The sequence below is a fragment of the Alphaproteobacteria bacterium genome, assembly GCA_017308135.1.
GTDB lineage: Bacteria > Pseudomonadota > Alphaproteobacteria > CACIAM-22H2 > CACIAM-22H2 > Tagaea.
Genome location: JAFKFM010000007.1, coordinates 306,465 through 421,548, shown reverse-complemented (window position 1 = coordinate 421,548; position 115,084 = coordinate 306,465). Strand labels below are relative to the sequence as shown.

The window sequence follows — 115,084 nt, the reverse complement described above, 5'->3', positions numbered from 1 at the left end:
CGCCGGCCGCGCCCGTCGAGGCCCACCAGCGCCACCGTGTCGGGCCCGGCGAATTTCGCTTCGGCGGCGATCATCTCCACGCCGTTGCGCTGAAGCTGATGGCGCACGACGTCCAGCTCGGCCTGAATCACGAATTGCGCGCGGAACAGCAGATCTTCGATCGTGATGTTCTGCTTTACCTGATACGAGGAGCCGTAGATGTTGCGCTCGCGATAGCCGGAGAGATGCATCACCGCCTCGCGCAGCGTCTTCGACGGGATCGTGCCGGTGTTGATGCACGCCCCGCCGACGACGGCCTTGTGCTCGATCACCGCGACCTTCTTGCCGAGCTTGGCGGCCTGGATCGCGGCGCGCTGGCCCGCGGGGCCGGAGCCCATGACGATCATGTCGTAATCGAATTCGGCGGCGGCGTTCATGGGATCACCCTTGGAGAAGCGTTTCGGCGAGCAGGAGCAGATCGCTTTCCATCTGGTCCTTCACGCAGCGATAGAGATCGCGGATCGACACGATGGCGACGATCTTGCCGTCTTCGACGACGGGCAAATGGCGGAAGCCGCGCTCGGCCATGATGTCGAGCGCTTGCTGCACGGTCGCGTCGGGCGCGATCGTCACGGGATCGGGCGTCATCGCGTCGGCGATCGTGGTCGTCGCGGGATCGAGTTCCTTGGCGACGACGCGGGTCAGCGCGTCGCGTTCGGAGAAAATGCCGACGAGCTTGTCGTCCTCGACGATCAGCAGCGCGCCGATACGCAAATAGGCCATCATCCGCGCGGCTTCGAGCACGGTGGCGGTGGGTTCCAGCGTCGCGAGGCTTTGCTCGCTGACGGCGTGGGGGATGACGGTGCGTTCGGCCTGGATCATGTCCGCACCGTCAGAAGAACAGTTTTTCGAGATCGACCGAGGAATCGCGGCCGAGCTGATCGAAATTGACCTTGAGCCATTCGTCGGCCTTCCGCCGTCCGAGATCGCGCAAGGTCAGCAGGAAATCGAAATCGAGATTGTATTTCGACGATACGCCGAAGGCGGCCATCTCCTCCTCCGCCTGGACCATGTGGAAGAAGATGCGCCGCAAGCCCGACCGCGCGGTCAAGCGATGGCGCTCCAAGAGCCGCGTGACGAAGGCGATGGTGCGCATCTCGCGCATCATCGTCGCGTTGAAGCTGATCGCGTTCATGCGGTCGGCGATGGCGCGCGACGTTTCGGGCAATTGCTCGATGCGGATCGGGTTGATCTCGATCAGCAGAATATCCGACGCGCGGCAATTATAGATCAGCGGGAACATCGCGGGATTGCCCATGAACCCGCCATCCCAGTAATGCTCGCCGTCGACCTCGACCGCTTGGAACAGATGCGGCAAACACGCCGACGCGAGCAGCACGTCGGCGGTCAGCTCGTGATTGCGGAAGACACGGATTTTGCCCGTGCGCACATTGGTGGTGGAGATGAACAGCTTCACGCCCTCGCCTTCGCGCACCTTGTCGAAGTCGATCATCTCCGCCAACGCTTCCTTCAGCGGATTCTTGTTCTGCGGATTGAACTGATAGGGCGACAGCAAGCGCGTCATCAGATCGAAGCCCTGATAGAAGGGCGACAGATCGAGATTGGCGGGATTGCCGAACAGCCGGTCCATCGGCGTGGGCTGGAAAATCGAGAAGCGCCCGCTCTCGCCGATGCGGTGCCAGAATTTCTCCAGCAACGCGCGCGCGGCCTGGGGCCCGCCTTGCGCCATGCCCCAAACGACCAGCGCGCCGTTCATCGCCCCCGCCGACGTGCCCGAAATGCCTTCGACGAGAAGACGATCGTCGTCGAGCAAGCGATCGAGCACGCCCCACGTGAAGGCGCCATGCGCGCCGCCGCCCTGCAAGGCGAGCGTGATGTGTTTTTTACCGTCCGCCATTCCCCGAACCCGGTCTGTTGCCGCCACTCTAGCAGCAAATCTGACCGGGATCGGTTAAGATTTTGATATCGCAGGAATTTCGGATCAACCGGCCATCAGCGCTTCGACATGGGCCGCACTCGATGCGGCCAATGCGTCCAGGTCGTAGCCGCCTTCCAGGCAGCTCACCACGCGATCCTGCGCGTGTTTTCGCGCGATCTCCATCAGCGCGCGCGTGACCCAGGCGTAATCGTCCTCGTGCAAACGAAGCCCCGCCAGCGGGTCGTTCTCGTGCGCGTCGAACCCGGCGGAGATGATGACGAGTTCCGGCTTGAATGCGTCGAGGGCCGGCAGAATCTTGCCCGTATAAGCCGCGCGGAATTCGGCGCCGCCCGAGCCGCCGGCGAGCGGCGCGTTGACGATGTTGTGCGCCACACCTTGTTCCTGCGCGGCCCCCGTGCCGGGATAGAGCGGCCATTCATGGGTCGAGGCGTAGAGCAGGTCGGCGTCGCGCTCGAACATATGCTGCGTGCCGTTGCCGTGATGGACGTCGAAATCGATCACCGCCACGCGGCGAAGCCCGTGCTTCACGCGCGCATGCAACGCCGCCACCGCGACGTTGTTGAACAGGCAGAAGCCCATCGACTGATCGGCTTCGGCGTGGTGCCCCGGCGGCCGCACGGCGCAAAACACGTTGCGCGCCTTGCCTTCGCACACCGCATCCACGCCCGCGACGGCGGCGCCGGCCGCGCGCAGCGCCGCATCGCCCGAGCCCGGCGAGACGATCGTGTCGCCGTCGAGTTGATGGCGGCCCTGCGGCGGAATGGAACCGAGCACGCCGTCGACATAGCTGCGCGGATGGACGAGGCAGAGCTGATCGTCGCTGGCGCGCGGCGCCGAAACGCGCTCGAGCTTCGCGAAAGCGGGTTCCGACAACGCCGCGAGCACGGCTTCCAGCCGGCGCGGATTCTCCGGATGGTAGGGGCCGGGATCGTGATCGAGGCAGGCCGGATGCGTGATCAATTGCGTGGTCATGAGGCGACGTCTCCCATGTCCATTGTGACGCGCCAAAGCGCCGCCGCCAATCGGACATTCACGCTCGCCGGCCGCCCTGCGCCGCATGTCTGGGTCGCGGGCGTGCCGCCCTGCGACACGGCGTCGCGCGGCCTTCGCCCACGGCGCGCGTTTCGCGTCCGACGTGTAGTTTCGTCGATGCTATGAAAGTCCAGACCGACCCGATCCTGCGAATTCGCGCGCTGCTGCCGGCGGCGTCGGTGCATGCGCGCGTCGCGGCGGCGATTTTCGTGCTGGGATTCGTGTTCGTGCTGGGCGTGCTACGCAGCTAGAAAAGCCGCGCAAGCCGCATCCGCCGGCACCGGGGCCCCGAACAAATAGCCTTGGCCGAAGCTCACGCCCATCTCGGCCAAAAGCTGCGCTTGCGTCAGCGTTTCGATCCCCTCGGCGACCGCGCTGATATCGAGCAGCCGTGCGAGATCGACGACCGAACGCACGATCTCGGCGGTGCGCCGATCCTCGACCAAGCGGCTTGTGAAGCTCTGGTCGATCTTGATGTGGTCGATCGGAAAGCGCGACAGATAGGACAGTCCCGAATACCCCGTCCCGAAATCGTCGAGGCTGACGCTCGCACCCAGCGCCTTGACGCGCGCCAAGGCTTCCGCCGCATGCGGATTGACGATCAGCGTCGTCTCGGTGATTTCGACTTTGAGATGTATCGGGTGGAGCCCGGCTTCCTCCAGCATCGGCGCAAGCCGCCCGGCGAGCTGCGTATCGGCGAAATGCGGCGCCGAGAAATTCGCCGACAGAAAAGCCGGTGCGCGGCCCGCCGCCGCGAGATCGCGGTTGAGGCCGGCGACCTTGCGCGCGGCCGCGCCCGCCACGGCGAAATCGAGCGTTTCGAGCAGATCGGCTTCCGCCGCCGGCCCCAGCAACGCCGCGGGCGGCAACAAGCCGCGCGTGGGATGGGCCCAGCGCGCCAAGGCTTCGAAGCCCGCCGGGGTGGCCCCGTCCAGCGCCACGATCGGCTGAAGGAAAGCGACGACCTCGCCGTTTTCCAGCGCATGGCGCAATTCGTGTTCGCCTTCGATGCGCGCGACGATCCGCGCCGTTTCCTCGGCGCCGATCGGCAGCGCCGGCGACAGCACGCGCGACGTGGCCACGCGCAAGCGATGGATCAACGTGCGCAACAGAATGGACATCAGCGGCGTGGCGCCCGCGATTTCGCGATGGATCTGGTCGCGGCCGACCACCACGAACACGCAATCGTCCAGGCAGCGCGCACTGGCCGAGCGGGGGGCCCCGTCGACCAGCGCCATTTCCCCGAAAATCTCGCCCGGCCCCAGACGGGTCAGCACCACGCTGCCCGTGGCGCGCGTCGCCGCGATTTCGACCCGCCCGCGTTCGACGATATAGGCGCAGTCGGCCGCGTCGCCTTCGTCGAACAACAGCGTCCCCGCCGCCACCCGGCGGCGGTACAACGCATCGACCATCGCGAGAATCCCCGCCTGGCGGCACCGGACCGGCACCGCTCCCGAACCGACCTTCGCATGGCCGGACCGCCCGCGTCGAACGCTTACCGGCGGCGGTTTCGCCCGCGCGGCGGGCATACATAAGCTCGAATTGGGGCAACGGGATACGATTCAAGGCGGTGACGGAGTGTAACAGCCGGGCACTTTCCTAGCGCCAACCCACGGTCTAGATTGAACTTCGCGAGCTTGGCGGCACGGTCGGTTCCTGCAATCCTGGAAACGACCGCAATGGCCGGGTTTTTGCTGTCGAATTGAACGCGGGCGGAAATTGTCCGGTCATACGATCGTGTTACGCGTCCCGGTATCCGGGGCGTATCCGGTTGGAAAACAGGGTGGAGTTGCTGGGGCATGCGTGTCGTAAGTCAGTTGGTCGTCGTCGCGATCCTTGGCGCCACGGGCGCCGGCGGCTGGTACGCCTATAAGTCGTATGCCAGCGGCACCGGCGAAGCGGCCCAGCGCCAGGCGGCCCCCGCCCCGCTGGTCGAGTTCGTGACGCCCAAGTTGATGACGGTCGTCGAACGGGCGGAAGCCGTGGGCACGGCCCGCGCCAACGAATCGGTCACGCTGACCGCGCGCCAATCGGGCACCGTGTTCCGCATCCTGTTCCAGGAAGGCCAGATGGTCCGCAAGGGCGAAGCGCTGGTGGAATTGGAAAGCCGCGAGCGCGCCGCCGATCTCGACTCGGTTCGCGCCGAGATTTCCCAAGCGCGCGCCGTCGCCGACGAAATCCGCCAGCAGCTCGACCGCGCGCGCCAGCTGCGCGCCACCGGCAATGCGCCCGAAGCGCGCGTCGATCAGCTGGAAAGCCAATTGCGCGCCGCCGAAGGGCGCATCCGCCAGAACGAAAGCCGCCAGCGCGCGGCCGACGCGCGGCTCGACGATTTCCGCATTTCGGCGCCGTTCGACGGCCGCGTGGGCTTGCGCCAGGTCAGCGTCGGCGCGCTGCTGCAGCCCGGCACGGTCGTCACGACGCTCGACGACGTCAGCAAGATCAAGCTCGATTTCTCGATCCCCGAGCAATATCTCGCCGTGCTGCGCCAGGGCCTCGCGGTCGGCACCACCACGCCGGCCTATCCGGGCCGCGAATTCCTGGGCCAGGTCACGGCGATCGACACGCGCGTCGATCCGCTGACCCGCGCGGTGCGCCTCAATGCCACCTTCGACAACGCCGACGGCGCGCTGAAGCCGGGCATGTTCCTGAACGTCGCCCTGGCCGTCGCGACGCGCGACAACGCGGTGGTCGTGCCGGAGGACGCGCTGGTCGCCGAAGGGACGCGCCAATTCGTCTACGTCGTCGCCGACGGCCGCGCGCTGCGCCGCGAGGTGCAGCTGGGCTTGCGCATGCAAAGCGAAGTCGAGATCCGCGACGGCGTGAAGCAAGGCGATCAGCTCGTCGTGCGCGGCCATCAGCGCATCCGCCATAATATCCCCGTCCGCGCGCAGCCGTTCCGCGCCGAATCCGCTCCCACCTCCTGAGGCTGTTCCCCCGATGGTCCTCTCCGAAGTTTCGATCAAGCGTCCGGTCTTCGCGACCGTCATTTCGCTGCTCATCCTGGTGCTCGGTTTCGCGGCCTATTCCCGCCTGCCGGTGCGCGAATATCCCGCGATCGATCCGCCGATCGTGTCGGTGACCACGATCTACAAGGGCGCTTCCAATCAGGTCGTCGAAAGCCGGGTGACGGAACTCGTCGAATCGGCCGTCGCGGGCATCGAAGGCGTGAAGACGATCACGTCGAACAGCCGCGAAGAACGCTCGCAGGTTTCGATCGAATTCCGCCTCGGCCGCGATATCGACGCGGCCTCCGCCGACGTGCGCGACCGCGTGGCGCGCATCCGCTCGCGCTTGCCGACGGGCGTGGACGATCCGATCATCGCCAAGGTCGACGGCGACCAGCGCGCGATCGTCTGGTTCACCCTCGCCTCCGACCGTTTCTCGCAGCTCGAACTCACCGACTACGCCAAGCGCAACATCGTCGATCGCCTGTCGATCGTGCCGGGCGTGGCGCAGGTTTCGATTTCCGGCGAGCGCCGCTATTCCATGCGCGTGTGGATCGACCGCCAGGCACTGGCCGCGCGCCAGCTGACGGTCGAGGACGTCGAAAACGCGATCCGCCGCCAGAACGTCGAATTGCCGTCGGGCCGCATCGAATCCACCCAACGCGAATTGACGGTGAAGACCGATTCGCGGCTGTCGAATCCGGATCAGTTCCGCGACATCGTGCTGAGCACGCGCCAGGGCTATCAGATCCGCCTGGGCGAAGTCGCGCGCGTGGAAGTCGGGCCGGAAGACGAACGTTCCGGCATCCGCGCCAACGGCAAGACCGCGATCGGCATCGGCGTCGTGCGTCAATCGACCGGCAACACGCTGACGGTCGCGGATGGCGCCAAGGCGGAAATGACCCGCATCGCGGAGAATTTCCCCGAAGGCATCCAATTGATGATCGGCTACGACGAGTCGATCTTCATCGCGCAGTCGATCTACGAGGTCTATCACGCGCTGATGATCGGCGTGGCGCTGGTCGTCGCCGTGATTTTCGTCTTCCTGCGCTCCTGGCGCGCGACGCTGATCCCGACGCTGGCGATCCCGGTTTCGATCATCGGATCGTTCATGGTGCTGGCGGCTTTGGGCTATTCGCTCAACGTGCTCACGCTGCTCGCCCTCGTGCTCGCCATCGGCATCGTCGTCGACGACGCGATCGTCGTGCTCGAAAACATCCATCGCCGCATCGAGGACGGCGAGCCGGTGCTGCTCGCCTCGATCCGCGGTTCGAACCAGATCGCCTTCGCCGTCATCTCGACCACGCTGACGCTGATCGCGGTGTTCGTTCCGATCTCGTTCATGGAGGGCAATACCGGCCGCCTGTTCACGGAGTTCGGCATCGCGCTCGCCGCCGCCGTGCTGTTCTCGGGCCTCGTCGCGCTGTCGCTGACGCCGATGCTGTGCTCCAAGCTGCTCACGTCGCATTCCGGCGAAGGCAAGCTGTACCTCATGACCGAAAAGATCTTCACGGGCATGAACGCGGGCTATCGCTGGCTGCTGGTCCGCGCTTTGGGCGCGCCGATCGTCGTGCTGGCCGGCGGCGTGGCGATCTCCGCCGCGGCCTACGGCTTCTGGAGCGTGCTGCCCAAGGAATTCGCGCCGGTCGAGGATCGCGGCACGATCATTATCCCGATTACGGCGCCCGAGGGCGCGTCGTACAACTATACGCGCGATTCGGTCGCCCAGATCGAACGCGTGCTGCAGCCCTATGTCGATTCCGGCGCGGCCGCGGGCATCATGGGCAATATCGCGCCCGGCTTCTCGCGCCCCGCCCCGGTAAATTCGGGTCTGGTGTTCCTGCGGTTGAAGCCGTGGGGACAGCGCTACAAGGATTCGGAGAACGGCGCGCCCAAGCCGCCGGGCCGCGAAATCAAACAGCAGGATATCGTGCGCGAGATCTTCCCGCGCATCACCGGCATTCCCGGCGTGCGCGCCGCACCGGTCAACCCGCCTTCGCTGGGCCAGCGCGGCTTCCAGCCGCCGATCCAGTTCGTCATCGGCGGCACGAGCTACGACACGCTGCGCGATTGGCGCGACCGCGTGATCCAGCGCGCCAGCCGCGACCCCCGCTTCCTGAACATGGACTCCAACTTCCGCGACACCAAGCCGGAGCTGCGCGTGCGCATCGACCGCGCGCGGGCCGCCGATCTGGGCGTGCCGATCGACACGGTCGGCCGCACGCTGGAAACGATGTTCGGCTCGCGCAACGTCTCGACCTATGTCGACCGGGGCGAGGAGTACAACGTCATCCTTCAGGCGCGCACGCAGGACCGCGCCACGCCGGCCGACCTCGCCGGGCTGTTCGTGCGCTCCGCGACGACGCAGACGCTGATCCCGCTGTCCTCGCTGGTGACGATGACCGAGGCAGCCGGCCCGGCCGAGCTCAACCGCGTCGACCGGTTGCGCTCGATCACGATCACCTCGTCGCTCGCACCCGGCTTCACGCTGGGCGAGGCGCTGAGCGAGCTCGAAAAAATCGCCGCCGAGGAGCTGCCGCCCGAAGCGCGCATCTCGTATCAGGGCCAGAGCCGCGAGTTCAAGGAATCGGCCTCGTCGCTCTACTTCACCTTCGGCATGGCGCTGCTGATCGTGTTCCTGGTGCTGGCCGCGCAGTTCGAAAGCTGGATCCACCCGCTGATCATCATGCTGGCCGTGCCGCTGGCGCTGACCGGCGGGCTCGGGATCCTTTACCTCACCGGGATCTCGCTCAACATCTACAGCCAGATCGGCATGATTTTGCTGATCGGCCTGATGGCGAAGAACGGCATTCTGATCGTCGAGTTCGCCAACCAGCTGCGCGACGAAGGCCACGACATCCCGTCGGCGGCGCTCGAAGCCTCGGTCGCGCGTCTGCGCCCGATTCTGATGACCTCGATCGCCACCGTGTTCGGCGCAATCCCGATCGCCGACGCGCGCGGGGCGGGTGCGGAATCGCGCGAAGCGATCGGCTGGGTCATCATCGGCGGCGTGGCGTTCTCGACCGTGCTGACGATCTTCGTGATCCCGGCGCTGTACGTGCTGTTGGCGCGGTTCACCAAGCCGATCGGCGCCATCGCGGCGAAGCTCGCGCACCAGGAACGCGCGCACGAAAGCCGCCAGCCGCAAGCGGCCGAGTGACGCGCTACGACGTCGCGATCGCCGGGGCGGGAATCCTCGGCGCATCGGCCGCATGGCGGCTCGCGCAAGCGGGGGCGAAGACCCTGCTGTTGGAAATGGAGGCGCGGCCTGGGTATCACACCACGGGCCGCTCCGCCGCCCTCTACGAAACCGCCTATGGCTCCGCGATCATCCGGCATCTGACGATCGCGTCGGGGCCGTTTTTTCGCGAGCCCCCGCAAGGCTTCGCCGATCATCCGTTGCTGACCCCGCGCGGCACGATGTTCGTGGCGGGACCCGACGGTGCCGCCGCCTTCGATCAAGCCCAAGCGGAAGCCTTGCCCGGCACGGTCGCCGAGATTCCGGCCGCCAAGGCGCTGGAACTTTGCCCGGTGCTGCGTCCCGACTGGACGAAGCGGGTGCTGTACAACGCCGACGCCGAGGACATGGACGTCGCCGCGATCCATCAAGGCTATCTACGCGGCTTCAAGGCGGCGGGCGGCACGCTGATTTGCGATGCCGGCGTGCGCGGCCTTGCGCGCGAAACCGGCGGCTGGCGGATCGACACCTCCGCCGGCGTCTTCGCCGCCGCGAATATCGTCAACGCCGCCGGCGCATGGGCGGATGAAGTCGCCGCCTTGGCCGGGCTTGGCCCCATCGGCTTGGTGCCCAAGCGGCGCACCGCCTTCGTGTTCGAAACCGCCCATGACGCGCACGCTTGGCCCTTCGTGTGCGAGATCGCGGAGAAGTTCTACTTCAAGCCCGATGCCGGTTTGATCTTCGCCTCGCCCGCCGACGAAACGCCGTCGCCGCCTTGCGACGCGCAGCCCGAGGAACTCGACATCGCCGAATGCGCCGCGCGGATCGAGGAAGCGACGACGCTGGAAATCCGCCGCATCCGCCGCAAATGGGCGGGCTTGCGCTGTTTCGTCGCGGACAAGAAGCCGGTCGTCGGCCGCGATCGGGCGGCGGAAAATTTCATGTGGCTCGCCGCCCCCGGCGGCTACGGCATCATGACCAGCCCCGCTTTGGGCCGGCTTTGCGCCGCCCTGGTCCTGGGCTTGGATTTGCCCGCCGATCTAGCCGCGCACGGCGTCGACGCGGCCGAACTCGCCCCCGCCCGCCTCGCTGGGCTATAAGGGGGCGCGATGAACACCGCCGACCTTCAAGCCAATGCCCGGCGCGCTTCGGCGCTGCTGAAAGCCATGGCGAACGAACGCCGCCTGATGATCCTGTGCCATTTGGCGTCGGGCGAAAAAAGCGTGGGCGAAATCGAAGCGCTGGTCGGTCTGTCGCAATCGGCGTTGTCGCAGCACCTCGCGCGCTTGCGCCGCGACAAGCTGGTCGAAACGCGGCGCACCGCCCAATCGATCCGCTACCGCCTGTCGGGCGGCGAGGTCGAAGCGGTGCTCGGCACGCTTTATGGACTTTACTGCGCGCCCGCCGCCGGGCGCGCCAAGCCCGCGCGCGGACGCAATGCCGCCGAGACGCGGGCCTGATTTTCCGGGAGACACACGATGCGTGCCATTTTCGTCGCGGCCCTGCTGGCCCTTTCGCCGTGGTTCTCCCACGCCCAGGAAGCACCGGCCTTCGATCCCGCCGCCCCGGGCCGTTTGACCGCCTTCGTCTATCGAGAGGTGCCGGCGACGGCCGCGATCAAGATCACGCCGCTTGACGATTCGCGCGAGAACCGTCGCCTCGCCCAAGCCTTCGAACGCGCGCTGGAACGCGTCGGGCGCAAGGTCGATCCGCGCAGCGCCTCGCTGTCGTTGAGCTTCACGACCGAGATCACGCAAAGCGGCCGGCCGGGCCCGACCACCGGCACCTTGGGTGTGATCGAAGGCAGCCGCGATGAAGCGCGCGTGCGCCTCAATCTCTATTCGACGACGCAGGATAGTCTGGCGACGGGCCCGCGCCGTTCGGACGGCGGCACGCCCAGCGTGCGCTATATGCTGACCGCGATCGTCGAGGATGCGAGCGGCAGCCGCCTGTGGCAGGCGAGCGCCACGCTGAACGGCACGCCGGCCGAGGAGCAGACCGCCTATGCCGCGATGGCGGGCGTGATCGCCGAGGAATTCGGCAAAATGGTCCGCCAGCGCAGCTTCCGCGTCGAGTAATCAGACCACGCCGTCGAAGCGCCACGGGATCGTCTTGCCGCCCAGGAAGGCGACGACGCCCGTCCCCGCCGCCGCGACGCGATCGGGGATCGCGTTCGCCGCACGGCTCAACGCGATCTTTTGCTTGTTGACCGGCAGGCCATAGAAGGCCGGGCCGTTCAAACTGGCGAAGGCTTCGAACTTGTCGAGCGCCTTTTCCTCGTCGAAGACCTGCACATAGGCTTCGAGCGCCGCGGGCGCGTTGAAGATACCCGCACAGCCGCACGCCGCTTCCTTCGTCTCGACCGTATGCGGGGCCGTATCGGTGCCCAGGAAGAAACGCGCATCGCCGGACGTCGCGGCTTTGCGCAGCGCATCGCGATGGATCGCGCGCTTGGCGATCGGCAGGCAATAAAGATGCGGGCGCACGCCGCCTTCGAAGATCGCATTGCGATCGATGATCAGATGATGCGGCGTGATCGTCGCGGCGGTGTCGACCTTCTGCGCCAGCACGAACTCGGCCGCTTCCTTTGTCGTAATGTGCTCGAACACGATCTTCAAACCGGGGAAATCACGGCGCAGCGGCGCCATCACCCGGTCGATGAAGGTTTTCTCGCGATCGAAAATATCGACGGCCTTGTCGGTGACCTCGCCATGGATCAGCAGCTTCATGCCGATCTTCTGCATGCGCGCCAGCCCTGCCTTGATCTTGGCGATATCGGTCACGCCATGCGCGGAATTGGTCGTCGCGTGCGCGGGATAAAGCTTCGCCGCGACCCAAACGCCCTCGGCGTAGCCGCGCTCGAGTTCGTCGGGATCGATCCCGTCGGTGAGGTACACCGTCATCAGCGGCTCGAAGCCCGGGCCCGCCGCCTTCCGGATACGCTCGCGATAGGCCGAAGCGGCGGCGGCGGTCGTGACCGGCGGCACCAAATTGGGCATCACGATCGCGCGGGCGAATTGACGCGCGGTGTAGGGGGCGACGGCGTCGAGCATCGCGCCGTCGCGCAGATGCACATGCCAATCGTCGGGCCGGGCGATGACGATGCGGTCGGTCACGTTTTCTCCCTTTCAGGAGATCGACATTAGAAGAGCGTCGACAGCATCCGCAAGCCCACGATCGCCAGCACCACGCCGAAAGCGCGGCGCAAGGCGGGCTGCGAGATCGCATGCGCGACTTTGGCGCCGTAGCCCACGCAAGGCAATTGGGCGGCCAGGATCGCCAAGCCCGCCGGCAGGCTGACATAGCCGATCGAGAACGGCGGCAAATCGGCGACATGCCAGCCGCCGGCGATGAAGCCGAGCGTGGCCGGGATCGCGATGAACAAGCCTATCCCCGCCGCCGTTCCCACCGCCATGCGGATCGGGAAGGAGAACAGCGACAGCGTGGGCACGGCCAGCGTGCCGCCGCCGATGCCCATGATCGACGACAAGCCGCCGATCATAAGCGCCATCACGCGCTGGCCGATCGGGCCGGGCAGTTCCTTGCGCAGCGCGACGCCGCCCGGAAACGCGACCATCTGCACCGCGACGATGACCGCCACGCCGCCGAAAATCCCGGCGAGCAGGCGCCCATCGACCAGCGACGCGAAGGCCGAGCCCAGGATCGCGCCGAGGATCGCGGGCACGAGCCAGCGCTTGAGCAGCGCTTCGTCCAGCGAGCCGCGCTTGCGGTGCGCGCGCGCCGAAATGATCGAGGTGGGAATGATGGTCGCCAGCGACGTCGCGACCGCGACCTGCATGCGGATCGATGCGTCGATGCCCGCATGCGTCAGCACCCAGAACAGTGCGGGCACCACGACGATGCCGCCACCCACGCCCAAAAGCCCCGCCAGAAAACCCGCGACCGCACCCGAAACCGCGATCACCGCCAACAGCAACACGACGGCCGACGCGCCGCCCTCCAAATCCAGCATACTTTTCGTCCCTTAAATCGAAGCGAGGGCTTAGACCACTTCTAGCGCGCCGTGTCGAGCGCGTGGAACACGTCGCCCGAAGGTGCCATGCATCGCACATGCCGCCGGTGCCACAGCGCGTAGAACAACAAGGTCCAGCAGGCGAAGCCCGCGCGCTTCTCGGAAGCCGCCGAAAACAAGCGCAAAACCGCGCCGGGCTTGACGATCTCGGCCACGCCGGGATTGGCCGCGACCAAAGGTCCGAGCCGGTTTGCGTCCGCCGCAATCCAGCTCTGCACCGGCACGGTGAAGCCTTGCTTGGGTGCGAACGCATTCGCCTCGGGCAATGCCGTCGACAGCCATTTGCGCAGCAGGAATTTTCCCCAGCGCTTGCGCACTTTCAACGCGTCTGGCAGGCGGAACGCGAAATCGGCGACAGCGGGATCGAGGAACGGCGTGCGCCCTTCCACGCCATGCGCCATCAAGCAGCGATCGAGTTTGCCCAATAGATCGTTGGGCAACCAGTCGGCGACATCGACCGCCTGCGCCACCTGCAAGCGCGTGCGCCCATTGTCCGCCGCCAGCGATTCCGCCGCCGCGATGCCCGAACGCCATGTCGCCGCCGGGATCGCCAGCGCGTCGAGCCCGTCGAAACTGCCCTTGCGGCGCATCGCGCGCCCGCCCATCCACCACGGCCGCATGGCGCTGCGATAGCGGCCATAGCCGCCGAATAATTCGTCGCCGCCTTCGCCCGACAGCACGACCTTGAATCCGCGCTTGCGCGCCATGCGCGCTAAGCCCCAAGTCGGCACGATCGCGTAATCGGCGGCGGGATCGTCCATCGCGGCGGCGATCGCGGGCAGATCGGCGAGGAAATCGTCGCGCGTCACCGGAACTTCGATCAGCTCGGCGTGCGCGGCTTTGGCCACGCGGCGCGCCGCGTCGCGCTCGTCGGCCGCCCCCGTTTCGGGGAAATAGGCGGTGAAGGCCGTGACCGGGCGTTCGTTCAAGCGCGCCATCATCGCCAGGACGGCGGAGGAATCGATCCCGCCCGACAGGAACATGCCGTAGGGCACGTCGGAGCGTTGATGGAGGCGCACGCTTTCCTCGAACACGCGATCGAATTCGTAGGCCGCGTCGCGCTCGCTTTTCGCGATCGGCCCGCCGGCGGGCAACGCGTCGCGGCGGCGGCGCTCGACGATTTTGCCCGCATGGACGATCAGCGTTTCGCCGGGAACGACACGCTGGATGCCGGGGAAGATCGTGTCGCGGCCGGTGGTGAATTGAAGTTCGAGGAGTTCGAGCCGCGCATTCGCCTCGGGCGGTTCGCCGCCGAACCCGGCGGCGCGCAGGCATTGCGGCTCGGATGCGAATGCGAAGCCCCGCGCATCTTCGGCATAATAAAGCGGCTTGATGCCGAAGGGATCGCGCGCCAGCACCAAACGTTTGGCGCCGGGATCGTGGATCGCGATTGCGTACATACCACGCAACGAATTGGCGAAATCGGCGCCGTCGCGCACATACAGCGCAAGCGGGCTTTCGCAGTCGGATTTCGTGCGATAGGGAAAATCCGGCTGCTTCTGCCGCAGTTCCACATAGTTGTAGATTTCGCCATTGCCGATCAGCGCCGTGCCGTCGGGCGCGAATAACGGTTGATCGCCGGTCGCCAGGTCAATGATCGACAAGCGGCCATGCGCCAGCGCCGTATCGCCCGCGATATGCGTGCCCGTGCCGTCGGGCCCGCGATGCGCCATGGCAGCGAGCATCGCGTCGATCGCCGTTTGCGGCGGCCGCGTGCCGTCCTTGGTCATCATCCCGGCGATGCCGCACATTCAGCGATACTCCTTGGCGGCACGGGCGATGAAATCCTTATAGGCGCCGATCACCTTTGCCTCGCCGAACTCGCCCGCGTGGCGCGCTTGGCCGGCCGCCCCCAGATCGTCCGCCAGCGCGCGTTCGGCGAGCACGCGATTGAGCGCTTGCGAGAGCGATATGGCGTCATCGATGGGCACCAGCAAGCCATCCTTGCCGTCGCGAATCAAGGCACCGGGGCCTTGGCTCGCCGCCGCGACCACCGGCTTGCCGCGCGCCCAGGCTTCGATCACGACATTGCCCAGCGGCTCGTGCCGCGACGGGCAGACCAGCACGTCGCACGCTTCGATCAACGCAGTCGAGTCCGCGCGCCAGCCGAGGAAGCGGACGCGATCGCCGAGCTTGGCGGCTTGCGCTTTGAGTTCGCCGTCGAGCGGCCCCGCCCCGGCGATCCAAAGCTGCGCGTTCGGCACGTTTTCCATCGCCGCAATCGCCACATCGAACGCTTTGTTCGTATGAAGGCGGCCGAGCGCGAGGACGATCTTGTCGGCACCTTCACGCGATGCGGGTACCACCGGCGTCGCATCGACGAAATTCGGCAGATAATCGACACGCGCGGCGGGCCAGCCTTGCTTGACGATCCAATCGCAAATGTCGCGCGTGTTGCCGATCAGGTGATCGCAACGCCGGTAGTATTTGAGATCGTAGTAGCCGCCGAGCCGGCCGACATAGGCCGGGCGCGACTTGGTCAGCGCCTTGGGCGGCAATTTGGCGGCGGCGCGGCTCATAAAGGCGAGAGCGACTTCCGCGTTGAAATCGTCGAACAGAGATTTCAAACGCCAGGGCGTCGCAAGATCGAATACCCCGCCGAACGAGAGTGCGACGGGATCGACACCCTTCGCCCGCAAGCGCGATTTGCGATCCGCATCGGCGCGGATCGCCACGCGCTGTTCGATGCCGTTCGCCTGCAACGCCACGACGAGGCGCTCGAAGAAGGCTTCCGCCCCGCCGACCTTGGCGCCCGCCATCAACGACACGAGCCGCGTCATGGTAGCAGCCTTTCGAAGTCGGCCGCCATGTCGGCCCAACCGCGCTTGTTTTGCGTCGCCAAGCACGCGCGATGCTGGGCAAGCCACAGCGCGTCCTCGCTCAACAGGCGCCGCGCGGCATCGACGAATTCCGCTTCGGATTTCGCGACGAATCCGGTTTTGCCGTCGATGACGCGTTCGGGCAAGGCGCCACGCGCATAAACGACGCAGGGCACGCCCAAGGCCTGGGCTTCCGCGACCGACAGACAAAACGTCTCGGTCGGGTCGCCGGGGTAGAGAAACACGCGCGCCCCGCGCAGCACATCGATCAACGCATCGCGTTTGACGAAGGGGCGCAATTCGATGCCCGTAACGCCCGCCACGCTGGCGAGCGCCGCTTCCATCGCCGCCCGCGTACGCGGCTTAGCGGCATAGAGATCCGCACCCGAATGCGCGAGCAGCTTGGCGCCTGCGACATCGATCCTCGGCCAGAGTGCCGCGAGTTCCGACAAACCCCGCAGCGGATTGGCGGCATAGAGCGCCACCGGCGGCGGAACGGCGCGCAATGCTTCGTGGCGATACGCGTCCTCCAAACCCAACGGGATCACCACGCGTTCACCGCCCGGCAGCCAGGAAGGCGCCAAGCGGCGATGGGATTGGCTGACGAAGACCAGCGTGGGTTTGCGGCGCCACAAACGGCGCAGATAGCGGAACTTCTTCAGATAGCGCGCGTCGTTATGCAGCCAAAAGGCGATGCGCTTGGCGCCGGGCACGCGATCCAACACGCGGTCGCCGCGATTGGCGATGTAAAGATCGGCATCGTCCGGCATCGGGCCCGAGACCGGCGCCCATTCGACGCCGGCGACGTTACCGCGTTCGTCCGTATTGCTGAACGCCGCCACATCGTGGCCGCGCGCGGCCAAGCCTTCGGCAAGGCGCAAAAACGCCGTTTCGCCGCCGCCCAACGCGCCGGCACTGCGGCCGTCGAACGCGATCCCGTCGTCGGCCAGGACGATGCGGGCCACGTGCCTATTCCTTCTCGTACTTGGCTTTCAGATGCGACACGAGCGGATACAAACCCGCCAATGCGGCGATAACGAGGCCGTACCCGCCCTCGCGATAGCCCTTGCGCGCGACGAAGCATTTCCAGAACCGCGAGAAGAAGCGCCGCACATAGCGCGACGTCGGATCCGGATCGCCCTTGGCGCGCAGATCGATCGCGCGCGCCGAGGTGTAGCGATCCAAACGGCGGATCGTTTCGGAAAGATTGCGATCGACGTGATGGATCAGTCGCGCGGTCAGGGGGGCTCCTTCGACGCCGTCGAATTTCAATGACGGATGCACGCGCTCGCGACCCCAGATCTTGGCGCCTTTGCGGAACAAGCCGGGATAGGCGTTCTTACCGAACGACGCGCCCCAGCCATAGCGCACCAAACGTTCGCCGATATAATTGTCGACCGGGATCAGATGGCGCGAAGCGGTCGAATTCGACACCACCGCCCGAATCTCGGCGCCAAGTTCGGGCGGCACGATTTCGTCGGCATCGACTTCCAAAATCCACGGGCCCGCACACGCCGCGATCCCGGCATTGCGCCGATCGCCTTCGACATCCCACCCGCCTTCGATGACGCGCGCACCATATTTCTCGGCCACCGCGCGACTGGCGTCGGTCGTGCGGTCGAGCACGACGACGATCTCGTCGGCGAAGGCAATCGCCGCGAGGCACGCGGGCAAGCGCGCTTCCTCGTTGCGGGCGACGATCAGGGCGGAAAGCTTGGTCATGCCGCCCTCGCCTGCACGCGCGACAGAAGATCGTTGGCCGCGCGCTCGGCCATTTCGACACTCAGCGAGTCCATCAGGCCGAGAGCGCCCTTGGGCTGGAAATCGATCTTGGCGAACAACTCGGCCTTGCTTTCGGGCGTGCGCACGAAGGCGGCGTTCGGGCCCCAGGGGCGGAAATGCCGATCCTCCGACGGGCCGAACAGCCCGAGCGTGGGCACGCCCGACGCGGCGGCGACATGCATCAAGCCTGAATCGTTGCCGACATAAAGCGACGCGCGCGAAATCGCCGCCGCGACCGTGCCGAGATCTTCGGTGCCGACGAGGTCGAGCGCGTTGCCGCCCAACAAGGGGGCCGCCATCTCACGCTCGCCCGGCCCGCCGACGATGGCGACGCGGGCACCCGCCAGCGCGGCACCCTGCGCGATCAAACGCAGCGCGAGTTCGCGAAAGCGCGTCGCGGCCCAGGCCTTGCCCGGCCAATTCGCCGTGGCGCCGAGGACGAGCCATTTGCCGTTGCCCATCAGCGCTTCGGCGCGCGCAAGCGATTTGGGCGAATGCCACAGACGCGGGCTTGGCGTCGGCGACAGATTCAACACACGCGCGGCATCCTCGACGCGATGCAGCGCATCATTGCGGCCGGACAGGATCGCGCGTTTCTTGGCGAGCAAGAACCACGTGAGGCCGGAGCCGCGCATATCGATCGCGATATCCCATAATTGCGGCAGGCATTTCGCCCATAGCGAAAACCAATGGCCTTTGAACGGCGCTTTGATCATCGGGATCGTCGCCGCGCGCCCGGGCACGGCGTCGAACAACGGGGCGGCATGCGGCCCGCACGCGATCGTCACCCGCAAATCGGGATGCGCGTCGATCAAATGCGCCAGAACGCCCGAGGTCAAAACCGCGTCGCCGATCCGGTTGGAGGTGACGAACAGCGCCTTCACGCGAACAGCTCTTCCCATTCCGCGGCGGCGATCGCCCAGGTTCGGCCGCGCCGCAGCGTCTTGCAATTGCCGGAATAGCGCGCATGCGTGTCGGCCGAGGTGAGCAATTCTACCGCCGCCTCGACGAACGCGTCGTCGGACGCCGCGAGCTTGCCGGTCACGCCATCGGCCACGCGATCGAACGCCACGGCGCTTTGCATGAAGCCGATCACCGGCAAGCACGCGGCCTGCGCTTCCATCAGAACGATCGCGGCGGGTTCCTCCGCCAGCGAAGGATGCAGCAATCCGCGCGCTTGCCGATAAGCGTCGGCCATTTGCGGATCGGGCTGCGGCGGATGCACGGTGACGCCCGCACTCGCCCAGGCTTGGCAAAGCTCGTGAACGGGGCGCACGGCGGCGGGCACGTCGCCGCCCCAGCGCCCGCGATCGAGCATCGCCGAATAGACGCGCAATTCCGCATTGGGCACGGCGGGACGAATACGCTCGGCGAACAAACGCACGAGGCGTTCGAGCCCGCCGAGCGGATGGCACACGGTCAGCAGCCGCGGCGGCTCGGCCGGATGCACCGGAAAATCGTCGAGGAAGGCATGGCCGGGTGCCGGCTCGACGACATGCGTCGTCAAACCATTGGCGTTCAGCCAGCGGTCGCGCTGCGGCTTGGTGTGGAACACCACGTCCGGGCGCCACGCGCCGAAGGACGACACGGCGGCGGGCACGTCGAGCGACGCGGCCGTGCCGTGCGCCCAAACGAAGCGCTTTTCCGCATGCGGCGCATGGGCGAGCAACGCGGGATCGTCCACCGCGATGGCGATTTCCGGGTTGGCTTTGGGTTCTTGCGTCCAGCCGAGCCAATCCACACCGTCGCACAAGGCCGGGAAATCCGCCTTGTTGATGACGCTAACTTCGTGCCCGCGCTGGGCGAGGGCCGCCGCCAAATAGGCGAGTGCCCGGGGGCCCGCATCCAGCGGCCGGCTGGTGGGGCCGAAACCGTCGAACGGCACCGACGATTCGACGAAACAAATCCTTTTTCCCATAGGGACTTATAGGCCGCACCCTTGGGCTTGCCAAGGCCGGGCGGGCCCCCTATCTCCAGCCTATGACCGCGCCCGTTTTCGCCGCCCTGCCCGCCCGTGCCGTGCTCGCCGTTGCGGGCGAGGATCGCAAGACCTTCCTGCAAGGCCTGATTTCGGCGGACACGCTGAAACTGTCGCCGACGCGCGCGGGCTATGGCGGGTTCCTGACCGCGCAAGGCCGCTTCCTGCACGAATTCATGCTGGCCGAAGCGGGCGATACGATCCTGCTCGATGTCGAGGCCGCGCGTATCGACGATCTCGCGAAACGGCTGAAGCTTTACAAGTTGCGCGCGAAGGTGACGATCGCACCCCGCCCCGATTTCGAAGTCGCGATCGCCTGGGGCGACGGCGTCGCCGCGAAATTCGGTCTCGACGCCGCCCCCGGCACGGCGCGGGAAGAAGGCGGCGGCGCGATCTTCGTCGATCCGCGCTTGGCCGAATTGGGTCTGCGCGCGATCCTGCCGTCCGGCCGCTTCGCCGAAATCGCGTCGGCCGCCGGACTGGCGCATGGCGATCCTGCGGCTTACGACGCGCTGCGCGTGAAGCTGGGTGTGCCCGACGGCAGCCGCGATCTTCCAGTCGAGGACGCGCTGCTGCTGGAGAACGGCTTCGACGAGCTCTCGGGCGTCGATTGGAAAAAGGGCTGCTATATCGGCCAGGAACTGACCGCGCGCATGAAGTATCGCGGGCTGGTCAAAAAGCGCCTCGTGCCCGTCGCGATCGATGGGCCCGTCCCCGCCCCCGGCACGATCGTCAAACTCGGCGAGGCGGAAGCGGGCGAGATGCGTTCTGCCGCCGGTGCCATGGGCCTAGCGCTGCTGCGCCTGGAAGCGATGGCGAAGGCGGCGGCGGAAGGCATTCCGCTCCAGGCGGGCGATGCGACGCTGACGCCGCACAAACCCGCCTGGGCGAATTTCTAGAGTTCCGTCATCCCGGGCAAGCCGACGCGTGAGCGACGGCGCGACCCGGGATCCGAGACCCCGGCTCTCGCTTGCGCTCGGCCGGGGTGACGATGAAGATTATTTCTTCTTCGACTTCTTCGCCGGCTTCTTAACCGGCGCCTTTTTCTTCGGCGCGGGCTTCTTCGCGATTTTCTTCGCCGGCGCCTTCTTGACCGGTGCCGCTTTCTTCTTCGCCGGCGCGGCCTTCTTCACCGGCGTCTTTTTCACGACCGGTTTCGGCGCTTGCTTCTTCTTGCCCGGACGCGCCGTCGGGGCCGCGAAATTGCGTCCGGCCGAAACGCGCGAACCGGCCGCACGGCGTCCGGCCGAAATCAGCACGCGGTTATGGCGCTCGGTGCTGGGCTTGGCGGTCGGCTTCGCCGCGGCCTTGGCGGGCGCGGCCTGAATCGCGGCCTGCGCCGCCGCCAGACGCGCGATCGGCACGCGGTAGGGCGAGCACGAAACGTAGTCGAGGCCCGTGCGTTCGCAGAAATGGATCGACGCCGGGTCGCCGCCATGTTCGCCGCAAATGCCGACCTTCAAATTCTTGCGCGTGGCGCGGCCGCGCGACGTGCCGATGGCGACGAGTTCGCCCACGCCGTCGATATCCATCGACACGAACGGATCGCGCGTCAGGATTTTCTGCGATTCGTAGGCGCCGAGGAACGCGGCCGAATCGTCGCGCGACAGGCCGAACGTCGTTTGCGTCAGATCGTTGGTGCCGAAGGAGAAGAACTCCGCCGTCTCCGCGATCTCGCTTGCGCGCAACGCCGCGCGCGGCAATTCGATCATCGTGCCGAGCATGTAGGAAATCTCGACGCCCGACGAGGCGCGCACTTCCTCGGCGACCTTGGCGATATGGTCGCGCATCAGATCGAGCTCGCGCTTCATCGCCACCAGCGGGATCATGATCTCGGGCTCGACCTTGCGGCCGGTTTCCTTGCCCACTATCGCGCAGGCTTCGAAAATCGCACGCGCCTGCATCTGGTAGATTTCGGGATAGGTGACCGCGAGGCGGCAGCCGCGATGGCCCAGCATCGGGTTCATCTCGGTCAGCTTTTCCGCGCGCGCCTTCAATTCGTCCAGGCTCTTGCCCGTCGCCTTGGACAACTCGGCGAAATCCGCGTCCGAATGCGGCAGGAATTCGTGCAAGGGCGGATCGAGCAGACGGATCGTCACCGGCAGCCCGTCCATGATGCGGAACAATTCGGCGAAATCGTCACGCTGGAAGGGCTGGATCTTCGCCAAAGCCTTCGCGCGCTGCGAAGCGTCGTCCGCCACGATCATCTCGCGCACCGCGGTGATGCGCGACGGATCGAAGAACATATGTTCGGTGCGGCACAGACCAATGCCCTCGGCGCCGAAGCGGCGCGCGGTGCGCGCGTCGAGCGGCGTTTCGGCGTTGGTGCGCACCTTCATGCGGCGGAAGGAATCCGCCCATTCCATGATCGTCGCGAAATGACCGGAGAGTTCGGGCTGCACCGTCGGCACTTCGCCCTTGAATACGTCGCCCGTGCCGCCGTCGATCGTGATCGCCTCGCCCGCCTTGATGACCGTGCCGCGCACGCTCATCGTCTTGGCGGCGTAGTCGACGCGGATTTCGCCCGCACCGGCGACGCAAGCCCGGCCCATGCCGCGCGCCACGACCGCCGCATGGCTGGTCATGCCGCCGCGCGTGGTCAAAATGCCGCGTGCGGCGTGCATGCCATGAATATCCTCGGGGCTCGTCTCGACGCGCACCAGGATCACGGCCTTACCTTCGCCCGCCAGCGTTTCGGCTTCGTCGGCGGAGAACGTCACGATGCCCGACGCGGCACCGGGCGACGCGGGCAGACCGCGCGTCAGGATCGACTTCGCGGCCTTCGGGTCGAGCGTGGGATGCAGCAATTGATCGAGCGACGAAGGATCGATGCGGCCGACCGCCGTCTTGCGGTCGATCAAACCTTCCTCGGCGAGCTCCACGGCGATACGCAACGCGGCGGCGGCGGTGCGCTTGCCGTTGCGCGTTTGCAGCATATAGAGCTTGCCCTTCTCGACCGTGAATTCGATGTCCTGAATGTCACGGTAATGGCGCTCCAGCTTCACGCGGATATCGCAGAGCTGGGCGAAGGTTTCGGGCATCGCCTCTTCCATCGACGGCAGCTTCGACTTCTGGCGATCCTTGCCCAGGATCGTGAGCTGCTGGGGCGTGCGAATCCCGGCGACGACGTCCTCGCCCTGCGCGTTGATCAGGAACTCGCCATAGAATTCGTTCTCGCCGGTCGACGGATCGCGCGTGAACGCGACACCCGTGGCGCAATCCGGGCCCATATTGCCGAACACCATCGCCTGGATGTTGACGGCCGTGCCCCATTCCTCGGGGATCTGGTGCAGGCGGCGATAGGTATTGGCGCGCTGATTCATCCAGCTCGCGAACACCGCGCCCACCGCACCCCACAACTGTTCCTGCGGGTCCTGCGGGAACGGCCGGCCGAGCTGCTTGGCCACCATCGCCTTATAGGCGGCGACCAGCGATTTCCAATCGTCGGCGGTCATGTCGGTATCGAGCGACACGCCGCGATCGGATTTCGCCTGTTCGAGCAATTCCTCGAAATGGTGGTGATCCACTTCGAGCACGACGTCGCCATACATCTGGATGAAGCGGCGATAGGAATCGTAGGCGAAGCGCGGATCGCCGCTTTCGGCGGCGAGGCCTTCGACTGTGACGTCGTTGAGGCCGAGATTGAGGACCGTGTCCATCATGCCCGGCATCGAGGCGCGCGCCCCCGAGCGCACCGAGACGAGCAGCGGCTTCGCAGGATCGCCGAATTTACGGCCGGTGATCTTCTCGACCTGGCCCAGCGCCGCGTTCACCTGGGCGCGCAGATCGGCCGGGTATTCGCGCTTGTTGGCGTAGTAATGGGTGCAAACTTCGGTCGTCACGGTGAAGCCGGGCGGAACGGGCAAACCGAGATTGCTCATCTCGGCGAGATTGGCGCCCTTCCCGCCCAGGAGATTGCGCATCTCCGCCTTGCCTTCCGCCTTGCCGTTTCCGAACGAGTAAACCCACTTGGCCATGGCGCGATCCCTTTAGCCTTCGATCTTGGAGAAATCGGCGACGCGTGCGGGTGCGGCGCCGATCGCGGAAAGCAATTTGAGCCGATTGGCGCGCAAGGCGCGATCCTCGGTATTTACGGTGACCTTGTCGAAGAACGCATCGACGGGCCCGCGCAACGCGGCGAGGGAAGCCATCGCCGCGGCGAAATCTTCGGCCTTCAACGCGGCGTCGAGCTTCGTTCCCACCTCGCCCAAACGGGCGAACAGCGCGTTTTCTTCCGCCTGCGCGAACAAGGCGGGATCGGCGGCACCGGTTGGCGCGGCCCCGTCCTTCTTCGTTTCGATCGCGACGATATTCGCCGCGCGGCGATAGCCGATCAGCAGATTGGCGCCGTCCTGGCCCTTCAGGAACGTGTCGAGCGCATCGACGCGCGCGAGCAGGCGCACCAGATCGTCCTCGCCGCCCAACGCGAACACCGCGTCGATCAGATCGTGACGCACACCCTTTTCCTTCAGCACGACCTTCAAACGGTCGGCGAAGAAACCCATCAGATCGATCGCTTTTTTGTCGAGACCAAGCCGTTTGGCCTTAAAGAGCAGCAAGTCATTGGCATCGACATCAGGGCCCATATCGGGCTGATTGGTCGAAACAACCAGCAAAAGCGCTAGCACGAAAACTTCAACTAGGGCCAAGCGCAGCTTGTTCTCGACGATCAGGCGGATCACGCCCAGCGCCGAACGGCGCAACGCGAACGGATCCTTCGAACCCGTCGGCTTTTCGTCGATCGACCAGAACCCGGCCAGCGTGTCGAGTTTCTCGGCCAGCGCCACCGCGACCGACACCGGTGCCGACGGGCACGCATCCGACGGGCCCAGCGGCTGGTAGTGTGCACGGATCGCATCGGCGATGTCGGCCGGCTCGCCGTCATGGCGCGCGTAATAGCGGCCCATGATGCCTTGCAACTCGGGGAATTCGCCGACCATGCCGGACGACAAATCCGCCTTGGCGAGTTTTGCCGCGCGCAACGCGGCTTCCGCATCGGCGCCGAGCTTCGTCGCGATGAAGGCCGACAGCTTCTCCAAGCGTTCGACCTTCTGCGCCATCGTGCCGAGCTTGGCGTGGAACACGCGCTGGGCGAGTGCGGGCAAACGGTCGGCGAGCTTGGTCTTGCGATCCAAATCCCAGAAGAACTTGGCGTCGGACAAGCGCGCGCGCAGCACGCGCTCGTTGCCCGCGACGATCGTTGCGCCCGCGTCGGTCGTTTCCATATTCGCGACCAGCGCGAATTGGCGGGCAAGCGAACCATCGGCGTTCAACAGCGCAAAGTATTTCTGATGCGCGCGCATCGACGTGATCAGCGCTTCCTGCGGCACGTCCATGAATTTCGCGTCGATGGCGCCGGTCAGCACAACCGGCCATTCGACCAGCCCCGTGACCTCGTCGAGCAGGCCTGGGTCGTCGCGCAACGTAAGGCCCAACGCCTTCGCCTTGGCTTCGAGATCGGCGAGGATCTTGGCGCGGCGTTGCGCGGGATCGAGCATCACCTTCGCCGCCAGCAGCTTCGCTTGATAGTCTGCGAAGTTCGTCACCGCGAAACGCGCGGGCGCCAAGAAGCGATGGCCGTGCGTCGTATCGCCGAACGCCAGCGTCGCGCCGCCGAGATCTACGCCGCCCGCCAGAATCTTGCCGTCGAGCAACGCGAGCACGCTTTGCAACGGCCGCACCCAGGCGAAGCGATTGGCGCCCCAGCGCATCGATTTGGGCCAGCCAAACGCCTTCACCGTATCGGCGATCAGGCCGGGCAGAAGATCGGCGGTCGCTTGGCCCTTCTTCTCGACGATCGCGAACCAGAATTCGGCCTTGCCGACCATCCGCTTTTCGCAACCGTCGAGCGAGGCGAGCCCTGCGCCCTTCAGGAAGCCTTGAATGGCTTGGTCGGGCGAGCCGACACGCGGGCCTTTCTTCTCTTCCTTCAGATCGGGTGTGCGCGCCAGGAGACCATCGACGACCAGCGCCAAGCGGCGCGGCGTCACGAACACATCCGCGCGCGTGAAGGTCAGGCCCGAAGCCGTCAGGCGTTCGGTCGCGAGGCGCTTCAAATCCTCGGCGGCACGCGCCTGCATGCGCGCGGGGATTTCTTCGGAGAAGAGTTCGAGGAGCAGCTCAGACATTGTTCGAGCCCTCCCCCGCCAGCCAGGCTTCGCAGCAGGCTTTGGCCAAGGCGCGCACGCGGCCGATATAGGCTTGGCGTTCGGTGACCGAGATCACGCCGCGCGCGTCGAGCAAATTAAAGCGGTGCGACGCCTTGATGCATTGGTCGTAGGCGGGCAACGCCAACTTGTGCGCCAGCAGCGACTGGCATTCCTTCTCGGCGTCGGCGAAATGCTGGAACAGCGCGTCGGTGTCGGCGTGTTCGAAATTATGCGCGGAGTATTCCTTCTCCGCGCGCAGGAACACTTCGCCGTATTTCACGCCGTCGTTGTTGAAGCGGAGGTCATAGACGTTCTCGACGCCCTGGATATACATGCACAGGCGTTCGAGACCGTAGGTGAGTTCCACCGCCACCGGATCGCATTCGATGCCGCCGACCTGCTGGAAATACGTGTACTGCGTGACTTCCATGCCGTCGCACCACACTTCCCAGCCGAGCCCCCAGGCGCCCAGCGTGGGGCTTTCCCAATCGTCCTCGACGAAGCGGATATCGTGCTGGGCGGGATCGAGACCGATTTCCTTGAGGCTGCCGAGATAGAGGTCCTGGCTGTTCGCCGGCGACGGCTTCAGGATCACCTGATACTGGTAGTAATGCTGCAGCCGGTTCGGGTTCTCGCCGTAGCGCCCGTCGGACGGGCGGCGCGAGGGCTGCACGTAAGCCGCTTTCCACGGCTTGGGCCCCAACGCGCGCAACGTGGTCGCGGGGTGGAACGTGCCGGCCCCCACTTCCATGTCGTAAGGCTGCAGGATCAGGCAGCCTTGGGCCGACCAATAGGAATGTAGTTTGAGGATGAGGTCCTGAAAGCTCAGGCCTTTGGCGCCGGATACGGACATGGTTCTCGCGCGTTTGACTCGGATTCTGGGGCCGGTCTGATGCGGCGCAACATATCCATCGGAGTACCAAGGGGCAACGCCGGATTTCGCGCGACTCGGCGTTGTTTTTTGCTAGCCCGAGCGATGCGGGCGCGCACAGCCTTTTAAGCCGCACCACGGCGCTTTGGCGGGCACCCAAACCGAGCAATTCGGGCAGTATTCGACGTCGTAGCCCGCAAGCTCGGCGGGTTTCTCGGGCGTGCCTTGGGGGGCGCGATCTTCCATTCGCACCATGACGAACAGATAGATCAACACCAGCCCCAGAACGACCAGGGGCCAGACCGCGTCGAGGGCCCAGGCGAGCAATTCCATGCGCCAGCATAGGCCGGGGATTGACTTCCCGGCCAGACAAAGCGATTTTCCGGCCATGGACGACATAGACCGCAAAATCCTGGCGCATATTCAGCTAAACGGGCGCGATTCTTACGCCGACATCGGCAAATCCGTGGGATTGTCGGTTTCGGCGGTCAACGACCGGCTGAAAAAGCTGATCGCGACCGGTGCCATCAAGCGATTCGCCGCCCTGGTCGATTCCGCGGTCGTGGGGCGAAACCTGCTGGCCTTCGTGTCGGTGCTGCTGGAACGGCCTGAGCATGACAAGCCTTTCCTCGCCGCCATCGCCGATCTGGCGGATGTGCAGGAATGCCATCACGTCACCGGCGACTGGTCGTATCTGTTGAAGATCCGCGTCGCCGATACGGCGGCGTTGGAGCGCGTGATTTCCGGCAAGATCAAAACGCTGCAAGGTGTCGCGCGCAGCCAAACGGTTATCGCCTTGTCCTCCGCGAAGGACGATCCCGCCCTCGCCTGCGACGCGGTGTAACGATGGACGCGCCGCTTTTCGTCAAAGGCCTGTTGCTGGGTTTGTCGATCGCCGCCCCGGTCGGGCCGATCGGCGTGTTGTGCATCCGGCGCACGATGGCGTTCGGCTTCGCGGCCGGGCTTGCGGGCGGGTTCGGCACCGCGCTCGCCGACGCGCTCTATGCCGGCCTTGCGGCGTTCGGCTTCGCCACGCTGCTGGGCGACTGGATCGCGGCGAATGACTGGTTCCGCCTGATCGGCGCGGCGATGCTGCTTTATCTCGCGGTTCAAGCCTGGCGCTCGACGCCGGCGGCGGAAGCGAAGGTCGGCGCGACATCGCTTGCCGGCACGTTCGCCGCGACTTTCGCGCTGACCCTCGCCAATCCGACGACGATCCTGACCTTCCTGGCGATCTTCACCGCATTCGGGATCGAGGACGCCGCGCCGGCCGATATCGGCCTGTTGATCGCGGCGGTGTTCCTGGGGTCGCTCGGCTGGTGGATATTGCTGGCGGGCGCGGTCGCCAATTTGCGCACGCGCATCGACGCGAGAGCGACGCAAGCGATCAATCGCGGGTCGGCGGCGCTGCTCGCCCTCTTCGCCGTTTTGATCGCCGGCAAGGTTATCTGAGGAAGTTGCGCTTCCAGATTTCGGAAAGCTTCGGCGCACCCTCGGTCGTCTTGGCGATCGTCGTGAGCTTCGGCGCGTGCGCGGCGAACCATTCGCGGCGCGGGGTCCAATAGGTCATCGCGACGATATAAAGATCGAGCGCCGAGAACCGGTTGCCCAGGAACCACGGCGCGCCGGCGGCGGCCTCCACCGGATGCCACAGCTTTTCGCGATACTCGCCGACCTTCGTCTTGAAGGCTTCGGCGGCCTGCGGATCGGGCACGAAGCGCGTGGGCACATCCCCATAGGCGAAGGTCTGGTAGACATTCGTCACCAGATAAACCAGCCAGCGCAGGAATTCCGCGCGCGTCGGATCGTCGGGGCTGGGCACCAGCACGTTCGATTTGGCGAGATCGGCCAGATGCAGCGTGATCGCGGCGCTCTCGGTCATGACGTGCCCGTTGGGCAACACCAGCGTGGGCACCTGCATCAGCGGATTGACCTTGGCGAGGCGTTGGCGCGCTTCCTCGTCGCCGAACAGATCGCCGCTATCGATCATTTCGTAGTCGAACCCGTAGAGCGCCAATTGCGGTTCGATCAGCACCGAGCCCCAGCCCGGCCGTCCGTAAAGCGTGAACTTCATCGCCGCCTTCCACTGTTTTCATCTTCCGCAGCGCCCAAGAAATCGGGCATCCCCGCCAGCGGATCGTTTTCATCGGGCACGGTTTCGGAATCGTCGAGGCCGTGCGCTTCCAGTTCGACCGCCGAGACGAGGCCCTTGGCCGCGAGCAAGCGTTCGAGATTGAAGAGGCGCTCGCGCAGGCGCTCGACCTCCGACGCCATCGCCAGCAACGCGCGGTCGGCGTTGCCGCGCCCGCCCGCCGGGGCGGCGGCGGCCGCGCGCTTGGCGCGCGCTTCGCCGGTGTCGTTCCACACTTCGTGCAGAACGATCCGGCCGCCGCGAATCTCGAAACGGTCGACGAAGCGCAAATTGTCGAAGGGGGCGCCGTCTTCCCAGGCACCGTGCAACGATCCCGAGACGAACACGACGTCGCCGTCGTGCATCTCCACGCGGTCGTAGCGCTCGATCTTCTTGCCGATCTGGCGGAAACGCTGGCCCAAGCGCATGACGATTTCGTCGAGCGAGCCCGTTTCCGTGCCGCCGGGCGTCACGAAACGCGCGTCCGGCGCCACGTAGCGGCGCGCGGCACCGGGATCGAGCTTGTCGATCGCGTCGAGGAACTCGCGCACCAGGACGATCGAGGGATGCGGCGGCAGTTGGGCCATACGGACTCCCTGGGTTCTTACCCAGCGTAATCCATCGCAGCGGTATCGCGCGACAGAAACGATCCGGGGCGCGCGCCCGTGGGTGCCCCGGCCTTCCAAACGGCCCGGCCGTTGACGAACACGGCGTCGATCCCGGCACCCGGCAGCGTGGGGGCGGCGAAACTCGCCCGGTCGATCACCGTTCTGGGATCGAAAACGACGATATCGGCGAAAGCGCCTGTCCGCAGCACGCCCCGGTCGCGCAAGCCCAGGCGCTTGGCGGGCAACGACGTCATCCGGCGGATCGCTTCTTCGACCGGAAACAAGCCCACGTCGCGCGCGTAATGACCCAGCACGCGCGGGAACGTGCCCCACAGCCGCGGATGGGGATGGGCGTCGTGCGGCAAACCGTCCGACCCGATCATCGCTTCCGGCCAGGACAGCACGCGGCGCACGTCGTCCTCCGCCATCGCGAAATAGATCGCCCCGGCCGGCTGCAAGCGCCGCGCGGCTTCCGCGAGATCGACGTGCCATTCGCCGGCGATATCGGAAAGGTCGCGCCCGCCCGTCGCGGGCACGGATTTCGACCAGGTGATCAAAACGCGCGACGACGCGGCGATACGGTCGATCGTCAGCACGGTCGACGACGCGATATAGGGATAGACGTCGAGCGCCACGCGCTGGGTTTTACGCGCCGCGTCGATCAAGGGCAGCGTGCGCGCGGTCTTGCCGTGGTTCGCCTTGCCCATCGCCTTGTGATGCGACAGCACGACGGGCGTGTCCGCTTCGCGGCCGATGCGCAAGGCTTCGGCGACCGCGTCTTCCAGCGCGTCGGCTTCGTTGCGCAAATGCGTGGCGTACAATCCGCCATGCCTTCCCGCGATTTTGGCGACCGCGACGATCTCCGCGGTCGGTGCCGCTTTCGCGGGCGCGTAGAACAAGCCGGTCGACAGGCCCAGCGCGCCCTCGCCCATCGCTTGATCGAGCAAGCCTTGCATGCGCGCGATCTCGCCTTCATCGGCCGCGCGATCGAGACGATCCATCGTCTGCACGCGCAACGACGAATGCCCGACCAGCGCCACCGCGTTGACGGCGGCGGGATCGGCGGCCAAAGCCTTCGTCCAATCGGCGAAACGTTTATGGCGATAGGTGGCGCGCGTTCCCAGCAGATCGAGCGGTGGCGGCGGATCGCCCGCCAAAATCATCGGGGCGACCGACACGCCGCAATTCCCGGCGACGATTGTGGTCACGCCCTGGCTCGTCTTCATCGGCATGTCTGGCAGATCCAACAGGATCGCGTCGTCATGCGTATGCACGTCGATGAAACCGGGGGCGATCATCCGCCCCGAACAATCGAGCGTCGCGGCGGCTTCCAGCGTGCCCGGCGCGCCGATCGCGGCGATGCGATTGCCGGCGATGGCGATATCGGCTTCGATCGCGGGCGTGCCGGACCCGTCGGCGACGCGACCGCCTTTCAGCACCAATTCGTGCTTCATTGCGCGAGCCAGGCCAGCAGCTTGTCCGCCGGCATCGGCCGCGCGATCAGATAGCCTTGGGCGAGATCGATCCCCGCTTCGCGCGCGGTGTCGAGATCGGCCTGCGTTTCGACGCCTTCGGCGACGGAAACGAGATCCATGCGCTTGGCCAGCGCCACCGCCGATTCCAGAATTGCGCGCTTGGCCGGCGCTTCCGCCGCACCCGACACGAAGCCGCGATCGATTTTAAGCTCATCGAACGGCAAAGCTTCCAAACGCGCAAGCGACGCGTAGCCGGTGCCGAAATCGTCGAGCGACACGCGCACGCGCTTCATGCGCAGCCGCGCCAGCGTTTCCAGCGTGCGCCGGTCGTCTTCGCCTAGGCGGCTCTCGGTCACTTCGACGATCAAGCGTTCGGCCGGCATGCTCGAGCGGCTCAAGGCGCCGCTGATCCAGGCGAAGGCGTCGCTGCGGCCCAGCGTATCGAACGAGAAATTGATCGCGCAGCGCAAATCCGGATACGCGGCGAAGATCGGCGCCATGTCGCGCGCGGCGACGTCGATCACCGCTTCGGTCATCCGATCGACCAGCCCGCAATTCTCCGCGAGCGGCACGAACACGCCCGGCGACACGTCGCCATGGGTCGGATGCGACCAGCGCGCCAGACATTCGACCGATTGCGTCAGGCCGCTCGCCACGTCGATTTTCGGCTGGAACACGGCCGCGATCTGCCCGCGTTCGATCGCGGCGGCAAGGTCGGCCTCGCCCATGCGCGGCATAACGCGTGCGGCGACGGCGGCATTCTCCGCCGCGGGTTGCAGGCGCGCGATCGCCTGGGTCAAACGTTCGGCTTCGATCGGCTTGGCGACGGCGCCAACGCTGGCAAGGCCGTAGCCGCGCGCGATGCGCAACGCGCCCTCCAGCGTGCGTTTATCCTCGCCGCTGACGATCAGCATCGGCGTTTGCGGCGCCTTGGTCGCGGCCAAACGCAGAAACTCGATCCCATCCATGCCGGGCATGTTGAGATCGCACAGCACGAGTTCGGGTTTGAACGTATCGAGTTCGGCCAAACCATCGGCGCCGTTCTCCGCCTCGCGGATTTCGCCGACGGCAAGACGCACCAAGCATCGGCGCAGCAATGCGCGGATGAAGGCTTGATCGTCGACGATGAGAACGCGGCGCCCGGCGATGTCGTCCATATGTCCGCACTCTAGCTTGATGCCGGGGCCGATGCTAGAACCGGACGGGTCGCGGTATTGGACGGAATGACGATGGAAATCAAATCTCCCTATTTGCTGTTTTTGGGCAGCGCCGCCGACGCGCTGGCCGCCAAAACCTCCATCGGCGTGGCGCAATGGCGTCCGGAAAAATGCGTCGGCCAGCTGCGCCTGAAGGGCTGCAACGCCGATAGCGGCTTTCCCGACATGAGCGTGAAGCAAGCCGTCGCCAAGGGCGCCAAGACGATGATCGTCGGCACGGTCAATCGCGGCGGCGTGATTTCCAAAGACTGGATCAAGGTGCTGACCGCCGCACTCGATGCGGGTCTCGATCTCGCCTCCGGTCTGCACAATAAATTGTCGGACGTGCCCGAGCTCGCCGCCGCCGCCAAGCGCAACGGCCGCAAACTGCACGACGTGCGCCATCCCGACCGCGAATTTCCGATCGCCACGGGCATCAAGCGCCCGGGCAAACGCGTGCTGACCGTCGGCACCGATTGCTCGATCGGCAAGATGTACACCTCGCTCGCCCTCGAAGCGGCGATGAAGTCGCTCGGGCTGAAGGCGACGTTCCGCGCCACCGGCCAGACCGGCATTTTGATCGCGGGTCGCGGCTGGTCGATCGACGCGATCGTGTCGGATTTCGTCGCCGGCGCGGTCGAGACGATCGCCCCCGCCAACGATCCCGATCATTGGGACGTGGTGGAAGGTCAAGGCTCGCTGTTCCACGCGAGCTACGCGGGCGTAACGATGGCGCTGATTCACGGCGCGCAAGCCGACGCGCTGGTGATGTGCCACGAGCCGGGCCGGCCGCATATGCGCGGGCTGCCGCATTACAAATTGCCCGATCTGCAAACCTGCATCGACGTCAACGTCGCCCATGCGCGGCTCACCAACAAAAAGGCCAAATGCGTGGGCATCAGCCTCAACACGTCGAAGATGACCGCCAAGGCGGCCGAACGCGCGATCAAATCGACCGCCGACAAATACGGTCTGCCGTGCGTCGATCCGAGCCGCACGGGTGTGGCCGCCATCGCCGCCCAACTCGCGAAAATCAAATGACGCGCGCGCTGTCCGTCGCCCGCGAGGTTTGGCCGCTGCGCGGCGCCTTTCGCATTTCGCGCGGCGCCAAGACCGAAGCGGTCGTCGTCGTCGCGCGTATCGTGCAGGACGGCGCGGCCGGTGCGGGCGAATGCGTGCCCTATGCGCGCTATGGCGAGACGGTGGACTCCGTCCTCGCCCAGATCGAAAGCGCGCGCGCCTTGATCGAACGCGGCGGCGGGCGCGACGAATTGCAGCGCGCCTTACCCGCCGGGGCGGCGCGCAACGCGCTCGACTGCGCGCTGTGGGATCTCGAAGCCAAGCGGGCGGGCAAACGCGTGTGGCAGCTCGCCGGCATGTCCGCGCCGCAAACGTTGACCACCGCCTACACGCTGAGCGTCGACGACCCGGAGAAAATGGCGGAGGCGGCGCGCGCCGCCGCCCATCGCCCGCTATTGAAACTGAAACTCACCGGCGCGGGCGATCTGGCGCGCGTCGAAGCGGTGCGCAAAGCGGCACCGGGCTCGCGGCTGATCGTCGACGCGAACGAAGCGTGGGACGAAGCCTTGTTCGACGAGATTTCGCCGCATCTCGCCAATCTCGGCGTGGACCTCATTGAGCAGCCTTTGCATGCCGATCGCGACGCGGGGCTTGCGGGGCGCGAGCACCCAGTTGCGGTTTGTGCGGACGAATCCTGCCACGACACATCGTCGCTGCCGCATGTCGCGGGCCGCTACGAGGCGGTGAACATCAAGCTCGACAAGACCGGCGGCTTCACCGAAGCGCTCGCCTTGCGCAAGGCCGCCTTCGCCGCCGGTTATCGCGTGATGGTCGGCTGCATGGTCGCGACGTCGCTGTCGATGGGCCCGGCCCATCTGATCGCGCAGGGTGCGGCGTGGGTCGATCTCGACGGGCCGTTGCTGCTGAGCCACGATCGCGATCCGGGATTGCGCTTCGAAGGCAGCCGCGTTCACCCGCCGGATGCGGAGGTTTGGGGTTGATGGCGGGTCTTTCCGACATTCTGGTCCGCGCGTTGCCGTTGCATATTGTCGACGTGGGCGCCGCATCGATGGGCAAGGAGGGCGATCCCTATCATGCGCTGCTCGGCGATCCGGCGGTGCATGTCACCGGGTTCGAGCCGCGCGCCGAAGCTTGCGCCGAGCGTAACGCCAGCGCCCCGCCCCATCATCGCTATTTGCCTTATTTCATTGCCGACGGCACGACGCGCGATTTTCATAACTGCGCCAATCCGCTGACCTCGTCGCTCTACAAGCCCAACGAGCGGCTGCTGAGCCTGTTCCACAATCTGCCGCTGCCGGTCGTCGAAACGACGCGCGTGGAGACGCGGCGCTTGGACGATCTGCCCGATCTTGCTTCATGCGATCTTTTGAAGATCGACGTGCAAGGCGCGGAGCTGGACGTGCTGCGCGGGGGCTCGCGTATCGCGGGTGGCGCCTTGGTCGTCGACGTCGAAGTGGAATTCGTGCCGATGTACGAAGGCCAAGCGCTGTTCGGCGACATTGACGTGCATCTGCGTGGGCTCGGCTTCATGCTGCATCGCTTCACTGCCCCGTTCAGCCGGCAATTGCGCCCGCTGGTGTTCGGCGGCGGACCGTTCGGGCCCGGCAGCCAATTGCTCTATGCCGAAGCCGCGATCTATATCCGCGCGATCGACAAGCTGGAGGCGCTATCCGACGACAAGCTGCTCGCCTTCGCGCGGATCATGCACGACGTCTATCGATCTTACGATCTGGTCGGGCTGCTGATCGCCGCACACGACACGCGCAGCGGCGGCGATTTGCTGACACGCTACAAAGCCGCCCTCGCCGCCCCCGGCTAAGCACCCAGTCTTTCGCACGTCTCCCGCCACAAATCGGCGATCAGATCGCCCGCCGGTTTGGCTTGCGCCAGCGCCGCCGATTGCCCCGCCCAAGCCTGGATGCGCGAAACATCGTTCGCCTTGTTGGCGGCGTCGCGCATCGCTTGCGTGATCGCGCGCTGTACGGGATATGGGGCGGGCGTAGGCGCTTCGGGCGACGCCGCCGCGCGCACATACTCGGTCGCGATCGAACGACCCGCGCGACCCGAAAAAGCGCGCGTGAGCCGCGTCGCTTCCGGCGGCGTCTGGCCCAGCGCATCGGCCCAAGCGGTGGGAATGCCCGCTTCGGGCGTGCGCAGAAAGCCGGTACCGATTTGCACGGCCGCAGCCCCCATCGCGAACGCAGCCGCCATGCCACGCGCATCGCCGATGCCGCCGGTGGCGATCACCGGCAATTTCACCGCATCGAGAATCGCGGGCAGCAACGCGAATAATCCGATCGCTTCGGCTTCGGCCTTCGCCGCGTCGAAGGCGCCGCGATGGCCGCCCGCTTCGGCCCCTTGCGCGACGATGGCGTCCGCCCCCGCTTCGGCCGCCGCCTTGGCTTCGGCGACCGTCGTCGCGTTGGCGAACCAGGCGATGCCGCGTTCTTTGAGCTTCGCGACGAAATCGGGCGGATAGACGCCCATGATCGACGAGACGACCGCCGGGCCGGCGGCGAGCAACGCGTCGCATTGCGCCTTGAAATCGGGTGGCGTGGCGTTGGCGGCATCCGCCGGGACTTCCGGCCCGTATTGGCCGACGAATGCGCGCACGCGCGCTTCGTGATCCGCGTCGCGAACGGGCGCGGGATCGGGAATCCACAGATTGAGCTGGAACGCGCCGTTGGAGCGGCCGCGCTGATCATTGGCCCAGGCGAGAATCGCCTCGGGCTTCATGAGAAGCGCACCGCACGCCCCCATGCCGCCCGCGCGCGCGACGGCGGCGGAGAGCGCGGGTGCGGGCACGCCCGCCATGGGGGCGAGCAAGATCGGCAAACGCAGACCGAAGCGTTCGCAGAACGCGCGGGCGGGATCGAAGATCTTGCCCGCCGGGATCACGACGCGCGCTCCATCGCGCGCAGCACGCGCGCGCGATCGGGGATCGGCTCGACCGCGCCATAGCCTTCGGTCGACAGCGCCGCCGCCGTGGCGGCGTAGCGCCCGGCTTGCTCCAAGCTATCGCCCGCGACTAGCCGCGCGATGAAGGCGCCGCCGAACGTATCGCCCGCCCCGGTCGCATCGACCGGCTTGCACGGATGGGGCGGAATGCGCGTGCGCGTCTTCGCGTCGGCGACCAAAGCGCCTTGCGCGCCCAGTTTCAGCGCCACGACCTTGGCGCCCAGCTTCAACATCAGATCGACCAGCTCGTCCGGCTCGTCGACGCCGAACAACGTCGCGACATCGTCGAGGCTGGGCAGGCAGATGTCGCAATTGGCGATCGCCTCCGCCGTCACGGCCTTGGCGCGCGCCACCGGCCACAGCTTCAAGCGCAGATTGGTGTCGAACGACACGAGGCAGCCCGACGCGCGCGCCGTGGTCATCGCGGCGAAGCCCGCATCGCAGGCGGAATTGGAGATCGCCAGCGAAATGCCCGAAAGATGCAGCACCTTCGCCTCTTGAATGGCGTCGAGCGGCAGATCGGCGGGGGCGTAGCGGCTGGCGGCCGAGCCCGACCGGAAGAACGAGAAATGATGGCCCTTCTCGTCATGCGTGACGAAATAGACGGCCGTGGGCGCGTTCTTGTCTTCGCGCACGGTCGACTCGTCGACACCTTCGAAGCGCCACAGATCGCGGAACATCTGGCCGTAAATATCCGCCCCCAACGCCGAGATGTAGCCCGCCTTGGCGCCCGATCGCGCCGCCGCAATCGCGAAATTCGAGGTGTCGCCGCCGAAGCCTTGCAGATAGGTGCGGCTCGTCGCCCCGCCCGTCTGGTTGAATTCGATCATCGGCTCGCCATAGGCGAGGATCTCGCACGCCATCGTTTCCCAACCCTTCGTTCGTCCCGGCTTTCGAACCGCCGGCGCCCTGTTTTAGGCGAGGCCGCGGACGAACGAAAGGGTCAGGCGAGGGCGGCGCGCTGGCGGCGCAGTTTGCGGCGCGTCAAGCTGCGCTTGGCCCAGATCCAGACGCCCGTGCCCAGCAGCCCCAACATGGCCAAGGACAGCGCCACGTTCATCAGCGCCGACCACGCGCCCGCGAAATTTCCTTCGTGGAACAGGCGCGGCAGGTTGCGCTGCATCGGCACGGCGCCGTCGCGCGTGACGGCGTAGACGCGATACTCGCCGTCTTCGACGATGCGCGCGAGATAGCGCCCGCCTTGCGGCCGCAACCATACCAGCGCCGACAGATCGCGATCGGCGCCCAGCGCTTCCACCGCCTCGCGCAGTTTGAGCGGCGGCGCTTGCGGCAATTCCGGCGGCGGACCCGCGAAGGTGATGCCGAAGGCGAGGAACAGCCCGGTCAGCGGCGACAACACGATCAGCGGCAAGGGCAGCCACGCCATCGCCTTGTGCCAGCCCGACACGGTGTTCGCGAAACGCGGCCAGCCCATCAAGACGCCGATCACCGAGACGACGAGCATCGCCGCCGTCGAAGCGGTCACCAGCCAGCCCAGATCGAGCAACAAGCGCTCGTGCAATCCGCGCATCAGACCGAAGGTCTGCGCGAGCGCCGACGCGCCATCGCGCGTTTCGCCCGTCCCGAGATCGACGACCACGCCGCCGCCGCGCCCGGTGCCCAGCGACAACGTGCCGTCATAGCTGCGCACGACCAGCGCACGCGCTTGGCCGCGCGGATCGTGCTGGTCGATTATTTCGCCCACGCGCGCGGCGTCGAGCGACCCGGGCACGATCGACGCATCGACGACCCAGGGCTCGAACGACAGCACCAAGCCGCTGACCAGAATGGCCAGAAGCGGCAGGGAAAAAGCGAGGGCGATCCAGCGGTGGAGCTTGAGATAGAGCGGTTTCATGGCCGCGACCATGCCGCGCGAAGGATGGTTACGGGGCGTTATTTGGCTACGCCCCGTAACGTTGTCATGCGCCGGGCGTTTTCTTCGCGTCGGATCTGCAGCAATCGGCGCAGTATTTCACCTGCGGCCAATCCTTCGCCCATTTCTTGCGCCAGACAAAGGGCCGCCCGCAAACGACGCAGGTCTTCGCCGGCAATTCCGATTTCTTGCGCATTTTGGGCATGGGCATTCGCGGTCATGTGAATGCCCAGAGCCTAGAGCCGCGCGCGGCCGCTTCAAGCCCGGATCGGAATCCGGTTGCCTTTCATTATCGATATCGATAATTTGCCCGGCCAGGGAGGAATCGAACCAATGGCGAAGGCTGCGCGTCCGCGCGACATCGTCTATTCGGCGCTCAAACGCCGCATCGTGCTGAACGAGATCCGTCCCGGCGAGCCGCTGACGGAACTCGGCCTCGCGAACGAACTCGAATGCAGCCAAGGCACGGTCCGCGAAGCGCTGCTGCGCTTGCAGGAGGACGGCCTCGTCCAGCGTTCGGGGCATCGCGGCACGATGGTCACCACGCTCGATCCCGACGCCGCCGAAGAAATTCTCGATCTACGCAAACGGCTCGAAACGCGCGGCGCCTTGCGTGCGGTGCGCGCCTATACGCCGGATGCCGCCGCCGAGTTGAAGGCGTTGCGCCAAGGCATGGCGGCCGCGGCCAAGCGTGGCGACGCTTACGGGCTGATCGAACTCGACATGCGCTTCCACGCGGCGATCTTCCGCCTGGCGAGCCCGCCGGTGCTGGAGCAGATCCTGATCCGCTGCATGCTGCATTCGCACCGGCAAAAGCTTTGGGCGCCGGGCCATCGCCGCAGCCTGACGCGCACCGCCGATCGCCACGACACGATCATGGAAGCGCTGGAGGCGCGCGACGGCGAACGGCTGGCGCAGGAAATCGCCCATCACCTCGACACCATCGTCGAATTGCCCGCGGCGGCGAGCCGCAAAGGAAGTGCGGCATGAGCAACGCGTTCGTTCACCCCGAAATGGCGGCGATCATGGCCGCCGGCGGCCCCGCCCCCGATTATCCGAACATGGATCTCGCCGAGGCGCGGCCGACCTTCGTGAAGTTCAATGAAGGCTGGAACGCCGATCGCCCGGCGGTCGCCGAAACGCGCGATCTTTCGATCGATCGGCCCTGGGGCAAGATGCGCGCGAAACTGCTGCGCCCGACCGCGGCGAAGAACTTGCCCGTGCTGCTCTTCGTGCATGGCGGCGGCTGGACCTTCGGCTCGATCGAATCGCATCTGGGATCGATGACGCGCCTCGCGGTCGAATCGGGTGCGGCCGTGCTCGGCATCGATTATCGCCTCGCCCCCGAGCATCCCTTCCCCGCGGCGATCGACGATACGCGCGCGGCGTTGGACGCCATCGCCGGCGGCTTGCTGGGCGACGCGGTCGACGCCTCGCGCATCGCAATCGGCGGGGATTCCGCAGGGGCCGGCATCACATTGCTGACGCTGGCGAGCCACGAATGGCGCAAGCGCGTGCGCGCCGCGTGCCTGTTCTATGGCTGCTTCACGCCGATGTTCGATACGGCCAGCCACGCGAAATTCGGCCCCGGCGGCTACGTCCTCACCTCCAAGCGCATGCGCTGGTATTGGGACAATTGGCGCGGGCCTTCGACGCTGCCGGACCTCACCGGTCTGCCCAAACTCTATCTCAGCGCGGCGGCCCTCGATCCGCTGCGCGACGAGACGCTCGACCTCGCCAATAAATTGGCCGAGGCGGGCAACGACGTCCGCTTGGACGTGTTCGCGGGCGTCTGCCACGGCTTCATGCAGATGTCGTCGAAGCTGGAACCGGCGCGCAAAGCGCATCGCGTCGCCGGGCAATTCCTCGCCGAAGCCCTCCAATAAAACAAACGGGAGAAACGCCAATGAAACGCAGAACTTTCCTCGCCGCCACGACGGCCGCGATCGCCGCCCCGGCGATCGTGAACGCGCAGGGCACGACGACCGTGCGCTGGTGGTACCATTTCGACAATCCGCAGCATTCGCCCGCCGAACTGATCGCGAAGTTCGAAGCGGCGAATCCCGGCATCAAGATCCAGGCGGAGAGCATTCCCTGGGGCGGCGGCAACGATTACTACACGCGTCTCTACGCGGCCCTCGTCGCCAATAACGCGCCCGATTGCGCGATGGTGAAGCTCGCCAATATGTCGCGCCTGCTGGAAATGCGGGCACTCGAGCCGCTCGACCAGCAGATCGGCGGCTGGGCCGACGCGTCGGACATCTCGGCCAATCTGTGGAACCTGCACAAGGCGCCGGACGGCAAGCGCTATTACGTGCCCCTGCAATACGTCGTGCTCTATCTCTACTACCGCGTCGATCTGTTCCAGCAGGCGGGCGTTGCCGCGCCGAAGACCTTCGACGAATTCCTGAAGGCGGCGCAGGCCACGACCAAGGGCGATGTGTTCGGCTTCGGCATGCGCGGCGGTGCTGGCGGCCACGACCATTGGGGCAGCTTCGTGCTCGGCGGCGGCGCCACCTTCGAAAAGGGCGGCATGGTGACGCCCAAGGCGCTGGAAGCGAACCGCTGGTTCGTGGCGCTGGGCCGCGAACACAAGGTGTTCCCACCCTCGGCGCCGAATGACGGCTTCCGCCAGATCGTGGACAACTTCAAGGCCGGCCGCACGGCGATGACGATCCACCATGTCGGCTCGGCCAACGAAATGGTCCAGGCGCTGGGCGACAAGGTTTCGGCCGTGCCCGTTCCGCGCGCCGCCGACGGCAAGGGCTGGACGTCGTTCGGCGACGAGTCGAACGCGATCTTCGCGTCGAGCCGCAACAAGGCCGCGGCGTTCCGCTGGATCAGCTGGCTGTCGACGAACGAGTCGAACGTGGAGTTCAACAAGTTCACCGGCCAGCTGACCGTGTCGAACAAGGGGGCGGCCAACTGGACGCTGCACCCGAAGCGTTTTGTCGATGCGTCCGCACAATCGCTGGCGATCGCCGACACGCTGCCCAACGTGCCCGCCACGGCGGATTTCCTGCGCACGGTGTGGCCGACCAACATGCAACGCGCGTTGCTGGGCCAGATCCAGCCCGACGACATGATGCGCGCCATCGAACGCCATTATCACGGCTGATTGGCACGGTTGATCGAAAGCCAAGGCGGGCCTCCGACGAGGCCCGCCTTGGCCGATCCGCCGCGAAAGCGAAAATGGTCTCCTCTCGTCTCACGCCTTACTACTTCTTGGCGCCCGCGATCCTCGCCACCGCGGCGATCGTGCTCTATCCCGTCGCGTCGACGCTGTGGATGAGCTTCCACGATTTCGTGCTGTTCCGGCCGCACGACGTGCCGTTCACGGGCTTGCGCAATTACCAACGCCTGCTCGCCGACGAAGCCTTCTGGATTTCGCTGTGGAATTCCTTCGTCTGGGTCGGGCTCGCGGTCGGCTTGCAATTCGCGCTCGGCATGGCCGCGGCGCTGATACTCAACGAGAGTTTCGCCTTCCGGTCCTTCGCGCGCGCCCTCGTCGTCGTGCCCTGGGCATTGCCGTCGGTCATCATCGGGCTGATGTTCACCTGGGTCTACGACTACAATCTCGGCCTTCTAAACGACATGCTGCTGCGTTTGGGCTTCATCAAATCGCCGGTCGCGTGGCTCGCAGATCCCGATATCGCGCTGTACGCCGTCATCGTGGCGCTGGTCTGGCAAGGCTTCCCGTTCTTCGCGGTCATCATCCTTGCGGGGCTTCAAGCGATCCCCGGCGATCTGCACGAAGCCGCCGAGATCGACGGCGCCACGCGCCTGCAACGCTTCCGCCATGTCGTATGGCCGGGCTTGAAGGGCGTGATCCTGACCGCCCTGCTGCTGCGCACGATTTGGGTCGCGAATTCGCTCGACGTCATCCTGGTGATGACCGGCGGCGGCCCCGGTTACGCCACGCATACGCTGCCGCTTTACGCGTTCCTGCGCGCCTATAGCGGCATGGAATTCGGCTACGGCTCGGCGCTCGCCGTCGTGCTGACGCTGTTCTTGATCTCCGTCGCGGCGTTTTATGTCCGCCGCACGATGCGCGAGGCCTTCCGATGATCGACCGCCGCTCGCGCACGCAGCGCTTCTTCGAGATCGAATTGCCGGCAGCGATCTTGATCGTGATCGCCCTCGCCCCCTATGCGTGGATGGCGATCACCTCGATCAAGCCGACGGCGGATATTGCGCGCTTCCCCGTGGTCTATTGGCCGGACGAGCCCACGCTTATCCATTACGCCGACCTGCTGGCGCGCACGACATTCCCGAAGAACCTGCTGGACTCACTCATCGTGGCCGTAAGCGCCTGCGCGCTGGGTCTGGGCCTGTCGGTGCCCGCCGCCTACGCTTTCTCGCGCTTCGGCTTCATCGGCCGCCGCTTTCTGATGACGCAGTTTCTGACCATCAACATGTTCCCGATCGTGTTGATGATCATTCCGCTGTTCGTCGCCATGCGCTCGCTCGGCTTGCTCGACACCGTGCCCGGCGTCGTGCTGGGCCACGCGACCTTCGCCATTCCCTTCGCGATCTGGATGCTGACCAGCTACCTCAACGGCATCCCGAAGGAACTGGACGAAGCCGCGATGGTCGATGGCGCCAGCCGCGTGCAGACAATCGTGAAAATCCTGCTGCCGCTCGCCGCCCCCGGCATCGTGTCGACCGGCATCTATATCTTCGTCGCGTCCTGGAACGAGTATCTCTTCGCGATGATGCTGTCGGGCCAGAACGTGCGCACCGTGACGGTCGCGTTGCAGCTGTTCATCGGCGAATACACAATCCAATGGGGATTGCTCACCGCCGGCGGCACGCTGGTGGCGCTGCCCGTCACGCTTCTGTTCCTTTTCGTGCAACGACACTTGATCGGCGGGCTGACCGCCGGAGCCGTGAAATCATGACCAACAAAATAGGCGTCATCTCGATGTTCTACGCGCGGCCCTTCGGCCGGGCGAATTTCGGCACCTTCGCGCAAGCGCGCGCGTCGGGCATGGAGTTCATGGAACTTCTCGTCCCCGAGCCGGGCGAACTCGACGCGCGCGAAACCAAGGTGGCCGCCGCCGAGCACGGGCTCGATCTCGTTTTCGCGGCACGCGTCAATCTTCAGCGCGATCTCGCCAGCCCCGACGAAGCGGCACGCAAGGCCGGTCTCGCCTATCTGCACTTTTGCGTCGACGAAGCGGTCGCCTATGGCGTCAAGATCGTCGGCGGCCCGCTTTATGGGGCACCGTTGGTTTTCGCGGGCCGTCCGCCCGCCCCGGTCGACGCGGATGCGCGCAAGCGCCGCTTCGATTGGGTCGTGAACGGATTGAAGGACGCCGCCGCCTATGCCGCCGACAAGGGCGTGATCCTCGGCCTCGAACCGCTCAACCGTTTCGAAACGGATATCGCCAACACGACCGAGCATGCGCTGGAGATCGTCGATGCCGTCGGCAACAAGGCGCTGGGCGCGATGCTCGACACGTTCCACATGAATATGGAAGACCGCGACATCGCCGCCGCGATCCGCAAGGCGGGCAAGCGCATGGTCCATTTCCAGGCCAACGAGAATCATCGCGGCTTCGTGGGCGACGGCCATATCGATTGGCCGTCGGTCGCGCGCGCCATCGTCGCGGTCGGCTACACGGGCCCGATCACGCTGGAGCCGTTCCGCCGCGACGACGTGCCGGCGGGTACGTGCGTCGCCCAATGGCGCGCGCCCCATCGCAACGAAGACGCGGAATTGGCCGCGAGCGGCGCCTATTTGCGCGCGGCATTGGACTCGGCCAGGAGGGCCGCATGAGCAATCTACGGATCGGTTGGATCGGCTGCGGCACGCATGCCGGGGAAATGCTGCTGCCCCATCTCGTGCGCCATAACGTGACGCTGGCGGGGCTGTGCGACAAAAGCCCCGACAATCTGGCCCGCATCGCGCGCAGCTACGGCGTGTCGGCCGAGAATTGCACCGACGACGCGGCCAAGCTGATCGCGCGCCAGGATATCGACGCGATCGGCATGGCGATCGGCCCGGCAGCCCATGTGGAACTGGGCTGCGCGGCGCTGGAACGGGGCTTGCCCGTGTTCATGGAGAAGCCGCCGGGCGGCGACGTGGCGGGGGCCAAGCGCCTGCAAGCGGCGGCGGAGAAATCGGGCAAGCCGCTCGTCCTCGGTTTCATGAAGCGTTATTCGACCGCCAACCGCATCGCGATCAACATCGTGAAGGGCGGACAATTCGGCGCGCCGGCCAGCTTCCTGGGCCAGTACATGACCGCACCCACCTATTTCACCAAGGACCCGGATTATACGGGCTTCTATCTGCATCATTGCGTGCACTACATGGACCTGGTGCCGCATTTGATGGGCAAGCCGGTCGAGTTGCTGGCGCGCCGTCACGAATTGGCGCCCGGCAAATTGCTGCTGCATGTCGATTTCAAATTCGACAATGGCGGCCTCGCCACGCTGGTGATGGGCACGCATCAATCGCGTGCCACGCCGATGGAATGGTGGCAGGTGATGGGCGATCACAAGCGCGTGGAAGTGCGCAACGTCCATGAGGTCCGTTACTTCCGCGCGCCCGAGTTCAAGGTGTCGCGCAAGGAAGCGACACTCGACGACGCCGTCGATACGCTGGTGTGGGAGCCGAACCTGACGGTCGCGGCGAACGAAGACCATAAGGGTTATCACGCCATTCTCGGCGACTTCCTGGCCGCCGTGCGCGGCGAGAAGGTCGATGTGCCGGGTATTGCGGACGGTGTGGCCGCCATGCGAATTCTGGAGGCGATGATTTCATCTTCGGCCTCTGGAAAGCCCATCGCCCTATGAACAGCCCCCAATGAAACGATTATCGCGCGCGACCCTCGCCAATCTTCCGGCCCAAGTTTCGCGGCCGAAATTCGACCCGGCCAAGCTCGCGCGCGGCATCGTCCATCTGGGGTGTGGTGCCTTCCACCGCGCCCATCAGGCTTGGTACACGCAGCGCGCCATCGAAGCCGCCGGTGGCGATTGGGGCATTACGGGTGCGAGTCTGCGCGGCCTCGACGTTCCCGCCCAGTTGAACCCGCAAGACGGGCTCTATGGCGTGCTGGTGCTCGACGACGATAAGCGCCGCGTCGAGATCATGGGCGTGATCGGCGAAGTGCTGCACGCTCCCAGCGATCCCGCCGCGTTGATCGCACGCATCGGCGACATGTCGACGCGCATCGTGTCCTCGACCGTCACCGAGAAGGGTTATTGCCACATCCCGGCGACCGGCGATCTGGATGTTCGGCATCCCGATATCGTCGCCGACCTCGCCGATCCCGAACGCCCGCGCTCGGCCATCGGCATTCTGGTTGCCGGCCTCGCCCGCGCGCGCGCTGCGGGCCATGCGCCGCCGACGGTGCTGTGTTGCGACAACCTGCCGTCCAACGGCCGCGTGGTCGCGAGGCTCGCCGCGCAATATGCGGGTCTGCGCGATGCGAAGCTGCGCGACTGGATCGAGCGCAACGTCGCCTTCCCCTGCACGATGATCGACCGCATCGTGCCTGCAACCACCGACGACGACCGCAAAACGGCCGCCGCGATTACCGGCGTCGACGATCAAGGCTTGGTGGTGGCCGAGCCCTTCGCCCAATGGGTGATCGAGGACAAGTTCGGCGGCCCGCGCCCCGCCTGGGACCAAGCGGGCGCCCAGATCGTGCCGGACGTCGCCCCCTATGAACGTGCGAAGCTGCGACTGCTGAATGGTGCCCATTCGGCGCTGGCCTATCGCGGTCTCGCCAAAGGCCACACGACGGTCGCCGAGGCGATCGCCGATCCCGAATTGCGCGCCGCGACACGCGCGATCATGCGCGAGGCGGCGGCAACGCTCGCCCCCGTGCCCGGCCTCGATCTCGACGCCTATGCCGACGCGCTGTGCGCGCGTTTCGCCAATCGCGGCATCCGCCATCGCCTGATCCAAATCGCGATGGATGGCTCGCAAAAACTGCCGCAGCGTTTGCTCGGCACGATTTCGGAAAATTTGTCGGCGGGACGCGACGCGCCCGAGGCGATCAAAGCCGTCGCCGCCTGGATCGGCCATGTCCGCCGCGAAGGGACGAAACTTCAAGACCCGCTGGCCGCGACACTGACCGCTTTGCGCGGCCTCGACGATTTCTTGGCCTGCGAAGCGGTGTTCGGCAGGGAATTGCCGAAGAACCCGCGTTTCACGACGCCGCTGCGCGCCCTCGTCGCCTAACCGACGCCGCGCCGAAAAATGGAAACCATGTTCGTACACCTATAAACCGCTGGCACATCACTTGCGAGAACCACCTTGGGTGGGGTAGGTGCGGCCATGGTTATTCGTAGTTCGGAAGGCGATCGGCAGTTTCGCGCGTTGGTGAAGCTGCTCGGTGGGTTGGTCGGCGAAACGGTTCGCGCGCATGACGGGGAAGCGGCGTATTCCGCCGTCGAATCTTTGCGTACCGGTTTCGTCGAGTTGCGGCGCGGCGGCGAGCCCAAAGCGGCGGAGGTCGCGCGCCTCGCCGCCGGTTTGCGCAAAATCGAGGCGGCCGATGCCACGTTATTGGCCCGCGCCTTCGCGCTGTTCTTCGCGGTCGTGAACATCGCCGAGGAAGCCTGGCGCGCCGCCGAGCGCGGTACGGAGACCGAGGCGTGGCCGCGTTCCTTCCCCGATACGCTGGCCCAGCTCGGCGCGCATGCCACGCCGAAGAAGATCGCCGCCGCCTTGCCGAAAATGTCGCTGATGCCGGTGATGACCGCGCATCCGACCGAGGCGCGGCGCCAATCGGTGCAGCGCGGCCATCGCCGGCTTTACGAACTGGTCATGCAGTTGGTGACGCTCGATCCGCGCACAGCGCCGCATGCGCGCGCGCTGGACGCGATCAAGGGCGAGATCGCGACCTTGTGGAAGACCGACACGGTGCGCGCCGACAAGTTGACCGTGGCCGACGAAGTCGCCAACGGCTTGCTGTTCTTCCGCGCCGCCCTTTACGACGCGGTGGCGGATTCGTTGCGTGCACTGGACGCCGCGACCGGCCAAGCGCCCCACGGCCTGATCGCGTTCGGGTCATGGATCGGCGGCGATCGCGACGGCAACCCGAACGTCACCTCGCGCACCACGCTGTTCGCGATGCGCGCGCAATCGCGCGAGGTCTTGCGCGAGTATCTGCGCCGCGTCGATGCGATGGCCGAGCGCCTGACGCAATCGCAGGCCTATATCCGCCTGCTCGACGATTTCGCGAAGAGCCTCGCCGCCGACGACAAGCGCTACGCCACCGCGACCTTCGCGGGCCAAACGCATGTGCTGGCGCGCGAGCCCTATCGGCGCAAGATCGCCTATATGCGTTTGCGCCTCGCCAAGCGCCTTGCTTGGACCGAAGCGAAGATCGCGGGCAACGACGATCTGCCTTTGCCCGACGAAGCCTATCCCGACGCCGCCAGCTTCGCCGCCGATGTGACGGCGCTGCGCAAGGCGCTGGTCCATGACGGCGATCGTTATCTTTCGTCGGGCGCGCTGCTCGATCTCGAGCGGCTCGTCGGCGTGTTCGGCTTCCATCTGGCGCGTTTGGACGTGCGCCAGGAATCCAAACGCCACCGCAAGGCGGTGAGCGAACTCGTCGCCGGTCTGCCGGGCCTGCCCGATTACGAAACGCTGGACGAGGAACAACGCCTCGATCTGCTCGACGATCTGATCGCGCGGCCGGGCCCGGTTTTGCTGATGGGCCCCAAACTGTCGGCGGAGACCGAGGAGATATTGGCGACTCTCAACGCCGTCGCCACGCTGCACGCCGAACTCGGGCCGCTCGCCATCGAGACTTATGTGATCTCGATGGCCGATCGCGCCAGCGCGGTGCTGGAGGTGCAGTTCCTGGCGAAGCTCGCAGGACTTGCGGGCAAACTGCGCGTGGCGCCGTTGTTCGAAACCATCGCTGATCTGCGCGCCGGGCCGGGTATCTTGCGCGCGTTGCTCGCCCGCCCCGGCTATCGCGCGTTGCTGGATGCGGCCGGCGGCACGCAGGAAATCATGCTCGGCTATTCGGATTCCTGCAAAGACGGCGGCATTCTCGCCTCCGGCTGGGCGCTGCATTCCGCGCAGACCGAACTCGCGCGCGTGTTCGACGCGGCCAAAGTGCCCTACGTGTTGTTCCACGGCCGCGGCGGCAGCCATGCGCGCGGCGGCGGCCCGACGCATGATTCGATCCTCGCCGGCCCGCGCGAGGCCGCGAACGGACGCATCAAATTCACCGAACAGGGCGAAGTGCTCTCGTTCAAATATTCGAACCGCGACACGGCGGCGTACGAGCTCACCGTTGCACTCTCGGGCCTTCTGAAGAAGACACTCGGCCCGCCCTATCGCAAGGGGGCACGCCCCGCCGATTGGGAACGCGCGATGGCGCGGCTGGCCGAATTGGGCGAAGAAGCCTATCGCGATCTGGTCGCGACACCGGGCTTCCTCGACTATTTCTACGAGACCACGCCGGTCGACGAATTGGGCGGGCTCAATATCGGGTCGCGCCCGTCGCACCGCCCGCAAGCCGGGCGCGACATCCGCGCGATCCGCGCCATTCCCTGGGTGTTCGGCTGGTCGCTCGCCCGCCTCGCCTTGCCCGCGTGGTACGGGATCGGTACGGCGATCGAAGCCTTCGCCAAGGAATCGCCCGCCAATCTGCGTTTGCTCAAACGCATGCATCGCGATTGGCCGTTCTTCCGCAATCTCGTCGACAATGTCGCGATGGCGGAAGCCAAGGCGTCGCTGCCCGTCGCCAAGCTCTACCAGCCGCTCGCGCGCGACGCCGCCAGCGCCAAGCGCGTGTTCGAAATGATTTCGGACGAGCTCGCGCTGACCGCCAAGGCCCTGAAGCGCGTGGCGGGCGCGTCGCCGCTCGCCGCCAACCCGTCGCTCGCCTTGTCGCTCGAACGGCGCAAACCCTATCTCGACGCGATGAACGCGCTGCAGGCCGTGCTGCTGACCAAGCTGCGCGACGGCGGGGGTGCGGATTGGCGCCATCCGCTGCTGCTGACCGTCAACGCCATCGCCGCGGGCATGCGCAACACGGGCTAAAGCGCCAACGGGATGGCGCCGCCGGTCTTGACCTGCTCCATCACCATATAGGTCCGCGTTTCGCGGATATGGGGCACGTCGACCAGCGTGCGGCCCAGGAAGTCGCGATAGGCTTCCATGTCGCGCACGCGCACTTTCAGCAGATAGTCGAAGCCGCCCGCGACCATGTGGCATTCGATCACTTCGCGCTGGGCTTTGATCTTCGCCGCGAATTCGGCGAACGCCTCGGACGAGGTGCGGTCGATCGACACTTCGAGGAAGACGAGCAGGCCCGCCCCCAGCCGGTTCGCGTCCAACTCCGCGCGATAGCCTTGGATATAGCCGTCGCGTTCCAAGCGCCGCACGCGTTCCAAGCACGGCGTGGGGCTCAACCCCACGCGCCTGGCGAGGTCGACATTGGTGATCCGCGCTTCGTGTTGGAGCGCGTCCAAAATCTGCAAATCGATAGCGTCCATATCCAGATATTTACCTGTTTAGAAGATTGAAAACGGAATTTTTCTCTATCTTGCTTAAATATAACGGATATGTAGCCTAACGATACTATATTTAGCAGGATATCCGAATGCCCTTCCCCTTCGCGCCCGACAAGCTTCTGCCGGAAGAAGCCGCACTCAATCGCCTCGCCGCCACCGCCGCTTTGCCCCCGGCACTGGCCGAGAAAGTGGCGCGCGAAGCGCTCGACCTCGCCGGGCGTTTGCGGGCCGAAGGCGGCAAGCGTTTGGGTGTGGAAACCTTCCTTGCCGAGTTCGAACTTTCGACCGCCGAGGGCGTGGCGCTGATGTGCTTGGCGGAAGCGCTGCTGCGCATCCCCGACAAGGCGACGATCGACGCGCTGATCGGCGACAAGCTGGGCGCGCCCGATTGGGACAAGCATCTCGGCCACGCGGACTCGGTTTTGGTGAACGCCTCGGCCTGGGGCTTGGCACTGACCGGACGTTTCCTCGATTGGACGGGGGACAGCCACGGCGGCGCCGGCGATCTGCTGCGCCGCGCGCTGGGGCGATTGGGGGCGCCGGTGTTGCGCCGCGCGATCGAAGCGGCGATGCGCATCATGGGCCAGCAATTCGTGATGGGCGAAACGATCGACGCCGCCTTGTCGCGCGCCGCGCAAGCGCCCGCCCATCACACCCATTCCTTCGACATGCTGGGCGAGGCCGCGAAAACCGCCGACGATGCCGCGCGCTATTTCGCCAGCTACAAAGCCGCAATCGCGGCCATCGCGGCGAAGGCGCAAGGACGCGATCCGCGCCGCAATCCCGGCATTTCGGTGAAACTCTCGGCCCTGCATTCGCGTTACGAGCCCGCGTTGCGCGCGCGGGCTTTCGATGAACTTCTGCCGCGCCTGTCGGCCTTGGCCGAACATGCCGCGCAAGCCGGAATCAATTTCACCGTCGATGCCGAGGAAGCCGACCGGCTCGTGCTGTCGCTCGAACTTTTCGAAGCGCTGGCGCGCGATAAGCGGCTCGACGGCTGGGACGGACTCGGCCTCGCGGTCCAAGCGTATCAAAAGCGCGCCGTCGGCGTGTGCGCATGGCTCGGCGATCTCGCGCGCGACGCCAGGCGGCGCTTCATAGTGCGCCTGGTCAAAGGCGCCTATTGGGACAGCGAGATCAAATGGGCGCAGGAGCGCGGGCTTTCCGACTATCCCGTTTTCGTGCGCAAACCGGCGACCGATCTTTCCTATCGCGCCTGCGCGATAAGGCTGCTGGCCGCGAAGGGCGCGATCTACGGCCAATTCGCGACGCATAATCCGCGCAGCGCGCTCGAAATCCTGGCGCTGGCCGATGGCCGCGACGATTTCGAATTCCAGAAGCTGCACGGCATGGGCGACGGGCTATACGACGCGTTGGGTTCGCGCGCCCGCGTACGCGTCTATGCGCCCGTGGGCGCCCATCGCGATCTGCTGCCCTATCTCGTGCGGCGCTTGTTGGAAAACGGCGCCAACACATCCTTCATCCACCAGATCAAAGACAATTCCGTGCCGCTCGGCGATATCGTCGCCGATCCGGAAACGGCACTCGCGCGCACGACCAAACCGGTGCGTCTTCCGGCGGCGATGTTCGCCGACCGCAAGAATTCGGCGGGCTACGATCTCGCCGACGATAAGGTGCGCGGCGAACTTGTCGCGGCGATTGGCGCGTTGAACCTGGGCCCTGCTCCGGCCGAAACGCCGGTCGCGGCGGAAATCGAAACCGCGGCGCATGGTTTCGTCGCGTGGTCCAAACGATCCGTCGCGGATCGTGCGGCCATTCTGGAACGCGCCGCCGATCTGTTCGAAGCCAACGGCAAGGAATTGATCGCCGCCATCGTGCGCGAAGGCTTCCGCACAATTCCCGACGCGGTGTCGGAACTGCGCGAGGCGGTCGATTTCCTGCGCTATTACGCGAGCGAAGCGCGGCGGGTTTGCGGCACCCAAACGCTGCCCGGCCCGACGGGCGAGCGCAATACGCTCGCCCTCGGCGGGCGCGGCGTGTTCGCCTGTGTTTCGCCGTGGAACTTCCCGTTGGCGATCTTTACGGGCCAGATCGCGGCGGCTTTGGCCGTGGGCAACAGCGTCGTCGCCAAGCCCGCCCCGCAAACGCCGCAAATCGCCGCGCGCGCCGTCGCCTTGCTGCACGAAGCCGGAATCCCGCGCGACGTGCTGCGCTTGGTTATCGGCGGGCCGAAGATCGGCCAGGCTTTGATCGAGGATCCGCGCATCGCCGGTGTCGCCTTCACCGGATCGACCGCGACGGCGCAAACGATCAATCGCGCACTTGCCGCCAAGAACGGGCCGATCGTGCCGCTGATCGCGGAGACGGGCGGCGTCAACGCGATGATCGCCGATAGCTCGGCGTTGACCGAGCAACTCGTCAACGACGCGATCGTCTCCGCCTTCCAAAGTGCGGGCCAGCGCTGCTCGGCTTTGCGCCTGCTGTTCGTGCAGGAAGATGCCGCCGACCGCACGATCGCGATGCTGAAGGGCGCCATGGCGGAATTGCGCCTGGGCGATGCGGGCGATCCCGCGACCGATATCGGGCCGGTGATCGATGCTGACGCGAAGGCGAAGCTCGACGCGTATCTCGCCGATAACCGCGCGCGGATCGTCGCGCAAAGCGCGGCCGTGCCGCCCGGCAATTTCGTGCCGCCAACGCTGCTCGACGTGACGCTGGCCAACGCCCCGACGCGCGAGATTTTCGGGCCGATCCTGCATCTCGTGCGCTGGCGCCAAGATCGCCTCGACGACGTTCTCGCCGCGATCGCGGGCACGGGCTACGGCCTGACGCTCGGCATCCATTCGCGGTTGGAAAGTTTCCAGGCCCGTGTGCGCGCGGCGCTTTCGGTCGGCAATATCTACGTCAACCGTTCGACCATCGGCGCCGTCGTCGGCGTGCAGCCTTTCGGCGGGCATGGGCTTTCGGGCACAGGGCCGAAAGCGGGGGGCCCGAATTATCTGGCGCGCTTCGGCGTCGAAACGACGCTCAGCGTCAACACCGCCGCCGTCGGCGGCGATGTCGCGTTGATGGCTGGCGGGCGATGACCGGCATCGTCGAGATCATCGAGTTCTGGGCGCAAGCCGGACGCGACGAAAATTGGTTTTCGAAAAATCCGGCCTTCGACGCGGCGTTCCGCGAGCGATTTCTCGGCGCGCACGAAGTCGCCGCCGCCGGGGCCAACGAAGAATGGCTCGGTTCGCCCGACGGCGCCTTGGCGCTTTTGATTTTGACCGATCAGTTTCCGCGCAATGCTTTTCGGGGAACGGCGCGCATGTACGCGACCGATGCGCTGGCGCGGCGCTACGCGCGCGCGTCGATCGACGCGGGCTATTTCCTGAAAGTGCCGCCGGAGATGCGGCTGTTCCTCGCTTTGCCCTTCGCGCATTCGGAAGATGCGGCCGATCAGGAGATCAGCGTGGCGCTCAATGCCGCTTTGGGCGAGCCGTATCTGACCCACGCCAAAGGCCATCGCGACATCGTGCGGCGCTTCGGCCGTTTCCCGCATCGAAACGAAATTCTCGGCCGCGTTTCCACGCAAGCGGAGATCGACTTCCTCGCGACAGGTGGCTTCGCGGGTTAGTTCGGCCCCGGCTTAATTCCGCGTGGAAAAGCCGAAGCGCTGGAATATCGCCTTGCCTTCGGCGCTCGACAGGAACGCGATGAAATCGCGCGCCGGCTTCGCGTCGCGCTTGGCGACGATCGCGGCGGGATACGTCACCGGCGGATAGCTGCCGGCCGGAAAATTACCCACGACCACGACGCGCGGGCTCGACTTCGCATCCGTGCCGTAGACGATGCCGAACGGCGCTTCGCCGCGTTCGACCAGCGTCAACGCCACGCGCACATTCTCAGCCCCCGCGATGCGGCCGGAGACCGCGTTCCACAAGCCGAGATTTTCGAGTGCGGCTTTGGCGTAGCGCCCGACCGGCACATGGGCGGGATCGCCCGTCGCGATGCGGCCCCGCGGGCCCAACAGCGCGGGGAAATCGGTCGCTGTGGAAATCTCGATCTTCGTGGGCTTATCGGCGGGGGCGATCAGCACCAGATCGTTGCCAGCGAAGACTTTGCGCGAATCCGGCACGATCAGATTGCGCGTGGCGAGATAGTTCATCCAATCCTCGTCCGCCGAGACGAATACGTCGGCGGGCGCGCCGTTCTCTATCTGGCGCGCGAGCGTCGACGACGAGCCGAACGAGAATTTCGCGGCCACGCCCTTGGCGCGCAACGGTACCGCGACGGCTCCCAGCACATCGGTCATTGAGGCGGCGGCGTAGACGGTGATCTCCTGCGCCTTGGCGGAAACGGCCCCCACCAGCATCAATACGGCAGCGGCAAACAGATTCAAAATCGCCCGGTGCATCGCGCGCCCTGCCATCGCTATATTCAAATGGATATAACGATATCGGCGGGCCGACCGTCAAGTCCGGATCAGCGATCGAGACTCGCGAACAAGCCCGCGAAAACCGGATCGGCCTCCCAGCCGATTCCGGGCGCGTCGCCCGGCAAGGCGCTAGCCCCCGACATCGCGGGGCGATAGGCGACGCGCTGGAACGGGCCCACCTCGTGCCGGCCGAGGCCGAGTCCCGCCGCGACCTGCAACGCGAAGCGATAGCCGACATGCGGCACGAAATTGGCGCGCGCCCAGCCCGCGTCTTCGGCTTCGGCCAAGATGCGCAGATATTCGACCAAGCCATGCCCAAGCCCGATATCGAATTGCAGCAGATCGCGATCCTTGCGCAAGCCGCCATGGCGCAGCAGATTGCGCGCATCCGCCGCCGAGAACAGGTTTTCGCCCGTGCCCAACGGCACGATGAATTCCGCCGCCAAAGCGCGATGCGCGTCGTAATCGAGCGGATCGACCGGCTCCTCCACCCAGGCGATCGGCAGATCGGCGATCGCCGACAAGAATGCGCGCGCCGCGTCGAGCGTCATCGTCGCGTTGCAATCTAGGGCGAGCTTCGCTTTGCCGCCGAGACAGTCGAGAGCCACGTCGATCCGCCTTCGATCGGCGTCGAGATCGATGGCCCCGCCTTTGATCTTCACCGTATCGAAGCCGAGATCGATCGCGCGTTCGAGCTCGTCCTCCAGCTGGGGCAGATCGTCGTCGCCGCGATAGAAGCCGCATGTCGCATAGACCGGCACGTTCGGCACACCGGGCTTCGGCCCGCGCAGCACCGCCCACAGCGGCTTGTCCTGCAATTTGCCGATCAGATCCCAGATGGCGCCGTCGAGCAGACCCATCGCGGCCGCGCGCTCGCCATGGCCGCCGGGTTTCTCGTCGCGCATCGCCAGCGCGCGAATCTTCCACGGATCGGGCAACGTGCCCGAGGCGTCGAGATAATCGGCCGGATCGGCGGCCAGCACGCGCGGCGCCAAGCGTTCGCGCAGGATGGCGCCCGACGCATAGCGCCCGGGCGAGTCGATCGCATAGCCGCGAACGCGGCGTCCGGCGGCGGTTTCGACCGCCACGACCGCGACGCTGGCGGTCATACGGCCGAAGCCGACGGCGGCGTTGCGCGTCGCATCGGCCATATCGAGGGTGGTTTCGCGGATCGCGACGATTTTCATATTCGCGAACAATGCAAAAGGGACGCCGAAAGCGCCATAATACGCGACCAAGGGAAGGAAACACGACATGAGCACAGCTTCGATCCAGAAACTCGGCCGGCGTTTGCGTTTGGGGCTCGTCGGCGGTGCGGGCGGCGCATTGATCGGCCCGGTGCATCGCTTGGCGGCGCGCCTCGACGATTGCTTCGAGTTGACGGCCGGCGTGTTGTCGTCCGATCCCGCGCGTTCGAAAGCGGAAGCCGCACGCCTCAACATCGCCCGCGGCTACGCCGACATGGCCGCGATGATCGCCGGCGAAGCGGCGCGCGCCGACGGGATCGACGCCGTCGCGATCATGACGCCCAACGACAGCCATGCGCGCTATGTCGAAATGGCGCTGAACGCCGGGCTCGACGTGATCTGCGACAAGCCGCTGACCAACGACTACGCCTCGTCCAAAGCGCTCGCCGTGCTGGCGCGCGGCAAGGGGCTGGTGCTCGCCGTCACCTATAACTACTCGGGCTATCCCATGCTGCGCGAGGCGCGCGCGGCGATCGCGGCGGGCGAAATCGGCAAACCGCAAACGCTACATGCGGCCTATGTCAGCGGATCGCTCGGCACGCTGGTCGAAGCCGAGCCGGAGAAAATGTCCTCGCGCACGCGCTGGCGGCTCGATGCCGCGCGCGGCGGCCCCAGCCATGTTCTGGCCGATATCGGCACGCATGCACATCAATTGGTGAATTTCGTCGCGGGCCAGCGCATCGAAGCCGTGCTCGCCGATGTGGGTGCCGCCGTGCCCGGCCGCACGGCGCATGACACGGCGTCGGTCATCGTGCGCCTGGAAGGCGGCGCGCGCGGCCCGTTGTTCATCACCAAGGCCGCGACGGGCGCGGAGAACGCCATGTCGATCGAAATCTACGGCCAAGCCGGCGGTCTTTACTGGCATCACGCGGCGGCGAACGAATTGCGCGTGATGCGCCATGCCAGGCCCGCCGAGATCCGCACGCGCGGCTTGCCGACGCTGCATCCGCTGGCGCGCGCCGCCGCACGTTTGCCGGCGGGACACCCCGAGGCGTTCCACGAAGGCTTCGCCAATCTTTACCGCGATTTCGCCGAATTGGCCGCCGCGCGCCGGGCGAATGTCGCACCCGATCCGCTGGCGACCAGCCTGCCGACCGGCGAAGATGGCGCCGAAGGCCTGGCGTTCTGCGAGGCCTGCGTGGCGTCGGCGGAGTCCGGCAAATGGGTGACCTTGGCGCGACCCTAAATCCTTCGTATCGCGATGGAAACTTCCCGTTGCGCGGATCGACTAAATCGTTTTAGCTGTCGCCCGATCACGCACGGCGACGAGACGGTTTCAATTCCGGACCGGATCATGCCAAGGTGAGACCGTCAGAGGCGGCGCCACGATGCGCCGCCCGGCGAAACAGGGAGGGAGCATGGCGTCGGTCGAAATCCGCGACGTGCGCAAATCGTTCGGCAGCGTTCCGGTGCTGCATGGCGTGAGCGTCGATATTGCCGACGGCGAATTCGTCGTTCTGGTCGGACCGTCGGGCTGCGGAAAATCCACCCTGCTGCGCATGCTGGCGGGTCTCGAGAACATCACCGGCGGCGAAATCGCGATCGGCGGACGCGTGGTCAACAGCGTGCCGCCCAAGGATCGCGACATCGCGATGGTGTTCCAGAACTACGCGCTTTATCCGCACATGACCGTGATGCGGAACATGGCCTTCTCGCTGAAGCTCGCCGGCGCGCCGCCCGACGTGCTGGACAGCGAAGTCAAGGGCGCTTCGAAAATCCTCGGCCTCGACCAATTGCTGGAGCGCTTTCCGCGCCAGCTTTCCGGCGGGCAGCGCCAGCGCGTGGCGATGGGCCGCGCGATCGTGCGCCATCCGCAGGTCTTCCTGTTCGACGAGCCGCTATCGAATCTCGACGCCAAATTGCGCGTGGCGATGCGCTCGGAGATCAAAGATCTCCACCAGCGTCTGAACGTCACCACCGTCTACGTCACGCACGACCAGATCGAAGCCATGACCATGGCCGACAAGATCGTGGTCATGCATCAAGGCCGCATCGAGCAGATCGGCGCACCCTTGGAGCTTTACGACCGTCCCGCCAATCTGTTCGTCGCGGGCTTCATCGGCTCGCCGGCGATGAACATGCTCGCGGGCAAAATCTCGGGCGGCGCTTTCGTCGACGCGGGCGGCGGGCACTGGCCTTTGCCGCCGGGTCATAAGGCCGCCGAGGGCGCTTCGGTCGTCTACGGCATCCGGCCCGAGCATCTGATGCTCGACCCCAACGGCGTCCAGGCGCGCGTGCATGTGATCGAGCCGACGGGATCGGAAACGCAAGTCATGTTGAAGGTCGGCGAGACGACGGTCATCGGCGCCTTCCGCGAGCGCATTTCCGCCAAGCGCGGCGAGCCGCTCGGCATCTCGCCCGATATATCGCTGGTCCATCTGTTCGACCGCGAAACGGGCAAGCGCATTTAGGGAGCCTTACGCGAACGCAAATCAACTCGAACATAACCAGGCAAAAAAGGGGAGACGCGAAATGACGAACATCATCACTCGTCGCAGCATTACCCGCCGCGGCGTTCTCGCGGCCGGTGCCGGTCTCGCGGCCATGTCGGCCGGCGCGCACAAGGCCTTCGCGCAAGCGGGCCGCGTTCAGGCGGCCAATGTCGCACCGCCCAATCTTCCCATCGAAAGCGGCGCCACGTTGCGCATGCTGCGCCCGGTGCGCTTCGTCCAGCCCGACGAAGACGTGTTCCGCGCCAACGCCGCCAAATTCACCGCCAAGACCGGCGTGCAGGTCCGGGTCGATTTCGTCGGCTGGGAGGATATCAACCAGCAGACCGCGGTCACCGCGAACACGGGTGCGGGCCCCGATCTGATCATGGGCTTCTCCGACGCCCCGCACATCTTCACGTCGAAGCTGATCGACCTGACCGACGTCGCCGAATATATCGGCAAGCGTTACGGCGGCTGGCTCGCCATGGCCGACAAATACGGCAAGCGCGCGGGAACCAACAACTGGATCGGCCTGCCCTTCGGCGCCTCGGGCGGCCCGATCGTCTACCGCAAATCGGCGGTCAACGCGGCCGGCTTCCAGTCGATCCCGGACGATCACGCCGGCTTCCTCGATCTGTGCAAGAAGCTGAAGGCGGCGGGCAAGCCGTCGGGCTTCGCGCTGGGCAACGCGGTCGGCGACGGCAACTCGTTCTGCAACTGGCTGATCTGGTCGTTCGGCGGCTATCTGGTCGACGAAGCCGGCAAGGTCGCGATCAACAGCAAGGAAACGATCGACGCGCTCAACTACCTCAAGGAGCTGCACGCCGCGTTCATTCCGGGCACCACGGCGTGGAACGACATTTCCAACAACCGCGCCTACGCGTCGCAGGAATTGTGGCTCACGCAAAACGGCGTGTCGCTCTACTTCGCGCTGAAGAACGATCCGGCCACCGCCGCGATCGCCGAGGACACGCAGCACCAGCTGATGCCCAAGGGCCGCTTGAACATCCCCGCGATGACGGGCCTCACCCTCAACGCGATGGTGTTCCAGCACTCGAAGTTCCCCAACGCGTCGAAGGCGTTCCTGCAATTCATGCTGGAGCACGAGCAGCACGAGCCGTGGCTCAACGCCAATCTCGGCTACTGGGCGCATCCGCTCGCGGCCTACGACGCGGCCGCCGTGTGGCAGGGCGATCCGCGCGTGTCGATCTTCAAGGACACGATGCGCTCGCCGTTCTGGAACGGTTACAAGGGCCCGATCACCGAAGCCTCGGGTCAGGCCAACGCCGAATACGTCACGGTGCAGATGTGCGCCGCGGTCGCGTCCGGCCAATCGACGCCGCAGCAAGCGGCGCAGGAAGCCGAGCGCCGCGCGCGCCGCATCTTCCGCAGCTGACGAACCTGCCGGGCGGCGCCGAGTCCCCATACACGGCGCCGCCCCCTTCTTTCCTTTCAAGACGCCCGACCGGAGCCGCGCCATGGACATGGCCGCCACCCCGCCCACGAGATGGGTCCGCCCCAAACGCGAGCTCGGCGCCATCGCCAAGCTGTTCGATTGGAAGCCCTTCCTCGTCTTCATCTGCCTGCTGCCGGCTGTCGGGCTGCTGCTGGTGTTCCTCACCTATCCGCTGGGTTTGGGCATCTGGCTTGCCTTCACCGACACGACGATCGGGCGCAGCGGCCGCTGGGTGGGGCTGGAGAATTTCGAGTTCCTGATCGAGGATCGGCTGTGGTGGAACGCGGTGTTTTACAGCGTGTTCTACACCGGCATCGCGACGGTGCTGAAATTCGGGCTCGGCCTGTGGCTCGCCCTTTTGCTGAACCACCATCTGCCGTTCAAAAGCATTCTGCGCGCCATCATCCTGCTGCCCTGGATCGTGCCCACGGTGCTGTCGGCCATCGCCTTCTGGTGGATCTACGATCCGCAATTCTCGATCATTTCCTATCTGCTGATCGAGATGGGATTGCGCGACACCAACGTGGATTTCATCAACACGCCCTGGCCCGCGCGCTGGTCGCTGATCTGGGCCAATGTGTGGCGCGGCATTCCGTTCGTCGCGATCTCGCTGCTCGCCGGCTTGCAGACCATCTCGCCTTCGCTCTACGAGGCCGCGATGCTCGACGGCACGACCGGCTGGCAGCGCTTCCGCTACATCACCTTCCCGATGCTGCTGCCGATCCTCGCGATCGTCATGACCTTCAGCATCATCTTCACTTTCACCGATTTCCAGCTCGTCTACGCGATCACGCGCGGCGGCCCGATCAACTCGACCCACCTGCTCGCCACGCTCGCCTTCCAGCGCGGCATTCCCGGCGGCCAGTTGGGCGAAGGGGCGGCCATCGCGGTGTCGATGATCCCGTTCCTCGTGTTCGCGACGCTGTTCAGCTACTACGCCCTCGCGCGGCGCAAATGGCAGCAGGGAGAAAGCGATGACTGACGCCCGCATCAACGCCGCCGACGATCAAGCGGGCGTCGATCCAGCCCTCGCGCGCAAGGTTTCGGCCGCCGCCGCGGCCGAACGTATGGCGTGGGATACGCGTTCGCGCCGCATGGTGACGATCTACCTGCCGCTCGCCTGTTTCGTGCTGATCCTGCTGTTTCCGTTCTATTGGATGACGGTGACGGCGTTCAAACCGAACGCCGAGCTCTATAATTACAGGGAAAACAACCCGTTCTGGATCACGTCGCCGACGCTCGATCACATCTACCATCTGCTGTTCAAGACGGCGTATCCGACTTGGCTATGGACGACGATGATCGTCGCCATCTGCTCGACCTTCCTGTCGCTGTTCGCGAGCACGCTCGCCGCTTACGCGATTCAGCGCCTGCGCTTCAAAGGCAGCCAGTATGTCGGTTTGGCGATTTATCTCGCCTATCTCGTGCCGCCGTCGATCCTGTTCATCCCGCTCGCCATGATGGTGAATTGGCTCGGGCTGTTCGATACGCCGCTGGCGCTGATCCTGGTCTATCCGACCTTCCTGATCCCGTTCTGCACCTGGCTGCTGATCGGCTATTTCAAGTCGATCCCGTACGAGCTGGAGGAATGCGCGCTGATCGACGGCGCCACGCGCGTGCAGATCCTGCGCGAGATCACGCTGCCGCTGGCGGTCCCGGGTCTCATCAGCGCCGGCATTTTCAGCTTCACGCTGTCGTGGAACGAGTTCATCTACGCGCTCGCCTTCATCCAATCGAGCGAGAAGAAGACCGTGCCGGTCGCGATCCTGACCGAACTCGTCACCGGCGATGTCTATCAATGGGGCGCGCTGATGGCGGGGTCCCTGCTGGGATCGATCCCGGTCGCGCTGTTCTATTCGCTGTTCGTCGACTACTACGTCTCGTCGCTGACCGGTGCGGTGAAGGAGTAACCCTCCAACCGCACCGGCCTCGCGCGATGGCTTAGTGGCTTTCGCGCACGATCCGGGCACCCGACTTTCCGACCAGGAAGTCGAGATCGGCGCCGCGATCGGCCTGCTGCACGTGATCGACATAGAGCTTGTAATAGCCGCGATCGCTGGGCGGCGCGGGCGGCGTCCACTCCTTGCGGCGCTTTTCAAGCTCGGCATCCGACACGTCGAGATGCAGACGCCGGCCCGGGATATCCAGCTCGATCATGTCGCCGTCGCGCACCAGCGCGATCGGCCCGCCGGCGGCGGCTTCGGGCGAGGTGTGCAGCACAGTCGTGCCGTAAGCCGTGCCCGACATGCGCGCATCGGAAATGCGGATCATGTCGCGCACGCCTTTTTTCAGGATCTTGGCGGGCAGTGCGAAATTGCCGACTTCCGGGAAGCCCGGATAGCCCTTCGGCCCGCAGCCCTTCAGCACCATGATGCAATTCTCGTCGACGTCGAGAGTGGGATCGTCGATGCGCTTGTCGTAATCCTCGATCGATTCGAACACGACCGCGCGGCCGCGATGTTTGAGCAGATGGGGGCTGGCGGCCGACGGCTTCAAGACGGCACCGTTGGGGGCGAGATTGCCCTTCACGACGGCGATGCCGCCTTGGGGCTTGAACGGCTTGTCGAACGGGAAGATCACGTCCGTGTCCCAATTTTTGGCGTCTTTGTTGTTCTCGCCGATCGTCTTGCCGGTGACCGTCAGCGCGTCGAGATGCAGTTTGTGTTTGATCTCGGAGATCACCGCCGGAATGCCGCCGGCGTAGTAGAACTCCTCCATCAAATACTTGCCCGACGGCATCAGATTGACGAGGCAGGGCATATCGCGGCCTAGGCGATCCCAATCGTCGAGCGTGAGATCCACACCCATACGGCCCGCCATGGCGAGAAGATGGACGACCGCGTTGGTCGAGCCGCCGATGGCGCCGTTGACCATGATCGCGTTCTCGAACGCCTTCTTGGTCAGCACCTTCGACAGGCGAAGATCTTCCTTCACCATCTCGACGATCCGCCGTCCCGCCATATGCGCGAGCGCATAGCGGCGCGCGTCGACGCCCGGAATGGCGGCGTTGCTCGGCAACGCGATGCCCAACGCTTCGACCATCGACGCCATGGTCGAGGCGGTGCCCATCGTCATGCAATGGCCGGAGGAACGCGACATCGCGGCTTCCGCCTGCGAGAGATCGGCCATCGTCATTTCGCCGGTCTTGAGGCGTTCGGTGAACAGCCAAGTATGCGTGCCCGAGCCGACGAGTTCGCCCTTGTAGCGGCCGTTGAGCATCGGCCCGCCGGAGACGACCAACGTCGGGATATCGCAGGACGCGGCGCCCATCACCAGCGACGGCGTGGTTTTGTCGCAACCGGTGAGCAGGATCACGCCGTCCATAGGCTGACCGCGAATCGATTCCTCCACGTCCATCGAGGCGAGATTGCGATAGAGCATCGCCGTCGGGCGCAGCAGAATTTCCGACAGCGACATGACCGGGAATTCCAGCGGGAAGCCGCCCATTTCGTAGACGCCGCGCTTCACATATTCCGCGATATCGCGGAAATGGCCGTTGCAGGGCGTGAATTCCGACCAGGTATTGCAAATGCCGATGATCGGGCGGCCGTCGAACAGATGGTCGGCGCGGCCTTGGTTCTTCATCCAGGAGCGGCGGCCGAACCCGTCGCGGTCCTGGCGGAACCACGCGTTCGAACGCAGCTTGTAATCTTTCGTATCGTGACTGTCGGCCATCGTCTCGCTCCCATCATCTGCGCGGAATTCCCCGCGTTCGGCGCCAAGTTTGCCCGTCGCCTTGCTCTTGCGCAACCGGAGCGATTGACCCATCTCAATGCGGTTGCGGTAACGCAAGGCGATCCTGCGCCCTCGAACCCCGGAGTGCGGAATGACCGACGCCAACGACACCGGCGACAAACCCAAATCGCTGATCGAACTCGACCGTTTCGTGCAGGCGAATATCGCGGCCGCGACGATGGGCGTCTCGCCCGCGGCGCTGGGCTTGGCCTTCGCCGATTGGGGCTTGCATCTGCTCAGCTCGCCGGGCACGCAATTGCATCTGCTGCAAAAGACGCAACGCAAACTCGCGAGCCTCGGCTCGCTGCTCGCCTACGACAATCCCTGGTCGCCCGCCCCGCCGGTGATCGAGCCCTTGCCCGGCGATTCGCGCTTTCGCGACGAAGCGTGGCGGCGCTGGCCGTTCGATATCTATCACCAGGCGTTTCTGCTGGCCCAGCAATGGATGCATGTGGCGACCGATCACGTGCCGGGCGCCAACCGGCATAGTCTAGACGTGGTGAATTTCACCACGCGCCAAATGCTGGACGTGTTCTCGCCGTCGAACTTCGTCGCGACGAATCCCGAAGTTCTGGCCGAGACGATCCGCACCGGCGGCTTTAATTTCCTGCGCGGTTTCACGAATCTCCAGCGCGACATGGCGGTCGCCTTCGCCGGCAAATCCACGCCCCGCGACGATTACGTGCCGGGACGCGATGTCGCCGTCACGCCGGGCAAGGTCGTGTTCAAGAACCGGCTGATCGAATTGATCCGCTACGATCCCGTCACGCCCGACGTGAACGAAGCGCCGCTGCTGATCGTGCCGGCGTGGATCATGAAATATTACATTCTGGATCTGTCGCCCGAGAACTCGCTGATCCGCCATCTGGTCGAGCAAGGCCGCACGGTGTTCGCCATTTCCTGGCACAATCCGGACGAAAGCGACCGCGACTTGTCGATGGAGGATTACCGGCGCCTGGGCGTGATGGCCGCCCTCGACGCGATTTCGGAAATCTGCCCGAACGCGCCGATCGACGCGCTGGGTTATTGCCTGGGCGGCACGCTGCTCGCCATCGCCGCCGCCGCGATGGCCCGCGACGGCGATACGCGGCTGCGGTCGATGATCCTGCTCGCGGCGCAAGTCGATTTCTCCGAGCCGGGCGAACTTTCGCTGTTCATCGACGACAGCGAAGTGAACTTCATCGAATCGATGATGTGGCGCCACGGCTATCTCGACACGCGCCAGATGGCGGGCGCCTTCCAGCTATTGCGTTCCAACGATCTGATCTGGTCGCGGATGGTGCGCGCCTATCTGTTGGGCGAGGACGCCGCACCTTCCGATTTGATGGCGTGGAACGCGGATGCGACGCGCATGCCCTATCGCATGCACACGGAATATCTTCGCAAGCTGTTCCTGGGCAACGATCTGTCGGGCGGGCGCTTCCTGGTCGACGGGCGGCCGGTGGCGCTGTCGGATATCACGATCCCGATCTTCGCCGTCGGCACCGAACGCGATCACGTGGCGCCGTGGCGCTCGGCCTACAAGATCGGATTGTTCGCGTCGTCGGAGTTTACCTTCGCGCTGACCAGCGGCGGCCACAATGTCGGCATCGTCAATCCGCCCGGCGCACCCAAGCGGCATTACCGGATCGGCACGCTGCATGCGGGCGCGCCCTTCGTCGATCCCGACACCTGGCTTGCCGCCGCCGGGCAGCGCGACGGCTCGTGGTGGACGGCGCTCGACGAATGGCTCGACGCGCGCGGCGGCGCCAAAGTGCCGCCGCCCACCCCGTCGAAGGGCTTGGCGGCGGCACCCGGCGCCTATGTGTTCGAGACTTAGCCCGCGGCTTTGAGCGCCTTGTCGAGATCGGCGAGGATATCGTCGATATGCTCGAGGCCGATCGACAGGCGCACATAGCCCGGCGTCACGCCGGCCGCCTTCTGCTCGTCAGCGTTCAACTGCGAGTGCGTGGTCGTCGCCGGATGGATGGCGAGGCTGCGCGCGTCGCCGATATTGGCGACGTGATAGAACAACTCCAGCGCGTCGATGAAACGGCGGCCGGCATCGCGCCCGCCCTTCAGTTCGAAGCCGACCAAGCCGCCATAGCCGCCCTTGAGGTATTTGTCGGCCCGCGCGCGCGCCGCACCCGATTGCGCCGACGGATGGATGACGCTGGTCACTTCCCCGCGCTTGGCTAGGAAATCCGCCACGCGCTGGGCGTTCTGCGCATGGCGTTCGATGCGCAAGGGTAGCGTCTCGATCCCTTGCAGCAATTGGAACGCGTTGAACGGCGACAGCGCCGAACCCAGATCGCGCAGCAGCGTCGTGCGCGCCTTGATGATATAGGCGACGGGCCCGAGCGGCTTCACCGCTTCGAACCACACCGCGCCGTGATAGCTGGGATCGGGCGTGTTGAGGGCGGGCTGGCGTTCGGGGAATTTCGCCCAATCGAAATTGCCGCCGTCGACGATCACGCCGCCGATCGACGTGCCGTGACCGCCGAGATACTTGGTCGACGAATAGACGACGACCGCCGCCCCATGATCGAAGGGCCGCGCCAGCAGCGGGGCCGCCGTGTTGTCGACGATCAGCGGAATGCCGAATTCGCGGCCGATCGCCGCGACTTCCGCGATCGGGAATACGGTCAGCTTCGGGTTCGGCAGCGTTTCGGCGTAATAGGCGCGCGTGCGCGCATCGGTCGCACGTCGGAAGGCTTCGGGATCGGCGGGATCGACGAAGCGTACGTCGATGCCCTGATCCTTCAGCGTATTCGCGAACAGATTCCACGTGCCGCCGTAAAGATCGGTGGAGCTGACGACGTTGTCGCCCGCGCGCGCCAAATTCTGGATCGCGAAGGCCGACGCGGCTTGGCCCGACGCCAGCGCCAAAGCGGCCACGCCGCCTTCCAGCGCCGCGACGCGCTTCTCCAGCACATCGGTCGTCGGATTGCCCAAGCGCGTGTAGATGTTGCCGAGTTCCTTCAGCGCGAACAGGTTTTCGGCGTGCTGCGTGTCGCGGAATTGGTAGGAGGTCGTCTGATAGATCGGCACCGCGACGGCGCCGGTCGCGGGATCCGCGCGCCAGCCCGCATGCAAAGCCAAGGTTTCGGGATTGGGTTTCTTGCCGGTCATGATGCGTCTCTCCTCCGATACTCGCGGGCGTTTGTCGCCCGCGGCATACAATGCCGCAATTCGGAAATCCTCAAGCGGGATGTGAGGGACGCTTAACGCCTCACCAATGCCGGCGATAGTAGTGGTGATGGTGATGATGGTGATGACGGCGCGGCGGCGGGCCGACGCGCACCACGATGCCGGGGTAATAAGGCCGCGAATAGTAGTAGCCCGGCGGGAAATACGCGGGACGATAGCTGTAGATCACCGGCGGCGGCGGTGCCGGGATATAGATCGGTGCGGGGGCGGGCACATAGCGCGGGGCGGGCAACGGCGCTTCGGCCGTCGCCGCACGCTGCAAGCGCCACGAGCCGTCGGGATTGCGGCACGCCGTACCCCAGGCCTGTTCCTGACGGCCGCCGATGACGACGCTTTGCTGGAATTCGCGGCAGATCTCGCCCGCCGCATTCTGGAATGCCGGTTGCGGCACGAACGTGCCCGACTTGCCGTCGGGATCGTCCCAGCGGACGATGGTGCCGGAACGCGCACTCTCCAACGCTTGCTGGCCGACGGGATCGAGATATTGGGCCTGCGCGCAGCCCACGCTGAAAAGCAGAGCCGCACATGTAACGAAAGGCTTCATGGACGTTCTCCGGCGAAGCTCGATGCCGGAGAACGCCCGTAAGCCGGGGGCTATTCCGCCGCCCGTTGCGCGGGCAGAACGCCCCAGGATTGGAGAATGCCGGAAAGTTTGGCGCGGTCTTCGGCATCCAGCGCCACCAAACCCGGCAGGCGCACGGGGCCGACCGGATAGCCGATCTGCATCATCGCTTCCTTGACGACCGTGACATTGGCGCCGTTCTGGAACTTGGTGCGCATCGTTTCGAAAGCGGCGATGGTGGTGACGAGCTCGCGCACCTTGGCGAAGTCGCCCGATTCGAGCGCCGCGTGGATCGCCAGCGAGCGCTTGGGATCGACATTGACGAGACCCGACGTGAAGCCGCGCGCCCCCGCCGCATAGAAGGGGGCGGCCCAGCCTTCGGCGAGGCCGCAAACCCACAGCGCCGTGTTGGCGCCGCTTTCGCGCACGACTTCGGCCAACAGCATCATGTTCGGCGTGGCGAATTTGACCGCGACGACGTTGGGATGATTGGCGATGCCGAGCAGATCGGCGCGGCCCATCGCGTCGGAGCGCACATAGGCGACCAGCGGCAGATCGACGCCGTCGGCGATCGCTTTGAAATACGCGGCCTGCGCTTGCGGGGCGGCGAACGGGTCGAGCGGTTGATGCGCCATCAGCGCATGCGCGCCGTTGGCCTTGGCGCGGCGGCCGAGTTCGATCGCATCCTTCAGCGAGCGGCCCACGCCGGCCGTCAGCAGCGAGCGGTTCTTGTTGGCTTCGATGGCGCCGTCATGCACCGCGCGCACTTCGTCGAGCGTCAGCGCGTAGAACTCGCCGGTATTGCCGGCCGAGACGATGTTGTGCACGCCCGCGGCGGCGATGCGGTCGATCACCTTGGCGAGCAACGCGCCGTCGATCCCGCCATCGGCGGTATACGGCGTGACATGAACGCCGGAGATACCGGCGAGGGCTTGGCGCAGTTTGGCGGTCATGATGGTGTCTCCTCCCGGCGTTCGAACGCCGTTTTGACGTGCTGGCGCGCAGAGCGCAAAACATGGTCGCGCATCGCGCGTTCGGCACCGTCGCCGTCATGCGCGGCGAGCGCTTCGAAAATCGCGCGATGTTCGGCGAAGGCGCGGCCGCGCTCTTCAACATCCGACAAAATCACGTAACGCGCGGTGTGCACGAACACGCGCTGCGTTTCGATCAAACGCGGCATGTAGCGGCAGCCCGACGCGGTGTGGATCAGATCGTGGAATTCCTCGTTGGCGGCGATCAGCACGTCGACATCGCCGACCTTGGTCGCCGCTTCCATCCGCGCCACGATCGCGCGCAACGCGGCGATGGTCTCGGCGTCGATGCGTTCGGCCGCCATGCGGCTGATCATCGCTTCGAGTGCGGCGCGCGCCAGCGCCATCTCGTAGGCTTGGTTTGAATCGAAGGTCACACGCACGCCGCGGCGCGGCTCGGTCGCGACCAGGCCTTCGAGTTCGAGGCGGCGCAGCGCCTCCTTCAGCGGCGTGGTGCTGACGCCCAATTCGGCCGCCAATTGGCGCTCAATCAGCCACGACCCCGCCGGCAATTCGCCGCCGATGATCGCCCGGCGCAACACATCGTGGACATGCTCGCGCAAACCCCGCAAATAGGCGGGGTCGACCGGCGCTAATCGGCTGCGGACGGGCAGTTCCACGGGGGCTCCGGTTTTCGGCGTGGTCATTCGGCAGCGCCTGATATATCAAGGGGTGTCTCGTCCCGCAACCCCACCAAGAAAGGTCTCACGTGACGAAGGAAACGCTGCAAATCGAACGGCTTATCGACTTCCCGCTCGGCGTGGGCGAAGGCCCGCTGTGGGACGCGAAAAGCCAAAGCCTGTACTTCATCGATATTCTGGCGCCGGCTTTGTTCCGCCTGAACCCCGCGACCAAGGCGATCCAGCGCTGGGATATGCCGAGCAAGATCGGCTCGTTCGGTCTGTGCCCCGACGGGCGCGCGGTCGTGGCGCTGGTCGACGGCGTCTATTACTTCGACTTCGCGACCAAGAAGTTCGACTTCCTGGTGAACCCGGAGCCGGGCATCGAGGGCAATCGCCTGAACGACGGCAAGATCGGCCCCGACGGTTATTTCTGGATCGGCAGCATGGACGACCGGCCGGAGAAGGAACCGCGCGCCGGGCTCTACCGCGTCGGCCCCGACAAAAGCTGCGTGCGCCTGCTCGACGGCTTGATCGTGTCGAACGGTCTGGCGTGGACGCCGGACGGCCGCACGATGTTCCATTCCGACAGCCGCCATCGCTTCATCCAAACCTTCGACTTCGATGCGAAGACCGGTGCGGCGACGAACAAGCGCGTCATCCGCACGATGTCGGACGAAGACGGCCGCCCCGACGGGGCCGCGTGCGACGCGGAAGGCTTCTACTGGTCGGCGGGTGTGTCGGCGGGCGTGCTGAACCGCATCGCGCCGGACGGCACGATCGTTTCGCGCATTCCCGTTCCCCTCGCCGCCCCGACGATGCCGTGCTTCGGCGGGCCCGACCTCAAAACGCTCTATGTCACGTCGCTGACCAGCGACCGCCTGGGGCCGAAGGAAGGCGGCACGCTGATCTCCTTCCGCGTGGACGTGCCCGGCGCCCCGATCGCGCGGTTCGGCGAACCTCTCAAATTGTGATCGGGGTTCGCGCATCGTCCCTCAAACGTAGCCGGTCGAGCCGTCGCGCTTGACCGGCACTTTGCGCTGCCAATGGACGTAGTCCTCCTTGCCGAGGATCTGCATATCCATTTCGACGCCCCAGCCGGGCCGGTCGGGCCGCAGCTCCAAATGCCCGTCCTTGGGCAGATACGGATCCTTGACGTACCACGCACCTTGCAAGCGCTGCTCTTCGGGCGGCGCCTCCTGGCGGCCGGTGCCGAACACATAGCCCGGCCCTTGCGGTAGGCGATATTCCAGAAAACGGAAATTCGTCTGCGCGGCGCAGAAATGCAGGTTCACCGCCGAGGCGAGCGGCCCCATCGGGTTGTGCGGCGCGATCGACACGAAATGCGCTTCGGCGATCGCGGCAATGCGCTTCATCTCGGTGATGCCGCCGACGACGCAGATATCGGGCTGCACGATGTCGCAACCCTTCGCCTGCATCAGGCGTAGATACTCGAAGCGACTGTAATAGGATTCGCCCGTTGCCAGCGTGCATTTCAACTGGCGCTTCAACTCGCCCCAGGCGTCGAAATTCTCCGGGCGCAGCGGCTCCTCGAAGAACATCGGATCGTAGGGGGCCAGCGCGTTGCCGAGCTGGGCCGCCTGTCCCACTTCGAAGATCTTGGCGTGCGCATCGAAGGCAATTTCGTAATCGCTGCGCACCGTCTCGCGCAGCTTGCGGAAATACTCCGCCGCCTCGCGCACAACCTCGCCCCAGCGATTTCGGTGCATGTCCAAACGATACGGCGACAGCTTGAACGCGGTCAGGCCCCAATCGGCGTTCAACTTGTCGAACTCGTCGCGCGCAGCGGCCGGGTCCGGTGCGGTGTAGACACCCGCATAGACCTTCACGCGGTCGCGCACATTTCCGCCGATCATCTTGTAGACGGGCACGCCCAGCGCCTTGGCCGAGATATCCCACAGGCAATGGTCGATCGCCGAAATCCCGGCGAGGCCCAAAGCGCCCGGGGGGAAGCGCGATTGCTGCATCAGAATATTGATCAGGTATTCGACGCGGCTCGCATCCTGGCCCTTGATGAAGCCGAACAGATAGTCGAGCAGCGGCAGCAGCGCCTTGTCGGGGCCGTGATTGTAGCATTCGCCCCAGCCGGTCACGCCGTCCTCGGTGTCGATCGCGACGATCACCCGGGGCCGGTCCTTGTCGCGCGTCATGAAGGCGCGCAAACGTTCGATCTTCAGTGCCATCCGTCGTTACTCGCCCGCCTTGAAATATTGGCCGCGCTTGAAGCGCGTCTGCACATAGACATGTTCGCGATAGGTGCCTTCGGCGTAGCTGTTCGAATCTTCGCCGATCGGCACCGCCACGTTGTTCGCCGCCGGGAACTTCGCGACAAACGCTTCGTCGATATCGACACCCAGACCCGGCGTGTCAGGCACGGTGAGGTACCCGTCCTTTTGCTGCGGATGCGGGATCACGGTCTTGGCGCGACCTTCCCAATCGTCCTCGATCCGCTCCAGGATCAGCGCGTTGGGGATGGACGCCAGCACGTGCAACGCCGCATATTCCGCCACGGGGCCCAGCGAGCCCGAATGCGGCGCCATCATGATGTGATGGGCTTCCGCCATCGCGGCGATCTTCTTCATTTGGGTGATGCCGCCCGCGCGGCCCGTATCGGGCTGGGCGACGTCGATCAGATCCCGCTCGATCAGATCGCGCAGGCCGAAAATTGTCGCCATGCGTTCGCCCGCCGCCAGCGGCACATGGGCCGCGTCGCGGATGCGCTTATAGCCGTCGAGATTTTCCGGCGCGATCGGATCTTCGATCCACATCAAATTATAGGGCTCCAACGCGCGCGCGAGGCGCGCGGCGTCCGCCGGCGTCATCCAGGGCGGCCCGTGCATGTCGATCATCAGATCCATCTCGGCGCCGATCGCTTCGCGCAGCGCCGCGATCTTCTGCACGGGATTCGACACGCCGCCGCATTTGATCGCGGTGATGCCGCGCTTCTTGCAGCTCAACGCCACTTCGGGCGCGTTGGCATGGGCGTAGATGCGGATGCGGTCGCGGACCTTGCCGCCCAGTAGGTTCCACACCGGCACGTTCAGCGCCTTGCCCTTGATGTCCCACAACGCCATGTCGATCCCGGTCATGGCGCCGCCGCCGACCGTGCCGAGCAGGCCGTGGCCCATCATGGCGATCATCATTTTCTGATTGAGCCGCTCGATATGCGTCGGATCCTCACCGATCAGCAGCGACTTCAAATCGTGGATGGCCGTGTCGATGACTTTCGGCCAGCCCGAGCATTCGCCGATGCCGGTGATGCCTTCGTCGGTGTAGATCTTGACGAACAGCCAGTGGCGGGCACCCCGCAGATTGTTCGAATAATCGCCCTCGGGCCCGAACGACCCGTCGGACGCCCAGAACTTGGCGCCGGGGCGGCCGGCATTCATCAGAAACGTTTTAACGTCGGTGATCTTCACGTTCGTGCTCCGTTACGCGACATAGCGATGGCGCTGGCCCATCCGGCGCGCGCGCGGATCGGGCCGCGGGATCGCCGAGAGCAGCGCCTTGGTGTAGGCGTGGTTGGGGGCGTCGCAGACCTGTTCGGTCTCGCCGGTTTCGACGACCTTGCCGCGATACATGACCGCGATGCGGTCGCACATGTAGCGGATGACGCCGATATCGTGGCTGATGAAGACGTAGCTCAAGCCCAGCTTGTCCTGCAGATTCATCATCAGATCGAGCATTTGCGAGCGCAGCGACACGTCGAGTGCCGAGGTCGCTTCGTCCGCCACGATCAAACGCGGATTGAGCGCGATCGCGCGCGCGATGCCGATGCGCTGGCGCTGACCGCCGGAGAACGCGTGCGGATAACGTTCGCGCCAGGCGGGCTCCAGCCCGACTTGGCGCATGAGATCGGCGACGCGGTCGTCGAGCTCCTGCCCCTTCGCGATCTCGTTGACCAGCAGCGGTTCGCCGATGATCTGCGCCACCGTCATGCGCGGATTGAGCGAGCCAACCGGATCCTGGAAGATCATGCGGATTTCGCGCCGGCATTCGCGCAGCTTCTGCTTGTCGGCGGCGACCAGATCGACGACCGAACCGTCGGCGCGGCGATAGCTCATCTGCCCGCCGGTCGGCTGATAGACGCGCATCAGGCAACGGCCCATCGTCGTCTTGCCCGAACCGGACTCGCCGACGATGCCCAGCGTCTCGCCCGGGCGTACGATCAACGACACGTCGTCGACCGCCTTCACCAAATTGTTGCCCGAGCCGAAATGCATGACGAGATTCTTGATCTCGACCACCGGCGGCGCCTTTTCGTCGATGGGCGCGCGCTTCAGGCGGATATCGGCCTTGCGCTCGAGCTTCAGCACCGAGCCGATCAACATCTTCGTATAGGCGTCTTGCGGCGCGTGGAAGATGCGGTCCACCGGACCTTCCTCCATCACCTTGCCGTGATACATGACCAGCACGTCGTCCGCGATTTCCGCCACCACGCCCATATCGTGGGTGATGAACATCACGGCCATGCCGTGGCGTTCCTGAAGGCGCTTGATGAGATCGAGAATTTCGGCCTGCGTCGTCACGTCGAGTGCGGTCGTCGGCTCGTCCGCGATCAGCAGCGACGGATTGCAGGCGAGCGACATCGCGATCATCACGCGCTGGCGCATGCCGCCCGAAAATTCGAACGTGTAGCGATCGATCGCGCGGTCGGGGTTCGGGATTTCCACCTGCTTCAGCAATTCGATCGTGCGGGCGCGCGCGTCGGCCTTCGACATCTTCAGATGCAGGCGCAGCACTTCCATGATCTGGTCGCCGACCGTGTGCACGGGCGACAGCGAGGACATCGGCTCCTGGAAGATCATCGCGATCTCGGCGCCGCGCACCGCGCGGATCTCGGGCCCGCGCGGGTTCAGCTTGGCGAGATCCACACTGCCGCCGTCGGGACGATGTAGCATCATCGAGCCCGAGACGATGCGGCCCGGCGTGTCGACGATTTGCAGGATCGAGCGCGCGGTGACGCTCTTGCCCGAGCCGGACTCGCCGACGACGCACAGGGTTTTGCCGCGTTCGATCTTGAACGAGACGCCGTCGACGGCCTTCACCACGCCCGTACGCGTCGGGAAATGGGTGACGAGATCCTTGACCTCGAGAACGACGTTGCTGCCGGTCATTTGTTGTACGGATCGGCGGCGTCGCGCAACCCGTCTCCCAGGAAGTTGAGGGCGATGACCGCGACGACCACGGCGACGCCGGGGGCGAAGAGCCACGGTGCGGTCGCGATCGAGCGGATGTTCTGGGCTTCGCGCAACAGCACGCCCCAGGAGATGGTCGGCGGCTGTAGGCCGAGACCAAGGAAGGAAAGCGACGTTTCGGCCAAGATCATCGCCGGGATCGCCAGCGTGATCGACGCGATGATGTGGCTCATGAAGCTCGGCAGCATATGCCGGAAGATGATGCGCCCTTCCGACGCCCCGTCGAGGCGCGCCGCCGTCACGAATTCCTCGGTGCGCAGACTCAGGAACCGGCCGCGCACGACGCGCGCCAACTGCGCCCAGCCGGTCAGCGACAGGATCAGCGTGATCATGAAGTAGTTGAGCGTCGCCGGCCAATCCTGCGGCAACGCGGCCGCCATCGCGAGCCAGATCGGGATCGTCGGCAGCGACAGCACGAATTCGATCACGCGCTGGATCGAGAAATCGATCTTGCCGCCGAAATAGCCCGAGATGCCGCCGAGCACGACGCCGAGCAGCAGCGACAGGAACACGCCGACCAAGCCGACCGACAGCGAGATCTGCGTGCCTTGCATGATGCGGCTCCACACGCAGCGGCCAAGACGATCGGCGCCGAGCAGGAACAGCGGCTGACGCGCGTCGCCCGTACCGATCAGATGCAGATTCGACTTGAACAGGCCGAAAAACGACCATTCGTAGCCTTGGGTGAAGAACTGCAGATCGACCTTGCGGTTGGGATCTTCGACATAGATCGCGGCGAGCGTCGTGGGATCGCGGCGCAGCACGTAGGGACGGATATGGAGGTTGAATTTCCACGATCCGTCGGCCGCTTCGTCGATGATGTGCAGGCGTTGCGGCGGATGATAGGCCGCGCGCGCGTTCTGCGCCGACGGATCGTTCGACGAGAAGAAACCGGGGATCAAGGCGATCAGGTAGAAAAACCCGACCACCCACAAGCCCACCATGGCGAGGCGGTGGCGCTTGAACGCCCACCACATCAACTGCCATTGCGAGGCGACGGCGAGGCGGCTTTTATCGACCGCGGCGAAGGTGACGTCCGTCATGTTCTACTCCAGGCGGATGCGCGGATCGACGATGGCGAGCAGGATGTCGCTGATCAGCGAGCCGATCAGCGTCAAACCGCAAATCAGCAGGATGAAGGCGCCGGCGAGATACATGTCCTGCGCCATCAGCGACTGCAGCAGCAGCGGACCCGCGGTCGGCAGGCTCAGGACGATCGCGACGATGATCGAGCCCGAAACGAGGTTGGGCAGCAGCCACGCGATGGTCGAGATGAAGGGGTTGAGCGCCAAACGCACCGGATACTTGATCAGCAATCTGAATTCGGAGAGCCCCTTGGCGCGCGCCGTGGTCACGTAGGCGCGGTTCAACTCGTCGAGCATATTCGCGCGCATCACGCGGATAAGGCTCGCCGTGCCCGACACGGCCAGGATGATGACCGGGATCCACAGATGGGTCAGAAGATCGAGAACCTTGCCCCAGCTCCACGGCGCGGTCTGGTACTTCTCCGAGAACAGCCCGCCGACTTCCTGGCCCCATTCGACCGCCGCCAGATACATCAGCACGAGGGCGAGCAGGAACGAAGGAATGGCGAGCCCGAGGAAGGAGAAGAAGGTCGCGACGTAGTCGCCGATCGAATATTTGCGCACGGCCGAGTAGACGCCGACCGGCAACGCGATGGCCCAGGTGGCGAGCAGCGTCGAGAAGGTCAGAACGAGGGTGAGCGCCATGCGCTCCCAAATCAGTTCCGACACCGGCTGCTGCCATTCGAAACTCAAGCCGAAATCGCCGCGCAACAGAATGCCCGTGATCCATTTCCAGTACTGGACGATCATCGGCTGATCGAGACCGAAGCGCTGGCGCAGATCGGCCGCTTGGTTCTGGTCGACGACCTCGTTGGAGGCGGCGAGTGTCGCGATATAGGTGGTGACGTAGTCGCCGGGCGGCAGTTGGATCAGCACGAAAGCCAGGAAGCTGATCACGAACAGCGACGGCACCATCCACAGAAACCGGGTGACGAGGAAGCGGAGCATCGGTTTTCCGGTGAGCGCGAGAAAGGAAAAGAAAAGGGCCGGCGCCGCGAACGGCGCCGGCCCCGATCGTCTTACGACTGGAAGAAGAACTGCTGCGGCATCGCCGGTCCGGGGTTGGGCCAGGACCACGAGTTCGGATACGCCTTCGGCACGTTCTGCAGGTTGTTGCGGACCACGCCGAAATTGTTGACGGCCAGGCACACGCCCACCGTCTCGAACGCGTCGGCGCAGAGGTCCATGATCTCCTTCACCATGGCACCACGCTTGGCGAGGTCGGCCGTGGCGCGCGCATCGTCGAACAGCTTCATGCGGCGCTTCTGGCTTTCGGGCGGCTCCTGCCCGTCCTTGCCGTTGGACACGTACCACAGCGTCCAGGGGATCGCGTAACGCGAGCCTTGCGGATGCTGGGCGAGGTAGTCGCGCGGATCGAGGATCGGATCGAGCCCGCCGGGGCCCGGCCACACGGCCGCGTCGTGGTCGTTGTTGTCGCCGCGCGTGTAGTAGAGCGCGCGTTCGATCGTGTTGACCTTCATGTCGACGCCGATCGCGACCCAGTGACGGCGCACGAGTTCCAGCGTGTCGACGAGATCCGGATAGAGCGTGGGGATCACGTCGATGGCGAAGAACACCTTCTGCCCGTCGGGACGCAGACGGAAGCCTTGCGCGTCCTTGCGGTTGTAGCCGAGCCTGTCGAGGATATCGTTCGCCTGCTTGGCGTTGTGCTCGGTGAACTGACGCGCGAGCTTCTCGTGATACCACGGATGGCCCGGACGCGGACCCGTTTGATACGGCTCCGACTGGCCGAGATAGACGAGATCGATGATCTCCTTGCGGTCGATGCCCAGCGACAAGGCCTGACGGAATTCCTTGTTCGAGAACATCGCCCGCATCGCGGGGTCTTTATGCGTGATGTTGAAGTAGATCTGGCATTGCTGCGCGCCCGAGGCGATCAGCTCGAGCAGACGATAGCCGCCGCGCTGCATGTTCTGCGAGAGCGTGGGCTTGTTCTGCAACGAGTCGATGTGGCGATCCTGGATGTCGAGACGGCCGGAGACCGCGTCGAGCATCAGGGATTCCACGTCCTGCGAGATCGAGAACGTCAGACGGTCGATATACGGCAATTGCGCGCCGTTGGTGTCGACCTGCCAGAAATACGGGTTGCGTTCCATCACGACGCGCGTGGCGCCGCCCGTATAGGCCTCGCGGACCACCCACGGATCGATCGTGGGCTTGTCGACGTTGCCCCAGCGCGACGGGATTTCGATATCGCCGCAGCGCGCGCGGAACAGCGAAGGCCAATCCGACATGTTGGCCGCCTTGGCGAGGTCGGCGACGTTCGGATTGTATTTCGGCATGAACTGGCTGCAATAGTGCTTGGGGAACAGCGTGGGCTGCTGACCGAGCGGGGTCGCCAGATTTTCCAGGAACATCGCGTAGGGCGATTCGAAGGTGAACTTCACGACCGTGTCGGAAACCTTCGTCACCGTCGCGGGCTTGCCGTTGATCACCAGCACCGACGGCACCGAACGATAGAGTTCGGAATTCTTGCAGCAATCCTCGATCGCGAAAACAATGTCGTCCGCGGTGAAGGGCTTGCCGTCCGACCACTTCATGCCGGGGCGCAGATGGAAGGTGAACTCGGTCGCGTTGGCGTTGACGTCCCAGCGCTGGGCGACGCCCGGTTCCACTTCCGTGAAGCCGAGGTTCCAGCGCACCAGACCCTGGTTGCCCACCATGCGCAGAATGCCGTTATGGTCGGCGGACCCACGCAAACCGCGGCGCAACGAACCGCCGTAGACGCCGGTCTTTTCGAGCGGCTTCACGACCAGCGGCGCCGACGGCAGACGCTGCGCCAGCGGCGGCAGCTTGCCTTCGGCGACGAGCTTGGCGAGATCCGGCGCTTCCTTCGGCGCACCCTGGGCGAAGACGACGCCCGGCACCGACGAAAGAGCGGCGGCACCCGCCGCCCCTTTCAGAATCGAACGGCGGCCAATTCCGCCATTCTTCGAAACTTCGCTCATGTTTTCCTCCCTCGGTGTTTTCCCGATGTGGTGTTTGAAACCCGGCCGGTCGCGCCGGGGCCGTTTCGTTAGTTCTGCGTCTCGATCTCCATCCGCACCGACGCTTCGACCGACGCACCCGGTGCCAGCACTTGCAATCCCGTCCCCGCATGTCCCGCGGGGGCGAGATTGAACGCATCCGCCACGTGGCTGACGGGTTCGAGGCACAGATAGGCCCCGCCCTCCGGCACGTGGAAAACGAAATGATCGAGCGCGTCGCTGGCGCTCATGCGGATCGTCGTGCCGTCTTGGCGCGCGATCGTCGCCTTGCGCGACCAGCCCGACAGATAATCCGTGCGGCCGACAGTATTCTGCGGCGCGTCGTAATGCGTGATCTTGGCGTCGCGCTTGGTCGCGATGAAGCCGTCGTCGATCGCCCAGTTCCAGGCGGCGTCGAACGCGATGCGATCGCCCAAGGCGATCGCGAAATACGGATGCAGGCCGAAACCCACCGGCATCGGCGCGTCGGACAGATTCTTGACCGTCAGCGTGACGGTCAGCGCGTCGCCGGTCAGGTCGAGCAGTTGCGACGTCGTGAACGCCCAATCCCATTCGTCGGGCGTGTGGATATGGGTCATCGTCAGCGACGACGCCGTTTTCGCCGCGACCGTCCAAGCCCGGCGCTGCGTGAAGCCGTGCAACGCATCCGACGTGCCGGGATGCGGCGGCAGGCGGCGTTCGCGACCGTCGAACACGAAGCGCCCGTCGCGAACGCGGTTGGAAAACGGCACCAGCGGATAGCAGCCGGCCTTGGGCCAGTTGAACGGGTCGAACGCGGCCGGCCCCATCGGCTGCAAAATATGAACTTGCCCTTTCGGGGTTTCGCGCCAGAATTTCGCGATCCGCCCGCCGGCTGCGGGGGCGACGGTCACGCGCAAATCGCCGGCGGCCAAATGGGCCTCGCCCGACGTATTTACCGCATGTTCCGCCAAGTTTGCCGACAAGCGGCGCCTCCCCATTGAGATTTGATATTTCAGTTGGCGTCTTCTTTACGGTGCCCGATTGCGCCTGTCAACGCGCAGATCGACGTTCCCCGGCGGAAGAATCGTAACACCCTGTGCGACACTGCAAGCCGGACCCCAGGAGTCGCGTTAATGATCGAAAATTCCATCGAAATATCCGGCGGAGGCGTCGTCGCCCGCATCGCCCCGACGGGCGCGGAGCTGGCCGCTTTGGCCATCAACGGGCGTGACTTGGTTTGGTCGCCCGACGCGCGCTGGTGGGCGAGCACGGCGCCCCTTCTATTCCCGGTCGTGGGTAAATCCCCGGACGGCAAGGTTCGAATCGACGGCCGGTCCTATCCGATGAATCCGCACGGTTTCGCGCGCGATCGCGCGTTCGCCGTCATCGCGCGAGATGCCGAGCGCGTCGTGTTCGAAACGACCGACGATGCGGCGACGCGCGCGAGCTTCCCCTTCGCCTTCGCGCTGCGCCTGGAATTCGCCGCGCGCGCCGGCAAGCTCCACACCACCGCATCGATCGAAAACCGCGACGCCAAGCCCTTCCCCTTCGCGTTCGGCTATCACCCCGCCTTTATCTGGCCGCTCGATCCCGCGACGCGCGGCCAATATGTCTGCCTGTTCGAGAAAGAAGAGACCGCGCCGGTGCGCCGCGCCAGCCAGATCACCGGCTTGCTGCACCAGCAACGCTTCGACACGCCCGTCGCCGGACGCCGCCTGAAGCCGCAAGACGACATGTTCGTCGAAGGCGCCTTCCATTTCGAAACGTTGAATTCGCGCCGCGTCTGGTTCGGCATCGAAGGCCAAACGGGAATCGACGTGGCGTTTCCCGACTCCCCGCAGCTCGGCATCTGGACCAAGCCGGGCGCACCCTATCTGTGCATCGAGCCGTGGCAGGGCTTAGCCGAACAAGACGGTGCCGATGGCGACATGGCAACGCGGCCGGGCACGCGCATTCTCGCTCCGCGCGCGATCGCGACCTATCGCCTGGATATCGGGCTTTCCTAAAGTGCGGCGAGATTCGGCAGGAATTTGTCGAGGAAGCACGTCGTCGCCGGCATGAAATGCGAGCCGTGGTGATAGCTGGGATCGAGGCTGGTCACGATCAAGCTGCCGCCGAAACTGACGCGATCCTCGTACATCAGCGCCTTGCCGTCGCGATCGACGATCAGCGTTTCGGCACCCTGGGGCGGATCGTACCAGCCATGCAGATGCCACGTGACATCCGCCTTGCCGATGCCGGCAAGGGCCGGATGCGCGACGCCGGTGCGCGCGACGCCGAGATCGGCACCGGGCTCGAGCCACCACCAGAAATTCGTTTCCTCCGGATGGAACGAAACACCGGGGATCCATTCGTTCTGGAACGTCTCGCCCATCGCCACCAGCGTGCCGCCGTTGCGCAGATATTCGGCGAAAAGCGGCCAATGTTTGGCGAGGCGTTGGGGATGCGTGCGGCACGGGACGAACAACACGCGCACGCCATCCAGCGCGTCGGCATTTAATGCTTCCGGCCGGATGCGGCGCTTGAAGAACGCGCCGTAGCGCGGCCCTTCGAGCGCTTCGATCTGGTAGGAAGCACCGGGTTGCAGCGTGGCGAGCATGATCAGATTTCCGTTTCGTGCGCGAGCCAGCGCACCGCGTTGTCGAGCAAGCGGTCGATCAGCGTCATATCCTCGCTGCCCGTCCACAGATCGTTGCCCGCGTGGGAGAGCACGGCGCCGCCGCCATCGCGCCGCCACACCCAATCGAGCGGCACCTTGTCGGGCCCCACGCCGGTCAACGCTTGCGCCCCCGCCGGCATCGCGTTGTGGCCGCGTCCGTAGAAACCGGCGACGCCGCGCCGCGTTTCGAACGTCAACCGATCGACGCCGTCGAAGAGCGGATGATCGCCCAGCACCGACAAGGTCAAATGCTGGCGTTGTTTGCCGCCCAATACGAAATGCCCGACGCCCGGCAGAAACGGCCGCTCGGCATGGCCGTTGAGCAGCACGCGCCCGCCACGTGCCAGCATCGCGTCGAAACCGTCGCGCCATTCCATCGCGCGGATCTGGTCGAGATGCAGCGTGAGCATCACGCCGCGCGCGGCGGCGATGCGGGCGGCTGTGATGTCCCATTCCCATTCGGCGGCGAGACGGCCTTCGCGCACGAACCGCGCGAAGGGGGCCGGCACGCCACCGTGATGCGACAGGACGAGAAGCGGAAGCGGAGCGTTCATGCGGCACCACATTCGGGACTTTGCTCGGTTCGCGGCCGATCGCCGCGACGGCTTGACACCTAGTGATATTGAGAGTCATTTGCAATACATAGGTTGGCGTGTTAGACGCTTTCGCGTGGCGGCGCCAACTGCCGATCAATAGCGACAACCCATTGATGGATCGAAATAAATATCGTGTCCGTGACATTACCCTTCCGGCCGTCCACGCGATGAAGCGTCTAATCGCCGCAGGTCCGATCTGGCCGCTGGTCGCGATCCTGATCGTCGCGATTTGGGCGGCGGGCGTGGCGTTGACGGGCGTCTCGCGCGCCTTGTTGCCCTCGCCCGCTTTGGTCGCCGACGCGATGTTCGAACTCGTCGCCGAAGGCGCGCTCGCCAAACATGTGCGGGTCAGCGTCGTGCGCCTTGCCTGGGGCTTCGCGCTGTCGACCGCGCTGGCGCTGATCGTCGCCTTCGCCTTCGCGCGCGTCGCATTGCTGCGCCGGATCGTCGAGCCGCCGCTCGAATTCCTGCGTCAGATCCCGCCGCTCGCGATGATCCCGCTGCTGATCTTGTGGCTGGGCATCGGCGAAGCGCAGAAGATCGGCATCATCACGCTGGCGTGTTTCTTCCCGATCTTCTTGGGCACCACCGGCGGCATCGCGCAATGCGACCCGAAACTGATCGAGGTCGGCCGCGTCAGCGGCTTGTCGCCGGGCGCGATCCTGCGCCGCATCGTGCTGCCGTCCGCCTTGCCCTCTGTCGTCATCGGCTTGCGCATCGCGCTGGGCCAAGGCTGGCGCGCGCTGGTCGGCGCCGAGTTGGTCGCCTCGTCCGCCGGGCTCGGCTACATGATCGAGGACGCGCAGAATCTCGCGCGCACCGACATCGTGGTCGTCGGCGTGATCGTGATCGGCACGCTGGGTCTCGCCACCGATTTTCTGTTCCGCCGCGCCATCGCCGCCGCGTGGCCGTGGGTCCGGGTCGAGCATGGGGCCGAAACCCATGCTTGAGTGCCGCGGCGTTGCCAAAACCTATCGGCTGAAGGATCGCGACGTCGCGGCATTGCGCGATTTCGACCTCGCCTTGCCGCCGGGCAGCTTCACTGTGCTGGTCGGCCCGTCGGGCTGCGGCAAGACGACGGCCTTGCGTTTGCTCGCGGGCCTCGAAACGCCGACGCGCGGCACGCTCACGCGCGGCACCGGCGCCGCGCGCGTCGGCTATGTGTTCCAGGAGCCGCGTTTGATGCCGTGGCTCTCCGTCGCGCGCAATGTCGGCTTCGCGCTGGAAGGCCGCACGGCGAAACCCGAGATCGCCACGCGCGTCGCCGATATTCTCGACGTGATCGGACTGCACGATTTCGCGAATGCCCGCCCCGATCAGCTTTCGGGCGGCATGGCGAGCCGCGCGGGTCTCGCGCGCGCGCTCGTCACCAAACCCGAGTTGCTGTTGCTCGACGAGCCTTTCGCCGCCCTCGACGCGATGACGCGCCGCCGCCTGCAAAGCGAACTCGTGGCGCTGTGGCAGCGCTTCCGCCCGACCATCGTGTTCGTCACGCACGATATCGAGGAAGCGGTGCTGCTCGGCGACGACATATGCCTGATGGAAAACGGCGTCATCGCGGAACGCTTCGCCAATCCCATCTTGCGCCCGCGCGATCCGACCGATCCAGAAATCGTGCGTTTGCGGCGCGCCATCATTGCCGGTTTCGAAGCCGGCGAGGCTCGAAAAACCCGGACACCCAAGGAGTCAACGATATGAGGATTTCCATCCGTTTCGCCGCGATCGCGGCGGCGGCCATGCTGGCGGCCATGCCGCAAGCGATGGCACAGAAGATCGAAACGCTGCGCGTCACCTATGTCGCCTCGCCGTTCAACGTGCCGTCGATCGTGATGCGCGCGAAGGGCTATCTCGACGAAGCCTACGCGCCGATGGGCATTAAGGTCGAATCGCCGGAGATCACCTCGGGCGCCCAGCAAATGCAGGCGCTGGCGGCGGGCGAGATCCATATCGCCTCGGTCCTCGGCGGTTCGTCGGCGATTTTGGGCAAGGCCAACGGCATCGACGTCAAAGTCGTCGCGACCTATAGCCGGGGCGCCAAGGCCTACATGATCCTCGCCATGCCGAACGGTCCGGCCGACATCAAATCGCTGAAGGGCAAGACCGTCGCCGGCCCCAAGGGCACGGTGCTGCATCAATTGCTCGCGGCCGCCCTCGCCAAAAACGGCCTGCGCCTGACCGATATCGATCACGTCAATATGGACCTGCCCTCGGCACGCGCCGCGTTGCTGGCGGGCAAGGTCGACGCTGCCACGCTCGCGGGCAACAACGCGTTGGCGGTCGAGAAGGCGAACGGCAAGCTGCTCGCGTCGGGCGACGGCTTGCTTGATCCCACGTCGGTCATCGGCGTGCGCGGCGATCTGATCGAGAAGAATCCGCAGATCGTCACGGCCTATCTTTCGGCACATCGCAAGGCGCTCGCCTTCATGAAGGCGAATCCGGAGGAAGCGCTGAAGATCGCCGCCGCCGATCAGAAGATCGATCTGGAGGACGCGCGCAAGATGATGACCTATTACGATTTCGCGCTGCGCGTCACCGACCGCGATATCGCCAATCTCGGCGCCGACCAGGATTTCATGGTCGAAGCCGGGATGCTCAAGACCAAGATCGATATCGCCAAGGATCTGATTTCGCCGGCAGCTCGCACGCTGGAATAGATCAAATGCGTCAGCCCCCGCCGGGACACGCGTTCCGGCGGGGATTAGCGTCCGGCCGAGCCGGCGGCGGCAAGACCGCGCGTTTCGACGGCGGCCGCGAAAGCGGGCTCGGCGGGGATATTGCCGCGCACGAAGATGTCGATGCCGATCGTCTCTTGATCGGGCACGATCCGCTCGCCCGAGCACTGCGCGAGCAGCACGCGGCCGGCCGATCGCGCCTCGTGGCCCGCATTCTGGCCGATCACCGCATCGAGCGTGCCCAACACCAAAAAGCGGCGCGTATAGGTCGTCAATTCGTGCGCGATCCACACGAGATCGGACGCGCGCCCGGCCGCGTCGATCGCCGCCGCGATGCCGCGATTGCCCGCCCCGACGCTATAGATGCCAACCAGATCGGGGTGCTTGGCGAGCAAGCGCTTGGTGACCGCTTCCGAGCGCGCGCGTTCGTCGCGCCCTTCGACGGGCGCCAGAATCTCGAGCTTCGGAAACTCGCCCGAGATCACCTGGTTGAAGCCGAAATAGCGTTCGGCATGGTCGCGCAAGGCGAGCGAGCCCGCGACGATGCCGATCTTGCCCTTCTTCCCGCCGAGGAAGCGGCCCATCAGCGTGCCCGCCGTGCGGCCGGCCGCCGGATTGTCGATGCCGACGTAATGGAAACGCCGGGAACTGGGCACGTCCGACACCAGCGTGACGACCGTCGTGCCCCGCGCGGTCAAATCGTCGATCGCCGCGCGCACGCGCGGATGGTCGAGGGCCACGACCGCCACGCCGTCGTAATAGCGCGGCAAGCGTTCCAGCGTGCGCCCGATCACGTCCGGGTCGAACACGTCGACATGTAGCGTGTCGATGAAGGCGCGTTGGCTCGCCAGCCACGCGGCGGTGACGCCGACCTGCTCGGTCAATTGCGACATGAAGGTGTTGTCGCCCACCGGCAGGATGAAGGCGAAGCGGAACGACCGGTTGCGCGCCAAGCGCGCGGCCGCGATATCCGGCCGGTAGCCGAGCTTCAGCACCGCCTCGTTCACCCGCGCGGCGGTCTTGTCGCGTACGCCCGGCCGCTTGTTGACAACGCGGTCGGCGGTGGCGAGGGAAACCCCCGCCTCCGCCGCCACATCTTCCAGCGTTACCTTGCCAGCCGGACCCGCCATCGAAACTTCAGCTCCGCGTCGCCCATTCGATTCCGCGGGTCAAAATCTGCTTCACCTGCGGAATGTCCAATTCATAGGCGCGATGGCCCAGCGTGCAATGGAACACGCGGCCTTTGCCGTAGCGCTTCTTCCAGACGACGGGCATCACGACTCCTTCGACCCAGGGCGCATGTTCGCCCGAGAACGTCGTCGTCGCCAGCACTTCGATGCTCGGATCGACATGCATGTAATATTGCTCGGACCGGTAATCGAAGTCTTTCAGACCCTGCATCACCGGATCGTCGGGTTTGGCGATATTGACCCGGAAATCGATGATGTTGCCGGGATGTGCCACCCACTGGCCGCCGCACATGAATTGATATTCGATCGAATCGCGGAACGCGTCGCTCATCCCGCCGTGATGGCCGGCGACGCCGACACCGTTCTGCACGGCGGCGCAAAGATTGATCGCCTCCGCCCGTTCGATCTTCGACATCGTGAAGATCGGCACGATCAACGACAAATCGTGGATCGCCGGATCGGCGAAGACGGAAGTTTTGGTTTCGACGCGCACATCGTAACCCGCCGCCGTCAACCAGGTGCGATACATCGAGGCGCATAGATCGGGATCGTGGCCGTGCCAGCCGCCCCACACGATCAATGCCGTCGGCTTTTTCTTCGTCATCGCCGTCACTCCACCGCGCCGCCGGACTGGCCGGGCGCAAGAGCCGCCGGACGCTCGACCGTGCTTTCGATTTCGATGCGCTTGCCTTCGTCGGCGGATTTCTGGAACGCCTCCATCACTTCCAACACATGGAACGCGAGTGCGCCGCTGGCGCGATGGTCGCGCTTCTTGCGAATGCCGGTCGCCATGTCGGCGAGGCCGATGGAGCGGAACTCGCCGTCCGTATAGCCATGCGTGAAGGGTTTGGCTTCCCATTCGCCGCCGGTCATGGCGATCTGCACCTCGCCGCCGAAACGGTTCGGGTCAGGCACCAAGATGGAGCCCTGATCGCCATAGATTTCAATCGGCGTGTGTTTGTGCTTCGGGACATCGAAGCTCATCGCGATCGACACGACGGCACCGCTGCGGAATTCCAGCATGCCCGCGACATGGGTCGAAACCTCGACCGGCATCATCGTGCCGTTCAAGGGCTTCGACGTGATCATGCGTTCGTTGCGCGGGCGCGCGGTCGAGCCCATCACGCTCGCCACCGGCCCCAGCAACTGGACGAGATCGGTGATGTAGTAAGGCCCCATATCGAGCATCGGCCCGCCGCCGCGCAGATAATAGAAGCCCGGCGCGGGGTGCCAACGCTCATGCCCCGGGCACATGAAGAAGGCCGAGCCTGCGACCGGCTTGCCGATGGCGCCGCCATCGATCAAGGCGCGCGCCGTCTGGTGCCCGCCGCCCAGAAACGTGTCGGGCGCGCAGCCGACGCGCAAGCCCTTCTCGTTGGCGAGATCCATCACCTTGCGCGCTTCGACGAGGTTCACGCCCAGCGGCTTTTCCGAATAGACATGCTTGCCCGCCTTCAGCACGGCGAGATCGACATCGGTATGCGCCAGCGGCACGGTCAGGTTCAGCACGATGTCGATATCGTCGCGCTTCAGCATCGCGTCGATGCGCATCGACGTCAGGCCGAATTCCGCCGCGCGCGCTTCCGACGCTTCGGTGCGCATATCCGCAAGGCCGCGAATCTCCAGGATCGGGAAATTCTTCGACGCCTTGATATAGGCCGCACTGATCACGCCGCATCCGATGATGCCGATACCGACTTTCTCCACGTCGCGCACTCCGTCGTTGGGGGCCCTACCGGCCCGGTTCAGCCTTTGACCGCGCCGACCGTCAGGCCGGCGACGATATGTTTTTGCGCCAGAACGAACAACAGGAAGGTCGGCAGGATCGTCAGCGTGATGAACGCCAGGATCAGATGCCAATCGGCCGTGAATTCGCCCTGATAGACCATGATGCCCAGCGGCCAGGGATACATGGCGTCGCTGTTGAGCATCACGAGCGGCAGCAGATAAGAGTTCCAGCTATGCACGAAGGTGATCGTACCGACCGTCGCCAGAATGGGCGTCGACAGCGGCAGCGTCACGAAGCGGAAGAAGCGCGGATAGGAACAGCCGTCGACCAACGCGGCTTCCAGCAACTCGTGCGGCAGATCGCGGAAGAAGCGCCGGAATAGCAGGATGCTCATCGCCAGCGCGAAGGCGACTTGCGGCAGCACGACGCCGAAATAGGTGTCGAGCAGACCCAGATCGCGCACTTTGATGAACAGCGGCAGGATCGCGGTCGCGGCCGGGAACAGCAGCCCCATGGTGAAATAATTCAGCAGCATGCGGCTGCCGAAGAAGCGCAGATGCGCGAACACGAAGGCCGCCATCGCCGCGACGATCAGGGTGATGATCGTCGTCAGGCTGGAGATGACGAAGGAATTCCACAACATCTGCCAATAGCGCTTCGACAGCAGGATATCGCCGTAATTCGACCATTCCCATTCGCGCGGCAGACCGAAGGGATTGGTGCGCAAATCGCCCAGCGACTTGAAGCCGCCGAGCAGCGTGGCGATCAACGGCACCGCGACGAAACCCGCCACGAGCAGCAGGAACAGCCAGCGATACAAGGCAGCGCGATCGAAAGGCGGGCGCGAGGCGGCCATATCAGTCATCGCGCATGAACCAGCGTTTATAGGTGACCGCGAAGGTCACGCAGATCACGAACAGGATCACGCCGATGGCGCTGCCGTAACCGATCCGCATGCGCGTGACGCCGTGGGAATAGAGGAAGCTCACCATCGTCTGTGAGGAATCGGCGGGCCCGCCGCGCGTGAGCGGCATCACCAGATCGAACAATTGCAACGAGCCGACGACCGCGAAGAACACCGACAGACGGATCGTCGGATAGAGCAGTGGGATGGTGATGTGGCGCAGCACCTGCCAGCGCGACGCGCCGTCGATGCGCGCAGCCTCGACCAGATGCTGGTCCTGGCCCTGCAACGCCGCGATGAACAGCATCATGTGGAAGCCGAAATACTTCCACACCACGACGATCAGGATGGCGAGCATCGAGGTTTGCGTGCTCGCCAGCAGATGCGGCGGCTCGGCGCCGAAGAAGCGCCAAACGCCCGCGAGCAAGCCGTAATCGCCGTCATAGACGAAGCTGAAAATCAGCCCCGTCGCAACTTCGGCCAGCACATAAGGGAGGAAGAACAACATGCGCAGCGCCACGGCACCGCGGAATTTTTCGGCCAGCAGGATCGCCAAGGTCAACGCCAGCGGCAACTGGATGCCCAGCGAAATCACGATGATCAGAAAATTGTTGCGCAACGCCAAGCCGAAGGCGCGCGCTTCGAACACGTATTCGTAATTGGTGAAGCCGATCCAATTGGTCGGCCGGCCGAAGCCGTTCCAGTTGAAGCCGCTATACCAAGCCGCTTCGCCCACCGGCAGGATCACGAACAACGTGAACAGCAGCAACGCCGGGGGTAGGAATAGAACGACGGCGGTCAGTTTTCCGCTTGCCGCCGCCCGGCCGAGTGCTGTCGTGGACATTTCGCGAAAAATCGGGCGCGGCGGCGTAAAAAAAATCCGCCGCGCCCGAACCCCTTAGTTACCCTGCTTGAACGCGTCCTGCACGGCCTTCGCCACTTGGCGCGGCGTCATGCTGCCGCCGGCGAGTTCGGCCGTCGCGTCATTGACCACGCGCCCGACCGAGGGGCCGAGATCCTGGTCGTAGAAGTTCTGGTGGTAGTTCGACCGCGCGAGGTTCTGCGCGATGTTGCGCATGAAGGCGTTGCTGATCGCTTCGTCGGCACCCTTCACGACCGGAATGAGGAAACCGGCCCCGGCCAAGCGCATTTGCACGTCCTTCGAGACGAAGTGCTTCACGAACTCGACCGCTTCCTTCGGCGCACCCTTGGTCACGAGCCAGCCATTGATGCCGCCCAGCGTGTCGGTCGGCTCGCCTTTGCCGCCCGGCACGGCCGGGAAGTTGACCCAACCGATCTTGTCGTCGGTGATGCCCACCTTGTCGGCCGCCAGCGCCTTCTGCTGGTGGTAGACGGTGCTGATCACCAGCGACATCGCGGCCTTGCCGTCGCCGAAGAAGCCGGTCGATTGCGGGTTCTTGAAGCCGAGGAAGCCGTTCTGGAACGGCTGCAGATCGACGAGCTGCTTCATCAACTCGCCGGATTTCTGGAAGACTTCGCCCTCGAAGCCGCCGTTCTGGCCCTTCAACGCCGCCTCGAACCCGGCCTTGCCGCCAAGGCGCACGGCCAGATGCGTCCAATAGAAATGCAGCGGCCATTTGTCGGCGCCGCCAACGGTCAGCGGTGTGACGCCGGCGGCCTTCAGCGCCTTGATCGCGGCCAGCCAATCGTCCCAGGTCTTGATGGCACTGCCGTCGACCTTGGCCTTGGCCATCAATTCCTTGTTGTAAAGGATGCCGACCTGCGACTGCGCGAAGGGCAAGCCGTAGACGCGGCCGTCGCGCGTGAACGCGGCCATCGCACCGGCCGAGATCGTCGCCGCCGTGTCCTTGGTCTGGTCGGTGATGTCCTGCAGCACGCCCGCTTCGACCTGCGCCTTCAACACGCCGCCGGCCCAGGAATAGATGATGTGCGGCCGGTCGTTGGATTGCAGCAGCGTGGGCAGCTTGGCCTTGTAGGATTCGTTCTCGAGGAACTGCATCTCGACTTTGGTGCCGGGATTTTTGGCCTCGAACTCGCGGGCCACTTCCTCCCAGATCTTGATCTGGGCCGGATTGACCTCGAGATGCATCCATTTGACGGTGGTTTGCGCCAGCGACGGCCCCGCCGAAACGGCGAGTATGGCGGCAGTGGCGAACAGCGAATGCTTGATGGCGTTCATGCGTTACCTCCCAAGAAGCCGGATTGTTTTCGGCTTTGGCGAGACCTTGCGCGAGAAATTTGACGTACGCAACTCAAATTTTGGTATTTAATGCCTCAACGCTCCAGGTGTATTGCTAACCCTTTCCAGTAACGGAGACTTCGCGATGGCCGCCATTTACCCCGATCTCGCCGACAAGGTCGTTCTCGTGACCGGCGGTGCCGCCGGAATCGGCGAGTTCATCGTGCGCGCCTTCGCCGCACAGAAGGCCGTCGTCGCCTTCGTCGATATCCAAAAGGAGCGCGGCGAGAAGCTCGCCGCCGAACTGACCGCGCAAAGCCAGCGCGCGCATTTCGCGCCGGTCGACGTGACCGACACGGCCGCGTTGCAGAAGGCGATCGGCGACTTCGCCGCGAAGCTCGGCCCCATTGGCGTATTGATCAACAACGCCGCGCATGACGAACGTCATGCGACCGATACGGTCACGTCCGAATATTGGGACGACCGCATCGCCGTGAACTTGAAGCATCAGTTCTTCGCCGCGCAAGCCGTGTTGCCGGGCATGAAGGCGGCGGGCGGTGGTGCCATCGTCAATTTCGGCTCGACGTCGTGGATGATCGGCCAGGGCGGCATGGCCGTTTACACGGCCGCGAAATCCGCCGTGCTGGGTCTGACGCGCTCGCTGGCGCGCGACTACGGCCAATTCAACATTCGCGTGAACACGGTGGCGCCGGGTTGGATCATGACCGAGCGTCAGATCGAGAAATGGCTCACCCCCGAAGGCGAGGCGGAATTGATGAAGCGCCAATGCCTGAAGCGCCGCCTGCAACCGGCGGAGCTCGCCAAGTTCACGGTCTTCCTGGCATCGGACGAAGCGTCGGCCTGCACCAACCAGAGCTATATCGTCGACGGCGGCTGGGTCTAACACCACAAAACTGCCCAATTCCCGATCAGCGTTTGATTGCATCGGCGGCACCGTTCCATGCCGCCGCGCGATGAATCGTGCGGATTCAAGCTCTCCGGCTTCGGCACGGCAATTGCTGATGTGATCCCCACATAGCGCGGCTTCGCGTCAATCGCGAAGTTCTGACCTTATGGTTGGCGTGCCGGTTCAAGCCTTTTGGAGATCGCGATGAGCGGATCTTTCAAGGCGTGGGCCGGTCAACCAGACCTCCCACGCAAAAAACAAAACCTCGATGCCGACGCGCGGCAATGCCGCGCGCGCGGCTTTCGTGCGTCCACGCTTTCCCGAACCCTTGGAGATCCGGACATGACCGATTTTTCGCTCGATCGTCGCGCCTTCCTCGCCGGCACCACCGCCCTGCTCGCCGCCCCGGGCCTCGTCCGCGCGCAAGCCGCCGCCTGGCCGACTAAGCCGGTGCGCATCGTCGTGACCTTCCCGCCGGGCGGCACCAGCGACATTGTCGCGCGTCTGCTGGGGCAATATATGTCGGAGAAGATCGGCCAGCAGGTGATCGTCGATAACCGCCCGGGTGCGGGCGGCACGCTGGGCGCGGACATCGTGAAGAAGGAAGCGCCGGACGGGCACACGTTGCTGCTGTCGAACAACGCGCCGTTCACGATCGCGCCCACGCAGTTCAAGACGATCCCCTACGAGCCGATGAAGGATTTCACCCATATCGGGTTCGCGGGTTCGTCGTCGCCGGGGCTGTTCGTGCAGCCCTCGCTGGGCGTCAAGTCGGTCAAGGAGTTCATCGCCTACGCGAAGGCGAAGCCCGGCGAAATCAAATACGGCTCGTCCGGCGTGGGTTCGATCCACCATATCGCGGGGGAATCGCTCAAGAAGCAGGCCGATATCAACATCGCCCATATTCCCTATCGCGGCAGCGCGCCGGCGATCCAGGATTTCAAGGCCGGCGTGTTGTCGAGCTTCTTCGACTTCGTGCCCCAGAACGCGCCGATGCTCGCGGCGAAGGAAGCGTTGTGCATCGGTATCGCCGCCGACGCACGCATCGCCCAAACGCCCGACGTGCCGACCTTCAAGGAACAGGGCGTCGACATCGTGCTGGAAGGGTGGATGGGTATCTCCGGCCCCGCCGCCATGCCGCCCGCGACGGTCGCGGCGATCTACGGTGCCATCCAGGATGCGCTCGCTTTGGCGCCGGTGCAGGAACGCCTCTATTCCTGGGGCGTGGAACGGCGCGCGATGAATCCGGCCGAGTTCACGAAGTACATCGCGGATTCGATCGACACATGGCGGCCGCTGATCATCGCGGCGGGTGCACAGGAGAAATAATGCGCCGCCTTCTCAACGCCGAGACGCTGTCGGGGGCCTTCGTGCTGGCCCTCGGCGGCATCGGCTTGCTGGCGATCGGCAATCTGGAAATCGGCACGCTCAACGACATGGGCCCCGGCTATATGGCGCGCGCCGTCGCCTGGGCGATCCTGGCGTTCGGCGCGGTCATTCTGCTGATGGGCTTGCGCGCGGAAATGCCGCCGATCCCGGCGATGGAATGGCGCCCGGCCCTGGCGATCTCGCTCGCCACCATCGCCTTCGGCGCGACGATCGACCGGCAAGGCATCGTGATCGCCACGATCGCGATGACCGTGCTGGCGGGTTTCGCCAGCCCGATCACCCGCCATCGCGAAACGCCGATCCTCGCCGCCGCGCTGGCGGCGGGGGCAGCGCTCGTCTTCGTCGTCGGCCTCAAACTCGCCATCCCGATCTGGCCGCGCTGATGGATGTCTTCGCCAATATTGCGCTCGGCTTCTCGGTCGCCTTTACGCCGGTGAACCTGCTGTTCTGCTTCTTCGGCGTGTTGATGGGCACGCTGGTCGGCGTGTTGCCGGGCATCGGCACCGTCGCGACCATGTCGATGCTGCTGCCCGCGACGTTCCATCTGGCGCCCGCGACGTCGCTGATCATGCTCGCCGGCATCTATTACGGCGCACAATATGGCGGCTCGACCACCGCGATCCTGGTGAAATTGCCGGGCGAGGCGTCGTCGGTCGCCACCGTGCTCGACGGCTACGCGATGGCGCAGAAGGGTCGCGCGGGGGCCGCCTTGACCATCGCGGCGCTCGCCTCGCTCTTCGCGGGCACCGTGTCCACGCTGCTGATCGCGATGGGCGGGCCCGTGATGGCGCAGATCGCGCTCAAATTCGGACCGGCCGAGTATTTCTCGCTGATGCTGCTGGGCCTCGTCGCGTCGGTGGTCCTCGCCTCGGGCTCGATCGTCAAGGCGATCGCGATGATCCTGGCCGGCGTGTTCCTTGGCCTGATCGGCCCCGACGCGAATTCGCCCGTCCCGCGCATGACCTTCGGCATTGCCGAACTTTCCGAAGGCGTCAATTTCGTCGCCATCGCCGTCGGCCTGTACGGTTTGTCGGAGATCATCCTCAATCTCGAGCAGAGACTGATCCGCACCGCGCCGGTCGCGATGCGCGAATTGATGCCGAACCGCGAGGAGTTCCGCCGCTCGGTCGGCCCGGCAATCCGCGGCACGGCGCTGGGCTCGCTGCTCGGCATCCTGCCCGGCGGCGGGCCGCTGCTCGCCTCGTTCGGCGCCTATGCGCTGGAAAAGAAGATCTCGCCGACGCCCGAACGTTTCGGCCACGGCGCGCCCGAAGGTGTGGCCGCCCCCGAAGCCGCGAACAACGCGGGCGCGCAAACCTCGTTCGTGCCGCTGCTGACCCTAGGCGTGCCGTCCAACGCGATCATGGCGGTGATGGCCGGCGCCATGACGATCCAAGGCATCGCCCCCGGCCCCAAGGTGATGGTCGAGCATGCGCCGTTGTTCTGGGGTATGATCGCGTCGATGTGGATCGGCAATTTCATGCTGGTCGTGTTGAACTTGCCGCTGGTCGGGTTGTGGGTGAAGCTGCTGCAAGTGCCCTATCGCATCCTCTATCCCGCGATTCTGTTTTTCTGCTGCATCGGGGTCTATTCGATCTCCAATTCCGCGTTCGACGTCTATCTCGCCGTCGGCTTCGGCATCGCCGGCTACGCGATGATCAAGCTCGGCTTCGAGCCCACGCCGCTGCTGCTCGGCTTCATCCTGGGCCCGATGATGGAGGAGAACCTGAAACGCACCTTCCTGCTGTCGGGCGGCAGTGCGGCCCCGTTTTACGAGCGGCCGATCAGCTTGACGCTGCTGATCCTGACCGTCGCGATGCTGCTGCTGATGGCGCTGCCAGCCTTCAAACGCACGCGCGAAACCGCGCTAAGCGCGCAGTGAGACGATGGCGCATCTGACGATCCATATCCTGGACACGTTCACCGGCGAGGGTGCGGCCGGCGCCTGGGTCGAGTTCTCGCGCCGCGACGGCGAGGCCTATACGCCGATCGCGCGTTTCGCGGTCGACGCGAAGGGCCGAGCGCCCGCACCGCTATTGGAAGGTGACGAATTGCCGTGCGGCGCCTATCAGATCGAAATCCACGCTGGCGCCTATTACGCCGCGCGCGGGCAAAAACCTTCGGACGGCGCGGCGCTCGACATCGCGCCGATCCGCTTTTCCATTTTCGACGGAAAACGGAACTACCATCTGCCGGTGCTGTTCTCGCCCTATGGCTACACGACCTATCTGGGGCAATGACGGCGATGGGCGAACTCACCTGCCACGTTCTGGATACCCACGGCGGCAAGCCCGCCGCCGGCATGCGCGTCGATCTGGCGATACGCGACGGCGAAGCTTGGCGCACACTCAAATCGGTCGAGACGATCGCGACGGGCCGCACCGCCGATCCCTTGTTGGCGGGCGATGCGCTGGCGCCGGGCGCCTATCGCCTGGAATTCCATCACGCGGATTACTTCGCCCGCCACGCGAAGCTCTCCGATCCGCCCTTCTACGACCGCATCGTCCATTTCTTCGCGATCGATGCGGCCGACGCGCACACGCACATCACGCTGGTCGCGTCGCCCTGGGGCTATTCGACCTATCGCTGGAAAGCCTGATCAACGCTCCGGCAAGGCGGGTGCGGGTTCGGCATCGCTCTTCTTGCCGGGGAAGAACGGGCTGGGTTCGGGCGTCTCGGCATTGCCGCGGAATAGTTTGCGTCCGGCCTCGATCCCGCCGATCAACTCGAGCTCGACGCGCTGCTTGTCGCGCTCGCGCACTTCGTCGGTCGATTCCTTCGCAAGCTCCGCGTCGAAGCCGAGCCCTTTCAGCACGGCACAGCTGAAAACCAGAGCCGACTCAAACGTTTCGCGGATCTGGTAGGTGACGCCCGCCTTGATCAAGCGCAGCGAATGGCCGCGATCGAAGGCGCGCACGTAAAGCTTTACCAGCGGAAACTCGTGTCGGCAAAGCTCGACGATCTTGTCGGCGACGTCCGGTTTGTCGACGCAGACCAAAATCGCCTCGGCCGTTTCGGCGCCCGAGGCGCGCAGTACGTCGAGCCTAGTACCGTCGCCGTAATGAATCTTGAAACCGAAATTTCCGGCGGCGCGGATCATGTCGACATCGGTTTCGATCAGCGACAGCTCGACCTTGTTGGCGAGCAGGGCTTGCGTCGCGACCTGGGCGAAACGGCCGAAGCCGATGAACAACACGCGGCCCTTCAAACCATTCGCGACCTCGATCCCTTCCATCGACACGGGCGCTTCGCGGCGCGTGCGGCGCTGGACGATCAACACCAAGGGCGTCAGCGCCATCGACAGGATGACGATGGCGCTCATGATCGCGGAAATGCGCGCATCGAACAGGCCCACGCCCAGCGCGGCCGCGTAAAGCACGAATGCGAACTCGCCGCCTTGCGCGAACAGACCCGCGCGATTTGCGGCGGCCGCATGGCCGGAGCGCGCGAGGCGCGCGACCATATAGATGCCGACGGCCTTTACCGACATGAAGGCGATGACGCCGCCCAGCACCATCCGCCATTCGGCCGCGACGACCGACAAATCCAGCGACATGCCGACGCTGAGGAAGAACAGCCCGAGCAGCAGACCTCGAAACGGCTCGATATCCGCTTCGAGCTGATGGCGAAAATTCGATTCCGACAGCAGCACGCCGGCGACGAAGGCGCCCATCGCCATCGACAATCCGGCGAGTTGCATGCCCAGCGCCGAACCCAGCACGACCAGCAACGCGGCGGCGGTTAGCACTTCGCGGGCCCCCGCCCGCGCGATCAAACCGAAGAACGGATCGAGCAGCCAGCGCCCCGCCGCGATCAACACGCCCAGCGCCGCCAGCGCGATGCCGATACTCTGCCAGGCGGGCGTCGCATCGGCTTCCACGCGGCCGTTCACCGCCGCCCACACGGCGACGAGGGCGAGCAACGGCACGATCGCCAGATCTTCGAGCAACAAAATCGCGACGGCTTTCTGGCCTTCGGGGGTTTGGGTTTCGCCCGCCTCGTCCAGCATCTGCATGATCACGGCGGTCGACGACAGCACGAAGCCCATTGCGCCGACGGCCGCGACTTCCACGCGCAGACCCGCCGCCATGCCGACGAGGGTCAACAACGCGCCGCAGGTCAGAACTTGCGCGACACCCAGCCCGAAAATCTGGCGGCGCAAACGCCAGAGCTTCGAAGGGCGCATTTCAAGGCCGATGACGAACAGGAACATCACAACGCCAAGTTCGGCGATGTGCAGCAACGTTTCCGGATCGTCGAACAGGCCCAGACCGAAGGGCCCGATGATCAAGCCGGCGGCGAGATAGCCGAGCACCGAGCCCAAGCCCGCACGCCGGAACAACGGCACCGCAACGACGGCCGCCCCCAACAGGACGACCGCATGTCCCACGCCAAAACCCGCCGCTTCCGCCATTTCCGCCGCTCCCGCGCAATATCCGATTCCGAGCGGATCATCGCACAAGGAACGGCGGTTTGGCGAAAACGGAAGCCGTTCGGCCTTACTTCATCGTGGGCATGACGAACTCGGCGCCGGATTTGATGCCGGTGGGCCAACGTACGGTCGTCGTCTTGACCTTGGTGTAGAAGCCGACACCCTCGGCGCCGTAAGCGTTGCGGTCGCCGAAGATCGAGCGCTTCCAGCCGCCGAAGGAGTGATAAGCGACCGGCACGGGGATCGGCACGTTGACGCCGACCATGCCGACCTTCACGTCGTTGGCGAAGCTGCGCGCGGCGTCGCCGTCGCGGGTGAAGATCGCGGTGCCGTTGCCGTATTCGTGATCGTTCACCAGCTTCAAGGCTTCGGCGTAGTTCTTGGCGCGCACCACGCCCAGCACCGGCCCGAAGATCTCTTCCTTATAGATCTTCATGTCGGCGGTGACGTTGTCGAACAGGCAGCCGCCCATGAAGTAGCCGTTCTCGTAGCCTTGAAGCTTCAAGCCGCGCCCATCGACCACCAGCTTGGCGCCTTCCTTGACGCCGGTGTCCACGTAGCCCTTCACCTTAGCGAGATGTTCCTTGGTCACCAGCGGACCCATCTCGCTATCGGGATCGAGGCCGGGGCCGACCTTGAGCTTGGCCACGCGCGGCGCCAGGCGTTCGATCAATTGATCGCCGACATTGCCGACGGCCACCGCAATGGAGATCGCCATGCAGCGCTCGCCCGCCGAGCCGTAGCCAGCGCCCATCAGCGCATCGGCCGTTTGGTCGAGATCGGCGTCGGGCATCACCACCATGTGGTTCTTCGCCCCGCACAACGCCTGCACGCGCTTTCCATGCGCCGTGCCGGTCTTGTAGACATATTCGCCGATCGGCGTGGAGCCGACGAAGCTGATCGCCTGGATCGTCGGATGCGTCAGCAACGCGTCGACCGCTTCCTTGTCGCCCTGCACGACATTGAGGATGCCGGCCGGCAAACCCGCTTCCATCGCCAGCTCCGCGATGCGAAGCGACGTCGAGGGGTCCTTCTCCGACGGTTTCCACACGAAGGCGTTGCCCGTGGCGATCGCCATCGGCGCCATCCACAGCCCGATCATGCCGGGGAAGTTGAACGGCGTGATGCCCGCGACCACGCCCAGCGGCTGGCGCATCGAATAGGCGTCGATGCCGCGGCCCACGTCGGGGGTGAAATCGCCCTTCAGCAGATGCGGAATGCCGCAAGCAAACTCGACGACCTCGATGCCGCGGACCATTTCGCCCTTGGCATCTTCATGCGTCTTGCCGTGCTCCAGCGTGATCAGCTTCGCGATCGCGTCGCGATGCGTTTCCAGCAATTCCTTCCACTTGAACATCACGCGCGCGCGGATCAGCGGCGGTGTGGCGGCCCAAGCGATCTGCGCGGCCGCCGCGTTCGCGACGACGGCATCCACTTCGGCCTTCGACGCCAACGCGACTTCCGCCGCCTGTTCGCCCGTCGCCGGGTTGTAGACCGGGCCCACGCGGCTTCCGCCCGCCACGGCCTTGCCGCCGATGAAATGGCCGATACGATTCATGACTTTCTTCCTTCTTCTTTCAATTTCAGGCCGCGCGCTCGATCGCTTTGCCCAGCGTGTCGATCATGCGGTCCATTTGCGGCTTCTCGACGATCAGCGGCGGCGACAACGCCACGATGTCGCCCGTCGTGCGCACCAATAACCCGGATTCGAAGCAATCGACCAGCACGTCGTAAGCGCGCGCGGTCGGCTGGTTCGGTCGCGACGAAAGTTCAATCCCGGCCACCAAGCCCATATTGCGGATATCGATCACGTTGCGCTTGCCTTTGAGCGAGTGCACCGCGTCTTCCCAATAGGGCGCCAATTCGGCCGCGCGCTGGAACAGACCTTCCTCGCGATAGATGTCGAGCGTGGCGAGACCCGCCGCGCAGGCCAGCGGATGACCCGAATAGGTATAGCCGTGGAACAACTCGATCAGGTTTTCCGGTCCCGTCATCATCGCGTCGTAGATTTCCTTGCGCGCGAACACGGCGCCCATGGGCACGGCGGCGTTGGTGATGCCCTTGGCGACCGTCATCAGATCGGGGATCACGTTGAACTTCTCGGCCGCGAAGGAAGCGCCCAAGCGGCCGAAGCCGGTGATGACTTCGTCGAAGATCAGCAGAATGCCGTATTTGTCGCAGATCGCGCGCAGGCGTTCGAGATAGCCCTTGGGCGGGATCAACACGCCGGTCGACCCGGCCATCGGCTCGACGATCACGGCGGCGATGGTCGAGGCATCGTGCAACGTGACGAGTTTTTCGAGCGCGTCGGCGAGTTCGGCGCCATGTTCGGGCTGGCCGCGCACGAAGCTGTTCTTCTCCGGCAGATGGGTATGCGGCAGATGATCGGTGTAGGGCAGTTGAAGCCCGAATTGCTTGCGGTTGGCGACGATGCCGCCGACCGAGATGCCGCCGAAGCCGACACCGTGATAACCGCGCTCGCGCCCGATGAAACGCACGCGCTGGCCCTGGCCCTTCGCGCGGTGATAGGCGAGCGCCATCTTCAGCGCCGTATCGACGCTTTCGGAACCCGAATTGGTGAAGAACACCTTGTCGAGATCGCCAGGCAAGATCGCCTGCAAGCGCGAGGCGAATTCGAAGCTGATCGGATGGCCCATCTGGAAGCCGGGCGCGTAATCCATCGTCGCGGCCTGTTTGGCGATCGCGTCGACGATTTTCTGGCGGCCATGACCGGCATTGACGCACCACAGTCCCGACGTGCCGTCCAGAATCTCGCGGCCGTCCGGTGTGGAATAAAACATGCCCTTGGCACCCGCCAGCAGACGCGGCTTCTTCTTGAATTGCCGGTTCGCGGTGAAGGGCATCCACAACGCTTCGAGATTGTTGGGATCGGCGGTTTTGATCGCGGCGGTCATAAGGCGGCCCTCCTCGGCTGATCGGCGATGCTAGGGGGCGGGACAAGAAGCCGCAATCGAAAGCGCTAAGCGACGATCCCGTTGAAATTGCGGGATGTTCGTTCCCGGTGATAAGAATACTTATCGCGCTTTACGAAGGAACGGCCATGGACATCGAAATCGGCGACGTGCTGCGGGGTTTGCGCGAACGCGCGGGGCTATCGCAACGCGCTTTGGCGCAGAAAGTGGGCTTGAGCGCACCGGCGATTTCGATGATCGAATCCGGGCGCACCAGCCCATCGGTCGGCACGCTCAAACGCGTGCTCGACGGGCTCGATATCTCGCTCGCCGATTTCTTCGCCCGCGAAATTCCGGTCGAGACCGAGCATTTCTATCGCGCGCGCGAATTGACCGAGATCGGCGAGAAGGGCATTTCCTATCGTCAGGTCGGACGGAACCTCAAACAGCGCCCGCTGCAGATTTTGCACGAGCGCTATCAAGCCGGGTCCGACACCGGGCGCAATCACCTCAGCCATGACGGTTTCGAAGGCGGCGTGGTGGTGCGCGGCCGATTGGAGGTCACGGTCGATGGGCGCAAGCGCGTGCTGGGACCGGGCGACGCCTATTATTTCGATTCCCGCCTGCCCCACCGTTTTCGCAACGCGGGCAAGGAGGAATGCGAGGTCGTCAGCGCTTGCACGCCGCCGAGTTTCTGAGTTCACGCAATCGTCGCGGAACCGTCATCCGGCTGCGGCCAACGATGTATGCCATAACGGATCTCGAAGCTTTTCGGAGAAGACACGATGCGGCGGGCGGTATTGGTGATTTGCGACGGCCACCGAGCCGATTTCGTGCGGCCCGAATTGACGCCCCATATCTGCGCCCTCGCCGCGCGCGGCCGGCGCTTCGCCGAACATCGCGGCATTTTCCCGTCGGTCACGCGCACCTCGTCCGCCAGCATCGCGACCGGTTGCCATCCCGGCCGCCATGGCCTGCACGGCAACACGATGGCGTTGGACGAAGGTGACGGCCTGGTCACGCGCGACGTTGGCAATCCCGATTTCCGCACCCGGATGCGCAAAGCGACCGGCGCCACGCTGCGTGTACCCACCGTCGCCGAACGCATCGCCGATCTGCGCGGCCAAATCGTCTTCTCCAACGTGTCGCCGGGGGCGGCGATCTTCCACGACCCCGACGGCTACGGCCATGTCTATCACCGCGCGATCTCCTACGGGCCGGGCGAAAGCGCCGTCGCCGATCCGCTGAAGGTTTCCCATGACGCCGCCGGCGACGCGGCGATGACCGAGCGCTTCTGCCGCGAAATCCTGCGCGATCGCCGCCCGACCGTATCGGTGCTGTGGCTGTGCGAGCCCGACCACACGATGCACGCGAGCGAATTGGGCTCGCCCGATCATCTCGCCGCGATCCGCGCCGCCGATGCCTGCGTCGGGCGCGTCGCCGAAACGGTCGATGCGCTGCGTGCCGAAGGCGAGGATATTCTGCTGCTCGTCGGCTCCGATCACGGGCAGGAAACGGTCGGCGAAACGATCCGCCTCGATGCACTTCTGGTCGAAGCCGGTTTGAAGGAATCCCTCACCTCGACGGACGTCGCCATCGCGCCGCAAGGTTTCAGCGGCCTCGTCTCGCTCGCCGCCGGGCTTGAGGCGCGTGCCGCCGACATCGCGAAATTCCTGCGCGGCCAGGATTGGATCGGCGACGTTTTCGATGCGAGCGACCTCGCGCGGATCGGCCAAGCGCCGACGCATGGGCTGGCCCTTGCCTTCACTTTGCGCGGCGACGATCGCACCAATAGCTACGGCGTGCCGGGCTATAGCCCGATCGTCATGGCGTCGAGCGACGAACGCGTCAAAGCGGGTCTCGGCTCGCATGGCGGGCTGGGGCGCTGGGAACAAAGCCCGTTCCTGGTCGCGCAAGGCGGGCCCGTGCCCGCGACCGGCGCGGCCGTGACGGCGCCGACCTGCATCGTCGACATCGCGCCGACGATCTTGCGCCATCTCGGCCGCGATGCGACCGGGATGGACGGCAAGGCGCTCGATTTCGCTTAGGCGTCGATCGTTTCGCGCGCGGCCGTCGCCGGGGCTTCGATCGCTTTGAATCGCGGCACGGCATCGAGCAACGTGCGCGTATAAGCGGCGAGCGGATGGTTCAGCACTTGCACCGCCGTGCCTTCCTCGATCACACGCCCGTCCTTCATCACCGCGATCCGGTCGGCCAGCGTTTCGATCGCGCCGATATCGTGGCCGATGAACAGCATCGACACGCCGCGCCTGTCGCGGATCTTGCGCAGCAACGCCAGGATCTGCGCCTGGATCGTCATGTCGAGGGCCGTCACCGGCTCGTCGCAAACCAGGAATTCGGGATCGAGCGCCAAGGCCCGCGCGATCGCCACGCGTTGGCGCTGCCCGCCCGACAATTCATGCGGATAGCGCGCGAGATGCTCGCGCGCCAAGCCGACTTCGCCCAGCAGCGACGCGGCGCGCTCGCGCCATTCGGATTTGGCGCCGATACGATGCAGCGCGAACGGCTCCGACAGCGACGCCTCGATCGTCAGGCGCGGATTGAGACTGCCGGCCGCGTCCTGAAACACCATCTGCGCCTTCCGCGCGCGTTCGGCGATGCGCCCGCGATCCATCGGATCGAGCCCGCAGACGCGGATCGTGCCGGCAGCCGGCCGCAGCAAGCCGATCGCGATACGGCCCAAAGTCGACTTGCCCGAGCCGGATTCGCCGACCAGCCCCAAACAAGCGCCGCGCGGAATCTTGAGCGACACGCCGTCGAGCGCTTTCGCCGGCGTCGTCCCGCGCCGACGCGCGGGATACGCAAAGTCGATACCCTTCGCTTCCATCGCATAGCCCGGCGCCAGCGCGTCCTTGCCCGGCAGTTTGCCGGCTGGGCGCGAGGCGAGCAGCAAGCGCGTATACTCGTGCGCGGGCGCCCGCAGCACTTGCACGACCGGGCCGGTCTCGACGATGCGCCCATCGCGCATCACCGCGACGCGATCGGCGATCTCCCCGACGACCGCGAGATCGTGGCTGATGAACAGCATCGCCATGCCGTGGCGCGCTTGCGCGGCTTTCAGCACGCGCAGCACTTGCGCCTGGACCGAAACGTCGAGTGCCGTCGTCGGCTCGTCCGCGATCAGCAGATCCGGCTCGGCGGCAATCGCGGCGGCGATGCCCGCGCGCTGCAGCTGCCCGCCGGAGAGTTGATGCGGATAGGCGCGCGCAGCACTGGCCGGATCGGGCAGGCCGCATTCGTCGAGCAGGGCCACCGCGCGGCGCATCGCGGACTCCGGCGCCAGGAAGCTCGCTTGCGCGATCTGCGCGCCGACGGAAATCAGCGGATCGAAACTCGCGAACGGGTCTTGGAATACGAAGCCGATGCGCCGCCCGCGCAGCTTCGTCCACGATGCCTCATTCGCGATATCGAGCTGGGCGCCGTCGAAGCGCAAGCGCCCCGTCCCTTGCGCCGCCGCCGGCAGCAGGCCGGCGATGGCGCTGGCGATCATCGACTTGCCCGAACCGGACTCGCCGACCAAGCCCAGCGTCTTGCCCTTGGCGATGGAAAAGCTCGCGCCGTCGACCACGCGCTTGTCGTCGAACGCGACGGTCAGATTCTCCAGCGACAGCAGAGTCATCGGCGCAGCCTCGGGTCGAGAAGCCGTTGGAGAAGATCGGTCGCCGCGTTGACCACGACGATCGCTACGGCGAAGAGCAGGATCGCCGCCTGGATGACCGGATAGTCGCGGCCTTGGATCGCCTGCAAGGCGAGCGTGCCGAGGCCCGGCAAGCCGAACAGCACTTCCATCGTCAGCGTGCCGCCAATGAGGCCGGCGAGGATCAAGCCCGACAGCGCGATGGCGACGGGGGCGGCGTTGGGCAACAGATGCGCAAACACGATGCGCGCGGGCGATTCGCCGCGCGCCTTGGCCGCGCGCACGTAAGGGGCGGCACTCGCCTCCTTCAACTCCTCGCGCAACGGCTTGACGATCTGCCCCGCGATATCGATGCCGATGACGAGCGCGGGCACCACGCCATTGCCCAGCACCTTCATCCAGCCAAGCCCGATGGCGAAGATGAGGATCGCGGCAAGACCCACGCAGAAAGTCGGGATCGCGATCGACCAGAGATTCACGAAATCGACCAGCCACGCGGCGGCCCCGCGCGGCCAGATCGTCGCGGCCGACGCGATGCCGATTCCCAGGATCAAACCGATCGCCAGCGACTTGGCGGCAAGTTCCAGCGTCGTCGGAATCGCGTATTCGATCATCTGCGCGACCGGCCGCTCGAAGCGCAACGACATGCCAAGATCGCCTTGCGCCATGCGGGTGATCCACAGGACGAGCTGTTCGGGCACCGGCCGGTCGAGCCCGAGCTCGGCGCGCAGCTCGACGATCTCCGCTTCCGTCATATCGCCTTCGGTCGCCATGACGTCGACCACGTCGCCCGGCACGACGCGGATCAGCAGAAACACCGCGATCACGATGGCGCAGATCAAGCCGATTTGGCGCAGCAGCGGAAGGCCCAAGGCGCGGATCACGACGACGTTCCTTTGCGTAGCGGGTCCCAGCGCAAGCGCAGCCGATCGCCCAGCAGCGCGAAGGCGAGCGTCACCATCGACAACGCCAGCACCGGCACCAACGCCGCCAGGGGTGCGCGTTCCACGTATTTGACCGCGTCGGCGATCATACGCCCCCAAGTGGGCGTGCCGGGCGACACGCCGATGCCGAAGAAGCTCAACACCGATTCCGTCGTGATCGCGCGCGGAATGACGATCGCGGCTTGGGTGACGATGGCGCCCAGGATGTTGGGGGCGATATGCCGGACGAGCGTCGTCAGCGGCGGCGAGCCCATCACCTTCGCGGCGGCGACGTAGCCCGCACTTGTTTCGCGCATCCACGCCGCGCGCGCGATGTAAGCGAAGGTCGGCGCGAAGGCGATGCCGATGGCGAGCGTCACCGACGGCACGCCCGGCCCCAGCGCCACCAGCAGCGTCATCGCCAGCAGGATCGACGGCATGGCGCGCACCAGATCGAATGCGCCGAAGACCGGCCATTCCGCCCAGCGCCCGGCGACGACGGCGAGCAAGCCCAACACCGCGCCGAACAAGATCGCCGTCGCGGTCGAGGCGAGCGCCACCGTCATGGTGAGACGCGCCCCCACCGCGAGACGCGTGAAGATGTCGCGGCCGAGATGATCCTGGCCAAGCCAATGCGCGGCACCGGGCCCCGCATGCGAACCCGTCACGCTTTGCGTCATCGGGTCGAGCCCGGTGAGCGTGGGCCCGGTCAATGCCAGAAGCGCGACCGCGCCGAGGATCGCGTAAGCGGCGATCTCGGCGCGGAACGCGAAAGGCTTAACTGCCGCGAACGAGGCTTGCATAACCCGCCCCGCCATCGACGCGCGCCGAACCCCAGGTGAAGCCGGGGGTCCAGCCGCTCACGTCGCGGCGATTGGCGATCGCTTCGGCCGAGTGGCCGATGACGACCGTCCAGTAATTGTCCATCGCATGGCGCCAGGCTTGCAGATACAGCGCGCGGCGCTGGTCGAGATCGACCGCGGCGACGGCCTTCTTGACCGTATCGTCGAAGGCCGCGTCCTGCGGGCTGCCCCACAACACGGTGTTCGGCCCGTCGGACAGCAAGCGCACGAAACGCAGGAAAATGTCGGCGCGCGGACCGCTGCCGAACGGCGCCAGATCCCAATCATATTGGCCCAAACGCCGTTGCGCGCCGATATCGTCCAGCGCCAGATGTTCGACCTGGAAACCGAGTTCGCGCATCGTTTGCGCGCAAGCCTGCGAGTAGTCGTTCTGCCACGACACGATACGCAAAGGCGTGCGCGAAGGCTCGACGCCTTCCGCCTTCAGCATCGCCAGCGCTTTCGCGCGGTCGGGTTTGGCGTGCTTATCGGCTTTATGCAGCGCTTCGTCCCAATAGAAATTGCCGGGAGCGGCCATCTGGTTGGTCGCGACACCCGTGTCGCCCGACCACACTTTCAGCAGCGCCGGTTTGTCCATCGCATACGCGATCGCCTCGCGGACCTTGACGTTGTCGAAGGGGGCGCGCGGCTTGCGGTTGTTGAACGACCAGAAGATCCAGCTCGTATCCTTCATGAATTGAAGCTCGATATTCGGATCGGCTTTCAGCGTCGGAATATGCTCGGCCATGGCGCGCGCGACATGCAGATCGCCCGCGCGCAGCGCCAGCGTGTAATCGACCGTGTCGCGCAAATTGAATTCGACCGCCGCAACCTTCGGCAGACCCGCCTGCCAATAGGCGTCGTGCGCGGGGGCGAGCAGGCGTTCGTTCGGAACCCACGTGCCGAACTTGAACGGCCCCGTGCAGATCGGCGTCTGCACCGTCGCCGCCCAGCCCGGGCTTTCCGGCGCCACGATCCACAATTCCGACAATACGTTCAGCAGCGGGCCGTAGGGCTCCTTCATCTCCATCACGAAAGTGCGCGAATCGGGTGCCGCGAAGCCGGAGACGAGTTGCATGGGGGCGGCCAGCCAGCCGCGGCGCAGATCGCGCACGCGTTCGGCGTTCGCCTTCACGTCCGCCGCGGTCAGTTCGCGGCCGTTATGGAATTTCACGCCTTGGCGGATCTTGAACGTGTAGACCTTGCCGTCCGGGCTGATCGTCCAGGATTCCGCAAGATAGGGAATCGCCTTGCCGTCGTCGGCGATACTGGTCAGCGCTTCGGCATAGACCTGCTGCACGGAAATCGATCCGGTATGGCGGTGCGGATCGGACGTGTCGAGCCCCAGCAGCGCGATCTTCAGCGTGCCGGTGCGCACGGTCTGCGCATTCGCGGTGCCGAGGCGCGTTCCGGGCACATGGTCCAGCAAACCGGCGGCGGCGAGTGCGGCGGCACCCCCGAAGAATGTGCGGCGTCCGAAATCCTGGGTCATGGCGGCATCTCCAAAGGGCGAAGAACCGCGACGCTAATCCCCGGCGATGACGGATAGATCGCCGCGGGATGACATCCCGATGGGATTTATGTGCCGTTTGTATGACGTGCCGCCGCGCCGTTCGGGCCGACTGGCTTGGATTTTGCTGCGAAATCGGGGTAATTTGAGGGAACCCCCATGCCCGCCGGAACCGCCACTTATTTGATCGCCGACGACCATGCCGTGTTCCGGCAGGGTTTGCGCGCCGTGCTGCTGAAACACGCGCCCGAGGCGACGATCCTGGAGGCGGCCTGCTTCGCCGACGCGGTGGATGGCCAAGCGGCGGGTGCGGCCCCCGACCTCATCATCGCCGATCTGCGCATGCCCGATTGCGACGGCTTCGTGGGCTTGCGCAATCTGCGCCAGCGTTACGCGGCCACCCCGATCCTGGCCCTGTCGGCGTCGGAGGAAAGCGAAGACGTTTATCAGGCGCTGGAAGCCGGGGCGTCGGGCTATCTCAGCAAATCCGCCTCGGCCACCAAGCTGCTGGAAGTCGCCGAGTTGATGATGGTCGGCGGCGTCTACGTGCCGCGCGAATTGGTCGCCGCCAACGAAACGGCCGGCAACGCCAAGAAGCTGCCGCATCTGACCGCGCGCCAGCGCGAAGTGCTGATGCTCGTCGTCACCGGCAGTTCGAACAAGGAAATCGGGCGCAAGCTGGGTTTGAGCCCCGGCACGATCAAGGCGCATCTCAGCGCCATCATGCGTCAATTCGGCGTCAACAATCGCGTGCGCCTGTTGCTGGAATTGCGCAATCAGGGCTTCGACGCGCGCGACTACGCGCCGAGCTCGGCGACCAGCAAGGCGTAAAGCACGGCGGGCATCGCCGGCTTTTGCAAAATCCGCCGCTTGCGCCGATTGAGTTCGGCGAGCCCCTTCAAATCGTAGTCGCCGGTCAGCATGATGCCCGGCAGATCGCGGCCGAATTCGCGCTCCAAACGCTCGGCGGCCTGAAACCCGTCTTTGCCGCCGGATAGATGCCGATCGAGAATCAACAGATCGGGGCAGCGCCCGCCGAGCTTGGCGAGCAGCGCATCGTCGTCCTCGGCCGCGATCGCTTCGGCGCCCCAGCTTTCGAGCAGCCGCGTCAACGCGGCCGAAACGGTCGCGTCGTTTTCGATGACCGCGACCAGCTTGCCGATCAAACGCGACGGCGCATCGTTGCGCGGCGCCTCGATCTCCGCCGCCGGAACGGCTTCGCCCTCGACGATCGGCATTTGGATCGAGAACACGCTGCCTTCGCCCGGCCAGGAGCGCACGGCCAAGCGATGATCGAGCACGGCGGCAAGACGCTGCGCGATCGACAGGCCAAGCCCCAGCCCCGTCGCGGTCTTGGCGCCGGGGGCGGCGGGCACGCGATAGAATTCCCAGAAGATGCGCTCGTGCTCGGCCGCGTCGATGCCGGGGCCGGTGTCCCACACTTCGACGATCGCCTTGTCGCCCAAGCGCCGGCAGCCGACCAGAACGCGCCCGCCCGGCGCATACTTGACCGCGTTGGACAGAAGATTGCGCAGGATACGGCCCAGCATGTTGCGGTCGCTGCGCACGCGCAGGCGCGTGTTGACCCAGCGCAAGCGCACGCGCTTGCTTTGCGCTTCCGCCGCGAAAGCGCCGCAAGCCTGCGCGATCAACGCGCCGATATCGACGGGCCCGATCGACGGTTTGGTGGCGCCCGCATCCAGCCGCCCGAATTCGAGCAACGCGTCGAGCAATTCGAGACTGACGCTGAGCGCGCCGTCGATGGCGCCGAGCACGTCGAATTCGCGCGCCGAGCGTTGCTCGCGCGGCAGCGCGCCCAGCAGCAGCGCCGTCGCCTGCAAGGGCTGGCGCAGATCGTGGCTGGCGGTCGCGAGGAAGCGGATCGCGGCGGCGGCGGTGAATTCGGCGCGTTCCAGCGCGCGGGCGAGTTCGTCGGTGCGCTGGCGCACCAAGCCTTCCAACCGGCGCGCTTCCTGCGATTGCTCGTCCAGATCGGTCATCATGCCGACGATCTGCAACGGCTCGCCGTCGGGCCCGCGCGTCAGCACGCCGCGCGTCAGCGTATTGCGCCACGATCCGTCCTTGTGGCGCATGCGCAGCTTCAAGCGATAGATCGGCGTCTTGCCGCGCCGATAGTCGCTATAGGCTTTGTCGACCAGATCCTTTTCGTCGGGATGGACGCGATCGAAGAACGACGCGTAGACCGGCGCCAATTCGTCTTGCGCGTAGCCCAGCATTTCAAACCATTTGGGCGAGTAATACGCGGCGTTGGTGCGGATATCGGTCGCCCAGATTCCGTCATTCGTCTCGCGCGCGATCAGCGCGAGCAGCGAACGGCCGATTTCGGAATCGCTGTCCCAGGGCGCTTTCACGTTCCCGCCTCCGGCCGCAAGCTCTAACATCGGCGCGCGCAAGGCGACAGGCTTAGATATCGACCGCGTAAGCCGCGATGGTCTTGAGGTCGATTTCGATGCCCAAGCCCGGCCCCGTGGGGACGGGCATTTCGCCCTGCTTGTCGGGATGCACCAGCGAGGTGAAACCTTCGCGGAAGGCCGAGGCGCCCAAATCGTATTCGATCAACACCGGAAACGCGGCGTGATCGGTATGCGGCCATTCGGGCAGGCTCGCCGTGTAATGCAACGCCGCCGCCAGCGCCACGCTGCCGCCCCATACGCTGGGGGAAATGCGCAGATTATTGTACTGCGCCAATGTCGCGATCGCTTTGGCTTGGCCCAACCCGCCGCCGACGATCATCGACGGCTGAAGGATATCCACGCCGCGCACATCGAGCAGCCGCTTGAAGTCGTGGGCGGTGTAGAGCGCCTCGCCCGTCGCGATGGGCATGGGGGCGCGGGCGCGCAACTCGCCATAGCCGCGCTCGTCGGTCGTGGGCAGCGGCTCCTCGTACCAATAGATGTCGTGCTTCTCGATCGCGCGCATGCTGAGCAGCGCCGTATCGACCGTGTAGTTGCAGTTCGCATCGACCATCAGCAGCGCGTCCGGCCCCAGGATGCGCCGCGCGAGTTCGACCCGCGCCAGATCGTCCTTGGGCCCGGCCCCCAGCTTGATCTTGACCGCCGGGAAGCGTTCGGCGGCGATTTCGAGCTGGCGGGCATAATCCTTCATCCCGCCTTCGCTGAAATAGGCCGTGGTCGCGTAGCATTTAACGCGATCGACCGATTTGCCGCCGAGCAAATTATAGACGGGCTGCTTGAGCAGCTTGCCCAGCGCGTCCAGGCTGGCGATACTGATGCCGGTCATGCAGGGCGTGAGCAATCCCTGAATGCCGAAATGGTAGAGTTTCTGCGCCGTCTGCGCGGCGACGATCTCGAAATCGAAAGCGCTTTTGCCGACGAAGAACGGCTTCACCAGCGCCATCTGTTGCGCCAACTGGCGCACCGGCCCGCCGATTTCGCCGTAGCCGACGGCGCCGTCTTCCAGCGTCACTTCGACCAGCGAGCAATTGCGCCGCGCGACGAGCCCGCGCGCGGTGCCGTAGGCGCCGCCCTTGGGCACGTCGAATTGATGGCCGAGCAGACGAATTTCGCGGATCTTGGACATCAGAACATCGCCTTGCTCGCGAAGCGCGAGCGGATATGGTGAGCGTAGACCGCGAATTTCTCGTCCGCCACCACATCCATGCGGCGCGGGCGCGGCAGGTCAATCTCGACGATCTCGTCGATGCGGCCCGGCCGTTCGGTCATGATCAACACGCGATCCGAGAGGAACACCGCTTCGGGGATCGAATGCGTGATCAGTAGCACGGTCTTGCGCCGCTCCATCCAGATGCGCTGCAACTCGACATTCATATGCTCGCGCGTCAGCGCGTCCAGCGCGCCGAAGGGCTCGTCCATCAGCAGGATGGCGGGGTCGCGGATCAGCGCGCGGCAGATCGCCACGCGTTGCTGCATGCCGCCCGACAATTCGAACGGATAGCGCGCCTCGAAACCCTTCAGCCCGACCAGATCGAGCAGCTTCATCGCCGCGTCGCGATCGGCGTCGCCGCGTTTGCCCGCGACGTCCACCGGCAGCAATACGTTGTCGAGGATCGTGCGCCACGGCAGCAACACGGGCGATTGGAACACGATACCGACCTTGTCGGACGGGCCGTCGTGATCCTCGCCGTCGATGGAAATATCGCCTTCGGTCTTGTGCGTGATGCCGGCAAGGATTTTCAGCATCGTGCTTTTGCCGCAGCCCGACGGGCCGACGACCGACAGGAATTCGCCGGGGGCGATGTCGAAGCTGATGTCGTTGAGCGCGCGGATCGGCCCGGCGGCGCCCGCATAGGCCTTGCCGAGATTCTGGATCGAAATCGCGTTGTTGGCCGACACGTCAGACTCCCGTCGGCCGGTCGTCGCCGGTCCGCGTCCAGAAAACGAAATGGCGATGCGCCGCCACGATCAATGCGTGCAAGATCATGCCCATGGCGGCGAGAATGATCAAAATCGCGAACACGAAGGCGTTTTTGAGGTCGGCTTGATAGACGAGCAGCATGTAGCCAAGCCCGCCGTCGGCGCCGACGAATTCGCCCACCACCGCGCCGATCACCGCCATCACCGCGCCGATTTCGAGGCCCGCGAAGATGAAGGGCAGCGCCGATGGCAGGCGCACTTGCATGAAAGTCTGCCAGCGCGTGGCATTAAGCGCGATCATCAATTCGATGCGCTCGCGCTCCACCGTCTTCACGCCGACGACGGTGTTCACCAGGATCGGGAAGAACGAGATGATCGCCGTCATCAGCACTTTCGACGACAAGCCGAAGCCGAACCAGATGACCAGCAGCGGCGCGAGCGCCACTTTGGGGACGGCCTGGAAGCAAACGATATAGGGATAGATCACGCGATCGATGATGCGGAATTGCGCCACGGCGCAACCCAGCGCCAAGGCGGCGACGGCGCCGATCGCATAGCCGGCGACGACTTCGAACAGCGTCACGCCGATATGCGGCAGCAGAAAGCCGGACACCAGCGACAGGCGCAACGCTTCGAACACGGAGCTGGGCGCCGGCACGATCAGCTCGGGCACTTTCAGAAGTTTGACGCCGACTTCCCACAGCAACAGAAACAACACGAGCATGGCCCCGGAAAGGACGACGTCCTTCCGGGTCCAGCGCTCGTCGCCGAAACTATCGGCGTTCCAATTTCGCTTCTTCCGCTTTGCCGTCACGGCTTATAGGCCTTGGCCTGGTTCTGCACCGCGGCGGCATCGAACTGGTTGTAGGCCGCGACGTGATCATTGGCGAAAATCTCGCCGCCCGGCAGCACGGTTTGGCGTGCGCCGTTTTCGACCAGATAGGCCTGCAACACTTCGATGCCTTGCGGGTTGGTCCAGCCCCAGCGCTTGTCGGGGCGATCGGCGACCGCCATGTCGCGCACGCCGACTTCCAGCACGTGCTTGGCGTCGGCGAAGGCCTTGTCGGACATCGGCATCGGCTTGGCCTGCGGGTAGGCGACCCAATAGGCTTCGACCGCCGCGTTGGGATTGGCCATCGCGAACACGCCCGCCTTGGCGAAGACGCGGCCCATCTTGGCGACGAGATCGGGCTTGGTCGCGAGCACTTCCTCGCTCGTCGCCAGAATATAGCCGGGTGCCGCCGACAGGCGGCTCGAGGTGAAGATGCGCAGCTTGGCGCCCTGGTTTTCGTAGACGGCGAACGCGCCCGCCCACAGCGCGATCGCCGAGACCGTGCCCGAGTTCAGCGCCTGAAGGCCGGGTGCGCCAGCACCCGTCGGCACCATTTTGACGTCGGTGTCGGGGTTCAAACCGGCTTCGCGCAGCACGGCCTTCAGGAACGGCACGCCGCCGCTTTGCAATGAGAACACGCCGACTTGCGTGCCTTTCATGTCCGCGACGGTCTTGACCGGGCCGTCGGCGAGCGAAGCGATCTGCGCCGAATATTTCGTGACCATCGAATAGACGATCTTCGCCTTCACGCCCTGGTCGCGCGCGTTGATGATCGTTTCCGGATTCACCGTGATGAAGTCCGCGCGACCCGCCGCCAGCAACTGCAACGCCTGCTGCGAACCGGCCGTGGTCTGGACGGTGACGTCCAGCCCTTCTTCCTTCGCCCAGCCCAGCGTGCGCGGCAGATAAAGGCCGGGATGCGTGATCTCGACCTGGTTGCTGCCATGCGCGATGGTGACGGCGGTTTGCGCCGACGCCATGACCGACATCGTCATCAGCGCCGCGACCGCGACGACGGAACCCAGAACCCGCGCCATGCCTCACTCCTTTTGATTTTGATCCAAGGGGGAATACGCCCTTGGATGTGCAAATTGCGCGCCTACAATAGGGTGTCGGCACCGCTTGCAGGCAGGAAAAACGGCCCCTTAGGCCACCGGTTTAAGCGCCGCGCCGGGCCGCCAATCCGGCCGCTCCCAGCCCAGCATTTTACCGGGATTGAGCAGGCCTTGGGGATCGGCGTGGCGTTTGAAGTCGAGCTGGCCCGAATCGACTTTTTTCATGCCGCCTTCCTCGATCGTGAAGGCGTGCGGATCGAAAACCGGGCAATCCGCCGCTTCCAGCGCATCCATGATCGCTTGCAGGCGTTCGGGCGTCGTAAAGCGGACGAGCTGCAGCCCGAAACAGGCCATCTGCCCGTCGACTTTGACGAATTCCAGATGCATCGGGGTTTCGTCGCCGAATTCGCGCCAGCTGCGCTCGATCTTGGCGAGGTAATCGGGCCCGCCATACAGAACCTGAAGGTAGGTGAAGCTTTTGTCCTTCTTCAGCGCGTGCAGCGTGGTGTGATTCCACGAATATTCGTAGATCGGCTTGCGCGTGCCATCGGCCGGCGATTCGCCCAGCACATGCACCGTTCCGCCTTCGGCATCGGCCAGATCGCGCAACGCGTCGAGCCCGTTTTCCGCCACCATCGCCAGCACGGCATGATGGCCGTCGGGCAGCATCGCGCCCAGCGACCCGAAGCATTGTTGCGGGATCGGTGCGGCGATCACGGTGCAAAGGCGCTTGTCGATGCCCGGCTGGTCGGCGAAGGCCTTGCCGAAACGCACGGCGGCCATGAAATCGGAAAAGCCGATCAGCACATCCTGCCACGCCATGGCGGGCGCCAGCGGAATCTCGAGTTCTGTGATGACGCCGTTGGTGCCGTAAGCGTGATTGACGCTTTGGATAGCCTTGCCGCGAAGTTCGATCACGCGCGGGGTTGCTTCCATCGTCACGACGCGCAACGCCAGGATATTGCCGGGATCCGCGAGATTGCCCCACGCGACGGCGCCGATGCCGGTCGACCCGCCGCCGATATAGCCGCCCAAGGTGGAGGTGCGTACGGTCGACGGGAACAGCCGCAGCTCATGCCCGATCTCGCGTTTGCAAGCGCGGTCGAGATCGAGCAAGCGGACCCCGGCTTGCGCGCGCACGCGGCCCGGGGACATCGATATGATTTTGGCCATCGCGGTCATGTCGAGCACAACGCCGCCTTTGAGCGGCATCGCCTGGCCGTAATTGCCCGTCCCCGCCCCGCGCACGGTGACGGGCACGCGCCGGCGATGGCATTCGGCGAGGATGCGGATCACTTCCGCTTCGTCGCGCGGGGTTACGAGCAGATCGGCGCGGGCGTGATCCAGCTTCTCGCGCAGAATCGGGCTGTACCAAAAATAGTCACGGCTCTTCTGCCGAAGCAGGGCGGGATCGTCGCCGATCGCGATTCCGTCGAGCGCTTGCGCCAATCCATCCATCGAATCCGCCCTTTGTCGTGAGCGCTCGACGTTAAGGAATCGCGCCGACGGCGCCTATCCGCCCGAACGCCGATCCGGCCTAAACGTTTGGCGGAGGCCGCGAAACGCCGCGCGGTGCCAAAAGCGGCATCTGGCGTGCGCGGGCATGTTGCCATTTCGGCAACGACCCGTCGTTTTTTATGATCTTTGGTGAACACCAAATTGGCGCAATAGTTGCTGCATTCCGACCGCTCAAAAGGGTGGCGGAAAGGCCGCAGGGACCCAAGGATCAAATCCAACAACGGAGGCACCGAAAATGTCGAATAGCGGCGGAATGCGGATGACGCGGCGCAGCGCGCTGGCGATGGGCGGTGCGGCTTTGGCGGCGGGCAGCGGCCTCGTCTCGGTCGAAGCCGGCGCCCAATCGAAAGCGGTCGTCAATCTCCAGCTCGGCTGGCTGCTGTCGGGCAACCAGCTCGGCGAAGTCGCGGCCAAGCATATGGGCTTCTACGACGCGGAAGGCATCGACATGCGCTTCCAGGCGGGCGGCCCGAATATCGACGGCGTGGCCGTCGTCGCCTCCGGCCGCTTCGAAGTCGGCCAGGTTTCGTCCAGCCCCTCGCTGATGCTCGCGGCGTCGCAGGATCTGCCGATCAAGTGCTTCGCGGTCGGCGCGCAGCAGCACCCCTATTGCTTCTTCTCGCTGAAGAAGAAGCCTGTCGAGAAGCCCGCCGACATGGTCGGCAAGAAGGTCGGCATCCAGGCGACCGGCGTCATTCTGCTGCGCGCTTTGCTCGCCAAGAACAACATTCCCGAGAGCGCGGTGCAGATCGTCACGATCGGCGCCGACATGGCGCCGCTGCTGACGGGCCAGGTCGACGTCGTCACCGGGTGGCTGACCAACACCACCGCGCTGAAGGTGCTGGGCAGCGAGCGCGTCGATCTGCGTTTGTGGGATACGGGCGTGCGCCTTTACGCCCTGCCCTATTACGCGACGACCAAGACGTTGCAGACCAATGCCGACGCGCTCGCGCGTTTCGTGCGCGCCACCGGCAAGGGCTGGGAATACGCCTACGCCAACCGCGAAAAGGCGGTCGATTTCCTGGTGAAGGAATTCCCGAACCTCAACCGCGCCGACGAAATCGAAGCGGCCGAGGTGATGCTGAAATACGCGTTCAGCGACAACACCAAGGTCAATGGCTGGGGGGCGATGGACCCGCAGGTGTGGAAGGAACAGATCGACCTCTACGCCCAGCTCGGTCAGTTCTCCAAGCGCGTGCCCGCCCTCGACGAGGTGATGACCCTCGACGTGCTGAACGCCACCGGCAACGCGCGTCCGCGTCTGGGCTGACGTGAACGCCCAGACGATCGCGCCCGCCGTCGCTTGCCGTGCGCTCTCGGTCCGCTTCGTGACCGAGCGGCGCACGGTAACGGCGCTCGAAAACGTCTCGTTCGAGATCCCGAAGGGCGCCTTCCTGTCGCTGCTCG

General features: G+C 65.3%; 104 protein-coding genes and 1 pseudogene (2 of these 105 only partly in view). 44 read left to right on the top strand and 61 right to left on the bottom strand.

The window, feature by feature from the left end:
• From sthA to J0H39_06430, 5 genes are all read right to left on the bottom strand, one after another.
• Positions 1-416, bottom strand: the 5' end (the start) of a protein-coding gene (gene sthA / locus J0H39_06450; GenBank protein MBN9496375.1) for a Si-specific NAD(P)(+) transhydrogenase. Its footprint begins 1,000 nt before the window's first position; only the first 416 of its 1,416 coding nucleotides appear in the window; its start codon is at positions 414-416; its stop codon lies beyond the left edge, outside the window.
• A 4-nt stretch (positions 417-420) separates the two neighbouring features.
• Positions 421-861, bottom strand: coding sequence for a CBS domain-containing protein (locus tag J0H39_06445; GenBank protein MBN9496374.1), 441 nt, complete (start codon positions 859-861; stop codon positions 421-423).
• A gap of 10 nt (positions 862-871) precedes the next feature.
• The gene (locus J0H39_06440) at positions 872-1,897 is read right to left on the bottom strand and encodes a patatin-like phospholipase family protein (protein MBN9496373.1); all 1,026 of its coding nucleotides are present in this window, start codon (positions 1,895-1,897) and stop codon (positions 872-874) included.
• 84 nt (positions 1,898-1,981) lie between these two features.
• The gene (locus J0H39_06435; GenBank protein ID MBN9496372.1) at positions 1,982-2,911 is read right to left on the bottom strand and encodes a histone deacetylase family protein; all 930 of its coding nucleotides are present in this window, start codon (positions 2,909-2,911) and stop codon (positions 1,982-1,984) included.
• Between the two features lie 299 nt (positions 2,912-3,210).
• Positions 3,211-4,383, bottom strand: a complete 1,173-nt coding sequence (locus J0H39_06430) for an EAL domain-containing protein (GenBank protein ID MBN9496371.1) — start codon at positions 4,381-4,383, stop codon at positions 3,211-3,213.
• Positions 4,384-4,770: 387 nt separating this feature from the next.
• Here J0H39_06430 and J0H39_06425 point away from each other — a divergent pair, with 387 nt between their 5' ends.
• The 5 genes from J0H39_06425 to J0H39_06405 are packed head-to-tail and all read left to right on the top strand — an operon-like array spanning position 4,771 to position 11,175.
• Complete coding sequence (locus tag J0H39_06425) at positions 4,771-5,898, top strand: efflux RND transporter periplasmic adaptor subunit (GenBank protein MBN9496370.1); 1,128 nt, start codon at positions 4,771-4,773, stop codon at positions 5,896-5,898.
• Positions 5,899-5,911: 13 nt separating this feature from the next.
• Complete coding sequence (locus tag J0H39_06420; protein MBN9496369.1) at positions 5,912-9,079, top strand: efflux RND transporter permease subunit; 3,168 nt, start codon at positions 5,912-5,914, stop codon at positions 9,077-9,079.
• Positions 9,076-10,197, top strand: coding sequence for an FAD-binding oxidoreductase (locus tag J0H39_06415; GenBank protein MBN9496368.1), 1,122 nt, complete (start codon positions 9,076-9,078; stop codon positions 10,195-10,197). The genes J0H39_06420 and J0H39_06415 overlap by 4 nt, the downstream gene beginning before the upstream one ends.
• A 9-nt stretch (positions 10,198-10,206) precedes the next feature.
• Positions 10,207-10,557: a helix-turn-helix transcriptional regulator gene (locus tag J0H39_06410; protein ID MBN9496367.1), complete on the top strand. Its 351-nt coding sequence runs from the start codon at positions 10,207-10,209 to the stop codon at positions 10,555-10,557.
• Positions 10,558-10,575: 18 nt separating this feature from the next.
• Positions 10,576-11,175 carry a hypothetical protein gene (locus tag J0H39_06405; protein MBN9496366.1) on the top strand — a complete coding sequence of 200 codons (600 nt, stop codon included), beginning with the start codon at positions 10,576-10,578 and terminating at the stop codon, positions 11,173-11,175.
• On the opposite strand, the gene pyrC is transcribed toward J0H39_06405, so the two are convergent.
• Genes pyrC through J0H39_06365 form a run of 8 tightly spaced genes read right to left on the bottom strand, consistent with a single transcriptional unit; the run spans position 11,176 to position 19,616 of the window.
• Positions 11,176-12,213 carry a dihydroorotase gene (pyrC, locus tag J0H39_06400; protein ID MBN9496365.1) on the bottom strand — a complete coding sequence of 346 codons (1,038 nt, stop codon included), beginning with the start codon at positions 12,211-12,213 and terminating at the stop codon, positions 11,176-11,178.
• Between the two features lie 26 nt (positions 12,214-12,239).
• The gene (locus J0H39_06395; GenBank protein ID MBN9496364.1) at positions 12,240-13,070 is read right to left on the bottom strand and encodes a sulfite exporter TauE/SafE family protein; all 831 of its coding nucleotides are present in this window, start codon (positions 13,068-13,070) and stop codon (positions 12,240-12,242) included.
• A gap of 41 nt (positions 13,071-13,111) precedes the next feature.
• Positions 13,112-14,881, bottom strand: coding sequence for an asparagine synthase (glutamine-hydrolyzing) (gene asnB, locus J0H39_06390; protein MBN9496363.1), 1,770 nt, complete (start codon positions 14,879-14,881; stop codon positions 13,112-13,114).
• Positions 14,882-15,910: a glycosyltransferase gene (locus J0H39_06385; protein ID MBN9496362.1), complete on the bottom strand. Its 1,029-nt coding sequence runs from the start codon at positions 15,908-15,910 to the stop codon at positions 14,882-14,884.
• Positions 15,907-16,914 (bottom strand): glycosyltransferase family 4 protein, encoded by a 1,008-nt coding sequence (locus J0H39_06380; GenBank protein ID MBN9496361.1) that lies wholly within the window; start codon positions 16,912-16,914, stop codon positions 15,907-15,909. The genes J0H39_06385 and J0H39_06380 overlap by 4 nt, the downstream gene beginning before the upstream one ends.
• Before the next feature lie 4 nt (positions 16,915-16,918).
• Positions 16,919-17,671, bottom strand: a complete 753-nt coding sequence (locus J0H39_06375; protein ID MBN9496360.1) for a glycosyltransferase family 2 protein — start codon at positions 17,669-17,671, stop codon at positions 16,919-16,921.
• On the bottom strand, positions 17,668-18,633 hold the full coding sequence (locus J0H39_06370) for a glycosyltransferase family 9 protein (GenBank protein ID MBN9496359.1): 966 nt from the start codon (positions 18,631-18,633) through the stop codon (positions 17,668-17,670). Before J0H39_06370 ends, J0H39_06375 begins: the two co-directional genes overlap by 4 nt.
• Positions 18,612-19,616, bottom strand: coding sequence for a glycosyltransferase (locus tag J0H39_06365; protein ID MBN9496358.1), 1,005 nt, complete (start codon positions 19,614-19,616; stop codon positions 18,612-18,614). Before J0H39_06365 ends, J0H39_06370 begins: the two co-directional genes overlap by 22 nt.
• Before the next feature lie 95 nt (positions 19,617-19,711).
• Here J0H39_06365 and J0H39_06360 point away from each other — a divergent pair, with 95 nt between their 5' ends.
• Positions 19,712-20,608, top strand: coding sequence for a folate-binding protein YgfZ (locus tag J0H39_06360; GenBank protein ID MBN9496357.1), 897 nt, complete (start codon positions 19,712-19,714; stop codon positions 20,606-20,608).
• Positions 20,609-21,019: 411 nt separating this feature from the next.
• Here J0H39_06360 and J0H39_06355 read toward each other — a convergent pair.
• The 4 genes and pseudogenes from J0H39_06355 to J0H39_06340 form a co-directional block, all read right to left on the bottom strand.
• Positions 21,020-23,686 (bottom strand): annotated as a pseudogene (locus J0H39_06355) (pyruvate, phosphate dikinase).
• A gap of 12 nt (positions 23,687-23,698) precedes the next feature.
• A complete protein-coding gene (locus J0H39_06350) occupies positions 23,699-25,837 on the bottom strand; it encodes a glycine--tRNA ligase subunit beta (GenBank protein ID MBN9496356.1) in 2,139 nt (712 codons plus the stop codon).
• Complete coding sequence (locus tag J0H39_06345; GenBank protein ID MBN9496355.1) at positions 25,830-26,711, bottom strand: glycine--tRNA ligase subunit alpha; 882 nt, start codon at positions 26,709-26,711, stop codon at positions 25,830-25,832. The genes J0H39_06350 and J0H39_06345 overlap by 8 nt, the downstream gene beginning before the upstream one ends.
• A 111-nt stretch (positions 26,712-26,822) precedes the next feature.
• Positions 26,823-27,062: a hypothetical protein gene (locus tag J0H39_06340; protein MBN9496354.1), complete on the bottom strand. Its 240-nt coding sequence runs from the start codon at positions 27,060-27,062 to the stop codon at positions 26,823-26,825.
• A gap of 55 nt (positions 27,063-27,117) precedes the next feature.
• Here J0H39_06340 and J0H39_06335 point away from each other — a divergent pair, with 55 nt between their 5' ends.
• The gene (locus J0H39_06335) at positions 27,118-27,573 is read left to right on the top strand and encodes an Lrp/AsnC family transcriptional regulator (protein MBN9496353.1); all 456 of its coding nucleotides are present in this window, start codon (positions 27,118-27,120) and stop codon (positions 27,571-27,573) included.
• A 2-nt stretch (positions 27,574-27,575) separates the two neighbouring features.
• Positions 27,576-28,181, top strand: coding sequence for a LysE family transporter (locus tag J0H39_06330; GenBank protein MBN9496352.1), 606 nt, complete (start codon positions 27,576-27,578; stop codon positions 28,179-28,181).
• On the opposite strand, the gene J0H39_06325 is transcribed toward J0H39_06330, so the two are convergent.
• Genes J0H39_06325 through J0H39_06310 form a run of 4 tightly spaced genes read right to left on the bottom strand, consistent with a single transcriptional unit; the run spans position 28,174 to position 32,100 of the window.
• The gene (locus J0H39_06325; protein MBN9496351.1) at positions 28,174-28,803 is read right to left on the bottom strand and encodes a glutathione S-transferase family protein; all 630 of its coding nucleotides are present in this window, start codon (positions 28,801-28,803) and stop codon (positions 28,174-28,176) included. The two genes, J0H39_06330 and J0H39_06325, sit on opposite strands and share 8 nt — an antisense overlap.
• The gene (locus J0H39_06320; GenBank protein MBN9496350.1) at positions 28,800-29,447 is read right to left on the bottom strand and encodes a nuclear transport factor 2 family protein; all 648 of its coding nucleotides are present in this window, start codon (positions 29,445-29,447) and stop codon (positions 28,800-28,802) included. The genes J0H39_06325 and J0H39_06320 overlap by 4 nt, the downstream gene beginning before the upstream one ends.
• A gap of 17 nt (positions 29,448-29,464) precedes the next feature.
• Positions 29,465-30,922 carry a D-aminoacylase gene (locus J0H39_06315; protein MBN9496349.1) on the bottom strand — a complete coding sequence of 486 codons (1,458 nt, stop codon included), beginning with the start codon at positions 30,920-30,922 and terminating at the stop codon, positions 29,465-29,467.
• Positions 30,919-32,100 carry an EAL domain-containing response regulator gene (locus J0H39_06310; protein ID MBN9496348.1) on the bottom strand — a complete coding sequence of 394 codons (1,182 nt, stop codon included), beginning with the start codon at positions 32,098-32,100 and terminating at the stop codon, positions 30,919-30,921. Before J0H39_06310 ends, J0H39_06315 begins: the two co-directional genes overlap by 4 nt.
• Positions 32,101-32,172: 72 nt before the next feature.
• On the opposite strand from J0H39_06310, the gene J0H39_06305 reads away from it, so the two are divergent.
• Genes J0H39_06305 through J0H39_06295 form a run of 3 tightly spaced genes read left to right on the top strand, consistent with a single transcriptional unit; the run spans position 32,173 to position 34,999 of the window.
• Entirely contained in the window at positions 32,173-33,180 is a 1,008-nt protein-coding gene (locus tag J0H39_06305; GenBank protein MBN9496347.1) for a DUF1611 domain-containing protein, read from the top strand.
• On the top strand, positions 33,177-34,160 hold the full coding sequence (locus tag J0H39_06300; GenBank protein ID MBN9496346.1) for a dipeptide epimerase: 984 nt from the start codon (positions 33,177-33,179) through the stop codon (positions 34,158-34,160). Before J0H39_06305 ends, J0H39_06300 begins: the two co-directional genes overlap by 4 nt.
• Positions 34,160-34,999: an FkbM family methyltransferase gene (locus J0H39_06295; GenBank protein ID MBN9496345.1), complete on the top strand. Its 840-nt coding sequence runs from the start codon at positions 34,160-34,162 to the stop codon at positions 34,997-34,999. Before J0H39_06300 ends, J0H39_06295 begins: the two co-directional genes overlap by 1 nt.
• Here J0H39_06295 and J0H39_06290 read toward each other — a convergent pair.
• From J0H39_06290 to J0H39_06275, 4 genes are all read right to left on the bottom strand, one after another.
• Positions 34,996-35,994, bottom strand: a complete 999-nt coding sequence (locus J0H39_06290; GenBank protein MBN9496344.1) for a nitronate monooxygenase — start codon at positions 35,992-35,994, stop codon at positions 34,996-34,998. The two genes, J0H39_06295 and J0H39_06290, sit on opposite strands and share 4 nt — an antisense overlap.
• An 80-nt stretch (positions 35,995-36,074) precedes the next feature.
• Entirely contained in the window at positions 36,075-37,001 is a 927-nt protein-coding gene (locus J0H39_06285; protein MBN9496343.1) for a sugar kinase, read from the bottom strand.
• Positions 37,002-37,081: 80 nt separating this feature from the next.
• The gene (locus J0H39_06280) at positions 37,082-37,993 is read right to left on the bottom strand and encodes a PepSY domain-containing protein (protein ID MBN9496342.1); all 912 of its coding nucleotides are present in this window, start codon (positions 37,991-37,993) and stop codon (positions 37,082-37,084) included.
• 64 nt (positions 37,994-38,057) lie between these two features.
• The gene (locus tag J0H39_06275) at positions 38,058-38,216 is read right to left on the bottom strand and encodes a DUF2256 domain-containing protein (GenBank protein MBN9496341.1); all 159 of its coding nucleotides are present in this window, start codon (positions 38,214-38,216) and stop codon (positions 38,058-38,060) included.
• A gap of 128 nt (positions 38,217-38,344) precedes the next feature.
• Between J0H39_06275 and J0H39_06270 the strand changes: the two genes are divergently transcribed.
• From J0H39_06270 to ppc, 9 genes are all read left to right on the top strand, one after another.
• The gene (locus J0H39_06270; GenBank protein ID MBN9496340.1) at positions 38,345-39,001 is read left to right on the top strand and encodes a GntR family transcriptional regulator; all 657 of its coding nucleotides are present in this window, start codon (positions 38,345-38,347) and stop codon (positions 38,999-39,001) included.
• Positions 38,998-39,897 (top strand): alpha/beta hydrolase, encoded by a 900-nt coding sequence (locus tag J0H39_06265; protein MBN9496339.1) that lies wholly within the window; start codon positions 38,998-39,000, stop codon positions 39,895-39,897. The genes J0H39_06270 and J0H39_06265 overlap by 4 nt, the downstream gene beginning before the upstream one ends.
• Positions 39,898-39,917: 20 nt before the next feature.
• On the top strand, positions 39,918-41,129 hold the full coding sequence (locus J0H39_06260; protein MBN9496338.1) for a sugar ABC transporter substrate-binding protein: 1,212 nt from the start codon (positions 39,918-39,920) through the stop codon (positions 41,127-41,129).
• A 74-nt stretch (positions 41,130-41,203) separates the two neighbouring features.
• A complete protein-coding gene (locus J0H39_06255; GenBank protein ID MBN9496337.1) occupies positions 41,204-42,079 on the top strand; it encodes a sugar ABC transporter permease in 876 nt (291 codons plus the stop codon).
• Positions 42,076-42,912, top strand: coding sequence for a carbohydrate ABC transporter permease (locus tag J0H39_06250; protein MBN9496336.1), 837 nt, complete (start codon positions 42,076-42,078; stop codon positions 42,910-42,912). Before J0H39_06255 ends, J0H39_06250 begins: the two co-directional genes overlap by 4 nt.
• The gene (locus tag J0H39_06245) at positions 42,909-43,793 is read left to right on the top strand and encodes a sugar phosphate isomerase/epimerase (GenBank protein ID MBN9496335.1); all 885 of its coding nucleotides are present in this window, start codon (positions 42,909-42,911) and stop codon (positions 43,791-43,793) included. The genes J0H39_06250 and J0H39_06245 overlap by 4 nt, the downstream gene beginning before the upstream one ends.
• Positions 43,790-44,812: a Gfo/Idh/MocA family oxidoreductase gene (locus J0H39_06240; protein ID MBN9496334.1), complete on the top strand. Its 1,023-nt coding sequence runs from the start codon at positions 43,790-43,792 to the stop codon at positions 44,810-44,812. Before J0H39_06245 ends, J0H39_06240 begins: the two co-directional genes overlap by 4 nt.
• Before the next feature lie 10 nt (positions 44,813-44,822).
• Positions 44,823-46,205: a mannitol dehydrogenase family protein gene (locus J0H39_06235; protein ID MBN9496333.1), complete on the top strand. Its 1,383-nt coding sequence runs from the start codon at positions 44,823-44,825 to the stop codon at positions 46,203-46,205.
• Between the two features lie 96 nt (positions 46,206-46,301).
• Complete coding sequence (gene ppc, locus J0H39_06230; protein MBN9496332.1) at positions 46,302-49,031, top strand: phosphoenolpyruvate carboxylase; 2,730 nt, start codon at positions 46,302-46,304, stop codon at positions 49,029-49,031.
• On the opposite strand, the gene J0H39_06225 is transcribed toward ppc, so the two are convergent.
• Entirely contained in the window at positions 49,028-49,486 is a 459-nt protein-coding gene (locus J0H39_06225) for an Lrp/AsnC ligand binding domain-containing protein (protein MBN9496331.1), read from the bottom strand. The two genes, ppc and J0H39_06225, sit on opposite strands and share 4 nt — an antisense overlap.
• Before the next feature lie 107 nt (positions 49,487-49,593).
• On the opposite strand from J0H39_06225, the gene J0H39_06220 reads away from it, so the two are divergent.
• Both J0H39_06220 and J0H39_06215 read left to right on the top strand, forming a co-directional pair.
• Complete coding sequence (locus J0H39_06220) at positions 49,594-52,551, top strand: L-glutamate gamma-semialdehyde dehydrogenase (GenBank protein MBN9496330.1); 2,958 nt, start codon at positions 49,594-49,596, stop codon at positions 52,549-52,551.
• The gene (locus J0H39_06215) at positions 52,548-53,087 is read left to right on the top strand and encodes a DUF924 family protein (protein ID MBN9496329.1); all 540 of its coding nucleotides are present in this window, start codon (positions 52,548-52,550) and stop codon (positions 53,085-53,087) included. The genes J0H39_06220 and J0H39_06215 overlap by 4 nt, the downstream gene beginning before the upstream one ends.
• 12 nt (positions 53,088-53,099) lie before the next feature.
• Here the strand turns inward: J0H39_06215 and modA are convergent, their stop codons facing one another.
• Both modA and J0H39_06205 read right to left on the bottom strand, forming a co-directional pair.
• The gene (modA, locus tag J0H39_06210) at positions 53,100-53,867 is read right to left on the bottom strand and encodes a molybdate ABC transporter substrate-binding protein (GenBank protein ID MBN9496328.1); all 768 of its coding nucleotides are present in this window, start codon (positions 53,865-53,867) and stop codon (positions 53,100-53,102) included.
• 68 nt (positions 53,868-53,935) lie between these two features.
• On the bottom strand, positions 53,936-55,075 hold the full coding sequence (locus J0H39_06205) for a mandelate racemase (GenBank protein ID MBN9496327.1): 1,140 nt from the start codon (positions 55,073-55,075) through the stop codon (positions 53,936-53,938).
• A gap of 67 nt (positions 55,076-55,142) precedes the next feature.
• Between J0H39_06205 and J0H39_06200 the strand changes: the two genes are divergently transcribed.
• The 5 genes from J0H39_06200 to J0H39_06180 all read left to right on the top strand — a co-directional run bounded on the left by J0H39_06200 (position 55,143) and on the right by J0H39_06180 (position 60,933).
• Positions 55,143-56,321: a Gfo/Idh/MocA family oxidoreductase gene (locus tag J0H39_06200; protein MBN9496326.1), complete on the top strand. Its 1,179-nt coding sequence runs from the start codon at positions 55,143-55,145 to the stop codon at positions 56,319-56,321.
• A 172-nt stretch (positions 56,322-56,493) separates the two neighbouring features.
• Complete coding sequence (gene ugpC / locus J0H39_06195; GenBank protein MBN9496325.1) at positions 56,494-57,546, top strand: sn-glycerol-3-phosphate ABC transporter ATP-binding protein UgpC; 1,053 nt, start codon at positions 56,494-56,496, stop codon at positions 57,544-57,546.
• A gap of 61 nt (positions 57,547-57,607) precedes the next feature.
• Complete coding sequence (locus J0H39_06190; GenBank protein ID MBN9496324.1) at positions 57,608-58,963, top strand: extracellular solute-binding protein; 1,356 nt, start codon at positions 57,608-57,610, stop codon at positions 58,961-58,963.
• 82 nt (positions 58,964-59,045) lie between these two features.
• Positions 59,046-60,005 carry a sugar ABC transporter permease gene (locus J0H39_06185; protein ID MBN9496323.1) on the top strand — a complete coding sequence of 320 codons (960 nt, stop codon included), beginning with the start codon at positions 59,046-59,048 and terminating at the stop codon, positions 60,003-60,005.
• Positions 59,998-60,933: a carbohydrate ABC transporter permease gene (locus tag J0H39_06180; GenBank protein ID MBN9496322.1), complete on the top strand. Its 936-nt coding sequence runs from the start codon at positions 59,998-60,000 to the stop codon at positions 60,931-60,933. Before J0H39_06185 ends, J0H39_06180 begins: the two co-directional genes overlap by 8 nt.
• Before the next feature lie 31 nt (positions 60,934-60,964).
• On the opposite strand, the gene J0H39_06175 is transcribed toward J0H39_06180, so the two are convergent.
• The gene (locus J0H39_06175) at positions 60,965-62,698 is read right to left on the bottom strand and encodes a dihydroxy-acid dehydratase (protein ID MBN9496321.1); all 1,734 of its coding nucleotides are present in this window, start codon (positions 62,696-62,698) and stop codon (positions 60,965-60,967) included.
• Between the two features lie 151 nt (positions 62,699-62,849).
• Between J0H39_06175 and J0H39_06170 the strand changes: the two genes are divergently transcribed.
• Positions 62,850-64,577 carry an alpha/beta fold hydrolase gene (locus tag J0H39_06170; GenBank protein ID MBN9496320.1) on the top strand — a complete coding sequence of 576 codons (1,728 nt, stop codon included), beginning with the start codon at positions 62,850-62,852 and terminating at the stop codon, positions 64,575-64,577.
• Here the strand turns inward: J0H39_06170 and J0H39_06165 are convergent.
• From J0H39_06165 to J0H39_06150, 4 genes are all read right to left on the bottom strand, one after another.
• Positions 64,574-65,869 carry a PLP-dependent transferase gene (locus tag J0H39_06165; GenBank protein ID MBN9496319.1) on the bottom strand — a complete coding sequence of 432 codons (1,296 nt, stop codon included), beginning with the start codon at positions 65,867-65,869 and terminating at the stop codon, positions 64,574-64,576. The genes J0H39_06170 and J0H39_06165 overlap by 4 nt on opposite strands.
• A gap of 100 nt (positions 65,870-65,969) precedes the next feature.
• The gene (locus J0H39_06160; GenBank protein ID MBN9496318.1) at positions 65,970-66,491 is read right to left on the bottom strand and encodes a hypothetical protein; all 522 of its coding nucleotides are present in this window, start codon (positions 66,489-66,491) and stop codon (positions 65,970-65,972) included.
• Between the two features lie 50 nt (positions 66,492-66,541).
• Entirely contained in the window at positions 66,542-67,462 is a 921-nt protein-coding gene (locus J0H39_06155; protein MBN9496317.1) for a dihydrodipicolinate synthase family protein, read from the bottom strand.
• Positions 67,459-68,187, bottom strand: coding sequence for a GntR family transcriptional regulator (locus J0H39_06150; GenBank protein MBN9496316.1), 729 nt, complete (start codon positions 68,185-68,187; stop codon positions 67,459-67,461). The genes J0H39_06155 and J0H39_06150 overlap by 4 nt, the downstream gene beginning before the upstream one ends.
• A 62-nt stretch (positions 68,188-68,249) precedes the next feature.
• On the opposite strand from J0H39_06150, the gene J0H39_06145 reads away from it, so the two are divergent.
• Entirely contained in the window at positions 68,250-69,134 is an 885-nt protein-coding gene (locus J0H39_06145; protein MBN9496315.1) for an SMP-30/gluconolactonase/LRE family protein, read from the top strand.
• A 21-nt stretch (positions 69,135-69,155) separates the two neighbouring features.
• Here the strand turns inward: J0H39_06145 and J0H39_06140 are convergent, their stop codons facing one another.
• The 7 genes from J0H39_06140 to J0H39_06110 form a co-directional block, all read right to left on the bottom strand.
• Complete coding sequence (locus tag J0H39_06140; protein MBN9496314.1) at positions 69,156-70,358, bottom strand: mandelate racemase/muconate lactonizing enzyme family protein; 1,203 nt, start codon at positions 70,356-70,358, stop codon at positions 69,156-69,158.
• 12 nt (positions 70,359-70,370) lie between these two features.
• Entirely contained in the window at positions 70,371-71,600 is a 1,230-nt protein-coding gene (locus J0H39_06135) for a mandelate racemase/muconate lactonizing enzyme family protein (protein MBN9496313.1), read from the bottom strand.
• Positions 71,601-71,612: 12 nt separating this feature from the next.
• Complete coding sequence (locus tag J0H39_06130; protein MBN9496312.1) at positions 71,613-73,298, bottom strand: ABC transporter ATP-binding protein; 1,686 nt, start codon at positions 73,296-73,298, stop codon at positions 71,613-71,615.
• A complete protein-coding gene (locus J0H39_06125; protein ID MBN9496311.1) occupies positions 73,295-74,422 on the bottom strand; it encodes an ABC transporter permease in 1,128 nt (375 codons plus the stop codon). The genes J0H39_06130 and J0H39_06125 overlap by 4 nt, the downstream gene beginning before the upstream one ends.
• Before the next feature lie 3 nt (positions 74,423-74,425).
• Positions 74,426-75,412, bottom strand: coding sequence for an ABC transporter permease (locus J0H39_06120; GenBank protein ID MBN9496310.1), 987 nt, complete (start codon positions 75,410-75,412; stop codon positions 74,426-74,428).
• Positions 75,413-75,483: 71 nt separating this feature from the next.
• On the bottom strand, positions 75,484-77,433 hold the full coding sequence (locus J0H39_06115; protein ID MBN9496309.1) for an ABC transporter substrate-binding protein: 1,950 nt from the start codon (positions 77,431-77,433) through the stop codon (positions 75,484-75,486).
• Positions 77,434-77,501: 68 nt separating this feature from the next.
• Positions 77,502-78,431 (bottom strand): aldose 1-epimerase, encoded by a 930-nt coding sequence (locus J0H39_06110; protein MBN9496308.1) that lies wholly within the window; start codon positions 78,429-78,431, stop codon positions 77,502-77,504.
• 135 nt (positions 78,432-78,566) lie between these two features.
• On the opposite strand from J0H39_06110, the gene J0H39_06105 reads away from it, so the two are divergent.
• Complete coding sequence (locus tag J0H39_06105) at positions 78,567-79,439, top strand: aldose 1-epimerase family protein (protein ID MBN9496307.1); 873 nt, start codon at positions 78,567-78,569, stop codon at positions 79,437-79,439.
• On the opposite strand, the gene J0H39_06100 is transcribed toward J0H39_06105, so the two are convergent.
• A complete protein-coding gene (locus tag J0H39_06100) occupies positions 79,436-80,035 on the bottom strand; it encodes a hypothetical protein (GenBank protein ID MBN9496306.1) in 600 nt (199 codons plus the stop codon). The two genes, J0H39_06105 and J0H39_06100, sit on opposite strands and share 4 nt — an antisense overlap.
• On the bottom strand, positions 80,035-80,646 hold the full coding sequence (locus J0H39_06095) for a hypothetical protein (protein MBN9496305.1): 612 nt from the start codon (positions 80,644-80,646) through the stop codon (positions 80,035-80,037). Before J0H39_06095 ends, J0H39_06100 begins: the two co-directional genes overlap by 1 nt.
• Positions 80,647-80,855: 209 nt before the next feature.
• Between J0H39_06095 and J0H39_06090 the strand changes: the two genes are divergently transcribed.
• From J0H39_06090 to J0H39_06080, 3 genes are read left to right on the top strand one after another with little or no spacing between them, the layout of a single operon-like run.
• The gene (locus J0H39_06090) at positions 80,856-81,638 is read left to right on the top strand and encodes an ABC transporter permease (protein MBN9496304.1); all 783 of its coding nucleotides are present in this window, start codon (positions 80,856-80,858) and stop codon (positions 81,636-81,638) included.
• Positions 81,631-82,386 carry an ABC transporter ATP-binding protein gene (locus J0H39_06085; protein MBN9496303.1) on the top strand — a complete coding sequence of 252 codons (756 nt, stop codon included), beginning with the start codon at positions 81,631-81,633 and terminating at the stop codon, positions 82,384-82,386. The genes J0H39_06090 and J0H39_06085 overlap by 8 nt, the downstream gene beginning before the upstream one ends.
• Positions 82,383-83,342 (top strand): NrtA/SsuA/CpmA family ABC transporter substrate-binding protein, encoded by a 960-nt coding sequence (locus tag J0H39_06080; GenBank protein MBN9496302.1) that lies wholly within the window; start codon positions 82,383-82,385, stop codon positions 83,340-83,342. The genes J0H39_06085 and J0H39_06080 overlap by 4 nt, the downstream gene beginning before the upstream one ends.
• A 44-nt stretch (positions 83,343-83,386) precedes the next feature.
• Here J0H39_06080 and J0H39_06075 read toward each other — a convergent pair whose 3' ends face one another.
• Genes J0H39_06075 through J0H39_06050 form a run of 6 tightly spaced genes read right to left on the bottom strand, consistent with a single transcriptional unit; the run spans position 83,387 to position 89,344 of the window.
• The gene (locus tag J0H39_06075) at positions 83,387-84,490 is read right to left on the bottom strand and encodes a LacI family DNA-binding transcriptional regulator (GenBank protein MBN9496301.1); all 1,104 of its coding nucleotides are present in this window, start codon (positions 84,488-84,490) and stop codon (positions 83,387-83,389) included.
• Between the two features lie 7 nt (positions 84,491-84,497).
• Positions 84,498-85,154: a ThuA domain-containing protein gene (locus J0H39_06070; GenBank protein ID MBN9496300.1), complete on the bottom strand. Its 657-nt coding sequence runs from the start codon at positions 85,152-85,154 to the stop codon at positions 84,498-84,500.
• 5 nt (positions 85,155-85,159) lie between these two features.
• On the bottom strand, positions 85,160-86,257 hold the full coding sequence (locus J0H39_06065) for a Gfo/Idh/MocA family oxidoreductase (protein ID MBN9496299.1): 1,098 nt from the start codon (positions 86,255-86,257) through the stop codon (positions 85,160-85,162).
• A gap of 38 nt (positions 86,258-86,295) precedes the next feature.
• On the bottom strand, positions 86,296-87,144 hold the full coding sequence (locus tag J0H39_06060) for a carbohydrate ABC transporter permease (GenBank protein ID MBN9496298.1): 849 nt from the start codon (positions 87,142-87,144) through the stop codon (positions 86,296-86,298).
• A complete protein-coding gene (locus J0H39_06055) occupies positions 87,137-88,027 on the bottom strand; it encodes a sugar ABC transporter permease (GenBank protein MBN9496297.1) in 891 nt (296 codons plus the stop codon). The genes J0H39_06060 and J0H39_06055 overlap by 8 nt, the downstream gene beginning before the upstream one ends.
• A gap of 54 nt (positions 88,028-88,081) precedes the next feature.
• Complete coding sequence (locus J0H39_06050; GenBank protein MBN9496296.1) at positions 88,082-89,344, bottom strand: extracellular solute-binding protein; 1,263 nt, start codon at positions 89,342-89,344, stop codon at positions 88,082-88,084.
• 145 nt (positions 89,345-89,489) lie between these two features.
• Here J0H39_06050 and J0H39_06045 point away from each other — a divergent pair, with 145 nt between their 5' ends.
• The 6 genes from J0H39_06045 to uraH all read left to right on the top strand — a co-directional run bounded on the left by J0H39_06045 (position 89,490) and on the right by uraH (position 94,239).
• Complete coding sequence (locus J0H39_06045; protein ID MBN9496295.1) at positions 89,490-90,248, top strand: SDR family oxidoreductase; 759 nt, start codon at positions 89,490-89,492, stop codon at positions 90,246-90,248.
• Positions 90,249-90,593: 345 nt separating this feature from the next.
• Positions 90,594-91,580 (top strand): tripartite tricarboxylate transporter substrate binding protein, encoded by a 987-nt coding sequence (locus tag J0H39_06040; GenBank protein ID MBN9496294.1) that lies wholly within the window; start codon positions 90,594-90,596, stop codon positions 91,578-91,580.
• Complete coding sequence (locus J0H39_06035; GenBank protein MBN9496293.1) at positions 91,580-92,023, top strand: tripartite tricarboxylate transporter TctB family protein; 444 nt, start codon at positions 91,580-91,582, stop codon at positions 92,021-92,023. Before J0H39_06040 ends, J0H39_06035 begins: the two co-directional genes overlap by 1 nt.
• Complete coding sequence (locus J0H39_06030) at positions 92,023-93,522, top strand: tripartite tricarboxylate transporter permease (GenBank protein MBN9496292.1); 1,500 nt, start codon at positions 92,023-92,025, stop codon at positions 93,520-93,522. The genes J0H39_06035 and J0H39_06030 overlap by 1 nt, the downstream gene beginning before the upstream one ends.
• Before the next feature lie 4 nt (positions 93,523-93,526).
• The gene (locus J0H39_06025; GenBank protein MBN9496291.1) at positions 93,527-93,880 is read left to right on the top strand and encodes a hydroxyisourate hydrolase; all 354 of its coding nucleotides are present in this window, start codon (positions 93,527-93,529) and stop codon (positions 93,878-93,880) included.
• A gap of 5 nt (positions 93,881-93,885) precedes the next feature.
• Positions 93,886-94,239: a hydroxyisourate hydrolase gene (uraH, locus tag J0H39_06020; GenBank protein ID MBN9496290.1), complete on the top strand. Its 354-nt coding sequence runs from the start codon at positions 93,886-93,888 to the stop codon at positions 94,237-94,239.
• Here uraH and J0H39_06015 read toward each other — a convergent pair whose 3' ends face one another.
• The 3 genes from J0H39_06015 to J0H39_06005 all read right to left on the bottom strand — a co-directional run bounded on the left by J0H39_06015 (position 94,240) and on the right by J0H39_06005 (position 98,987).
• Positions 94,240-96,054: a cation:proton antiporter gene (locus J0H39_06015; GenBank protein ID MBN9496289.1), complete on the bottom strand. Its 1,815-nt coding sequence runs from the start codon at positions 96,052-96,054 to the stop codon at positions 94,240-94,242.
• Positions 96,055-96,139: 85 nt separating this feature from the next.
• A complete protein-coding gene (locus tag J0H39_06010; protein ID MBN9496288.1) occupies positions 96,140-97,630 on the bottom strand; it encodes a CoA-acylating methylmalonate-semialdehyde dehydrogenase in 1,491 nt (496 codons plus the stop codon).
• 25 nt (positions 97,631-97,655) lie between these two features.
• The gene (locus J0H39_06005) at positions 97,656-98,987 is read right to left on the bottom strand and encodes an aspartate aminotransferase family protein (protein ID MBN9496287.1); all 1,332 of its coding nucleotides are present in this window, start codon (positions 98,985-98,987) and stop codon (positions 97,656-97,658) included.
• Positions 98,988-99,133: 146 nt separating this feature from the next.
• On the opposite strand from J0H39_06005, the gene J0H39_06000 reads away from it, so the two are divergent.
• Positions 99,134-99,682, top strand: coding sequence for a cupin domain-containing protein (locus tag J0H39_06000; GenBank protein MBN9496286.1), 549 nt, complete (start codon positions 99,134-99,136; stop codon positions 99,680-99,682).
• A gap of 87 nt (positions 99,683-99,769) precedes the next feature.
• Positions 99,770-101,032 (top strand): alkaline phosphatase family protein, encoded by a 1,263-nt coding sequence (locus J0H39_05995; GenBank protein ID MBN9496285.1) that lies wholly within the window; start codon positions 99,770-99,772, stop codon positions 101,030-101,032.
• On the opposite strand, the gene J0H39_05990 is transcribed toward J0H39_05995, so the two are convergent.
• The 4 genes from J0H39_05990 to J0H39_05975 all read right to left on the bottom strand — a co-directional run bounded on the left by J0H39_05990 (position 101,029) and on the right by J0H39_05975 (position 105,899).
• Positions 101,029-102,624 (bottom strand): ABC transporter ATP-binding protein, encoded by a 1,596-nt coding sequence (locus J0H39_05990; GenBank protein MBN9496284.1) that lies wholly within the window; start codon positions 102,622-102,624, stop codon positions 101,029-101,031. The two genes, J0H39_05995 and J0H39_05990, sit on opposite strands and share 4 nt — an antisense overlap.
• Positions 102,621-103,415 carry an ABC transporter permease gene (locus J0H39_05985; protein MBN9496283.1) on the bottom strand — a complete coding sequence of 265 codons (795 nt, stop codon included), beginning with the start codon at positions 103,413-103,415 and terminating at the stop codon, positions 102,621-102,623. The genes J0H39_05990 and J0H39_05985 overlap by 4 nt, the downstream gene beginning before the upstream one ends.
• Before the next feature lie 107 nt (positions 103,416-103,522).
• Positions 103,523-104,368, bottom strand: a complete 846-nt coding sequence (locus J0H39_05980; GenBank protein MBN9496282.1) for an ABC transporter permease — start codon at positions 104,366-104,368, stop codon at positions 103,523-103,525.
• A complete protein-coding gene (locus tag J0H39_05975; protein ID MBN9496281.1) occupies positions 104,343-105,899 on the bottom strand; it encodes an ABC transporter substrate-binding protein in 1,557 nt (518 codons plus the stop codon). Before J0H39_05975 ends, J0H39_05980 begins: the two co-directional genes overlap by 26 nt.
• Before the next feature lie 177 nt (positions 105,900-106,076).
• Between J0H39_05975 and J0H39_05970 the strand changes: the two genes are divergently transcribed.
• Complete coding sequence (locus tag J0H39_05970; GenBank protein MBN9496280.1) at positions 106,077-106,748, top strand: response regulator transcription factor; 672 nt, start codon at positions 106,077-106,079, stop codon at positions 106,746-106,748.
• On the opposite strand, the gene J0H39_05965 is transcribed toward J0H39_05970, so the two are convergent.
• The 6 genes from J0H39_05965 to J0H39_05940 all read right to left on the bottom strand — a co-directional run bounded on the left by J0H39_05965 (position 106,715) and on the right by J0H39_05940 (position 113,617).
• On the bottom strand, positions 106,715-108,289 hold the full coding sequence (locus tag J0H39_05965) for a PAS domain-containing protein (GenBank protein ID MBN9496279.1): 1,575 nt from the start codon (positions 108,287-108,289) through the stop codon (positions 106,715-106,717). The two genes, J0H39_05970 and J0H39_05965, sit on opposite strands and share 34 nt — an antisense overlap.
• Before the next feature lie 52 nt (positions 108,290-108,341).
• Positions 108,342-109,478 carry a mandelate racemase/muconate lactonizing enzyme family protein gene (locus J0H39_05960; GenBank protein MBN9496278.1) on the bottom strand — a complete coding sequence of 379 codons (1,137 nt, stop codon included), beginning with the start codon at positions 109,476-109,478 and terminating at the stop codon, positions 108,342-108,344.
• The gene (locus J0H39_05955; GenBank protein ID MBN9496277.1) at positions 109,478-110,233 is read right to left on the bottom strand and encodes an ABC transporter ATP-binding protein; all 756 of its coding nucleotides are present in this window, start codon (positions 110,231-110,233) and stop codon (positions 109,478-109,480) included. The genes J0H39_05960 and J0H39_05955 overlap by 1 nt, the downstream gene beginning before the upstream one ends.
• A gap of 19 nt (positions 110,234-110,252) precedes the next feature.
• Positions 110,253-111,086, bottom strand: coding sequence for an ABC transporter permease (locus J0H39_05950; GenBank protein MBN9496276.1), 834 nt, complete (start codon positions 111,084-111,086; stop codon positions 110,253-110,255).
• Complete coding sequence (locus tag J0H39_05945) at positions 111,083-112,141, bottom strand: ABC transporter substrate-binding protein (GenBank protein ID MBN9496275.1); 1,059 nt, start codon at positions 112,139-112,141, stop codon at positions 111,083-111,085. The genes J0H39_05950 and J0H39_05945 overlap by 4 nt, the downstream gene beginning before the upstream one ends.
• A 108-nt stretch (positions 112,142-112,249) precedes the next feature.
• Entirely contained in the window at positions 112,250-113,617 is a 1,368-nt protein-coding gene (locus tag J0H39_05940) for an FAD-binding oxidoreductase (protein ID MBN9496274.1), read from the bottom strand.
• 295 nt (positions 113,618-113,912) lie between these two features.
• On the opposite strand from J0H39_05940, the gene J0H39_05935 reads away from it, so the two are divergent.
• The gene (locus tag J0H39_05935; GenBank protein ID MBN9496273.1) at positions 113,913-114,947 is read left to right on the top strand and encodes an ABC transporter substrate-binding protein; all 1,035 of its coding nucleotides are present in this window, start codon (positions 113,913-113,915) and stop codon (positions 114,945-114,947) included.
• A gap of 1 nt (position 114,948) precedes the next feature.
• On the top strand, positions 114,949-115,084 hold the 5' end (the start) of the coding sequence (locus tag J0H39_05930) for an ABC transporter ATP-binding protein (protein ID MBN9496272.1). It continues 644 nt past the right edge of the window; only the first 136 of its 780 coding nucleotides appear in the window; its start codon is at positions 114,949-114,951; the stop codon falls past the right edge of the window.

Bases quoted from the DNA above. Each gene is read 5' to 3' on its own strand.
- J0H39_06445 (MBN9496374.1), bottom strand. From the start codon at position 861: ATGATCCAGGCCGAACGCACCGTCATCCCCCACGCCGTCAGCGAGCAA.
- J0H39_06440 (MBN9496373.1), bottom strand. From the start codon at position 1,897: ATGGCGGACGGTAAAAAACACATCACGCTCGCCTTGCAGGGCGGCGGC.
- J0H39_06435 (MBN9496372.1), bottom strand. From the start codon at position 2,911: ATGACCACGCAATTGATCACGCATCCGGCCTGCCTCGATCACGATCCC.
- J0H39_06430 (MBN9496371.1), bottom strand. From the start codon at position 4,383: ATGGTCGATGCGTTGTACCGCCGCCGGGTGGCGGCGGGGACGCTGTTG.
- J0H39_06425 (MBN9496370.1), top strand. From the start codon at position 4,771: ATGCGTGTCGTAAGTCAGTTGGTCGTCGTCGCGATCCTTGGCGCCACG.
- J0H39_06420 (MBN9496369.1), top strand. From the start codon at position 5,912: ATGGTCCTCTCCGAAGTTTCGATCAAGCGTCCGGTCTTCGCGACCGTC.
- J0H39_06410 (MBN9496367.1), top strand. From the start codon at position 10,207: ATGAACACCGCCGACCTTCAAGCCAATGCCCGGCGCGCTTCGGCGCTG.
- J0H39_06405 (MBN9496366.1), top strand. From the start codon at position 10,576: ATGCGTGCCATTTTCGTCGCGGCCCTGCTGGCCCTTTCGCCGTGGTTC.
- J0H39_06395 (MBN9496364.1), bottom strand. From the start codon at position 13,070: ATGCTGGATTTGGAGGGCGGCGCGTCGGCCGTCGTGTTGCTGTTGGCG.
- asnB (MBN9496363.1), bottom strand. From the start codon at position 14,881: ATGTGCGGCATCGCCGGGATGATGACCAAGGACGGCACGCGGCCGCCG.
- J0H39_06385 (MBN9496362.1), bottom strand. From the start codon at position 15,910: ATGACGCGGCTCGTGTCGTTGATGGCGGGCGCCAAGGTCGGCGGGGCG.
- J0H39_06375 (MBN9496360.1), bottom strand. From the start codon at position 17,671: ATGACCAAGCTTTCCGCCCTGATCGTCGCCCGCAACGAGGAAGCGCGC.
- J0H39_06370 (MBN9496359.1), bottom strand. From the start codon at position 18,633: ATGGGAAGAGCTGTTCGCGTGAAGGCGCTGTTCGTCACCTCCAACCGG.
- J0H39_06360 (MBN9496357.1), top strand. From the start codon at position 19,712: ATGACCGCGCCCGTTTTCGCCGCCCTGCCCGCCCGTGCCGTGCTCGCC.
- J0H39_06350 (MBN9496356.1), bottom strand. From the start codon at position 25,837: ATGTCTGAGCTGCTCCTCGAACTCTTCTCCGAAGAAATCCCCGCGCGC.
- J0H39_06345 (MBN9496355.1), bottom strand. From the start codon at position 26,711: ATGTCCGTATCCGGCGCCAAAGGCCTGAGCTTTCAGGACCTCATCCTC.
- J0H39_06340 (MBN9496354.1), bottom strand. From the start codon at position 27,062: ATGGAATTGCTCGCCTGGGCCCTCGACGCGGTCTGGCCCCTGGTCGTT.
- J0H39_06335 (MBN9496353.1), top strand. From the start codon at position 27,118: ATGGACGACATAGACCGCAAAATCCTGGCGCATATTCAGCTAAACGGG.
- J0H39_06330 (MBN9496352.1), top strand. From the start codon at position 27,576: ATGGACGCGCCGCTTTTCGTCAAAGGCCTGTTGCTGGGTTTGTCGATC.
- J0H39_06325 (MBN9496351.1), bottom strand. From the start codon at position 28,803: ATGAAGTTCACGCTTTACGGACGGCCGGGCTGGGGCTCGGTGCTGATC.
- J0H39_06320 (MBN9496350.1), bottom strand. From the start codon at position 29,447: ATGGCCCAACTGCCGCCGCATCCCTCGATCGTCCTGGTGCGCGAGTTC.
- J0H39_06315 (MBN9496349.1), bottom strand. From the start codon at position 30,922: ATGAAGCACGAATTGGTGCTGAAAGGCGGTCGCGTCGCCGACGGGTCC.
- J0H39_06310 (MBN9496348.1), bottom strand. From the start codon at position 32,100: ATGGACGACATCGCCGGGCGCCGCGTTCTCATCGTCGACGATCAAGCC.
- J0H39_06305 (MBN9496347.1), top strand. From the start codon at position 32,173: ATGGAAATCAAATCTCCCTATTTGCTGTTTTTGGGCAGCGCCGCCGAC.
- J0H39_06300 (MBN9496346.1), top strand. From the start codon at position 33,177: ATGACGCGCGCGCTGTCCGTCGCCCGCGAGGTTTGGCCGCTGCGCGGC.
- J0H39_06295 (MBN9496345.1), top strand. From the start codon at position 34,160: ATGGCGGGTCTTTCCGACATTCTGGTCCGCGCGTTGCCGTTGCATATT.
- J0H39_06290 (MBN9496344.1), bottom strand. From the start codon at position 35,994: ATGGCGGGCGTGCCCGCACCCGCGCTCTCCGCCGCCGTCGCGCGCGCG.
- J0H39_06285 (MBN9496343.1), bottom strand. From the start codon at position 37,001: ATGGCGTGCGAGATCCTCGCCTATGGCGAGCCGATGATCGAATTCAAC.
- J0H39_06280 (MBN9496342.1), bottom strand. From the start codon at position 37,993: ATGAAACCGCTCTATCTCAAGCTCCACCGCTGGATCGCCCTCGCTTTT.
- J0H39_06275 (MBN9496341.1), bottom strand. From the start codon at position 38,216: ATGCCCAAAATGCGCAAGAAATCGGAATTGCCGGCGAAGACCTGCGTC.
- J0H39_06270 (MBN9496340.1), top strand. From the start codon at position 38,345: ATGGCGAAGGCTGCGCGTCCGCGCGACATCGTCTATTCGGCGCTCAAA.
- J0H39_06265 (MBN9496339.1), top strand. From the start codon at position 38,998: ATGAGCAACGCGTTCGTTCACCCCGAAATGGCGGCGATCATGGCCGCC.
- J0H39_06260 (MBN9496338.1), top strand. From the start codon at position 39,918: ATGAAACGCAGAACTTTCCTCGCCGCCACGACGGCCGCGATCGCCGCC.
- J0H39_06255 (MBN9496337.1), top strand. From the start codon at position 41,204: ATGGTCTCCTCTCGTCTCACGCCTTACTACTTCTTGGCGCCCGCGATC.
- J0H39_06250 (MBN9496336.1), top strand. From the start codon at position 42,076: ATGATCGACCGCCGCTCGCGCACGCAGCGCTTCTTCGAGATCGAATTG.
- J0H39_06245 (MBN9496335.1), top strand. From the start codon at position 42,909: ATGACCAACAAAATAGGCGTCATCTCGATGTTCTACGCGCGGCCCTTC.
- J0H39_06240 (MBN9496334.1), top strand. From the start codon at position 43,790: ATGAGCAATCTACGGATCGGTTGGATCGGCTGCGGCACGCATGCCGGG.
- J0H39_06235 (MBN9496333.1), top strand. From the start codon at position 44,823: ATGAAACGATTATCGCGCGCGACCCTCGCCAATCTTCCGGCCCAAGTT.
- ppc (MBN9496332.1), top strand. From the start codon at position 46,302: ATGGTTATTCGTAGTTCGGAAGGCGATCGGCAGTTTCGCGCGTTGGTG.
- J0H39_06225 (MBN9496331.1), bottom strand. From the start codon at position 49,486: ATGGACGCTATCGATTTGCAGATTTTGGACGCGCTCCAACACGAAGCG.
- J0H39_06220 (MBN9496330.1), top strand. From the start codon at position 49,594: ATGCCCTTCCCCTTCGCGCCCGACAAGCTTCTGCCGGAAGAAGCCGCA.
- J0H39_06215 (MBN9496329.1), top strand. From the start codon at position 52,548: ATGACCGGCATCGTCGAGATCATCGAGTTCTGGGCGCAAGCCGGACGC.
- modA (MBN9496328.1), bottom strand. From the start codon at position 53,867: ATGCACCGGGCGATTTTGAATCTGTTTGCCGCTGCCGTATTGATGCTG.
- J0H39_06205 (MBN9496327.1), bottom strand. From the start codon at position 55,075: ATGAAAATCGTCGCGATCCGCGAAACCACCCTCGATATGGCCGATGCG.
- J0H39_06200 (MBN9496326.1), top strand. From the start codon at position 55,143: ATGAGCACAGCTTCGATCCAGAAACTCGGCCGGCGTTTGCGTTTGGGG.
- ugpC (MBN9496325.1), top strand. From the start codon at position 56,494: ATGGCGTCGGTCGAAATCCGCGACGTGCGCAAATCGTTCGGCAGCGTT.
- J0H39_06190 (MBN9496324.1), top strand. From the start codon at position 57,608: ATGACGAACATCATCACTCGTCGCAGCATTACCCGCCGCGGCGTTCTC.
- J0H39_06185 (MBN9496323.1), top strand. From the start codon at position 59,046: ATGGACATGGCCGCCACCCCGCCCACGAGATGGGTCCGCCCCAAACGC.
- J0H39_06180 (MBN9496322.1), top strand. From the start codon at position 59,998: ATGACTGACGCCCGCATCAACGCCGCCGACGATCAAGCGGGCGTCGAT.
- J0H39_06175 (MBN9496321.1), bottom strand. From the start codon at position 62,698: ATGGCCGACAGTCACGATACGAAAGATTACAAGCTGCGTTCGAACGCG.
- J0H39_06170 (MBN9496320.1), top strand. From the start codon at position 62,850: ATGACCGACGCCAACGACACCGGCGACAAACCCAAATCGCTGATCGAA.
- J0H39_06165 (MBN9496319.1), bottom strand. From the start codon at position 65,869: ATGACCGGCAAGAAACCCAATCCCGAAACCTTGGCTTTGCATGCGGGC.
- J0H39_06160 (MBN9496318.1), bottom strand. From the start codon at position 66,491: ATGAAGCCTTTCGTTACATGTGCGGCTCTGCTTTTCAGCGTGGGCTGC.
- J0H39_06155 (MBN9496317.1), bottom strand. From the start codon at position 67,462: ATGACCGCCAAACTGCGCCAAGCCCTCGCCGGTATCTCCGGCGTTCAT.
- J0H39_06150 (MBN9496316.1), bottom strand. From the start codon at position 68,187: ATGACCACGCCGAAAACCGGAGCCCCCGTGGAACTGCCCGTCCGCAGC.
- J0H39_06130 (MBN9496312.1), bottom strand. From the start codon at position 73,298: ATGACCGGCAGCAACGTCGTTCTCGAGGTCAAGGATCTCGTCACCCAT.
- J0H39_06125 (MBN9496311.1), bottom strand. From the start codon at position 74,422: ATGACGGACGTCACCTTCGCCGCGGTCGATAAAAGCCGCCTCGCCGTC.
- J0H39_06120 (MBN9496310.1), bottom strand. From the start codon at position 75,412: ATGCTCCGCTTCCTCGTCACCCGGTTTCTGTGGATGGTGCCGTCGCTG.
- J0H39_06115 (MBN9496309.1), bottom strand. From the start codon at position 77,433: ATGAGCGAAGTTTCGAAGAATGGCGGAATTGGCCGCCGTTCGATTCTG.
- J0H39_06110 (MBN9496308.1), bottom strand. From the start codon at position 78,431: ATGGGGAGGCGCCGCTTGTCGGCAAACTTGGCGGAACATGCGGTAAAT.
- J0H39_06105 (MBN9496307.1), top strand. From the start codon at position 78,567: ATGATCGAAAATTCCATCGAAATATCCGGCGGAGGCGTCGTCGCCCGC.
- J0H39_06095 (MBN9496305.1), bottom strand. From the start codon at position 80,646: ATGAACGCTCCGCTTCCGCTTCTCGTCCTGTCGCATCACGGTGGCGTG.
- J0H39_06090 (MBN9496304.1), top strand. From the start codon at position 80,856: ATGAAGCGTCTAATCGCCGCAGGTCCGATCTGGCCGCTGGTCGCGATC.
- J0H39_06085 (MBN9496303.1), top strand. From the start codon at position 81,631: ATGCTTGAGTGCCGCGGCGTTGCCAAAACCTATCGGCTGAAGGATCGC.
- J0H39_06080 (MBN9496302.1), top strand. From the start codon at position 82,383: ATGAGGATTTCCATCCGTTTCGCCGCGATCGCGGCGGCGGCCATGCTG.
- J0H39_06075 (MBN9496301.1), bottom strand. From the start codon at position 84,490: ATGGCGGGTCCGGCTGGCAAGGTAACGCTGGAAGATGTGGCGGCGGAG.
- J0H39_06070 (MBN9496300.1), bottom strand. From the start codon at position 85,154: ATGACGAAGAAAAAGCCGACGGCATTGATCGTGTGGGGCGGCTGGCAC.
- J0H39_06060 (MBN9496298.1), bottom strand. From the start codon at position 87,144: ATGACTGATATGGCCGCCTCGCGCCCGCCTTTCGATCGCGCTGCCTTG.
- J0H39_06055 (MBN9496297.1), bottom strand. From the start codon at position 88,027: ATGTCCACGACAGCACTCGGCCGGGCGGCGGCAAGCGGAAAACTGACC.
- J0H39_06050 (MBN9496296.1), bottom strand. From the start codon at position 89,344: ATGAACGCCATCAAGCATTCGCTGTTCGCCACTGCCGCCATACTCGCC.
- J0H39_06045 (MBN9496295.1), top strand. From the start codon at position 89,490: ATGGCCGCCATTTACCCCGATCTCGCCGACAAGGTCGTTCTCGTGACC.
- J0H39_06040 (MBN9496294.1), top strand. From the start codon at position 90,594: ATGACCGATTTTTCGCTCGATCGTCGCGCCTTCCTCGCCGGCACCACC.
- J0H39_06035 (MBN9496293.1), top strand. From the start codon at position 91,580: ATGCGCCGCCTTCTCAACGCCGAGACGCTGTCGGGGGCCTTCGTGCTG.
- J0H39_06030 (MBN9496292.1), top strand. From the start codon at position 92,023: ATGGATGTCTTCGCCAATATTGCGCTCGGCTTCTCGGTCGCCTTTACG.
- J0H39_06025 (MBN9496291.1), top strand. From the start codon at position 93,527: ATGGCGCATCTGACGATCCATATCCTGGACACGTTCACCGGCGAGGGT.
- uraH (MBN9496290.1), top strand. From the start codon at position 93,886: ATGGGCGAACTCACCTGCCACGTTCTGGATACCCACGGCGGCAAGCCC.
- J0H39_06015 (MBN9496289.1), bottom strand. From the start codon at position 96,054: ATGGCGGAAGCGGCGGGTTTTGGCGTGGGACATGCGGTCGTCCTGTTG.
- J0H39_06010 (MBN9496288.1), bottom strand. From the start codon at position 97,630: ATGAATCGTATCGGCCATTTCATCGGCGGCAAGGCCGTGGCGGGCGGA.
- J0H39_06005 (MBN9496287.1), bottom strand. From the start codon at position 98,987: ATGACCGCCGCGATCAAAACCGCCGATCCCAACAATCTCGAAGCGTTG.
- J0H39_06000 (MBN9496286.1), top strand. From the start codon at position 99,134: ATGGACATCGAAATCGGCGACGTGCTGCGGGGTTTGCGCGAACGCGCG.
- J0H39_05995 (MBN9496285.1), top strand. From the start codon at position 99,770: ATGCGGCGGGCGGTATTGGTGATTTGCGACGGCCACCGAGCCGATTTC.
- J0H39_05990 (MBN9496284.1), bottom strand. From the start codon at position 102,624: ATGACTCTGCTGTCGCTGGAGAATCTGACCGTCGCGTTCGACGACAAG.
- J0H39_05985 (MBN9496283.1), bottom strand. From the start codon at position 103,415: ATGGCGACCGAAGGCGATATGACGGAAGCGGAGATCGTCGAGCTGCGC.
- J0H39_05980 (MBN9496282.1), bottom strand. From the start codon at position 104,368: ATGCAAGCCTCGTTCGCGGCAGTTAAGCCTTTCGCGTTCCGCGCCGAG.
- J0H39_05975 (MBN9496281.1), bottom strand. From the start codon at position 105,899: ATGACCCAGGATTTCGGACGCCGCACATTCTTCGGGGGTGCCGCCGCA.
- J0H39_05970 (MBN9496280.1), top strand. From the start codon at position 106,077: ATGCCCGCCGGAACCGCCACTTATTTGATCGCCGACGACCATGCCGTG.
- J0H39_05960 (MBN9496278.1), bottom strand. From the start codon at position 109,478: ATGTCCAAGATCCGCGAAATTCGTCTGCTCGGCCATCAATTCGACGTG.
- J0H39_05945 (MBN9496275.1), bottom strand. From the start codon at position 112,141: ATGGCGCGGGTTCTGGGTTCCGTCGTCGCGGTCGCGGCGCTGATGACG.
- J0H39_05940 (MBN9496274.1), bottom strand. From the start codon at position 113,617: ATGGATGGATTGGCGCAAGCGCTCGACGGAATCGCGATCGGCGACGAT.
- J0H39_05935 (MBN9496273.1), top strand. From the start codon at position 113,913: ATGTCGAATAGCGGCGGAATGCGGATGACGCGGCGCAGCGCGCTGGCG.